Below are 115343 nucleotides of genomic sequence, written 5' to 3'. Positions count from 1 at the left end.
CACCACGCTGAAGGAAGAGGCGCTGCGGCTCGGCTTCGTCTCGGCCGACGAATTCGACCGCCTGGTGCAGCCGGACAAGATGACGCGGCCAGGATGAATTCCGAATTCCGATAGCCATCCGTAGTGATACGGAGCCCTAAAAGCTCATAATTATAAGGTTTAAAGGACAGGATTTGATTACCGTCAATGTGGCGGCCGGGACGCGTGTTACGGAAGGCCCCCTCCGCTCCTTGACGGGGCGAAATTCATCGTTTGATGGCCTCGAGGCCGATTGACGAGGACGAGCGAATGACGACGATCAAGTCTTGTTGGGCGCGACGCTGCGCCTTGCTTCTGAATGTAACATCCTGCCCGAAAAGGATCGGGTGATGGAGACGCGGCATGGGGAACGTCATCAACCTGAATCGTTTCAGGAAGCGCGCCGAGCGGGAAGCCTCGGCGAAGCAGGCGGACGCCAACCGAACGAAGTTCGGCCGCACGAAGGCCGAGCGATCGGCGGAGGCGAAGCAGGCGGACCAGGCGAAGGCGCATCTGGACCAGCACCGGATCGATCGCGAGGAGCAGCCATGAAGTCGCCCGTGGTGAAGCGTTCGATCGTGGTCGCCGGCCACAAGACCAGCGTCAGCCTGGAAGAGGCGTTCTGGAACGGCATGAAGGAGATCTCGGGCCTGCGCAACATGACGCTGTCCGAGCTCGTCGGAGAAATCGACGGCGCCCGCCAGCAGGGCAACCTGTCCTCGGCGATCCGCCTGTTCGTGCTCGACTACTTCAAGAGCCGCGCCATGCAGCCGGACAAGGTCCCGGCGCAATAGCGACCGCCTGGCCGCGCTTTTCGTGATCTGCACTTTAAAATCCCTCTAAGGTGCAGTTTCCACGGGCGTGCGCGCTTGACCTGCATGCCCTGCGTTGAAAATACAGGGCATGACCGACACTCATGATATGCGCCGCGAGATGCCGCTGGGCCTGGCCCAGCGCGGCTACACCGGCGTCATTCAGCACCTCGCCGCCAAGGAGGCGGGTTCGGCTCTCTCGGATATCGAGCTCGAGAGCCGGCTGATCGAGCTGGGCTTCGTCGAGGGCGCCCGGGTCGAGGTCCTGCATGAGGGGCTGGTCGGGCGCGACCCGATCGCCGTGCGTGTCGACAACATCACCATCGCGGTGCGCCGCCGTGAGGCCATGGCCATCATCGTCGCTTAAGTCACGCGACCGGAAATCCGATTCCATGGAATTACCCCTTCTGCATCTCGCCCTGGTGGGCACGCCAAACAGCGGCAAGACCTCGCTGTTCAATGCGCTGACCGGCAGCCGGCAGAAGGTCGCGAACTATCCGGGCGTCACCGTCGAGCGCAAGGAAGGTTTTTTCGTCACGCCGCTGGGGCGCCAGGTCTCGATCGTGGACCTGCCCGGCACCTATTCCTTGCGCGGCCGCAGCCCGGACGAGGAGATCACCCGCGACTTCGTGCTGGGCAAGGCTTCCGGCGAGATCGTGCCCGACCTCGTGCTGTGCGTTGCGGACTCCACCAACCTGCGCCTGACCATTCGCCTGCTGCTCGAGCTGAAGCGCACCGGCCGGCCGCTGGTGCTGGTGCTCAACATGTTCGACATTGCGAGCCGCCGCGGCATCTCGGTCGACGTCGTCAGGCTCGCCAAGGAGCTCGGCGTGCCCGTGGTCACCTCGATCGCGGTGCGCAAGGGCGGCACCGCCGACCTCTTGAAGCTGACCGACGAGATAACCGCCAGGCTCGCCGCCGAACCGCAGGAAAACAGCTGGCGCGCACTCAGCGTCTCCGAGCTGCGCGCGACCCAGCGCGAGGCCGACCGCATCATCTCGGACTGCGTCAGCCTGCCTGCAAGACCCGACACCTTGACCGCGCGGATCGATGCGATCGTGCTGCATCCGGTCGGCGGCCTGATCGTGCTGGCGCTGATCCTGTTCGTGATGTTCCAGGCCGTGTTCGCCTGGGCGCAGCCGGCGATGGACCTGCTCAAGTCCGGCTTCGACGCGCTCGGGGCGTTCGTGCAGGCCACCCTGCCCGACGGCCTGCTGCAGAGCTTCCTGCAGAATGGCGTGATCGCGGGCGTCGGCAGCGTGATCGTGTTCCTGCCGCAGATCATCCTCATCTTCCTGTTCATCCTGCTGCTGGAAGATTTCGGCTACATGGCGCGCGCGGCGTTCCTGATGGACCGCATCATGGGCGGCGCGGGCCTGCACGGCCGCGCCTTCATTCCGCTCCTGTCGAGCTTTGCCTGCGCCATTCCCGGCATCATGGCGACGCGCGTCATCGACAACAAGCGCGACCGGCTGACCACGATCCTGATCGCGCCGCTGATGACCTGCTCGGCACGCATCCCGGTCTACACGCTGATCATCTCGGCGTTCATTCCGGCGAGGGACGTCTGGGGCTTCATCAACCTGCAGGGCCTCGTGATGTTCGGACTCTATGCCGCCGGCATCACCAGCGCGCTTGTCGTCTCGTTCCTGATCAAATTCTTCATGCTGCGCGACTATGCGCCGGCGCCGTTCATGCTGGAGCTGCCGGACTACAAGGTGCCCAGGCTGAAATCGATCGCCATCGGCATCTTCACCCGCGCAAAAATGTTCCTGCAGCGCGCCGGCACCACGATCTTCTCGATGATGGTGCTGATCTGGTTCCTGGCCTCGTTCCCGCAGCCGCCGGCGGGCGCGACCGAGCCCGCGATCAATTTCAGCCTCGCTGCCATCATCGGCAAGGCGATCGAACCGCTGCTCGCGCCGGTCGGCTTCAACTGGCAGATCGCGGTCGCACTGATCCCGGGCATGGCGGCGCGCGAGGTCGCGGTCGCTGCGCTCGGCACCGTCTATGCGATCGAAGGCGGCAAGGAGGCGGCCGAGCAGATCGGCCAGGTGCTGGCGAGCAAATGGTCGCTCGCCACCGCGCTGTCGATGCTCGCCTGGTACATCTTCGCCCCGCAATGCGCCTCCACGCTCGCCGTCATCAGGCGCGAGACCGGAAGCTGGACCTGGATGGCGGCGACCTTCGGCTACATGCTGGTGCTGGCCTATGCGGCGAGCCTTCTGACCTACAATGTCGCGGTCGCGCTGGGCGCCGGCTAGCGCCCCACAAACCAAAACTCGAAAACAACCCCATGCACAGTGGACGGGGTTGTGAAATCGATGGCTTGAGCGCGCAGAAAAACCCCCCCCCCCCCCCCCCGGATGGAGCCAACGGGTCGCGCGAATGCGCGCCCCGTTGGCTCCATCCGGGCTACGAACTATGCACTTCTGAAAATCCGTTGACCCGTCGGGCAAAACACTGGCATGATGCCATCATCCCCGACAAGCATCTGCTTCCATGAATAGCTACAGCACGACGTGGCTGCTCGTCGAGCGCCTGCGCGACGACCACCTCGACTCTCGTCGCGCTGCATCCCGACCCCGACGTCTCCCGCTATCTCCAAGACTTCCAAAGCGGCTTGTGTGCAATTGTGAACCGACCCTGCCTGGGCTGTTCGCGTCCTATTGTGCCGGGATCGGATGAGGGGCCGCCGGGAACTCGATCGCTGCTAGCGAGTTCCTATTGCGCACCTTTTTTCCTGACTCGCCTCGTGGAGGCTCGGGGCAATAGCGGCCTTTCCAGAGCGTATAGAGGTTTCAATTGACCGGTTCGTCCAATGCTGCTCCAGGCAGCAATCCCTCGGATTTGCCGCGAATTTCGACCGGCAGCGAGGGCCTGGATAACATCCTCGGCGGCGGGTTCGACGCCAACCGGATGTATCTGTATGAGGGACGGCCCGGGACCGGCAAGACGACGATCGCGCTTCAGTTCCTTCTGCGCGGCGTGCGGGATGGCGAGCGCGTGCTATACATTTCGCTCTCCGAAACCAAACGTGAACTGACTGTCGTCGCGCAGCGACACGGATGGACGCTGGAGGGCGTCGACATCTTCGAGCTCGTCCCACCGGAAACGACGCTTGATCCGGACCGCGAGCTCACCGTGTTTCATCCGGCCGAGGTGGAGCTGAGCGAGACCACCGGCCTGATCTTCAAGGAGGTCGAGCGGATCAACCCGACCCGCGTGGTGCTCGACAGCCTGTCCGAGCTTCGCCTCTTGGCCCAGAATCCGCTGCGCTACAGGCGTCAGGTGCTGGCTTTGAAGCACTTCTTCACCAACCGCAACTGCACCGTCATCCTGCTCGACGACCTGTCGTCCGCTCAAGACGATTTGCAACTGCATTCGATCGCGCACGGGGTCGTGATGCTCGAGCAGCTCGCAATCGATTACGGCGCGGAGCGGCGCCGGCTTCGCGTCATCAAGATGCGCGGCATCCGCTTTCGCGGCGGCTATCACGACTTCATCATCGAACAGGGCGGCCTGACCATCTTTCCCCGGCTCGTGGCGGCCGAACATCACAGATCATTCACCGGAGATTTCACCCCGAGCGGCAACGCAGAGCTCGATCAGCTTCTGGGCGGCGGTCTGGAGCGCGGCACCAACGCCCTTCTCATTGGCTCGGCGGGCGTGGGTAAATCGTCGGTGGCTCTCACCTATGCGATCGCGGCGGCGGATCGCGGCGAGCACGCCGTGTTCTTTGCGTTCGACGAGGGCCGCGGCACTGTCGAAGCGCGCGCCAGGACGCTGGGGCTGAATCTCGACAAGCATATCGATTCAGGCAAGATCCGCTTCCAGCAAGTCGATCCGGCCGAGCTCTCGCCCGGCGAGTTCGCCGCCAATGTGAGGGACAGCGTCGAGCGTGACAATGCCCGAATCGTCGTCATCGACAGCCTGAACGGCTATCTGAACGCGATGCCGGACGAACGCTTTCTCATCCTGCAAATGCACGAGCTTCTCAGCTACCTCGCCCAGCAAGGCGTGTTGACCATCCTGATCCTTGCCCAGCATGGCTTGATGGGCCCGACCGACACAAGCCTCGACATCAGCTATTTGAGCGATGCGGTGCTGATGCTGCGCTATTTCGAAGTCGCCGGTACGGTACGGCGCGCTCTATCGGTCGTCAAAAAACGCAGCGGCGACCACGAGCACACCATCCGCGAATTCCGGCTTACCAGCAGCGGCATCAAGCTCGGCCCGCCCCTCAAGGACTTCAGCGGCATCTTTTCCGGCACGCCGCGTTATACCGGTCCGGCGATGTCCGAAGAGACCGCTGAATGAGCGCCGCGCCGGATCAGCGGATTCTCGTCTTTGCTCCGATCGGGCGCGACGGGCCTGCATCGGTCGAGCTGTTCCGCAGCGCGAACCTGGAGGCAGTCAACTGCCGGAACCTGGCCGAACTCGTCAGCGAGATGGCGCTCGGGGTCGGCGCCGTCTTCGTGGCCGAGGAAGCCCTGTTCGGCAAGGACACGGTGCCGCTGGCACAATGGATCGCTAGCCAGCCGCCCTGGTCGGATCTGCCCTTCGTCGTCCTGACCAGTCACCGTGAACAGCCGGCGGTGATGGCGTGGCGCCGCAGCCTTGTCTCGCTGCTTCGCAACGTTTCGCTGCTCGAACGACCGCTGCAGCCGATGACGCTGACGAGCGCCGTTCAGTCGGCGTTGCGCGCCCGCCGGCGCCAATATGAGGTCCGGGCCCTGCTGGCCGCGCGCGAGCAGACCGCGCAGCAGCTCGAGAAACTCGTGGTCGAGAGGACGCGCGCGCTGGCGGAGGCAAATGAGCAGTTACGCCTTGAAATGAACGAGCGCGCCCGGGTCGAGGAGACGCTTCGCCAGGCCCAGAAGATCGAAGCCATCGGCCAGTTGACTGGCGGGGTGGCGCATGACTTCAACAATCTGCTGATGGTCATTTCCGGGGGCCTCGACATGCTCGATCGCCAGGCTGATCCGGACCGCAGGCGCCGCCTGATGGATGGAATGGTTCAGGCGGCGCAGCGCGGGGCCAGCCTGACCCGGCAGCTTCTTGCCTTCTCTCGCCGGCAGACACTCCGGCCAGAGCCGGTCGATGTTGCTGCGCAGATGGGCGGCATGCGCGAATTGCTCGATCGGAGCCTGCGAGGCGACGTCCACGTCGAGTTCGATTTTCCGGACACGCTCTGGCCTGTTGAGGTCGATCCCGGCGAGCTCGAGCTCGTGATCCTCAACCTCGCCGTCAACGCCCGTGACGCCATGCCCAATGGCGGCACGATCGTCGTGCGCGGGGAAAACCTTCCCGATCTGAAGGACGAGCAGATCGTGGGAGACTTTGTGCGGTTGTCCGTCATCGACACCGGTGTCGGCATGGGGCCGGAAATCCTGTCGCGCGTTTTCGAGCCGTTCTTCACGACCAAGGAGGTCGGAAAGGGCTCGGGGCTCGGCCTCGCCCAGGTCCACGGATTTGCGACACAGTCGCGGGGGACGGTCCGCATACGCTCGGAGGTCGGCAAAGGCACCAGCATCGAACTCTACCTGCCGCGATCGCACAACGTTCCCTCCCGAGAGCTGCACCTCGTGGATCTGAACATGGTGCGGCCGACAAGAAGCACCCACGGCCGCATTCTGCTGGTCGAAGACGACGACGAGGTCGCCGCACTGGTGAGCGAGATGCTCGCACAGCTCGGCTACGAGGTCACCCACGCAGCGAGCGGCGCCGCCGCGCTCGGCGCTCTCGCCGACGGCCGAACGGTCGACCTCGTCTTTTCCGACATCATGATGCCCGGCGGCATGAATGGCGTGGAGCTCGCCCGCGAAATCAGACGACGGCGAAGCGACATACCCGTGCTCCTGACCAGCGGATACTCCGAGGCCGCAGTTCACGACGCCGAATTGGCGGGAATCCAGATCCTGCCCAAGCCCTACCACATCGAGGAACTGGCCGCAGCGCTGAAAGCGGTGACGTCAGACCTCGGGCGCGAAATGGACACCAAGCGCTCCAACCGATGCTGATTTCGCTCGGCTTCTCATCGAGAGGGCAATCATCGACGTTCAGGGCCGCGGTTGCACGTCAATAACCGGATCATGCTCTAAGCCTCGGCAGCGCGTGACGCGCTTGCCGCTGTTTTCGGCAAAAAAAGGCCCCGGACATGCCGGGGCCGAGGTCACTGGGAAGCCGCAAGCTCAATAGCGGGCGGTGACCGGCGCATTGTAGCCACCGAAGCGGTAGTTCACCCGAAGCGTGACCATATCGACATCCTGCTTGACGCCGTCGCCAAGGAGCGTGACCCCTCCAGGAGTGACGAAGCCGGCGAAGGTGGTGTTGTCACGCCCCATCCAGAGATGATCGTATTCGATACCGAACGACCAGTTCGGCGCGAAGCCATATTCCCATCCAATACCAGCCGTACCGCCCCAGCGCGTGTGGCCTGCGGAGGCCAGCCCGACACCGGTGACGTTGTTGAAGACGTCAAAGCGGTTGTGCGTCACGGCGGCGCCGCCCTTGACGTAGAACAATGACGCGTTCCACGCCCAGCCGAGTTGGGCCGTGAACAGGCCGATACCATCGGTTTTGCCCGTGGTGGAGACCAGTGGATCGATCAGGGTCACCCGCGTATGCTTGAGGTCGGCCCAATCGCCCTGTGCTTCGAGGCCGAACACAAATTGATTGGTCTGCCATCGATACCCGATCTGCCCACCCAAAACGCCACCGGAGCGATCAGCGCAACCACCTGCAACTGTTCCCGCGGGCGTCAGGAAATCGACGCAATTGTGGCTCTGCCCCCAGCCACCATTGGCGCCGATGTAAAATCCGCTCCAGTTGTAGATTGCCGCCACCGGTGCCGGCGGCGGCGCCTTGACAGCCATGTCGGCCGCCATGGCCGGAGCTGCCAGGCTCAGCGTCGCGACGCTGATCGCCGCCATTGAGAGCTTTTTCATCGTTTCGTCCCCTTTTTCTCAATTCTCGATCGTTCAAAAAAAACCGGCCCTTATGCAGGTTGGCGTGCATAAGTTCCACGAACATCCTGAAGTTTAAGCGCGAGGGGTGTTTTGGCCCGTATCAAAATGGCAACACCCAAGCGATATCGAAGTGCACGATACCGTGCTTACTCGTTTTGCAGGATTCCTGCCGACGGGGCACCATCGCTGTCATCGGCGAGCCATGCCTGGATGTCGGACGCGGGAATGAGCCGTCTGGGAACGTGGGGATTGATCGTTCCCGCAAACACGGCGAGCCCCTGATCAAACTTTTCGCGCGCGAACTGCTTGGCCTCATCCTCGGTTGCAAATGTCCTTGTCTCGCGCGGACTCCGCTGCCTCGGCAAAAGTCCGCTCTTTCGATTTTCAAAGGTGACGTACCAGATCGGATTCATTGCACCCATCGATTGTCACCCGCCCCAGCGGTGGTTGTCATATGGCCGTGATCTTCGCGATTGATCCAGATCAACCCCGCGCTTGACTGTCTGACGCGGGCAATCGACACGTTGGTCGTCATGGATCGTTTCAGCACCGACAGATTGACCGCCGAGAAACTGCGCGAGGGCCACCTCGCCGACCTCGTCGCACTCCATCTCGATCCTGATGTCTCCCGCTATCTCGGCGGCGTGCGTTCCGCCGAGGTCACGAAGGCCTACGTTGCGACCAACGTGGCGCATTGGGACCGGCACGGCTTCGGGCTGTGGACGCTACGCACCAAGGACGGCGCATTCGCCGGGCGGGCGGGCATCAGGCACATTCCCGTCGACGGCGTCGACGAGATCGAGATTGCCTACACGTTCAGGCGCGAGCTCTGGGGCCAGGGGCTCGCGAGCGAGATCGCGACCGCGCTGACCGACATCGGGCTGTCACAACTGAAGCTGCCGTCCCTGATCGGTCTCGTCTCCCTCGAGCACGGCGTCTCGCGGCGCGTGCTGGAGAAGGCAGGCTATGCACTGGAGAAACACACGACGCATCGTGGCGAGGACGTCGTGATCTATCGCATCAGGCGATGACGCCTGACATGCCCGCGGCTCACAGCCTCGTGAGCGCCGCAACCAGGTGTTCGGGATGAAACGGCTTTTCCAGCAACAGGCTGTTGGGCACGCCTTGTGACTTCCACAATGCAGCACCCGCGCCGCCGGTGATGTACACGACCGGAAGGGCCGGATGCTTTTCCCGCATTCTCCGCGCGAGATCCCAACCATTGAGCTTGCCGCTGAGATAGACGTCGGTCACCAGCGCCTTGTGACGCTTGCCGCGCGCGAGGAACACCGTCATCGCCTCTTCGCCGGACGAAAGGATGTCGGAGGCAAAGCCTGCATCCGCCAGCACGCTCTCGAGCACGCCCTGCAGCGGATATTCGTCCTCCACGATCAGGATCGAAGGCGGTTCCGACATGTTGGACCTTTGGCTCACGCGATACAAATGTTCCAGTTCATCCGCAACGCAACATATGTTTTTGGCTTTCTGACGATGGCGTGCGTGAAACCTGAACACCCATTCAAGAAAGTTTCTTGTCAGTTCCTGCAACAGGCGGCGGCGGCATCCGTTGACGAACCGACGATGCAGAAGGAGGAGGAACAGATGAGGAAGCTGACTTACGCTCTTGCGGCAGTTGCGACACTCGCAATCGGTGCCCCCACCATCGCCAATGCGGCCGGCTTCGGCGTCTATGTCGGCGGCGACCGCGATGACTATTACGGCCCGCGTGCCCGCATCTACGAGCACGATCGCGGCTGGCATCATGGCTGGTACCACCATGATCGCGACTACGATCGCGGCGTCGTGATCCGCCGTCACCACTGGGACGACGATTAGTTCGTGCCAGCATCGTGAAACAAGGAGGCCTCGCTTCGGCGGGGCCTTTTTGTGATGCTACGGACTGCCATCCTTCGCACCGCGTCCGCCCTTGGCGTCAAAGCGTCACGCGCTCGTTCGGGCAAGGCCGCTGCGTCGCGTGGATAGGAGCTTGAACGTAGCGGTTCTTTCCAGCACGAGATTGCGATACGCGTCTGCATCAAGATTGCGATCGACGACAGCCGAAAGACCGCGCGAAACTGGGAGGAGGAGATCGCCATCGAATTGTCCGCGCATGGCGCCGATCGTGGCGGCATCCGCGCCCTGCGCGCCCAACCCGGGTGCAAGTATGATCGATCGCGGCATGAGCTGCCGCAACCGCCTGCCCTCATGAACTGCCGTTGCACCAATAACCGCGCCAATCGCGCTCAGACGTTGCGCACCCTCCAGCGGAGGCCCAATATTGGCGATCAAGTCTGCAACATGTTCAGAGATCAGCCTGTTCCCTGCCACCTTGTCTTGAAGCCAACCTGCGCCCGGATTTGATGTTCTGCAGAGAACAAACAGACCCTTACCGTAGCTACGCGAGCAATCGACGAAAGGCTCCAGCGTATCCGGGCCCATGAATGGAGCGACTGTCAGGCAATCGACTTCGAAGTCGCCGCTGCCACCGGCCGAGGCCGGGGTGAGATAGGCCCGGGCGTAGGCCGCTGCAGTCGATCCGATGTCACCTCGCTTGGCATCGAGAATGACCGCCATCCCGTTGGCCTTCGCCTGTGCAATGCCGGCCGATAGTGCCGTCAGGCCCCTTAGTCCGCAGGCTTCAAAATATGCGGACTGAAACTTTACAAAGCCCACCTGGCCCTTGAGTAGCTCAAGCATGAATGTGACGTAGTCTTCAATCCATGAGCCGTCTCCTCTGTGATCGAAAAAGGCAGGAAGCTCAGGCAGGTATGGATCGATGCCCGCCACCAGCTCGCCAAACTCGGTGGCATTCCTCTCGACGAGGTCGATCCAAGAGAGAGTGGTCATCGCTAGCTCTCCAACGGCATCAGGAAGTTTCGGTCGAACCAAGGCCAAGCCGGCACTCCAACGCCAATCGCTATAAATCTCCGACGCGTCATGCTGTCCTCAGTTCGTCGGATGGGTGAGTTTGTAGGATGGGGTGAACCCTTGCGAAACCCATCACGCTGCAACACACTCGTATGCAATGATGGGTTTCGCAAGAGCTAGGCGCTAGCGAAAGCAGCGCGTTCGACTATGGCTCAACGCCCACCTTTCGGAGCCGCTTTGCCCCGATGAAGGTTCGGTACTCCGCAAGCTCGAGGAATTGGGCCACCGGCCAGATCACCGGTGCTGACTGCTTTTTGCTGAGATGAATGGCACGATCCTCACCGAGATGAAGTGCGACATGCGCTCCCCAAGGGTTTTTGGTCCGATTGAAAAGCAGAAGATCGAGCGGCCTCAACTCATCTGAGACGACATAGGTCTCGTTGCCGTCCTCCCACAGGTTGCTCGACCGAAATGGACTTATTTCAAATCCGAAGTGCTTGAGCAGAGCGTAGGCAAAATTCTGGCAATTTGGGCTTTCGAATAGGCTTGGCAGCGTCGGCGTGTTCGGATCGTGGTTTGGATCGTATCTAAGGTGCCAGAAGTGCTCGGGTATCATGTCCGCCGCGATGCTCCTGATCATTCTGAAAACCTGCCCGTCCGCGAAGATCTGACTCCGGAGTCCACTGTACTGAAACAAACAAGGGATGTCGCTATGGCGAGAGACCGCCGAAACCGGCAAGAAGTCCCTCGCAGCCGAGGGCCGTCGCATACGGGCTCCTTGCGCGACCTGCACGCACGCCTCGTCCTTCGAGACGACCGCTTCCAGCGGTCTCCTCAGGATGAGGCTAAACAGCAAGCCTGTGACAATCCCACTCTGATTTGAATGGCTTTCGCGCGACCGGCTGTCTATGGTCTGACCATGTCACGCCTTCTCTGTCTATTTGTTGCTGCCATCCTGTCGCTGCTATCGGCCGTTGCGCCTGCCGAGGCCGTCGCGAAAAAGCCCAAGCAAGCCTGGCACGGCTACGGCTTCCTGCCGGGCTATCGCCAGCCGCTGAGCAACACCCAGCCGATCTTCATGCAGAAGAACGGCTTTCGTCGTTACGCGCGCGAAAACCAGCGCCCCTGGTACATCGATCCGGTGCCGGCCTATTACCGTTTCTTCGACGGCGAATGGCACTATTTCGGCCGGCCCGGCTTTGGCAGCTCTCGCTACAATGGCGGCAGTTTCGGTCCGTGCTGGACTCGGACGCCGATCGGCGCGATCTGGAATTGCGGCTGAGCCGGACGTCCATAAGCAGAAGTGCGATCTCAAGCAGTGAGGCAGCCCTTGCGCTCCCCTCACTGAAGCGGATGGCTGATGGCCCAGACATAGGCCGCGACCGCATCGACGTCATCCGGCTTGAGGTCACCGTCCATGCCCGGCACCACGGCCATGTTGTGCAGGATCGTGCGCTTTAGCTCACGGACGCTGCCGTCGCTCCAGACGAACATGCCGGCGGTCAGATCATTGCCGTTGGGCGTTCCCTTGCCGTCGATGCCGTGACAAACACTGCATTGCCCATTCGCGGCCTCGCCGTGGAACACGCGGTCGCCCAACACGATGTGGTCCCGCGTATATCCCGGCGGCACCGGCAACTCGGAGGCCGAGGGCCGTATCTGCTCCCTGAACATGCTGAGCGGCGGTGTGACAAGCCTGAATTCATCCGACTCCGCCGCGGATGCGTCGGGCGCAGCGAGAAGCATCGCGCAGGCCACTGCGGGGACCGTGAAATAGATTGCCACCACTCGCCTCCCGGATTTGTCCGAACCAGTCCGCAACGCAGAGAGATCAGCGGGCAACCGCACTCCCGAGCGAGCCCGCCGCCGATGCCACTCCTATTCAAGCATGATGACGGTCGGCTTTCGGGGCGATGGCTTCTGCCCATGCGCCTCGGACGAATTCGCCATGAGATCCAGCAGGTCCAGGAACAGATCGAAGATCATGAGTGGCAGATAGAGCATGGCCATCTCCCGTTTCCAGCAAGCCCCGCAAACCCAACCGGCATGACGCTGGCGCACCACGATTCGCGCGATGCCTCGCCATGCTGCGAATGCAGAAGCGACGCGGTGCTATTCAGACGAAGGATTCAGGCAGGGTAAATGGGACCAAGGTAGGAGGCGTGACCAGAAGATCGTAGGGTGGGCAAAGGCACACTTGCGCCGTGCCCACGAATCCGGCGCTACGATAGAAAGCGTGGGCACGCTTCGCTTTGCCCACCCTACGATAGCTCGCGCGACTGTGAGGGGTGAGCTTGACGTCGTTACCTGAAATACCCGACCACGAGATCGGTATCCGCACTGGCGGCGACCGTGCCGTTCAGCTCGGCGTCGATGACGCGGCGGCAGGCTTCGATCGCGGCGTGGTCGCCCAGATCGTTGGCGGCTTCCAGCACGAGCCATGCGGCGTCGACCGTGGCCTTCTCCGGAGCTGCCCCGCCCGTCTCGGCGGGAAGCGGCTTGGCGAGGCTCTTGTTCTTGCGAATCGCGGTGCCGAATTGAGGCAACATTGCAAATACTCCCTCGATATCCCGCTCAGTGGACCTGGAGCTCGGGCTGACGACCCGTGGCGGGATCGGCGCCGGCGCTGTTCTTGCGCGACTGGTAGAATTTCAGAATGCTGCGCGAGGTCTCGATCTTGAGCCGGCTGAAATCGCGCTCATTGTCGTGGAGCTCGCGCGCCGTGATCAGGTGATCCTTGGCGCCGAGGAAGAGCAGCGACATCGTCGTGTCCCAGGAGAAGTCGAGCGCCTTGCACAGCACCAGGATCATCTCGCGGTTACGATCCATCAGCGCACGCTCGATCACATCGACCGGCAGCGAGGACAGCAGCGACAGGCCGATCTGGACCTCGTCGAAGCGATGCTGGCGCGCATAGTTCGAGATCGAGACCTGGTTCAGGTTGCCCTGCCGGTACTGCGTCGTCACCACGCGCTTGGCGACGAAATAGCTGCGCGAGGACGGGCCGAACTTCGACTGCAGGTCGCCGGTGACCTCGGTCACCGAGCTCTGGATCTGCGACATCATCTCCGGGCGCTCGGTCTCGAGGCGGCGACGGACGTCCTCCGACGCCTTGGAGATGAGCTGCTGGAAGACGTGGCGCGGCACGTCCTTGCGCAGGCCAAGTTGTTCGGCAAGAATCGAATCTCCCTCGGCGCGGCGGACCATGTGCAGCAGGCCCGAGCCGGAGAAGCGCGCCCCCTCATTCCTGGCGACCGAGGTGACAACCTCCTGGTTACCACGCTTGACGAGAACGTCGGTCACGGCCTCGCCGATCGTCTCGCGCTGGGAGATCGCGAGCAGATGCGCCTGGCCCTTGGTCATGGCGCTCTCGACCAGCACCTTCTCGCCGATCCTGACGGAGTCGCGCAGCACGGGGCCGGCGACCGCGATCTCGTCGTCGAGCGCGAGCTTCTCGATGACGTTGAGCGGCGCGTGATCGCAGCCTGCCATCAATTCGGAGAGCTGCGCCCGCGCGGCGACCTCGATCTCGTCGGCAAGCCGGCCGATGACCTCGCCGAACATGCTGATCTCGTCGTCGACGTAGCGACCGGTGATCAGAAGATCAGTCGCATGCCACAACGCCTTCGCCCGGCTCTCGTCCGTGCCGCGCGCGATTGCGTCGTCCAGATCCTGTAGAAGCGTTTTCGCCCCATCCATCGCGATAACCCCAGTTCTTGGTCCAGTTGCTGGCGAGCCATCCTGCCGATGCGGGCAGGACGCCGGATTCCTCTGGGGACCAACACTAGGGAACAAACGCGAGAATCCAGTAAAACCGTCACATCAGTTTTGCCGACGAAAATTCATTCAAATGCGAGGGATTGCGGTGACCACGGGGTAAGGCCGGCGTTTGTCGCGCGGACGCGTGAGGGCATCGGAGCCTCTTCGACGTCATGCCCGGGCTTGTCCCGGCCATGACGAGCGTCTTTGACACGTTCATGCCAACAGCGCCTTACGGATTCTGCGGCGTCAGGACCAGCGGCGGCTTCGGCCGCGGCTTTGCGGGCGGTGGGCCCGGGGCGGGCCGCACGTCGATCGGCGGCGGCAAGGGGGCGACTTGCTGGCTCGCCAACGGCGGGCTCGGCGCGGCGGGCGCGGCCAGCGGCGGCTTCGGCGTCGGTGCGGCTTTGGGCTCCAGCTTCGCCTTCGGCGGCGGGCGGCGCGGATCGCGGCCGGGCATCGGCACCTCGGTCGGCAACGGCTCAGGCTCCGGCGAGACCAGCGTCGGCAGCGCGGCGGTTGCCGGCGGCGGCTCGCCACGCTCGATGGCGTCGAGCCGCCGCGTCTCGCGATCGATCGTGCGCACCGCGAGCCACGACGACAACGGCGTGAGATCGACGGTGCGGCTGAGCTTGTCGGGAGGTCCGGCCACAAACAGCTGGATCTCCGGCGGTGCGCCGGAGAGACCGGTCATGATCGGCGTCAGGCTGGCGCGGATATCGAGCTGGTCGGCGGGAATGTCGTAACCGCCGGAGACGATGACATGCGCATTCTTCGCTTCCAGCGGCGTTGCGCCGACGCGCAGGCGGCCGTCGCGGATCGTGAACGGGATCTGCGCCGAGGCGACCGCGATCGGCCCCGTGGACAATGCGGGCTCGACCAGCTGGCGCAATCTGGTGTCGTCGGAGATCTGCCCATTGTCGCTGGCGCGAATGGCGATCTCGAAGGCGCGCGGATTGAGGCCGTTGATCTCGGCCGCATCAAGCGTCACCGTGCCGTTGCCGGCGAGTGCGCCTGTCAGCGCCGAGACGCTGCGGCCCTGGCTCGTCAGCGTCATCTGCGCCGAGATGCGCCCCTTCGGCAGCGCCAGATCGCGGTAGCGCAGCGAGGCCGCATCGACATTGCCGAGATCGAGATGCGCATTCAGCGCCAGACCGTTGGGGCCGTTGCGGGCATCGAGGCTTGCGGTCATATCGCCGCCACCGAGGCTGCCTTTGAGTGCGTCGAGCGCGAGCGACTGGCCGTCGCCCCTGAGCGCGCCGCTGAAGGGACGAATCTCGATTCCCCCGGGCAGGTTGCCGCGCAGCGCCTGGAACGCGACGCGGCCGCGCCAGCCGGTGATGAGGCCCGCGCTGAGCGGCTCGCCGCTGTCGCGCCCGGCCGCGCCGACGGCAAGCGCGAGCGCCGGCATCAGGTCGAGCGTGTCCAGCCCGACTTCGCCGTCGACGCTCTTCTCCTGATCAAGCGTCACGACGAGATGGCCGCGCAGGCGTGAACCCGATGCGGTGCCGTCGAGATCGTCGAAGATCAGGCGATTGCCTGCCAGCGTGAGGCGGGAGGACAGGCTCGCAGTCTGAGCCGATTTATCGGCCGGAGCGGCCCCGAACAGCGGCGCCAGATTGACGTTGCGGACGTGCAGGTTCACGTTTGCTTTGGGCTCAGCCGCCGACAAGTCGACGCTGCCTTGCGCATCCGCGTCCAGGCCGCCGCCACCGAGCTTTGCATTCAGCTGCATCGGCCGTCGCCAGGCGCCGCTCAGCCTGCCCTCGATCTGCGCGGCGCCCGCGCCTGCGGCAACGATGCGATCGAGGCCAAGCAGCGCCGCCAGCGCGGCGGCCTGCGGCGTCGAGATTTTCGACTCCAGCGTGAAGTCGCTGCCCCGTAGTTTTTCGATGTCGAGGCCGCCAACCGCCGCGACCTGCGGCTGCGCGGCGAACGTCGCGGCGGCCTTGAGCTGCGGCGCGTCGAGATCGAGCACGATGCGGGCATCGCTGCGGTCGGGATGTTCGGCATTGTTGTCGAGACTGAGGTCGAGCTTCAGGCGCGTCGCGCCCGGCAACGCCGGGATGGCATCGAAGCGCGCGCGGACCGCAGGCGCGATCGGCTCCAGCAACGCCGTGAGATCGCGCAGAGAATTGGCCGACGATTTCAGCGCGAGCTTGCCGGTGGCCCTGGTGCGGTCAAAGCTGCCTGATGCCTCCGTGGTCACGCCGCTGGCCTGGCCGAAGTGCAATTGCTCCAGCGACAGCGCGGTCGGGCCGTAGCCGAGCCTGGCCGCGAACGGCCGCAGCTCCTGTCCCGCCGAAATCGCGCGGCCGATGTCGAGCGAAAGTTTCGCCTCCTCCGGCCATTCGCCTTGGGGACCTGCGACCGCGCGGACAAAGCTCGTGGCGGCATCGAGATCGAGGCGGTCCGCCTTCAGCTCCGCCTCGATCCGCGAGCCTTTGTTCGCGCCCGTTTGCACGAAGGCGATCCGCCCCTGGACGGTGCCACCTTCAATGTCGGCCTTCAGGGCGTCGATGGCCAGATGATTGGCCGCGATCGTCACATTGCCATCGAGACGGAGCGGCCGCGTGCTGCGCCTGATGATTTCGTTGCGGCCCTGCAGCCAGGCCACCAGCGTATCCGGATCGGAGGACTCGACACTGAGGCGGCCGCTGAAACTGTCGGCGCCGGGCGCGGCGCCGTTGAGCGAAAGCTGCGTCATGCCGGGTGCGCGCAGCTCGAGCCGCTGAAAGGTCCAGGACCGGCCATCGGTCTGAAGCTCGGTCGTGATGTTCTGGAGCGGACGGCCGCCCAGCATGATCTGGTCGGAACTGAACTCGATCTGCGCCGGGATCGGCGCCTGCGGAATCGCCGCAAGGCCCGCGCGCAGGGCCGGCAGGATACGCAGCGGCTCGGCATCGTCGCGGCCGGCGAGCTTGTCGGCATCGACCTGCCGCGCCGACAGCACCGCGCGCAGCAGCGGCGAAGCGCCGAATCTGAGGTCGCCGACGCCGCCGACCTTCAGCGCGCTGTCCTCGAGGCCGAAGCTCGCGTCGATCTGGTCGAACCTGGCACCGGCCGGATCGGCCTTGAGCTTTGCGGTGAGCTTCCAGGGCGTCGGCCCCGCCTCGCCTGCTTTCTTCGGTGGCGGCACGGCCAGCGTCAGCGCGCCATCGAATTTCGGCGAGCGGTTGTCGAAGGCAAGCACGCCTTCGAGGTCGGCCAGGATGGCGCGCTCGCCGGGATCGATATTGAGGTGCACGCGGGTGGCGCTGCCGTCGGGGCTGGGGCCGGAGGAGACGCGGAACGGATAGCGCACGCCGTTGGCGGTGAAATGACCGTCGCCCCGCACCGATCCCGCGAGCGAGCGGACGTCGCCGGAGAAGCCGATGTCAATCAGCTCGAGCGTCGAGCGGCTGGCGGCATCGTGAAGGGCGATGCGGCCGGTGAGGTTGAGCCGCTCGATGGCGAGCGAGGCGAGATTGAAGGTGCCGCTCGCGGTGGAGGGCAGATCGACCTTGCCCCTGGCGTCGAGGCCGAGATCGGCCGCCATGCCGCCGACCGAGAGCTCGGTGGCACGCCATTCGCCGCGCATCAACGAGCTCAGGCTGAACTCGACGTCGAGCTTGTCGGCGCGCAAGCGCCCGAGATCGTTGTTGCCGCCGAAGGTGACCGAACGCAGCCGCAATGTCGGCGCCGGCAGGAGCCGCGCATCGAGCTCGCCCGCCACGCGCACCGGCACGCCAATGATTCGGGTCGCCTCTGCCTCGAACTGGGGCCGGAACTGGTTCCAGTCGATGAAGTAAGGCCCGATCAGCGCGGCCAGCAGCGCTAAGATGAAGGCAATCGCCAATCCGAGCAGCGTCGTCTGCACGGGTCTCCCCTCGGCCAAGCCGGCACCCGGGTCAAACCCAAGCTGACAAACCAAGCTTCAGGCGCGCCGGAACAGCCCCTTATATAGGGGGAAGTGTGGCGAAGTCACAGCGACTGTTGCGCGCGGCGGTTAATGCGGCAGGCCTTACCAACAGGCCTCACCAGCTCGCGGGGAGGCGCCTCAAGCCCCGCAAGACGAAGGTCGGCCGCCATTCCGGGTTCTCGACGTCGTCGATGCGCAAATCCGGCAGCCGCCGCAGCAGCGTGGCGATGGCGATCTCGGCCTCGATGCGCGCCAATTGGGCCCCCAGGCAGAAATGGATGCCGCCGCCGAACGACAGCGGCCGGACGTTCGGCCTGGCGATGTCGAGCCTCTCGGGGTGGTCAGGATAAACCGCCGGATCGTGATTGGCCGAGCCGAGCAGGCAGAGCACGGTCTCGCCCTTGGGGATGGTCTTGCCGCCGAGATCGTCGATCTCCTCCAGCGCGACGCGCCCGGTCATCTGCACCGAGGAATCGTAGCGCAGGAATTCCTCGATCGCGCCCGTCATCAGGTCCGGCCGCGCCTTCAACAGCGCCAGCTGGTCCGGATTGCGATGCAGCGCGAGCAGGCTGTTGCCGATCAGATTGACTGTGGTCTCGTGGCCGGCGCCGAACAGCAGGATGATGTTCGCCGTCAACTCCTCATTGGTGAGCTTGTTGCCGTCCTCCTCGGCCTGCACCAGCTGGGTGATGAGATCGTCGCCGGGAGACTTGCGGCGCAGCTCGAACAGCTGCTGGAAATACATCTGCGCCATCGTGGTGGCGGCGTTGGCCTTGGCGATCTCCTCCGGCGTCATCGGCACCGGGTCGAGCAGCCGACCGCCCTCGCGCGAGCTTTTGTAAAACACCTCGCGATGGTCCTCGGGAATACCGAGCATCTCGCAGATGATGGTGACAGGCAGGCGGAAGGCGAAATCCTCGATCAGGTCCATCTGGCCGCGGCCGATCACGGCATCGATGGTCTGGTCGACGATCTGCTGGATGCGCGGGCGCATGTCCTCGACGCGGCGGGCGGTGAACGCCTTCACCACGAGGCCGCGCAGGCGGGTGTGATCGGGCGGATCGGCCTGCAGCATCCAGTGCCCCATGCTGCGGAACACCGGCTCCTTCATGATGTCGGGGCCGTAACGGCGCGTCGTGCGCTCGACGAAATCCTTGCCGAAACGCTTGTCGCGCATCACGAGGCTGACCTCGGCATGACGACTGGCCACGAACTGGCCGAACGGCGTGACGTGGATCGGATCGATCGTGCGCAGCCGGTCGTAATGCGGATAGGGATTGCGGATGAAGTCCGGCGCGAGCGGATTGAACAGGGGATCGCTGGCGACGCTCTGCACTTGCTCGTTCATGGTGACCTCACGTCGGTTGCCGCATGACACGATACGCCGGTTTGCAGCCCCGAAAGCCGGCGTAACCATCCCTGATGATTTATCAACTCGATACATTGTTGTATCGAGTTGCATTCTGCCCTAACCTTGAGCGATGTCAAGACTGAGAACCAGGCCGACCAGGGACGACACGCGCGAGGCGCTATTCGAGGCAGCCGCGCGCGTGTTCGAGCAGGACGGGATCGGCGGCGCCAGCATCGAGGCTATCGCGGCGGAGGCTGGCTTCACCCGCGGCGCGTTCTATTCAAATTTTGGGAGCAAGGACGAGCTGATCATCGCGATGATCGAGGACCATGTCGAGCAATCGATCCGCCGCAATATGGAGATCCTGGCGCAGCACGACAATCTCGACGATTTCATCGCGGCGTTGAAAGCAATGGACCGCAGCAAGCAGGACCCGCTCGGCCGCTCGCCGCTCCTGCACATGGAGATGATCCTCTTCGTCGCGCGCGCCGAGAAGCGCCGGCCCGAGCTCGCCAAGCGCCTGCGGGCTCGGCGCAAGCTGATCGCCGACATCGTCGAGGCGACGTTGAAGGACAGCACCAAGGGCGAGACGCTGAACCCGCCCTGGATGGCCTCGGTCGTGCTGGCCCTGGAAGACGGCTTTCGCCTGCACCGGCTGATCGATCCCGAGACCACGCCCGCGGACAGTTTTCTGCGGGCGATTACGGATTTGCGGCGGAGCACGGGATTGGCGACGGATTAGGGCGCACGGCGACGCGCTGGACATTGCGATGCCGGGAAGCAGCAACGTAGCGCCGTCGTCGGGAATCGGGTGGGAGAGCCGCGGTGTGATCGTCATAGCTTCTCATGGTGGGCACCAAAGCACACAGGAGAAGTGATCGTGACGGTTGAACAAGACAACAAAGCCATCGTCGGCCAGTGGTTCACGAAATTCTGGGGCAAGACCTGCGACCTCGGAATTGTCGATGAACTCGCCGCACCAGATATGCTGCTGCAATATTCGCTGCACGAGCCGCGCCGCGGGCGCGACGACATCAAGGCATTCATGAAGGACTTTCGGAAAGCGTTCCCCGATCTCAATTTCTGGGGCGCTGCCGATCTCATCGCCGAAGGCGACTATGTCGTCGGCCGGTGGGAGGGCGGAGGTACGCATACCGGGCCGGCATTCGCCGACTTCCTGGCAGGATCGCTGCCGGCCAACACCGGCCGCAAGATGAAGTTCACCGGCACGACCGTATTGAAACTCAAGGACGGAAAGATCCTCGAGGAAATCGGTCTCGACGACGGGGTCACTGCCCTGCAGCAGCTCGGTCTCATCCGCGCTGCCTGAGCCCTGTGCCAGGCGCAGAGACCTCAACGAACACACCGGCGATCTTGCGGTCGCCGGTGTCATTCTGGAAAACGCGCGCTAAGCCGACCCCTTCACCGCAATCGGTTGCCAATCATTGAGGCGACATTGCTGGACAACGCGAATGGCGAAAGGCCGAGCTTGCCGTGGATGACCTTGGTCGTGCTGGCGTTGGAAGATGGTTTGCGCCTGAACCGGCTGATCGATCCGGACACGACGCCGGCCGACGGCTTCTTGCGTGCGATCACGGATTTGCGGCGCCGGACGGGACTGGCATCAGAGTGAGGCGGGAACGGGTGCTAGCGAACGCGCTTGCCCTTGTTCGTCGGCAACGGACAGTTCGTACAGACACTGTCGTCGCACATTCGGCAGATCGTGAAACGATCCATCTCGGACGTGTCCTGCCGGGCAAGAAGCTCATGGATCAGCGTTTCGAGCCGCTTGGTTTCTGCCGGTGACAACACGTCCAGAAGCGACGCGACGGCTGAAATCCGGGAATTCATGAGTTCATTCCGCGTCGCCACGCCAGCGGCGGTGAGGTGCAAGGCGACCTCCCGGCCGTCTTTCCCTGCCCGGCGCTCGACAAGCCGATCCGAAACCAGACGATCCACCAGCCGGACCGTCCCGGAATGCGACAGGCCGAGGATCCGCCGCAGCTTGTCGTTGGTCATGCCTTGGCCATAGCCGATGACGACCAGGGCCGCAGGCGTCTCGCCGCCGCGGCCGATGACCTCGCGCGCGCCCTGCTCGATACGATCCATGACTGCGAGCGAGAGCGCTCCCAGCAAATTCGCGATTCCCGTTTCCATGCTCACCACAATATGTGCGCTACGCACAAAAAACAACTTGACCAAATATGTGCGCTACGCACATATTTCATCCTACAACGAAGGCATGGAGAGAGAGACGATGAATCCAACAAGCGCTGCACGATCGACGGCAGATGCCATGCGCGATGAACCCACCCTCAAATATGTGCAGGCCAACGGCGTGCACTTTGCCTATCTCGAACAAGGGAGCGGCCCGCTGGTGATGTTCCTGCACGGTTTTCCCGACAACGCCTGGTCATATCGCAAGCAGCTGCAAGTCTTTGCGGACGCCGGGTACCGCGCGGTGTCGCCGTTCCTGCGCGGCTATGCGCCGACCGAGATTCCGGCGGACGGCATTTTCGATCCCATCGCACTGGGCAAGGATCTCGAAGCGCTGATCGCCGCGCTGAGCGAGGACGGGCAAGCGTGCGTCGTCGGCATGGATTGGGGCGGCACGTCGACCTTCCAGGCGCTCGCCACGGCGCCGTCGGCGATCAAGGCTGCAGTGGTGATGAACACGGCGCACCCGATCACGTTTTCAAGCATCAGGCGGGATCCGGACACCATCCGATCCATCTTCCATGTCTATTTCTTCCAGATGGCCTACGCCGAGTCTTCGGTCAATATCGAGGGACTTCCCTTCGTCGACTATCTCTGGAAGCTATGGTCACCGACATTCGATGATCCCGAACATCTGCGTTCGATCAAGCAGACGCTCGGCTCTCCCGGCACCATGGCGGCGGCACTTAAATATTATGGAGGCCTGACTGATGCAGGACGCCTGGGCCGGCTGCCGATCAACGACATGCACACGCCGACACTGACCATTTATGGCAGCAACGATCCGACGGCGAAATATTCGGTGAAGGAAGAGCCGCTCTTCAAAGGGCCACACCAGCGCATTGTCCTGCCTGATGTCGGGCACTTTCCGCACCTCGAGCGTGAAGCCGACGTCACCGCCTTGATCATGGACTGGTTCAAGGCGCACGCGCCCGACTGAGCGCAAGTTACGGACGCCGAAGAGCGCCGCCCGCAGCGGCGGCGCTGGCCAATGTCTTTCAGATTTTATGACGAGGAGAGTACGCGATGGACGCCAAGACACAGCAGCAACATGCCGAGACGTTTCTTGCCCTTCACAAGACGGCAGATCCGCTTGTTCTGTTCAACGCCTGGGACGCCGCCACCGCCAAGGCGATCGCAAAGGCGTCGCCGGCTATCGCGACCAGCAGCGGAGCGGTCGCCTCTGCTCTCGGTTACGCGGACGGAGAAAATGTCCCGCTCGACCTCGTGGTAGGTCTGGTATCGCGGATCACCGCCGCGGTGTCAGTTCCTGTATCGATCGACCTGGAGGCAGGATATGGCGACACGCCGGACGCCGCAGCCGCATCGGCGGCCCGGATTCTGCAAGCCGGTGCTGTCGGCATCAATATCGAAGACGGACTATACGGAGGAAAGCGGCAACTCGCCGGCGCCTTGCAGCACGCGGCGAAGATCAGGGCGGTGCGGGACACCGCGCGGAGGCTCGGAGTTCATCTGTTCATCAATGCGAGAACCGATCCCTTCCTGCTGAAATTCGGCTCGCCGGAGGAATGCCTCAATGAAGTGGCGCGGCGCGCGAAGGTCTATGCCGACGCCGGCGCCGATGGACTCTTCGTACCCGGTCTCACCGATCTCGCATTGATCGCGAGACTGGTTCAGCTGGCGCCCCTGCCGGTCAATATCATGGTGACGCAGGGGATTCCGGAAATTCGCGATCTCGCTCGCGTCGGCGTTCGGCGGGTGAGCCTTGGGCCATGGCCGATGATGGCGGCGATGCGCCTCATCGGACAGGCAGCCGCAGGGGTCGCCGCGAGCAGGCAATACGGGACGTTCCTGCAGCCGAATGCCTGAGCCGTTCTCCGGCGTCGTGCCTCAAGCCGAGCGCTTCACCGCAACCGCCGGCTTGACCTCGAGCCGCCCCAGCATCGCCCTCGCCTGCTCGGCGCAGTGCTCGATCAGCCAGCGCTCGAAGGCGACGGGCGCCAGCGCGGGGGCGTAGAGGAAGCCTTGCACGACGTCGCAGCCGAGCTCGGCCAGCATCTTGCGCTGGCCTTCGGTCTCGACGCCTTCGGCGACGACGGTCAGCCTAAGGCCCTGACCGACCCGGACCACGGCGGTGGCGATCGCGAGTGCGCCGGCATCCTTCTCGATGTCGCGCATGAAGCTGCGGTCGATCTTCAGCTCGCGGATCGGCAGATGGGCGAGCCGGCTGAGGCTCGAATAGCCGGTGCCGAAATCGTCCACCGACAGGCCGATGCCGAGGGCGCGGATCGCGTGCATCGTCTCCAGCGCAGCGGCGCCGTCCTGCATGAAGGTGCCTTCGGTGATCTCCAGCATGAGGGCATCGGGCGGCAGATCGTGTTCGGCGAGGACATCTTGGAGCCGCGCGGCCAAGGTGACGTTGCGGAAATTGATCGGCGACAAATTCACCGAGACGCTGGGGATGTTGAGCCCGGCGCGACGCCAGGCCGCCATCTGCCGACAGGCCTCGCGCACCGACCACAGGCCGATCTGCTCGATCAGGCCGCATTCTTCGGCGAGCGGAATGAACTTGGCCGGCGAGACGTCGCCGAGCACGGCATCGTGCCAGCGTGCCAGCGCTTCGACCCCGTGGACGGCGCCGTCGCAGCTGCGGATCTGCGGCTGGTAGAACAGGCTGAGCGCACCCTCGGCAATGGCGCGGCGGAGTGCTGCGATCATCGCCAGCCGCTGTTCGGTCAGGCCGTTCATTTCGGCGTTGAACATGCAATGGGTGGAGCGGCCCGCCTGCTTGGCCATGTACATGGCGGCATCGGCCTGCTGCATCAGCGTGTCGATATCGGTCGCATGGTCGGGATAGAGGCTGATGCCGATGCTGGCCGACATCGGCATCAGCTTCGATCCGAGCCGCAGGGGCGCAGCCAGCGCCTCGGTGATGCGGGTCGCGACCCGCTCGGCGCTCTCGGCATTGCGATGCGGCAGCAGGATGACGAACTCGTCGCCGCCAAGCCGGCCCAGCATATCCTCCGGCCCGATCTGCTCGCGCAGGCGCTGCGCGAGCTGGATCAGAAGCTCGTCGCCGGCGGCATGGCCGAGCGTGTCGTTGACGTCCTTGAAGTGATCGACGTCGAGGAAGGCCAGCGCGACATGGCTGCCGGTTGGACAGGCATCGATCGCGGTCGTGATCAGGTGCCGCAATTGCGCGCGGTTGGGCAGGCCGGTGAGAATATCGTGATAGGCAAGCCGCGCGATCTCGGCGCGCGCTTCCTTGCGTTCGATTGCGAAGGCGGCGAGGTCGACGCAGGCATCGACGATGCGCCGGTGCCAATTGCTCGGCGCGCGAGGCTCGCGGTAGTAGAATGCGAAGGTGGCAATGACCCGGCCGTCCTTGGCCTTGACCGGGGTGGACCAGCAGGCCCGCAAGCCGGTCGCGAGCGGCATGGCCTTGTAAGGCTGCCAGCGCGGATCGGTGTCGAGATCTTCAGCCAGCACCGGCTCGCCATAGAAGGCGGCGGTGCCGCAGGAGCCGACGTCAGGTCCGATGGCGATGCCGTCCAGCGCGCTGGAATACTCCTCGGGCAGGCTCGGGCCCCCGAGCGGGTGAATCAGGCCTGCGGCATCGACATGCAGCAGCGAGCAGACGACGTCGGGCGCGATCTCCTCGACGCGGCGGCAGAGCCGGTCGGCGATCTCGCTGATCGGGACCTCGTCGGCGAGCGCGCTCATGATCAGCTGCTGCAGCGAGCGCAACTGCCTGCTCTCGGTGATGTCCTCGACCAGCGCGAAGATGTGCCTGAGCCGGCCTTTGCTGTCGCGGAAGGCGTCGAGCCGCGCACAGACCCAGATCTCCTCGCCGCTCTTGTCGTAAACGAGTGTCTCGACCTCGCCGCGGCGGCCGCCGGCCATGAGCCGCTTGACGAGCTTCGCAATCGCCCTGCGGTTGGTATGGCAACCGGCGATGAGCTCTGCCGCAGGCCGCCCCTCGGCTTCCTCGCTGGTATAGCCGAACAACGCCGTGAAGGCCGAATTGACGTAGCGGATGTTGTGCTCGACGTCGGCGATGATCACGGCGCGATTGGTCTGGTCCGAGACTGCGTTGAGCAGCCCGATCCTGACGCGACGCTCGGCCTCAGTGGTGACGTCGCGCGCGAATATGATGTAATTGACAGTACCGTCGATGGTCGTCGACGACAGCGCAATCGTGGCCTTGATCCGGCTGCCGTCGCGCCTGATGAGGCTGATCTCGTCGCGAAAGTCCACGACCGGATCGGCTTGAAGACATTTGAGCGTGAGAATGGCGGCGTCGCCGCCCAGCACGTCGGCAGGCGCAAGCTTCCAGATCCGCTCAGCGCCGGCGTTGAAATAGGTGATGCGACGCGCATCGTCGACGATGACGATGCCGTCGTCGGCGCATTCGAGCGCGGCGCGCAGCACGTCCGGCATTTTGGTCAGGGGGCAGTCGGAGGCAGACATCATTCGACCCGGCAGCATCGGCAAGATACGGCAACCAGCCCAAGGCTACCGCGCCGATGGTGTCCAAGACCTTTTTGCAACCGGCCCGGGTTCGGCCAAGCCGCGACATGCTTAACAGTCCGAGAAAAATGCCGTGCTAATGCAGAGCGAGCGGAACCTATTCGGCGCGAGTTCCCGCCCGGAGCATGTGCAGCCGGCCGGCCACGGCCCTAACCTTGCCCGGCGAGGCCCGCCAGACCGACAGCGCCGAGAGAAGGCTGACGATGATCGCAATGCCAAATGCGAGCGTGTAGTCGCCGGTGCGGTCATAGAGCAGGCCGGTCACCCATGGCCCGGCCGCGCCGCCCGCCAATGCCGCGAGCATGATCATGCCGAAGATGCTACCCTGGTGGCGGCCCCCAAAAATCTCGAACACCACTGCGCCCATGATCGAGGTGAGCCCGTAGCCGAGCGCGCCTTGTGTGAACACCATCAGCCAGACCAGCCAGAACGAAGGCTGGTATTTCAGCGCCATCAGCGCCGCGAAGCAGATCGCAAACCCCACACAGCTGATGGCCCAGACCCATTCCCGCCCGATCCGGTCGGAGATATGGCCGAGGAAGATCTGGCCGGGGATGCCGAGCAGGCTGACGGCGCCGAGCGCCCAGACCGCAACGCTCGGGCTGAATCCGATGTCGAGCAGGAATTTGGTCTGGTGCACCTGCACTGCGTACCAGATGTACAGGCCGCAGAAATAACCAAGCGCGAGCCACCAGAAGCGCGCAGTCGCAACCGCCCGCTTCAGCGTCCAGTCGATCGCGGCCCAGTCGGGATCGACGATGTTGGAGACCGGCTTGGCGGCGCCCGTGACCGGCTCGCCGTCGCCATCGGGCCGCAGGCCGATGTCTTCGGGGTGCTTGTGCAGCAGCAGATTGATCGGCGCCAGCACGACCAGGATCATCAATCCCATCGCGGTGCAGGCGGTGCGCCAACCGGTCTGCTCGATCATGTGCTGCACCCATGGCAGCAGCGTCATCGAACCGATGCCGACGCCGGCAAAGGCGATACCGATGGCAAAGCCGCGCTTGCGGATGAACCAGTTCGGCAGGAACAGCGACTGGCCGGAATAGCCGAGGCACACGGAGCCGGCGCCGACCATGACGCCGATCGTCACGTAGAGATGCCAGGGCTGGCTGGTGAGCGGCGCAAGCAGCAGCCCGCCGGCCATCAGCGCCACGCCGAGCTCCATCACGGCGCGCGGGCCGGCACGGTCCATCAGCCTTCCGATCAGCGGGCTGGCCACGGCGGACGCGATGAAGCCGAAGGAGAACGCGCCCGCAGTCACGCCGCGCTCCCAGCCGAACTCGGCAATGATGGGCGGAAAGAACAGCGAGAAGGAGGTGCGCGCGTTGACGCCGATGGCCATGGTGACGAACGTCACCGCAACCACGACCCAGCCGTAGAAGAACGGAAGCCGCATTTTTCTTGTTTCATCCCTGGACGGTCGTCTACCGATCATCCGGGATTGCCCGGGTCAAGTGATTTTAGCGAATGCCTCTACATCGTCATTGCCGGGCTTGTTCCGGCTATCCACGCCGTGCAAGGCGGTACAAAGAACGTGGATGCCCGGGCCTTCGCCGCGCCGAAGCGGCTTCGGCCGCGCAGGCGGGACAAGCCCGGGCATGACGACCTCTTGTGATGTTCAAATGCTGCGAGACGGGCGTTCAGGCGGCGTCGCGCTGCGAGCCTTCGGCCGGCCCGTCAAGCTCGATCTGGTCGATCGGCAGCGGGCGGCTGAACAGATAGCCTTGCGCAAAATTGACGCCGAGTGCCTTCAGCCGCTCGAACTCCTCTGATGTCTCGACGCCTTCGGCGGTGACCGACATGTCGAGCCCGCGCGCCAGTGTCACGATCGAGGAGATGATCGCGGAGGAGCGCGGCTGGTGCGTCAGATTGCGGATGAACGATTTGTCGATCTTGATCTTGTCGAACGGAAATGCGGTGAGATAGCTCAGCGAGGAATAGCCGGTGCCGAAATCGTCGAGCGCGAGCTCGACGCCGATGCTCTTCAGCCGCTCCATGAAAGCAAGGTTCTCGGTGCCGCGCTCCAACAGGACGGATTCGGTGATCTCGATCTCGAGCCGCTGCGGCGACAGGCCGGAATCCCGCAGGGCCGCGTCGATGACATCGAACAGATCGGCTTCCTTGAACTGGATCGGCGAGAGATTGACCGCGACCATCAGGCCCGACGGCCACGCCGCCGCATCCGCGCAGGCGCGGCGCAGCACGAATTCGCCGAGCGGCACGATCAGCCCGGTCTCCTCGGCAAGCGCGATGAACTGATCCGGCGGGATCAGCCCGCGGGTCGGATGCCGCCAGCGCACCAGTGCTTCGAAGCCGCGCCGCGCGCCGGTGCCGGCATCCATGAACGGCTGGTAGTGCACCTCGAGCTGGCAGAGCGCGATGGCGTCGCGCAGATCCCCTTCCAGCGTGTTGCGCGCCTCGAGCTCGGCCGACATCGCCTCGTCGTAGATGGTGAAACAGTTGCGGCCGGCCGACTTCGAACGATAGAGCGCAAGGTCGGCCTTCTTCAGCAATTGCTCCTGGTCGCTGCCGTGATCCGGCGCGACGGCAATGCCGATGCTGGTGCCGATCTCGACGCGATGCCCCGGCAATGGGAACGGCTCGGCGACGAGCTTGGCGATCCGCGCGGCCAGCTCGGTCGACGATGCGCGCTGATCCTCGCAGCCCTCCTGGATGATAGCGAACTCGTCGCCGCCGAGCCGCGCCAGCACGTCGGTGGCGCGCACGGCGGATTTCAGCCGCTGCGCCACCAGGCGCAGCAGCGCATCGCCGGCGCCATGACCGAGGGAATCGTTGACGTTCTTGAAGCGGTCGAGGTCGAGCATCAGGATCGAGAAGGTCCAGCCGCCGTTCTTCAGCTGATCATTAAGCTCGTCGAGCCGCGCAAGGAAGAAGGCGCGGTTCGGCAATCCGGTCAGGACGTCGGTCTGCGCAAGCTCGAGCACGCGACGGTTGGCCAGCGAGAGCCGCCGCGAGTTGCGGCTTGCCAGCATCAGATAGATCGACAGTGACAGTGTCAGCAGCATGCCGACGATGAGGACCGCGCCGGCGCGGTCGTAGGTCATCTCGAGGGAACCGCCGACCGTCGGCATCACGCGCACCTGCCAGTCGGTATCCCCGATCTTGAGATGGCCCGACCAGTGCAGGCCCCGCGCGACGTCGCGCATCGACTGCGGCGCGGAAGGCGCCGACGAATAATCCGGCATCATCTCCTCGAGGCCGACGATCCCCGCCGTGAAAGGCGGATACACGTTCACGCTGACCGCAGGGCTTGCGCCGGTCGTGCCACGAATGGCCTCTATCAGCAGCGGCAGGTCGAACACGCCGACCACGTAGCCTGTGAGATTGCGGCGCCGGTCCGCGACCGTGTCGCGAGAGGTCCCCTTGGCGTAGACGGGAACGGCGACGAGAGCATAGGACAGCCGGCCACCCCCGCGCGGATCGTAGAGGCGCGCACGAACGCTGGCGATTCGGTCGTTGTCACGCGCGCGCTCGAGCGCGGCGGCGCGTTCCGGAACGCTGGCATAGTCCATGCCATAGACGGGCGACGTCTTCGGGTAGGTCGAATAGAACACCGGAAAATATTCATCGCTTTGCGGCGCGGTCGCAAATCTCTCGCCCTGGAGCGACTTGATGCGATAGCCGGACAGGCCGTCCGCGACCGCGGCAGCCTCGTATTCGGCGCGTTCCTTGCGGTTGACGCGCGGCAGCCAGGAGATGCGCAGCATGCCGGGATGATGCTCGAACAGCCGGGCGCTGAACGTCTGGAACTCGCTGCGGGTGATTTCCTCGTTGGCCGATTCGAACAGGGTGCGCAGCGCGACGAGCCGGCTGATATATTCGTTCATGCCGTTCTGCATGACGATGGAATCGGTCTCGGCCGTGCTTTCGAACTCGATCCTGTTGACGCGGTCTTCCCACCGCGCCACGGCCGCAGCGCCCGCCAGCGAGAACAGCAGACCGACCCCGGCTGCGACGAGAGACGATAGAGCCCGAGCAGCGGCGCAGTGCGCCACCACCCGCTCCCCCGTTTCCGGCCCTGATCGTTCCGATCGCGATCGCCCATACGTAAAAGCCGCCGTTCCCCTCTTCGCGGTGGACCGAACTTCTGGTTGAACCGCCGCGGTGGCAATCGGACAAGGACCGCGGTTAAGAACTGCACAATTTCGGAACCAGGCCTTGCCGCATTGCACGGCTTAGTTAACGAAGTGCGCGCCTGGACCGCCTGCATCGGCGCAACTTGCCGGTTTTACCCGGAGTATTACGGAGCTGCCGGTCCAGAGCCGGTTAGCGAGCTATTCAGGCCGCGCGACTATGCTTGGCGCGCTTTCTCCAGCATCCGGCAACACTTCCTGATGAACCTGTTTCGATCAGCGACACGCATCGTGCTGAGCTTCGCACTGCTCGCCGCAGCCACGTGTGCTGCAAGCGGCGAGGAGGTCGGCGTCGGCGCCGACACGATCCTGTTCGGCCAGACGGCTGCGTTCGCAGGCCCCTCAGCTTTGCTCGGTCAGCGCATGCGGCAAGGCATCGTCGCAGCATTCACCGAGATCAACGCAAATGGCGGCATCCATGGCCGCAAGCTGCAGCTGATCAGCCGCGACGACGGCTACGATCCCGACCGTTCGGTGGCGCAGACGCTGCGGCTGATCGAGGACGACAAGGTGTTCGCGCTGATCGGCGGAGTTGGCACGCCGACGGCGATGGCGACGATTCCGATCACCAGCGCCCGGAACATTCCCTTCATAGCACCGTTCACCGGCGCCGAATTTCTGCGCGACCTCAAGCTTCCGAACGTCGTCAACATCCGCGCGAGCTATGGCGCGGAGGCCGAGGCCTGGATCAAGCACCTCACCGAGGACCGCAAGTTCACCCGCATCGGCATCTTCTACCAGGACGATTCCTTCGGCCGTGACGGCCTTGCCGGCGTGAAGAACGCGCTGGCCAGACGCGGCCTCGAACTCGCCGCCGAAGGCACCTTCGAGCGCAACACCCGCGCGGTCGGCGCGGCCTGGCGGGTGATCAAGCGCGCCGAGCCCGAGGCGATCGTCATGGTCGGGACCTACGGTCCTTGCGCCGAATTCATCAAGCTGGCGCACCGCAGCGGCCTTTCGCCGACATTCGTCAACATCTCCTTCGTCGGCGCCACCGCGCTCGCCAAGGAGCTCGGCCCCGAGGGCGAAGGCGTCATCGTCTCGCAGGTCGTGCCATTTCCGTGGGATCGCTCGCTCAAGCTCGTGGCCGACTACCAGGCCGCACAGAAGGTACTCGACCCGGCGCTGACCCCGGACTTCGTTTCGCTCGAAGGCTATCTCGCCGGCCGCTTTGTCGCCGCGGTCCTAAGACATCTCGGACCGAACCCGACGCGGGCGGAGCTGATGCGGATCATCAACGACGTCGGCCGCTTCGACATCAGCGGCACCGTCATCACCGTCGGCTCACGCGCCATCGACACGCCACCGAAGGTGTTTTTGACGGTGATCCAGAAGGACGGGACGTTCAAGGCGGTCGATAGGCTTTAGGGCAGTTCACCGCCTGCGCGTCCAGCGCTCGGCGTTGACGGCACCCTGCGGCGCCTCGCCCTTGGTGATGGCCTCGACCTGCCGCACCGTCTCCAGCGACTGATATTCGATCGCCTGCGGCGTCAGGCCGCCGACATGCGGCGTGGCGATGACGTTCGGCAGCCTTGCCAGCTCCGGCGTCGGCATCTGGTCGGGTGCACGGCCGACATCCATTGCCGCGCCGGCAATGCGGTTCTCCAGCAGCGCCTTGGCGAGCGCGGCCTCGTCGACCAGATTGCCGCGCGAGAGGTTGATGAAGAATGCGTGCTTCTGCATGCGCGCCAGCGCCGCCTCGCCGATCAGCTTCTCGGTCTGCTCGTTGGCGATGGCGAGGCAGACGACGAAGTCCGATGCCGCGAGCAGCTCGTCGAGCGCGACATGTTTGACGGCGCTGTCGCTGACATCGGCGAAGGGATCGGCCACCAGCACCTGCATACGCAGCACTTTTGCGACCTCGGCGAGGTAGCGCCCGATGCTGCCATAACCGATGATGCCGATGGTGCTGCCGGCCAGCTGGCGGCCCATCCGCGCCTCCGGCTTGCGGCCGGCGTGGTAGTCGGCCGTCGCTCGCGACACGCCGCGCGACAAATCGACCATGAAGCCGACCGCGAGCTCGGCGACCGCCTGCACGAAGCCGGGACCCGCCCGTGTCACCAGCACACCGGCTTGCGAGGCCGCCTCGACATCGACGTTCCTGATATCGACGGCACAGCGGACAAAGGCACGCAGGCGCGGCAATTGCGCAAAAATCTCGCCGCGACCTTCGGTCATGCGATCGGCGACGATGATGTCGGCGTCCTCGGCCGCACTGACGAGGCCCGCAGAATCGAGCGCCTGGTCGCCCTCGTGCAGGATCACCTCGGCGATGGCGCGCAAGCCGTTCAAGCTGCGATCGCCATAGTAATTGCGGCGCATCTCCGGCGTATGGGCCAGCAGGACTTTCACGGCAGCACTCCCTTAGTAGCCGAACGCGCGCGGCAAGGCGGTGCTCAGCCACGGCACGAAGGCGATGACGAGCAGGCAGAGGAACAACAGGCCGAGATAACCCAGGATCGGCTTCACCGTCTGCTCGATCGGCACGTTGCCGATCAGGCAGGCGCCGTAGAGCCCGAGCCCGAGCGGCGGCGCGAACAGGCCGACGCCCATCGCAATCACCAGCACCACGCCGAAATGCAGAGGATCGATACCGAGCTGCACTGCGACAGGCAACAGCAGCGGGCCGAAGATGATCAGCGCGGCCGCCCCTTCCAGCACCGAGCCCATCACGATCAGCACGGCGATCGCGAGCAGGATGAACAGCCAAACACCTGACGTCTTGGACAGGCCCAGCATGAAATCGCCGACCGCATGCGGCACCTGCTGCAAGGTCAGCGTGAAGGCCAGCGACTGCGCGGCGGCGACGATGAACAGCACCAGACCGGCGCGCGTCGCCGCCTGCACGAAACTGTGCGCGGCCGATCTGAAGCTGAGCTCGCGGAACACGACGCTGCCGACGACGAGCGCATAGGCCACGGCAAAGGCAGAGATCTCGGTCGCGGTGGCAAAGCCGCTCTTGAAACCGAAGAAGATCATGAAGATCAGGCCGAACGAGGCGATCGCGCCGCTCCACAGGCCTGAAACCGCCATCTGCGGCTCGACCTCCTCGGCGGCCTCAGGCGTCTTGCCGAAGACGATGGAGAAGGCGATCAGCACCGCCGCCATCAGCGCCGCGGGCAGCAGGCCTGCCATGAACAGGCCGCCGATCGAGAGGTTTGCGACAAAGCCCAGGATGATCAGGTTGATGCAGGGTGGGATGGTCTCCGCCATCACCGCGGACGCCGCCAGCAAGGCGACCGCGCTGCCCGGATTCTGCTTGGAGCGGCGCGCCGCCGGGATCAGCACGGAGCCGACGGCGGCGACGTCGGCCATCTTCGAGCCCGAGATGCCGGAGAACAGCACCATCGAGGCGACCATCACGACGTTCAGGCCGCCGCGCATGCGGCCGACCGCGCGCTGCAACAGCTCGATCAGGCGCACCGACATGCCGTTGGCTTCCATGAGGTAGCCGACCAGGATGAAGAACGGGATCGCCAGCAGCACGAAATTATCGATGCCGCGCGCCATCTGCTGGGCGAAGATGACGCCGGGCAACGCGCCCTCGACCCAGATGAAGATCAGAGCGGCCAGCGCCAGCGCAAAGCCGATCGGCAGGCCGCCGAACAGCGTGGCGAAGAAGCCGATCAGCATCAAGGTGCCCGCCGACGGCACCGAGGACGGCGACAGATAATCCCAGGCGGGATAAAGGCCGGTGACGACGGCGACTGCAACAAGCCCCCTGACAATGTCGGGGAGCGGCCGCGCGCAGAGATGGTCGATCGCGAACACCGTCATGAACAGCGCGCCGATCCCCATCGGATAGAAGGTGAGCTCGAGTGGCAGGCCCGAGCCGGTGGTCTGGCCTGAGGTCAGCGAGCCCAGCTTGATCGCGTTGTAGGCGACATAGCCGGAGATCAGCACGACGAGCAGGCTGCTTGCCGCATCGACCAGCGTGCGCAGCCGCCCCGGCAACAGATCGCGGAAGAAGGACACGCCGACATTCTCGCCGCGCGCCAGTGCACTCGCCGCGCCGAAGAAGGCGGAGCCGACCATCAATCCGCGCGCGACATCATCGGACCATTCGACCGGCGCGTTGAAAAAGAAGCGCAGCAGCACCGAGCCGCAGACGACCGCGAGATCGGCGGCCAACAAGACGGCCGCGATCGCGTCGCTGAGGCGAAGCAGGAGGGCGATGCTCCCGTGGCGGCCGCCCGGGAGCGATACGGCGTCTGCCATCACCATCTCAGGCTTGCGTCGAACGAATGATGTCGATGACGGGCTTGGACTCCGGCCGCGCCTTGATGAAGTTTTCGATCTGCGGCGCGACACGCTTCTTGAAGGCCTCGCGATCGCATTCGGCCACCGTCACACCCTTCTCGGTCAGGGCCGTCAGCGCCTCTTTCTCGACCGCAAGCCCGTGGGCCCGCGTGTCGACCGCGGCCTTCTTGGCGGCGTCCAGGAAGCCCTCGCGCAGCTTCGGATCCATGCGGTTGAACGTCACGTCGCTGAAATAGACCGCGAGCGGCGAGAAATTGTGCTGCGTCAGCGCATAGAATTTCGCAGTTTCGAAGAACTTGCTGGCGAGGATGGTCGGCGGATCGTGCTCGAGACCGTCGAGCACGCCGGCCTGCAGCGCCGTGTAGATCTCGCCGAACGCCAGCGGCGTCGCGGCGGCGCCCATCAGCCGCAGGCATTCGGTGATGACGGGATTGGGCAGCGTGCGGATCTTGAGGCCGGCGAGATCCTCAGGCGTCTTCACCGGCTTCTTGGCGAGGACGCTGCGCGAGCCGAAATTATAGGCCCAGGCGATGATGCGGATGTTGCTGCCCTTGAGCAGCGCGTCCTCGATCGGCTTGGCGGCGCCGGCATCGAACGCCTTGGTCTGCTGCGGGAAGCTCGAGAACAGGAAGCCGAGATCGTAGGTCCCGACCAGCGGCACCAGATTGGCCGAGATCGACGAGCCCGAGATCATGAGGTCGATGACGCCGAGCTTCACCGAATTGATGACGTCGATCTCCTGACCGAGCTGGTTGTCGGGGAAGAAGGCGACCTCGACCTGCTCGCCAAGACCGTTGGCCTTAATCTGCTTCACGAGGTTGTCGTAGTAGACGCGGCCGTTGGCGAATTTGGGATCGTTCGGCAGCGAGGACGAGCATTTCAGCTTCAGCGTCGCAGCTTCTGCGCGGCCGATGATGGCAGGAGAGAGCACAAGGCCGGCGGTCAGCGCCGTCGACGACTTGATGAACGTGCGACGGCTGACGGGCACGAGGGTCATGGTTTTCTCCCCAATATTTTTTGTTGCCGGCCGCGGTCGTTGCCACGGCCTGTTGCGCGGAGAGTAGGGCCAAAGCGACGGAGCAGGCAAGGCGTGCCACGGAGCGCGATGCGCGCGCGAGCGGCAGGCGCTCAGGCGCGAATTGCCGGGGAATGCCTATATTTGCCGATGTTTTCGATCATGCCGCAACGCGGCCAAGCGGCTTCCATGCAAGATTGCCGCAGATCGATCCAATTCAGGTATGGATCAATGCCGAACGCAGATCGATGAGCACGCTGCAAAAAGCTGCGGGACCGGGATCCCGCAGCTCTGTCATTTTCCGCGATCGATAAGATCAGCGCGACGGCGCGACGCTCAGCTGTCCGTTCGCCGCCTCGACATCACGCGAGGGCCGCAGCGCGAAGGCGCCGTCGCCAAGCAGCGCCTGCGCAGCCAGCGCAATCGCCCAGAAGGCGGGAAATTCCCAGCCGCCCTTCGGGTTGGTGAAGAAGAAACCGGCCGCACCGTGCACGGTGAAGATCGCACCAAGCAGGACGGGAATGCCTGCCAGCGCCGCATAACGGGTCCAGACGCCGAGGATCAGGGCGATGCCGCTCAGCACTTCCACTGTCATGACGAGGTAGGCGAGTTCCGGTGGGAAGCCGAGGCTGCCGAAGAACTTTGCGGTGCCGGCGGGGGTGAAAACGAACAGTTTCAGGCTGGCATGGGCCAGGAACAGCGCGCCCAGGGTCACACGCAGCACCAGCGCGGCGTAGGGGGCGGTACGGGAATCGATCATGACGGTCTCCATTGTTGGGCGATCTATGATCTATTCTCAGAACAATGATAATCTGCTATTTTGGAAATATACTTCACACCATTGGAGTGAAATGGGTGCTCGACCGCCTGACCAGCCTGGAAGTCTTCGCCAAGGTCGCGGCGAACGGCAGCCTGTCAGGCGCGGCCCGGGCGATGGGCCTGTCGCAGACCATGGTGACCAAGCATGTCGCCTCGCTGGAGGCGCGGCTCGGCATCAAGCTGTTTCACCGCACCACACGGCGGCTGTCGATCACCGAGGCCGGCCGGCTCTATCTGGAATCCTCCGAACGAATCCTCGCCGACATGGAGACGGCCGACGCCGCGGTCGCGCGCGAGCGCGTCGAGCCGCGCGGCTCGCTGCGGGTCAATGTGCCCGTCGTGTTCGGCACACGCCAGATCGCACCGCTGATTGCCGACTTCTCGGAGCGTCACCCCGAGGTCACGATCGAGCTCGGCCTCAACGATCGCCTGGTCGATCTTGCCGAGGAAGGCTGGGACCTCGCCATCCGGATCGGCACATTGCGCGACTCCAGCATGGTGGCGCGCAAGCTCGCGCCGAACCGCCTGGTGGTCTGCGCGGCCCCTTCCTATCTTGCCAAGCACGGCACGCCGCGCAGCGTCGCTGATCTCGCCGGGCATAATTGCCTCGGCTACACGCTGTCGCAACAGGCAAGCGCCGCGGAATGGCTGTTCGGCGCGGAGGGCGAGATCCGCGTCCAGGTCTCCGGCAATCTGCGCGCCAACAATGGCGATGCGCTACGCGCGGCGACCCTGGCCGGCCTTGGCCTTGCGCGGCAGCCGACCTTCATCGTCGCCGACGATTTGCGCGCCGGCACGCTGGTCGCGCTTCCGCTCGACCAGCCGGAGGTGCAGTCATCTGCCGTGCATGCGGTCTACCTGCCCGACCGTCGTCCGCCGGCAAAGGTGCGCGCCTTCATCGATTTCCTCGCCGCGCGCTTTGCGCCGGAGCCGCCGTGGGACCACGGCCTGTTCTGACACTGCACGGCGCAACACGTCGGCTCCGGCAGCCCCCTGCCCAATCGCGGCTCGTTGTAACGTGAGCTAGCGCACAGACGCAGCAATGGCGGACGATTAGAAAAGGTGACATTCTCGCACGCATTGCCAGTGGAGGTGACCCCATGCGCCGTCCAGTCCTTTGCAATTTGATCCTTGCCTCCGGTCTCCTTGCGCTTACCCAGTTGATGACGCCGACGGACGCTGCGGCCGAAGCGCGGCTTGCGCTGGTGATCGGCCAGTCCGCCTATCGCACGGTGCCGGAGCTGCCCAACGCCGCCAATGATGCCAAGGGCATGGCCGAGCTGCTCGGCAATGCCGGCTTCACCGTCACGGCCGCACCGAATCTCGCGCAGAACGAGATGCGCCAGGCGATCTCGGATTTCGCCGGCAAGGTCAGCGCCAGCGGCGCCGACACCGTCGCGCTGGTGTTCTATGCCGGGCACGGCCTGCAGATCGACGGCGAGAACTATCTCGTGCCTGTCGATCTCGACCCCAAGCGCGAGGCGGACATTCCGCTGCAGGGCGTGCGGCTGAACGACCTGCTCAACACGCTCGGCGCGCTGCCGACGCGGGCGCGCATCTTCATGCTCGATGCCTGCCGCAACAACCCGTTCCCGGCGCTCTCGGGTGCCGGCCACGGGCTCGCGATCGTCGACACCAAGGCCGGCGCACCCGGCTCGTTCATTTCGTACTCGACCTCGCCCGGCGCCGAGGCCGAGGACGGCGATGGCACCGACAGTCCCTACACCACGGCCGCCCTGACCGTCGCCAAGCAGCCGAACATTCCGATCGAGGAAGTGTTCAAGCGCATCCGCATCGCGGTGGCGCAGTCGACCGACGGGCGCCAGATTCCCTGGGAAAGCTCGTCGCTGACGACCGACTTCAAGTTCTTCGGCGAGAGCAGCGGCCAGCCGCCTGCGCCGGGCGCAAATTCGATGGCGCTCGCCAGCGTCTCGCGCAGCGTCGCTGACTGGCGCAAGGATTTGCAGGGTAAGGATGCCAAGGTCGCCTATGATCTCGTGATCGCCGACGACACGGTGGAAGCCTATCAGGCCTATATCGAACTGTACGCGCAGGATGTCCGCACGCCGCGCTTGCGCACCGTCATGGAGCGGCGACGTCAGATGCTGGCGTGGGACCGCGCGGTGGCGATCAACACCCGTGCGTCCTATGAGACTTATCTGGCGAACTGGGACAACAGCGATCTCGCCGCAACCGCGCGGCGGCTGCTGCTGCGCGTGCAGAACCGCAACTATGCCTTACCGGTTGCCGCCGCTGCGGTCCCGGTCGCCGTCGCGATGGCGCCGACCTGCCCATGCTCGGCACCGACCCCGCCGGCATCGACGCCGATCAACCCGACGGTTGCGCCCATCATCAAGAAGCGCGTCGACGACACGCCGCCGCCCTCAAAGCGCAAGGTCGCCGACACACCGCCGAAGCGCAAGCCGCCGACTGATGAAGTCGTCGAGCGCGCGCCACCTCAACAAGGCCCGCCACCCGCCGCCATCATGCAAGGCATCGGCATCGGTGTCGGGATCGGCATGGGAATGGGCATGGGTGGCCGCGGTGGCGGCGAGATGGGACACGGCGACTACGGTCGCAGCAACAGATACTGAGGCTATCGATCGCGAAGCGGAGGGCAAACTCGCCCTCCGTCATTGCGAGCAATGACGACGGAGAGACCGCCACCTGCCGCCCTTCCGGAAATGCTGTAGTCTGATCGGCCGACACGCACTTTCCGGGGACACCACATCGATGACGCAAGACGCTCACGCCAGAAGCTCATGGCCGCTGTTTCGATCGCTCGCGTCCTATGCCCTGCCCGGCGATCTCATGGCGGGACTGACGCTCGCGGCGATCGCCATCCCCGAGCAGATGGCGACCGCGCGGCTCGGCGGCTTTGCGCCGCAGATCGGCTTCTTCGCCTTCATAGCGGGCTCGCTCGGATTTGCGCTGCTCGGCGGCAATCGCTTCCTGTCCTGCGGTGCCGATTCCACGATCACGCCGATCTTCGCCGGCGGGCTCGCGGCGCTCGCCACGACAGGTTCGCCCGAATATCAGGGCCTTGCCATCGCGCTGGCCTTGATGGTCGGCGCGATGATGCTCGCCGGCGGTGCGTTCCGGCTCGGCGGCATCGCCAATCTCTTGTCGATGCCTGTCATGGTCGGCTTCCTCGCCGGCATCTCCGTCCACATCATCGTGTCGCAATTGCCTGGCGTGCTCGGACTGGACTCGCCTGGTGGTCCGACGCTCGACCGCATCGGTGTGCTCGCGAGCGAGATCGGGCGCACCAATCCCATCACGTTCTGCATCGGCCTCGGCGTGCTCGCCGTGGTCTTCATCTCCGAGAACGTCAGCGCAAAAATTCCCGGCGCGCTGATCGGCCTCGTCGGCGCGACGCTGGCCACCGTCGCGCTCGGTCTCGAGAGCAAGGGCGTCAACGTGGTCGGCACAGTGCCGGGCACGCTGCCACGGCCGACCTTGCCCGACCTCGCGCCGGAACTGTGGGTGCGTCTCGTGCCGCTCGCCTTCGTCATCACAGTTGTTGTGATGGTGCAGACGGCGGCGACGACGCGGTCGTTTCCGTCCGATCCCGACAGGCCCGCCGATGTTGATCGCGACTTTCTTGGCGCAGGCGCCGGCAGCGTGCTGTCAGGCCTGTTCGGCGCGTTTCCGGTCAATGCCAGCCCGCCGCGCACCGGCATCGTCGCCGAAACCGGCGGACAATCGCAGCTCGCAGGCCTTGCCGCGGCGGCGATCGTGCTGGCGCTGCTCGCATTCGGCACCGGATTGTTGCGACACGTTCCGGACGCTGCGCTTGGCGGCATCCTGCTGTTTGTGGCGCTGCGGATCATCCGCGTGCAACAGATCGTGACGATCTATCGCCAGTCGTTCAGCGAGTTCCTGCTGATCGTGGCCACCGCCGCGCTGATCATCGTGCTGCCGATCCAGCAGGGCGCCTTTCTCGGCATCATGCTGTCGCTGCTGCACGGCATCTGGAGCACGACGCGCGCCAGACTCGTGGAGTTCGAACGCGTGCCGGGCACCACGATCTGGTGGCCGGCGCATCCGCACATCGCCGGCGAGCGTGTCGCGGGTGTCGCCGTGATCGGGCTCCAGGCGCCGCTGTCCTTTCTCAACGCGCCGGGCTTCCGCAGCGACGTGACCAAGGTTTTGGGCACGTCGGCACCGCAATTGCTGGTGCTGGAGGCGAGCGGCATGGTCGAGATCGACTTCACCGCCGCGCAGATCCTGCTCGACGTCTTCAAGGTGTGCAGCGCGCAAGGGGTCACGGTCGCCGTTGCACGGCTGGAATCGCTGCGCGCGCAGGAGGCGTTCGAGCGCTTCGAATTGTACGGTGCCCTGCCGAAGGAGCACGTCTTCCACAGCGTGGATGAGGCCGTGCACAAGCTGGCGAAATAATCACTGCACCAAGGTGGGATGATCCCGCTGCGCCGTCTCGCGGATCCAGCTGGTGTGGATCGCGCGGAACAGGATCTGCGCGGTCTTGAGGTCGTTCGCCGTCATGCAGAGATTGACGATACGATGCACGGCGTCGTCGCGCATCAGGCCGTCGGAGATCTTCATCGCGATCTCCATCGCCGCCTTCGCCGCGCGCTCATAACGGGCACTCTCGCTCTTGTCGTTTCGCGCAGCGGCGATAGCGCTCTGGGCCGCGGCGTCGCAGATTGCGCGGATGCGCGCGGCAGCTTCGATGTCGCCGAGCGGCGATTCGATCGCTTCGTCCCAGATGTCCGCCCGCTTCTGCCTCGCGAACCACTTCATCGCCTCACCGCCGATTGACCGCGCTTCAGGCTCACTCAGCATAGAGAGCCCAACCGGGATCGGCGAGACGATTTTTGCGGCACAGTTTCTCGGGCGCGTTCAGGACGTCCGACGCGGTCCGATGGCCTCGAACTGCGCCTTCTGCTCGTCACTGAGCGTGCCGTAGAAATCCTCCAGCGCGGCGCGAACCGACTTGACGCCGTCGAGCATGACATCGAGCCGCTTGCGGACCGCTGCCATGCGCGCCGGCGGCGTCATCACGTCGGCCGGCTGGCACGCCGCCTTCAGCGATGCGCTGGCCCTGGCGCTCGTGTCCTGGAGCACTTGCAGCGCGGCGCGCTGGGTGTCGCTCGGACGAAGCCTCGCCTCGATGTCGGCACCGGGCCAATCGAGCGCCGCGGGCGTACCGCAATTCTGGATCAGCGACGTCCCGGCGCTGCCGGAATCCGTCGCGCGCCGCTGGTTTTCGGCGAGCGCGTTGAAGCGCAGCTTCTGTTCGTCGGTCAGCGAGCCGTAGAATTTATCGAGCGCGGGCTGCACGAGATCGATGGCCTTCTCCATCGCCTCGATGCGCTGCTGCATCGCCGCCAGCCGGCCGGGTGCCGTCGCCGCGACCTGCGTCGGGCAGGAGGCGCGGATGATCCCGGCCGCATCGATCGAGGCATTGCCGAGCTCGTCGAGGCTTGCACCTTGCGCTTCAGTCGGCTGTACCGCGGCGGCAATCTGGTCGATCGGCAGACCGACGATCTCGCGGCGATCGCTGCCGCAAAGCTGATCCAGCGCCACACCACGCGCTTGCCGGCGACCCTGCGGCCGCGACGGCAGATAGGCTGACAAACCGTCATAGCCATAGGGCGCGAACAGGCCGGCATAGATGTCCGGATAGCCGTAGCCCCAGAAACCGAGACCGTCGCCCCAGATCGTGTAGTCGTAGAGATCGTTGTAGGCGAACGGCCAGAACAGCGGTCCGACCCAGCCGTAACCGCCTCCTGGATGTTGCCACCATCCGCTGCTTGCACCATGCCAGCCGGCAAGCGCCGCCGCCGCTGCGATCTGGGCGCGCGCCGCGGGATTGCTGATCAGCCGACCGTTGCGGAAAGCACTGGAATGCAGATTGAGTGCACTGCGGAAATGCGCCGGGCCGACGGCCGCATTGCGAATCCGACCGAAGTTCGGACCGCCATGTCGCGCGCCCGCCGCAAAGCGAGGTCCGCCATGATGCCCGCCACCATGCGCGTGCCCACCACCATGATGACCACCACCATGTCCGCCGCCATGAAAATGGCCACCGCCGTGCCCGCCGCCGTGACCACCACCGCCGTGGCCGCCACCGTGGCCGCCACCGTGTCCGCCTTTACCCAGAGCCGTGCCCGCCAGCACGCAGGCAAGCGCCGCAGCGGCGAGTCCAATGACCGGTCGCAACATCGCATCCTCCGAAAGAAGCCGCGCCATGGAGGCATCGGAAATTGTTCGGGAGATGGAACCGGCGTGGCCGCGGAAAGTTCCGCGGCGCGACAGGCTACGCCTCCGGCACGATCTTGCCGGGGTTGAAGATGTTTTGCGGATCGAGTGCCTTTTTCAGCGCGCGCATCGCATCGAGCGCCTCGGGGCCGAGCTCGGCCTTGAGGTATTTCTGCTTGCCCTGGCCGATGCCATGCTCTCCGGTGCAGGTTCCGTCCATTGCCTGGGCGCGCTCGACCAGGCGATGCATGAACTCCTCGCCGCGCGCCATCTCGTCGGCGTCGTTGGTGTCGCAGACCAGCGAGCAGTGGAAATTGCCGTCGCCGACATGGCCGACGATCGGCGACAGCAAATTGAGACGCTTGAGATCTTCCTCGGTCTCGCTGACGCAATCGGCAAGCCGCGAGATCGGCACGCAGACATCGGTTGCGACCACGCCGATGCTGTCGCCGGGGCGGAGTGCCTTGACGGACCAATAGGCATCGTGGCGCGCCTGCCAAAGTTTCGTGCGATCCTCCGGCTTGGTGGTCCAGGAGAAATCGCCGCCGCCGCAGTCCTTGGCGATCTCGCCGAACGCCTTGGACTGCTCGGCGACCTCGATCTCGCTGCCGTGGAATTCCATCAAGAGCAGCGGCGTCTCCGGCAGCGTCAGCTTCGAATAGGCGTTGCAGGCCTTGACCTGCGCGGCATTGAGCAGCTCGATGCGCGCCACCGGAATGCCGGTCTGGATTGCCAGGATCACGGCCTGACACGCCCCGTGCACGGACACGAACGAGACCGCGCCGGCCGCGATCGTCTCGGGGATGCCGCGCAGACGAATGGTCAGCTCCGAGATGATGCCGAGCGTGCCTTCGGCACCGACGAACAGATGCGTCAGGTCGTAGCCGGCGGACGATTTCTTGGCGCGCGTCCCTGTGGTGATGATCTCGCCGTCGCCGCGCACCACCTTCAGCGCCAGCACGCTGTCGCGCATGGTGCCGTAGCGGACCGCATTGGTGCCTGAGGCACGCGTCGAAGCCATGCCGCCGAGCGAGGCATCGGCGCCGGGATCGATCGGGAAGAACAGGCCTTGGTCGCGCAAATGCTCGTTGAGCGCCTTGCGGGTGACGCCGGGCTGGATCACGCAATCAAGGTCCTCGGCATGCACCGCGAGCACCTTGTTCATGTCGCGCAGATCGATCGAGATGCCGCCGGCGGGCGCGTTGACCTGACCTTCGAGCGAGGTGCCGGTGCCGAAGGGAATGACGGGCACGCCGTTCCTTGCGCAGATCCGCACCACGTCCTGGATGTCGGCGGTCTCCTGCGCCATCACCACGCCGTCGGGCGGCTGGTTGACGATCCATGTGGTGGTGTGGCCGTGCTGCTCGCGGACGGCCTGCGAGGTGATGAGGCGGTTGCCGAAGCGTGCGGCAAGCTGCTCCAGCGCGCTCGCGAGGGCTTTCGGCTCCGGCCGCGGCGGATTATTGGTGATGGTCGTACCCACGGATCGTCCTCCCGACAGAACAAACCGTGGCAAAGGACATCTGACCGGTCAAGTCAAGCGACCGGACGCATAGCCAGGGAATGAGACATGCCGGAGAGTGCCGCTTCGAAGCCCGCCGAGCCGTTCAGAAGCTCGATCATGCAGATCGAGCCGCAATGGATCGACTATAACGGCCATCTCAACATGGCCTATTACAACGTGATGTTCGACCGGGCGATCGACGAGTTCTGGCTCGAGCTCGGGATTGGTCCGGTCTACAAGAACGAGCGCCACGGCTCGACCTTCACCGCCGAATGCCATGTGCGCTATTTGCGCGAGATCCATCTCGGCGATCCCGTGCAGATCCTGGTGTGGCTGCTGGCCGCCGACGACAAGCGGCTACATACGTTCGAAGAGATGAGGCATGGGACGGAGGGCTGGCTGTCGGCCACCTCCGAGAACATGTCGCTGCACATGGACATGAAGGCGCGGCGCGTTGCGCCGTTTCCGCCTGACATCCAGCAGCGCATCGCAGGCATTGCCAGGGCCCACAGCGCCGTCCCGCGGCCCGAGGGCATCGGCCGGAACGTGGCGATGCCGGTCAAACGTTGATGTCCGGCGCTTGCCTCACCTCTCCCCGGCGGGCGGAGGTGAACCGCTAGATCCTGCGGCCGCGGGCCAATCCGACCACGGCCGAGACCAGGAACAGGACGACCGCGATGAAGAAGATGATCTTGGCGATCTCGATCGAGGCGCCGGCGATGCCGCCGAAGCCCAGGATGCCGGCGATCAGTGCGATAACCAGAAACGTCACAACCCAGCCTAGCATGGTCAAACCCTCGTCTTGATGTCTGTCAGCGATCGGCGCGGCTGCCCGCACCACCTATCCAGACAATCTCGACGCGGGAACGATGGTTCCGGCAGGCATAACGGCGAAATTCGCACCTCGCGCTGGAACAAATCGGGCCGCCGTGCACGTGGAAAACCTCTCCCCGCCGCCCCATATAGGCGCTAATCCCTGTTAAGAAGGCTCCCTCCCGTCACCCCGCGGTGCCATCGTGGGGCCAAATGATTCGCATGACCGAGCCGAGCAAGATCACAGGCGTACCCGACCACCAGCCCGCAGCCGGCGGCATCGCCGCGCGTGCGCGCGCCTCGGTGGGCCCGAAATACCTCACCGGACTCAATCCGGAGCAGCGCGAAGCTGTCGAGACGCTGGACGGCCCGGTCCTGGTGCTGGCCGGCGCCGGCACCGGCAAGACGCGCGTGCTGACCACGCGCATCGCCCATATCCTGAGCCAGGGCCGCGCCCGCCCCGCCGAGATCCTGTCGGTGACCTTCACCAACAAGGCCGCGCGCGAGATGAAGCACCGGCTCGGCCAGATGCTCGGCCATGCCGTCGAAGGCATGCCGTGGCTCGGCACCTTCCACTCCATCGGCGGCCGCATCCTGCGCTTCCATGCCGAGTTGGCGCAGCTCAAGTCGAACTTCACCGTGCTCGATGTCGACGACCAGGTGCGGCTGCTCAAGCAACTGCTGCAGGCCGAGAACATCGACGACAAGCGCTGGCCGGCGCGGATGCTGGCCGGCCTGATCGACGGCTGGAAGAACCGTGGCCTGATGCCGTCGCAGGTGCCCTCGGGCGAGGCCGCGATGTTCGCCAACGGCAAGGGCGGCAAGCTCTATACGAGCTACCAGGAGCGGCTGAAGATCCTGAACGCCGCCGATTTCGGCGATCTGCTGCTGGAAAACATCCGCATCTTCCGCGAGCACCCGGATATCCTGCGGCAGTATCAGCAGCGTTTCAAATTCATCCTGGTCGATGAGTATCAGGACACCAACGTCGCGCAGTATCTGTGGCTGCGGCTGCTGTCGCAGGCGCCTTCGTCGACCAAAGTCGTCATTCCGGGGCGGCTCGAAGAGCCGAACCCGGAATCTCGAGACGAGACCTCAGCACCAGATTCCGGGTCCGATGCTCTGCATCGCCCCGGAATGACGGAGCAAGTGGCGATCGCCGCTCCTCCCTCAGGCCCCACCAAAAACATCTGCTGCGTCGGCGACGACGACCAGTCGATCTATGGCTGGCGCGGCGCCGAGGTCGACAACATCCTGCGCTTCGAGCACGATTTCCCGGGCGCAAAAGTCATTCGCCTCGAGCGCAATTACCGTTCGACCGGCCACATCCTCGCCGCCGCTTCGCATCTGATCGCGCACAATGAAGGCCGGCTCGGCAAGACGCTGCGCACCGAGGACGTCGAGGGCGAGAAGGTCACGGTGACGGGCTCGTGGGATTCCGAGGAGGAAGCCCGCGGCATCGGCGAGGAGATCGAGCAGCTGCAGCGCCAGGGCGAGAAGCTCAACGAGATCGCGATCCTCGTGCGCGCGTCCTACCAGATGCGCGAATTCGAAGACCGCTTCGTCACGCTCGGCCTGCCCTATCGCGTCATCGGCGGCCCGCGCTTCTACGAGCGTGCCGAGATCCGCGATGCGCTGGCGTATTTGCGCGTGATCAATTCGCCGGCCGACGATCTCGCCTTCGAGCGCATCGTCAACGTGCCCAAGCGCGGTCTTGGCGATGCCACCATCCAGTTGCTGCACGATCACGCCCGCAAGCGGCGGATTCCGCTGTTCGAAGCGGCGCGCGCTGTGGTCGAAACCGACGAGCTGAAGCCGAAGGCGCGCGGATCCTTGCGCGACGTCGTCGCCCAGTTCGATCGCTGGCGCGCCCAGCGCGAGGTCACCGCGCATACGGACCTCGCCCAGATCGTGCTCGACGAGAGCGGCTACACCGAGATGTGGCAGAAGGATCGTTCGGCCGATGCCGCGGGCCGGCTGGAGAACCTGAAAGAACTGGTGCGCTCGATGGAGGAGTTCGAGAACCTGCAAGGCTTCCTCGAGCACATCTCGCTGGTGATGGACCGCGAGGGCGGCGCCGAGGACGACGCGGTGTCGCTGATGACGCTGCACTCCGCCAAGGGCCTCGAATTCGACAACGTGTTCCTGCCCGGTTGGGAAGAAGGCCTGTTCCCGAGCCAGCGCACGCTGGACGAACAGGGCCGCGCGGGACTTGAGGAAGAGCGCCGGCTCGGCCATGTCGGCCTGACCCGTGCCCGCCGCCGCGCCATGATCTATTTCGCGACCAACCGGCGCATCCATGGCACCTGGTCGACCACGATCCCGTCGCGCTTCCTCGACGAATTGCCGGCGGCCAATGTCGAGATCACGGAATCCAAGGGCGGCTCGGCCTGGGGCGGCACCGGTGGCTACGGTGCTTCGCGCTTCGACGACATGGAGGCGTTCGGATCAAGCTACACCACGCCGGGCTGGCAGCGCGCCCAGGCCAACCGAGAAGGCAACCGCAATCGTGGCGGCGGTCGAAGCGGAAGCTTCGAGGAGGAAGCCGCGACCTTCTCCACGTCGTCGTCTTCAGGCCCCGATTTCGGCAGCTTCTCCTCGCGCCGCCGCGGTCCCCTGACGATCGAAGGCGAGCTGGTCGCGAAATCCACCGGCACGACCTCGGAATTTTCACTCTCCGACCGCGTCTTCCACCAGAAATTCGGCTACGGCCGCGTCACCAAGATCGACGGCAACAAGCTCACCATCGCCTTCGACAAGGCCGGCGAGAAGAAGGTCGTCGACAGCTTTGTGCAGCGGGCGTGAGGCGACATGCCTCACTACATTGCCATCATCGAGGACAATGGCCCTGATGACGTCAGCATGTGGTTTCCGGACCTGCCCGGCTGCATATCAGGCGGCGACGATATCGAGGAGGCCCTGGAGAATGCGCCCGAGGCGCTTGCGCTTTATGCGCAGGAGCTGAATGAAGACGGCCGCGAGCTTCCTCCGCCGCGGACCTTGGACGAGCTCAAGGCCGATCCGGAATTTGCCGACGACCTCCGGAACCACACGGCGGTGCTGATCGAGTGGCCACCCCTCGCTGCGGAGTGAGGACTGTTCGCCGCACTCGCCGGGCTCCTGACAGTTCGGGGGCGATCAGCCCTTGACCATGGCGAACTTCCCCGTATCAGATGCAATCATGGTCCGGGGCTTCGTCACATCAGTCGTGCTTGCATTGGGGATGCCGTCGCTCGCGACGGCGGAGACCATGAGCTTTGGCGATTCGATCGGGCTGCTGGCCAGGAGCTGCGGCGCGGAAATCGTCGCCAATTGCCGCGGCGTCAATCCCGATTCCACGCGCCTGAAGGAATGCCTGTCCCGCAACCGCGATGTGCTCTCCCAACAGTGCCTGAGCGACTACCTCACCGCGTTCGACGCCATCCAGAAGCGCGTCGCTGCCCGCGTCACCGTGGCGAACGCCTGCCAGCGCGAGATCGTCAAGGTCTGCGGCGGCTCGACCAAGGAGACCAGCAAGTCGGTCCCCTGCCTGGTCTCGACGCCCAAGGGCATCAGCAACAACTGCCTGAAGGCCGTCGACGAGGCGGGGTATCGATGATGCGCGCAACCGGGCACATCGCCGCGGGCATCGGCATCGCGTTGGGCCTCGCGCTGCTCGCCGGCGCAGCCTTTGCACAGACTGCGCCGACCCGCGACGATATCGTCGGCAAGCTCAATCATTTCGAGGAGACCCCTGAGGTCGACTTCCCCGCGCTGAAGCAGCAGGTGATGGAGCGGGCCAAGGCCAGGATCAAGAACGATCCGGGTCCGGTGAACCGGCCGCCGATCGCGCCTGACCTCGCCAAGCTGCCCGCCTTCAATGCACAGATCCAGTTCGACGCCGACACGCCGATCATCCAGCCGGAATCCTACCAGACCGTCGGCCGGATCGCCGACGCGCTGGTTCACGCCTCGCTGCTGCCCTATACGTTCCTGATCGTCGGCCACGTCGAATCCAATTCGAAGACGCGCGAGGCCAACGCGATCCTGAGCCAGCGCCGGGCCGATGCGATCCGCGACGTACTGGTGAACACGTTCAAGATTTCGACCAAGCGGCTGCAGCCGATCGGTCTCGGCGAGGAGCAGTTCCTCGACCGTGCCAAGCCGACCTCACCCGTCAACGGCCAGTTGCAAATCCTGACCTTTGCCAAAGTGCCCGAAGAAGCGCCCGCGCATCCCGCAACAGCCCCTGCGCCTGCGGCGAAAAAGCCCGCCAAGAAGCATTAAGCGTGCAGATTTCGCGGCCAGCGGAACCCCTTGAAGTTCTGATTATTTTGTGACCTGCCTCACAGCGCGACAACAAGGCCTTGCGCGACAATAGTGCCGGTTTGTGCACTGCCCTTGCAGGTGCTATAGGCTGTTTTCGCCCTTCCCGACCCTGTGCTGCATGAGACCAAGATGGGTGGCTTTTTTCAACGCCAACTTGCCGTTTATGTCGAGTACCATCGCGATCCCCGGAACACGGCGATGCATGTGGTGGGCATCCTCCTGCTGTTCACCGGCGCGGTGATGCCGCTGACGCTGGTGAAGGTCCCGTTGTTCGGGTCCGAGGTCAGCCTGGCGGTGCTCCTGGCCTTGCCGGTTCTGATCTACTGGCTGCTGCTCGATGTGGCGCTCGGGGCCGGCATTCTGGCCGTCTCCATCGTGCTGTTCTCGATCGCATCGGCCATTGCGGCGCAGGTCAGCACCGTGACGATGTGGGCGATCTTTGCCGCCCTGGTCGTGCTCGGACTCGCCGCGCAGACCATCGGCCACAAGGTTTTTGAGGGGCGCGAAGCCTCATTATTCACGTTTCCGTCGCATCTGTTGCTGGGACCGATGTTTGTCATGGCAAAATTGTTCATTGCACTGGGCTTCCGTCGCGACCTTGCCGCGATTCTGGCGCCTCTTCCGGCCAACTCGCTTTCAACCCGATAGCTTTCTCAAGCGGAACAGCAAAACCTACTTCATGGCTCTCGTACTGGTTACCGGTGGCAGCGGTTTCATCGGACAGCATCTCGTCGAAGCGCTCCGCGCCCGTGGGCAGCGGGTGCGTGTGCTCGATGTCCGCCCGCCGGCGACCGCGAATGCGGACGTTGAGTATGTGCCCGGCTCGGTGCTCGACGCTGCGACGGTCGATGCTGCGGTTTCCGGGGTAAATCAGGTCTATCACCTTGCCGGCCTGCCCGGCATGTGGGTCGCCAACAAGCAGGACTTCCACGACGTCAATTTCCGCGGCACCGAGGTCGTGCTCGCGGCTGCGATGAAGCGCAACGTCTCGCGCTTCCTGCATTGCTCGACGGAATCGATCCTGTTCCCCTACGCCAACCTCAACGGCGTGGCCGCCGAGGAAGCCTTGCAGCCGGCCGACGCAATGCCCGGCGCCTATACGCGTTCGAAATCGCTCGCGGAGCATCACGCGGCGAAGGCCGCGGCCAGCGGCTTCCCGCTCGTGATCGGCACCCCGACCATGCCGATCGGCGCTGCCGATCACAATCTGACGCCGCCGACGGCGATGCTGTGGTACTTCCTGCAGAAGAAGGTGCAGCCGCATCTCGACTTCCTGGTCAATCTCGTCGACGTCCGCGACGTCGCCATGGGCCTGGTGCTGACGATGGAGCGTGGCCGCATCGGCCAGCGCTACATCCTCGGCGGCGATTGCGTCAGGCTCGGGCAGATCCTGCGAATGATGTCGGCGATGAGCGGTCGGCGGCAATATCCGGTCGTCGTTCCCGGCAAGATCGCCGAACTCTCCGCGATCTTGCTCGAGAAGATATCTGATCACATCACGCATCGTCCGCCCAACGGCACCGCCGAGGGCGTGCGCATCGCGCTTGCCGCGAGCGACCTTTCAATCGGCAAGGCCCGTGACGAGCTGGGCTATGCGCCGCGCCCGATCGAGCCGGTGCTGCGCGAAACCATCACCCATCTGCTCGCCCGCGGCGGCCAGGCCGCCTCCGATGCCATCGAGCATCACGCGCTCTCCTCGCGCGCGAGCTGATCTGCTCCCCAACCCAAAGAACCTTCCTTATGTCCTTCGATTCCAACAAGCTTCTGTCGGTCGCCTGGGGTGGCTGGACCACGACCTGGCCGACCGAACTCCTGGCCCTGATCTGGCTCGCCTTTCTCGCCAGCTGGGTGGGCGCCTCGTTCTGGCAGGGGCGGACCAAGAAGCAGGTCATGACGCTGGAGTCGCAGCGCTATCGCCTGCCGATCCTGGTCGGCGGCATCCTGTACACGCCCTTCATTGCTGAGGTGATGGGCTGGAAGCCGCTCTGGGTGCTCGGCAACACCGGCATCACCATCGCCGCGGTCCTCTCGATCGCCGGCATCGCCTTCGCCTGGTGGGGACGGCTGCATCTCGGAAAGTTCTGGTCCAACACCATCACCCACAAGGAAGATCACCGCGTCATCGACACCGGGCCCTACGGCATCGTGCGCCATCCGATCTACACCGGGCTGATCTTCGGCATGCTGGTGACCGGCGTTGCGATCGGCCTGGTGACGACGATCCTCGGCGCCATCCTGATCTCGCTCGGCATGTGGCAGAAGGGCCGGATGGAAGAGGTGTTCCTGTCGAAGGAGCTCGGCGAGGACGCCTACGGCGCCTATTGCCGCCGCGTGCCGATGATCATCCCGTTCACGTCGCCGCGGTGAAGCTGCGAGCGCGCGATACACTCGGTGTCGTCCCGGCCTAGTGCGCAATTGCGCACGGGGGCCGGGACCCATAACCACAGAGCGTGGTTTGGCGAAGACTCGTCGTTCGGTACTGCTATCACCTGCAACCGATAGATTCCGCGGTATGTGGTCCCGGCCCCCCCGCGCGCAATTGCGCGCTTGGCCGGGACGACAGTGAGAGGAACCGCCTCTCCCTTCACCCGTTAGCCCCGCGACACCTGCACCAGACGCAGAGCATCGCGCCATGTCGGACGCCTATGATTATTTTCGTGCGCACGCGATTGCGGCAGTCCGCAAGGCGCGCGCGCTGCCGCCAGGGCGGTCGAAGCTGAAGCAGCGCACGGTCGCGCGCGTCTATCATCTCCTCGCCAAGGAGGCCGCGCTCACCCCGAACGTTCATCACCTCGATGATTTCAGGCACGCGCGACGGGCGGAGCGGCAGGTCCGGCACTGATCAGCATCTCCTATGCAAATTCGATCAGCAGCCATTCCGCGGGAATAGACACCGGGCCAGTTCCGCCCCGGTTGACCTTTTGACCGCCACCCAGTTGGATGCGCGCGCAAAATGGGCGCGACCAAACTTCGACAGGGGCTTCGCATGACCTTTTCCAGCATCTTCGCGCAGTTCGTCGCAGTCCTCGGTGGCATCGCGCTGCAATGGCGGAAGCTGACCGGCACCGAGGCCGCGCCGGCCTGGGGCCAGACGCCGGCCATTCCCGAAGCCAAGCCGCAAGGCGCGATCCCGACCCTGAAGATGCCGACCGCGCGCGGCTGGAGTCAGGGCCAGAAGCCGACGGCCGCAGCCGGGCTCAAGGTCAACGCGTTCGCGACCGATCTCGACCATCCCCGCTGGATCGAGGTGCTGCCCAATGGCGACGTGCTGATCGCTGAAGCGACGCAGATCGCAGGTCCCCCGCGCAGCGTATTCCACTATGCGATGCAGGCAACGATGCGCCGTGCCGCGGCGCTCGGCGTCTCCGCCAACCGCATTACGCTGCTGCGCGACAAGGATGGCGACGGCGTCGCGGAAGTTCGCGGCGCCTTCATGGAGAACCTCAACCAGCCGTTCGGCATGGCGCTGGTCGGCGACACCTTCTATGTCGGCAACACCGACGGTGTGATGGCCTTTCCTTACGTCGCCAATGCCGATCGCATCACTGCGCCGGGCAAGCGGCTCACCACGTTCAAGCCGAGCGGCCACTGGACGCGCAGCCTGCTCGCAAGCCCCGACGGCAAGAAGCTCTATGCCGGCGTCGGCTCGCTCAGCAACATCGCCGAGATGGGCATGGAGGTGGAGGAAGGCCGGGCCGCGGTATACGAGCTCGATCTCGTCGCCGGTACCCATCGCATCTTCGCGAGCGGCCTGCGCAATCCGGTCGGGCTTGCGTGGGAGCCGAACACCGGCGTGCTCTGGACCGTCGTCAACGAGCGTGACGGGCTCGGCGACGAGACGCCGCCGGACTATCTCACGTCAGTGCGCGAAGGCGGCTTCTATGGCTGGCCCTATTGCTATTGGGGCAAGACGGTGGACGACCGCGTGCCGCAGGATCCGGCGATGGTCGCCAAGGCGATTCAACCTGATTACGCGCTCGGCGGCCATACTGCGTCGCTCGGCCTGTGCTGGATGCCCGCAGGCACCTTGCCGGGGTTCGGAGACGGCATGGTGATCGGCCAGCATGGCTCGTGGAATCGCAGCACGCTGTCCGGCTACAAGCTGGTGTTCGTCCCGTTCGCGAACGGCAAGCCCTCCGGCCCCGGCCGCGACATCCTGTCGGGATTCCTGTCCCCGGACGAGAAGGAATCCTACGGCCGCCCGGTCGGCGTCGTGATCGGCGCCGACAAGAGATCGCTGCTGATGGCCGACGACGTCGGCAACGTGATCTGGCGCGTGACGGGCGCTTAAGTAGGCGCCGCGGCGCGTATGTATTCCGTCATCCTGAGGTGCGAGTGATGGGGCGCGAAGCGTCCCATCAGGAGCCTCGAAGGATGAACGGCCAAGATGCAGCCGGGCCGTCGCCCTTCGAGGCTCGCCGAAGAGGCGAGCACCTCCAGCGACAACGTCTTCGCCGTTGCGCGGGGGTGACGGGGATAGAGCGCGCCACGTCTGAGCTAGTTAAGCCTCAACCTGTTACGTCCCAACGCTCAGCGTGGCGCGCTGCTTGCGGAGCAGTGCGATCACCGACAGCGCGGTGATCATTCCGGTCTTGGGATTTTCGGACGGGATGTTCTCGATGCCCATCGAGAATCGCGCCGAATCCGCTTCGACCTCGATGCGATGAACATTGCGCGTCACGGTGGGGTCGGCCCAGACCTGGATCTGGGTGCGATCGGGCCCGATGCCCGCCAAGGATAGCGCCACGGCGACATTGACGTTGGCAGGAAAGCCCTTTGCGGCGTCGCGCGCGCTGCCCTCGAATAGCTTGAGCGGCTCGCGCAGATTGTCGATGTCGATGTTGTTCTGAACGATGAACGGCGCGCCTCTCAGCCCGTCGATCGGCTTGCGCGTGACCATCTTCACCGAATGGATGGTGCCGAGCGCGGCGGCGTTGACGGCATCGAGTCCGATCAGCGCGCCGGTCGGGACAAGAATGCGACCGCCCTTGGCGCGGGCGAGATCGATGAGATCAAAATTGTCGAGCAAACCGCCGACGCTGACCACGACCGCGCACCTGCCGCGCTTCACCGCGGGCTCCACGATCGCGCGCAACTGGCTGCTCGGCGCGCACTCGACTACGATGTCGGCGACCTCGCCGAGCTGATCGATCGGCAGGATTTGCGGCTGGTGACGCAGGCCGCCCAGATACGCCTGATGCTTGGCGGGATCGCGCACGGCCACGGCTGACAGCATCAACCCCTCGATGCCATGATCGAGCGCGGTCGCGATCTTGCTGCCGATCGAGCCCAGCCCGGCGATGGCCACCCGCAACTCGTTCGTAGCTTTCTGCCCAGTCATCGCGTCATACCCCTTTCGTCCAAGCCCGTGTCATAGCCCCTCACGCCTCCCGCGCATAGGAGCGCAGGCGCGCCTCCAGCACCGCCAGCATGGCATCGCGGGCCGGATCATTTGAGCCGCGCAGCCAGGCCGCCGCCAGCGGCAACCGGCCGACCGGGCCGCTCTGCCTCAATCGGAGCGGCACGAAGCGCACGCCCGAAACCGCCATCCGCGTGGTCCAGCGCGGCACGATGGCAACGCCGAGCTTGGTTGCCACGAGGTTGATGATGGTCTGCTTCTCGTCCGCGACCTGCACGATGCGCGGCGTCAGGCCCACCTGCTCGAACAGCTTGACGGTGAGGTTGTAGCTGTCCGGCCGCGAACGGCGATCCGGCACCAGCATCGCCTCGCCCGCAATGTCCGCCAGCGTGATCGATTTCCGTGCCGCGAGCGCATGGCGCTGCGGAAACGCCACGATCGCGGTTTCCTGAAGCAACGGGCGAAACTCGAGCCGTTTGTCCGCCCGATCGGGCGGACGGACGAAAGCGAGATCGAGCGCGCCGGTCAGGATCTTTGGCAACAGCCTGACGGTCTTGTCCTCCAGAAGCTGGACCGAAACTTCGGGATGCCTGCTGCGGAAGTCACGCAGCAGCGGCGGCACCAGCCCCGCCGCAGCGCTGTCGACGGCGCCGATCCGCAGCCGTCGCGCAGCGCCCGCGCGGGAGCGATTGCGCAGATTGCTCTCGACCGCCTCCACCTTGGCAAGGATGGCGCGGGCATCACGCAGCAAGGTGGTGCCGTCCTCGGTGAGCGAGACAGCCCGGGTGGTGCGCGCGAATAGTCGCGTTCCCAGATCCTCTTCCAGCAGACGGATTTGGCGGCCGAGCGCAGATGGCAGCATCTGCAAATGCTGCGCGGCGCGGCCGAAATGCAGCTGCTCGGCCGCCGCCACGAAGCATCGAAGCTGATGCAATTCCATCAAACATTCCCTCGTCTCGCCAAGCGATGATTATATCATTTTTTTGTATAAACCAGCGGCAATTGAATCCGCCTCGCGGCCCGGCCTAAGCTTACCGCGCGACATCCCAAACGGAGCCTTCCCATGCGCACCCATTCGATCGCAGCCATTCCCGCCGACGGCATCGGTCCCGAGGTGATCTCGGCCGGAATCCGCGTGCTTGAGGCCTTGGCGAAGCGCAGCGGTGACATCGCCTTCAATGTCAAAACCTTCGACTGGGGCTCGGACTATTACAAGAAGCACGGCGTGATGATGCCGGCCGATGGGCTCGCTGAGCTGAAGAAGTTCGACGCGATCTATTTCGGCGCGGTCGGCGCACCTGACGTGCCCGATCACATCACGCTGTGGGGCCTGCGCCTGCCGATCTGCCAGGGCTTTGACCAATACGCCAATGTGCGGCCGACCAAGATTCTGCCGGGCGTGGCCTCGCCGCTGCGCAACGTCGGCGTCGGCGATCTCGACTGGGTGATCGTGCGCGAGAATTCGGAAGGTGAATATGCCGGCATGGGCGGCCGCGCGCATAGAGGCCTGCCCGAGGAGGTCGGCACCGAAGTCGCGGTCTTCACCCGTGTCGGCGTCAGCAGGATCATGCGCTACGCGTTCCAGCTCGCGCAGTCGCGTCCGCGCAAATTCCTGACCGTGGTGACCAAATCGAACGCGCAGCGCCACGGCATGGTGATGTGGGACGAGATCGCCGCGGAAGTCGCGACCGAATTCCCTGACGTGACCTGGGACAAGATGCTGGTCGATGCCATGACCGTGCGCATGACGCTGCATCCGAAGAGCCTCGACACCATCGTTGCGACCAACCTCCACGCCGACATCCTCTCGGACCTCGCCGGTGCACTCGCAGGCAGCCTCGGCGTGGCGCCGACCGGCAACATCGATCCGCAGCGCCGCTTCCCCTCGATGTTCGAGCCGATCCACGGCTCGGCCTTCGACATCACCGGCAAGGGCATCGCCAATCCGGTCGCGACGTTCTGGACCGGCGCGCAGATGCTGGAGCATCTCGGCGAGAAGGACGCGGCCGCGCGGCTGATGAAGGCGGTCGAGCAGGTCTGCGCCGCCGGCGTGCTGACGCCTGACGTCGGCGGTAAGGCGACGACTAGGGAAGTGACCGATGCCGTGATCGACGCGATCCACGGATCGAACGTCTGAGGGAAAGCTACTTCTTGCGCACCGAAGGTGCCGCCGGCGGCGGCGCCGCCATCGCGGCTGCGGCGTCCGGCGGCGACAAATGTCTGGGCACGACGATGGACTGGCCCGGCGTGAGCGTGGCGTTCTCGACAAGCGAGTTGCTCTGCGCGATGGCCCAGACCGGCACGCGATGGGTTGCCGCGATGCTCTCCATCGTATCGCCGGTGCGGACCGGTATGCGCACGCCGCTGTCCCACAATTCAACGAGCGTGTCCCCAGGGACCTGATAGCGCAGCGGCACGGCGTCAGCCTGGGTCTGCGCCTGGATACGCGGCAACTGCGTCACCATGTCGACGATCTGGCGATGGATGTCGTCCGACTTCTCGATGTTGATGTGCGTGACGCGGCCGTTCAGCTTCAAATCGTAGCTTGCATAATGGCCGCGAAAGCCAGGCACCGCCACCACATCGCCACCACCGAGCACGCTGTCGGACAGGAAGATGTTGATGAAGCGCTCGACATTGAGCGGCACGTCGTCGGTTGCGTGCGCGGGGTCGATGGCGATGACGAGGCTGATCGGGATGTTCTCCTTGGCTGCCATCTCGGAGATGATGACCGAGCACAGCCCACCCATGGAATGGCCAATCAGCACGATCGGCGCCGGACTCTCCTTGTAGCTGTCGATCGCGCGATTGCCGATCAGACGGCACAAGGTGAATTCGTAGACGTCGGCCGAGAAGCCGGCCTTGGTCAGCTTCTCGCTGAGCCGATCGATGCCGGTCGAGAAGAACGGCCCCATGGCGCCGCGGAACAGATAAATCTTCGGCGGCGGCAGCGGCTCGACCGGCGGAGCAGGAGGCGGCGGCGCGACCACGGGGACTGCAGCCGGCTTTGGCTTTGCGGGTGAGGCCGCGGCCAGACCGGGATTGAAGGCGAGCAGCGCGCAAGCTGCCAACACCACAAGTCGCCTTGGATCAATCATCAAGTCCTACAGTCCCACCACGGGAGGCAGGGGCCTCCCCGCGGCGGTTCTTGACCGCCGATTGGGTGGTTTTTGCGGCACGAAACCCGCCTGGTCAACCGGCTCCGTGCGCGCGATCAGCTGATCACTGCCGGCTCTTGAGCCTGCTGCGATGCGCCGCCTGTTTGGCTCGGTTGCCGCAGACCGCCATGATGCACCATCGCCGCGCTCGGCGACGGGTGTGGTCCGCAAACAGCATCGTGCAATTATGGCCCTCGCACGCCTTCACGTCGGAAAAGTCTTCGTTGCAGACGAACTTCGCCATCGCCTCACCGATCGGCAACAGCAGCGACTGCGGTGATCGCCAATGCCGCGTGGTCCGCAACGCAAGGCCACGATGGCTATCGTCGTGCCGCGGTTCGATCCGGCTGAAGACCTCGTCCTGTTCCAGGAGGCTGTTCAGCGGACCGAGCTCCTCGAGCGCCGTCGCTGCGAGCGGTCGGCCCGAATGCTTGCGGACAAAGCCCCTGAACCATTCGCGCAAGGCCCGCGCCTGATCGGCAACCTCGTCCAACTCACCAGGCTTCGCACGTGCCCTCAACGCCTCCAGTTCGTCCGTGGGCACCAGCTTCGCCTGCGCCAGCCAATCGATCAGCCCGTCGCCATCGTCGATCCAGTCGACGGGCGTATCGACCGGCGTCGCGATCGAATTGAGGAAATCCAGGCCGAGCGAGTCGGCGATGAACACGGCAGGCGGTTTGTCCATGGGTGATCCCTGACGATCCCGGGTGGGCACGGCCAACGTAACCACCAAATTAGCAATTGACAAGTTACTTATATCGAAATAACCATCTTATAGCCTATTAACAGGTTACAGAAATGGAGAGGGTCATGGCCCGCACAACCTACCGCACCGCCGACGTCGACGGCTTCAAGGTGTTTTATCGCGAGGCCGGCCGCGTCGGCGCGCCGAAGCTTCTGCTGCTCCACGGCTTCCCGAGCGCAGGTCACATGTTCCGCGACCTGATCCCGCTGCTGACGGACAAGTTTCACATCGTCGCACCTGATCTTCCCGGCTTCGGCCAATCGGACATGCCTTCGCGCGAAACCTTCAGCTACAGCTTCGACAACATTGCGCGCGTGATCGAGCGCTTCACCGAGGTGATCGGCTTCGATCGCTTCGCCGTCTACGTCTTCGACTACGGCGCGCCGACCGGCTTCCGGCTCGCGCTCAGCCATCCCCAAAGGATCACCGCGATCATCTCGCAAAACGGCAATGCCTATGAGGAGGGCCTCAGCGACGGCTGGACGCCGATCAAGGCCTATTGGCAGGATCCCTCGCCCGCCAATCGCGAGGCGCTGCGCGGCTTTCTCACACCGGAGGCGACACGCTGGCAGTATACGCATGGCGTCTCAGATCCGACGGCCGTATCGCCTGACGGCCAGAACCTCGACAATTTCTACCTGGCACGCCCTGGCGCCGATGAGGTGCAGCTCGATCTGATCGGCGACTACAAGAGCAATGTCGCTCTCTATCCCGCGTTCCAGGACTATTTCCGCAAGCACAAGCCGCCCATCCTTGCGATCTGGGGCAAGAACGATCCGTTCTTCATCCCGCCCGGCGCAGAGGCGTACAAGCGCGACAATCCAAATGCGGTGGTGAAATTCCTCGACACCGGACATTTCGCGCTGGAGACGCACGCAAGTGAGATCGCGGACGCCATCCGCGCCTTTCTCGCATAGCGAACGCGCGACCACGGCGTTACGGCAGCGCGGACAAGACAATGCCGCCGCCGACAATCAAGTCGGCGGCGGCACAATCAGATCAAAATTTGCTGGCGCCAGGCCTCAGTTTCTCGCCGGCGCCGTCGCCGCCGCCGAGCGCGCGGCCCGCGGCGCGGCGCCGGGCTCGGCGACCGGTGCCGGACCGCGCGAACGGGCGATCGCGGCGTCGATCTCGGCGATGACGCGGCGCTGGATCGCCTCGTTCTTGTCGATGGTGATGTGGCCGACGCCGCTGCCGCGCACGTCGACATTGTCGAGCTTGCCGCGAAGGCCGGCCGCGGCGCGCACCGGCTCGCCCGGACCGTCGCCGATATAGATGTTGATGTAGCGCTCGGCGCCGGTCGACAGCCTGGTCTTGAACACGGAGTCGAGGCCGATCGCGAGCTTCACCGGCACGCCGAGCTGGTTCAGCTTGGCGATCATGTCAGGGAGCGCGGTCGCGCCGGAGGAATGGCCGACCAGAATGATGGTCTTGAGCCGGCCCGCCCTGTACTCGGTCGCGGCTTCATCGGCGAGCGAGGACCAGGACACGAAGTTCGCGACCGTGACCGGAATGCCCTGGGCCTGGAGCCGGGCGCCGATCGTGTCGAGCCCGAGCGAGAAGATGTTGAGCACGCCGCGGAGCAGATAGACGTGCGTCGTTGCAGCGGCCTGGGTCGGCGCCGCGCTGGCGGGGGACGGGCCCATGGCAACAGCTGACAGCAGGAGCAGGCAGATCGCCCACGCGCGGAGGGCGGGCAACTGGCTTGCGCCGGCGGTGTGACGGCCGTTCAGTCTCATTGATGTTTTCCCTGGGGACATACGCTTCGCGATTGGCCGGAATCGTAGCCTTGGCCCGCTCGCAGACGCAACAAAGAGCCGCGTGAACGGCGATCTTCGCCGCAATCCGTGACCATCGCGCAACACCTGCCCGAAACCTACCACCAATGGGCCGGTTTTGAGACCATTTTTCTGCAGGCGATTGCGACCGGGCAAGGCCATTCCTATTTCGGGGGTCCGCCGGACGAGCCCGCCAGGGCGCAGGTTCCGGTGCATCCCCCACCCTAGCGGCCCCCATGTCCTCCATCATTTCCGTCGCCAACCTGTCCAAGACCTATGGGTCTGGATTCAAGGCACTCAAGAACGTCAATCTCGACATCAAGCGAGGCGAGATCTTCGCGCTGCTCGGCCCCAACGGTGCCGGCAAGACCACGCTGATCTCGATCATCTGCGGCATCGCCACTCCGAGCGAAGGCAAGGTTTTGGTCGGTGGCGAGGACATCCAGATCTCCTACCGCAAGGCGCGCTCGCTGATCGGCCTCGTGCCGCAGGAGCTCCATACCGACGCCTTCGAGAGCGTGTGGGCGACGGTGAGCTTCTCCCGCGGCCTGTTCGGCAAGCCGAAGAATCCGGCCCTGATCGAGAAGATCCTCAAGGATCTGTCGCTCTGGGACAAGAAGGACAACAAGATCATCACGCTGTCCGGCGGCATGAAGCGCCGCGTGATGATCGCGAAAGCGCTCTCGCACGAGCCGCAGATCCTGTTCCTGGACGAGCCGACCGCCGGCGTCGACGTCGAGCTGCGCAAGGGCATGTGGGAAGTGGTGCGGGCCTTACAGCAATCCGGCGTCACCATCATCCTGACCACGCATTACATCGAGGAAGCCGAGGAGATGGCCGACCGCATCGGCGTCATCAACAAGGGCGAGATCGTGCTGGTCGAGGACAAGACGACCCTGATGCAGAAGCTAGGCAGGAAACGGCTGACACTGCATTTGCAGAATAAGCTCGGCGCGCTGCCGGAGAGCCTCAGCCAGTACAAGCTCGAGCTTTGCGACAGCGGGGTGACGCTGGTCTACGACTACGACACCAAGGGCGAGCGCACCGGCATCACCAGCCTGCTCAGCGACCTCCGCACCGCCGGCATCCGCTTCAACGATCTCGACACGACCCAATCGTCGCTCGAGGACATCTTCGTCGACCTCGTGAGGACGTCATGAACCACCGCGCCATCCGCGCCATCTATCTGTTCGAAATGGCGCGCACCTGGCGCACGCTGCTGCAAAGCATCGTCTCGCCTGTCGTGTCGACCTCGCTCTATTTCGTGGTGTTCGGTGCCGCGATCGGCTCGCGCATCAGCCAGGTCGAGGGCGTCAGCTACGGCACATTCATCGTGCCGGGCCTGATCATGCTGTCGGTGCTGACGCAGAGCATCGCCAACGCCTCGTTCGGCATCTACTTCCCGAAATTCACCGGCACGATCTACGAGATCCTGTCGGCGCCGATCTCCTATTTCGAGATCGTGCTCGGCTATGTCGGCGCCGCCGCGACCAAGTCGATCATTCTGGGCCTGATCATCCTGGCGACAGCCGGCCTGTTCGTGCCGCTGCACATCCATCATCCGGTCTGGATGCTGGCCTTCCTGGTGCTGACGGCGGTGACGTTCAGCCTGTTCGGCTTCATCATCGGAATCTGGGCCGACGGGTTCGAGAAGCTGCAGATGATCCCGATGCTGGTGGTGACGCCGCTGACCTTCCTCGGCGGCAGCTTCTATTCCATCGACATGCTGCCGTCGACCTGGCGCACGCTGGCCCTGCTCAACCCGGTCGTCTATTTGATCTCCGGCTTCCGCTGGAGCTTCTACGAGATCGCTGACGTCAGCGTATCCATCAGCATCGGCATGACGGTGGCGTTTCTGGCGATCTGCCTCGCCGTGATCTGGTGGATCTTCCGGACCGGATATCGGCTGAAGAACTGAGTTGTCGTTCCGGGGCGCCAAAGCGCTAGCCCGGAATCCATTCATCCACCGACAATGGTTGGGACGGCGGCGAAAGCCGCGTCTGGAAGGGCGACCATCAACGCGCAAGGCGGCCAAATGGTTGCGCCTTTGTCATGAATTGTCGGCGTTATGAACGTCTGCGCTCGCGAAAATGTCAGCACCGGCAGCGCCGGCGCGGCACAAAGCGGCCTTGCTTACGCCCGGCATCGCGTTAACGATGGCAGGAAGGTGAGCTAGGCAGGCCGCTGGAACGAAAGCCGGATTGCAGGCATAGTGCATGCCGGGGACGGAGAGCCGCGGCGCTAGCAAGAACAGGCCGGAGGCCAGACGTCAGATGCGTTCGTTTTTTATCGCTTTCACTTCCTTGATGCTTTTGAGCGCGGGCACCGCGCAGGCCAAGGTCGATATTACCGTCGACAAGGACAATCAGCAGATGACGGTCGTGGTCGACGGCGTGACGCGCTACCGCTGGCCGGTGTCGACAGGCATCCCCTCGCGCGAGACGCCAAATGGCTCGTTCCGCGCCTTCCGCATGGAAGAGGATCACTTCTCCAAGGAATTCGACGACGCGCCGATGCCGCACTCGATCTTCTTCACCAAGATCGGGCACGCCATCCACGGCACCGACTCGGTCGGACGATTGGGCACGCCCGCCTCGCATGGCTGCGTACGGCTGTCGCGTCAGAACGCCTCGACGCTCTACGCGCTGGTGCAGGAGCAAGGCGTGCTCAACACCACGGTGACGCTGACCGGCTCGGCGCAGGTCGCGCTGGCCCGCAACCCGCGCGGCCGCGCCAACAATGCGGTGGCCCGTGCCCAGCAGCCGGCCGAGGAGCAGCAGTACGCCACCTCTGGCGATCCCGTCAGTCTGACACCGCCGATGCAGCCAGCGCGGCGCTACGACGACAATTACATCTATCCCGCCGACGGCAGCGACACCGGCGCGCGCTATCCGTCGCCGCGCCCGATCACCCGCCCCTATGGCACCCAGGTCTACCAGCAGCTGCCGCAACCGCAGCAGCCGACCTACGACCCGACCTATAGCCAGCAGGGCTATTACTATCAGCCGCAGCCGCGCCAATACTATCAGCCGCGCAATTACTACTACCAGAACTGACGCTATTGCTTGAGCTCGGCATCGCCCCGACGCTGAACTCTCACGGGGTGGACGGCGCTGTCGATGCCGATTATTGGTCGGTGCGGCTTAGGCTGCCGTCCCTCTTGCCCGTCGCGGTTCACGATGTCATTTCGTCCTGCACACCTGCTCGGCACGATCTGTCTTCTCGCTGCAGGAGGAGCCATGACTGGCAACGCGATGGCTTTCGATCTCGAGGCGCATCGCGGCGGACGGGCGCTGCTGCCGGAAAACACCCTGCCGGCCTTCGCCAACGCACTCACGATGGGCGTGGACACGCTCGAGCTCGATGTCGGCGTGACCTCGGACGGCGAGGTGGTCGTGTCGCATGAGCGCGGGCTCAATCCCGACCTCGCGCGGGATGCTGGTGGCACCTATGTCGCGGCACCAGGCACGCCCTTCGTCAAGCTGCGGTTCGCCGACGTCAGGACCTACGACGTCGGCCGGATCCGGCCGGACAGCGCCTATGCGAAGCAGTTTCCCGACCAGCGTGCCGTGCCGGGGACGCGCATTCCCACGCTGAAGGAGCTGTTCGCGCTGGTGCGCAAATCCGGCAACGAGCGCGTGCGCTTCAACATCGAGACCAAGATCGATCCCGATCATCCCGATGAATCGCTGGAGCCGCAGGCCTTCGTCACGAAGCTGCTCGGGGTGATCGAGGAGGAAAAATTCTCGGGCCGCGTCATGATCCAGTCGTTCGACTGGCGGACCTTGCTCCTCGTCCAGCAGCAGGCCCCGGCCATTCCGACGGTTTATCTGACACTGCAGCGCGGCCCGGCACCGACGATCGCCCTCGACAAGGCCACCAGCTGGACGGCGGGTTTCAACCCGGCCGATCACGGCGGCTCGCTGCCGCGGACCATCAAGGCCGCGGGCGGCGCGGTGTGGTCACCCTATTTCGGTGACTTGACCCCGGCACTCGTCGCAGAGGCGCATACGCTTGCGTTGCCCGTCGTGGTCTGGACCGTCAACAAGCCCGACGACATGGCCCGGATGATCGAGCTCGGCATCGACGGCATCATCTCCGACAGGCCCGACCTGCTGCGGCAGGTGGCCGGCGAGAAGGGCATAAAGCTGCCGGCGGGAACACCGGTCCAGCCGTAAGCCCTCCACCTTGTAGCCCGGATGGAGCGCAGCGAAATCCGGGAGCGGTGTGGCCCAAGCGCAGGGGGTCCCGGATTACGCTTCGCTCCATCCGGGCTACGAAGCGCTACTGCTCGCCGAACCGCAAGCGCCGATACAGCGCGCCGAGGATGTTGGAATAGTCGTCGGTCCAGACCCGCACCTTCTCGTCCGCGTCGGTCTCCTCCCACTGCTTGGAGGACGCGAGCTTGCCGACGTCCTCAGCCTCGCGCGCGGAGATGACGACGTCGGTCGAGAAGATGTAGTCGGCGTCGCGCCCCGAATCCTCGTCATAGACCCAGCTCTTCAGATCGTTGGCATCGGCAATGCCGACCACGACGGGCTCGAGATCGAGATGGCGGTTGGAGACGTGCATCACCACGGCGCCGTGAGGGGCGAGCTTGTCCTTATAGATCTTCATTGCCTCCTGGGTCGCGAGATGAATCGGGATCGCATCCGACGAATAGGCGTCGACGATGATGAGGTCATAGATGCCGTCGGGCTCTCTGGCGAAGGTGAGGCGCGCGTCGCCGATGACCGGCTTCAGGTCCGGCAGGCAGCTCGAGATGTAGCGAAAGTTTTTGGGATCGCGCGCGGCATCGACCATGGACTGGTCGATCTCGAAGAATTTCCAGTCCTCGCCGGGTTCGGCGGCGCAGGCGAGCGTGCCTGATCCAACGCCGATCGCCGCGACCTTGAGCGGCGCGCCTTTGCGCTCGCGTATCGCGGTGATGGCCTGACCGATGCCGCCATCCCGGTGATAATAGGTGATCGGCTCCGGCCGGCCGGTGGCCGGCGTGCCGTCATTGTTGCGGAAGCGCTCGGCGCCGTGAATCGTGGTGCCGTGCATCAGCACATGGAAATAGCCGCCCGGCGTCTCCACGATCTTGTGCACGCCGAAGAAGCTGCGCACCGTGGTGACGCGGCCTTCGTCGGCCGGATAGATTCGGATCAATGCGAGCGCGAGCGCGACAGTGGCAAAGATCTTCCAGCGACTGGCATTGAGCGCGAGCGCCAGCAGCGCAGCCAGCGCGCCGACGGCGCCGGCGACCCAGACGCGCTGATCCTCGAACCAGGTCGAAACATTGCCCGTCGTATAAGACGGTGCAATCAGCAGGGCCGCGAGCACGGCCAGCGCCAGCCAATACCATTTCACGATGGCCGCAAAACGCTCGTTCGCCGACGGCCGGCACAGCGCGGCAAGCGCGACCAGGATCGGATATTCGGCGATCCAGGAGAAGGTGAAGGGCGCGACGAGGCCCGCGAACAGGCCGCCGACCATGCCGCCGAACGACAGCGCGACATAGAAGCCGGTGAGATATTTGGCGGCCGGGCGGGTCCGCGCCAGCTCGCCGTGGCAGGCCATGGCGATGATGAAGAAGCAGAGCTGGTGGCCGCCAAGCGTCAGCAGCAGATTCTGCTCGCCGCCGAAGGCCAGCAGGATGACGACGCCCGCGATCGCGAGAGGCTGGAGCAACAGCATCCATTTGTGCGGCAAAAGCGGCCGCGACTGAAACACCACCACCCAGGTCAGCAGATACAGCGACAGCGGCAGCACCCATAGCAGCGGCGCCGCCGCGACGTCGGTGGAGATATGCGCGGTGACCGCGATCAGCAGGCCTGACGGGACTGCTGCGAGGAAGATCCAGCGCAGCCGCGTCACGATGCCTGGCGCCGGCGCATTCGCCTCTTCGGCACGCATATCGGCCAATGCAACCTTCGGCGAGCGCAACAGCAGCACGCCGCAAGCGGCGATCAGCAGGATCAGCAGGCCATAGCCGCCGGTCCAGAGCCGGTTCTGCGTGTGCAACGTGAACATCGGCTCCAGCAGAAAGGGATAGGACAGCAGCGCGAGGAAGCTGCCGATGTTCGAAGACGCATAGAGGAAATATGGATCGTGGCCATCAGGGTGGCCGGTGCGAACGAACCAGGCCTGCAGCAGCGGATTGTTGGCAGCGAGCGCGAAGAATGGCAGTCCGATCGACATCACGAACAGGCCGAGCAGCCAGAACGCATAGCCCGACGCCGGCGGCTCGCCATAGGTGCTGGCGATGCCGAGCGGCAGCGTCACGAAAGCCGCGATCAGCAGCACCAGATGCACCACGACCGGAACCACGCGGTTTTTCACCTGCATCAGCAAATGCGCATAGGCATAGCCCGCCAGCAGCAGCGACTGGAAGAACACCATCGCCACCGACCACACCGCTGGCGAGCCGCCGAGCCGCGGCAGCACCATTTTCGTGAACAGCGGCTGCACCGAGAACAGCAACAGCGCGCTGACGAAAATCGCGGCCGTGTAGACCGTCAGCAGCAGCCGGTTGCGCGAGGCGGACGGCTGCTCCGTAGCGGCGGGTTGCACGATCGAATCCATGGGAGCTCCGGCATTCCTCCGGCGCGCGCCGGGCGCGCGCAATGGAGCACACCACGCCTGAACGGGCAATAAATGGTCTCGTGATGTTGCAGGCAGGAATGCTTGATATAGAGATGTCATTCCGGGGCGATGCGACGGGGCCGCGAAGCGGGGCCCGGGGCATCGAACCCGGAACCTCGAGATTCCGGGCTCGCGCTTTGCGCGCCCCGGAATGACGGCAGGCAGAACAACGCGAATCCCCATGACCGAAACCGACGTCGTCATCATCGGCGCTGGCCATAACGGCCTCACCTGCGCGGCCTATCTCGCGATGGCGGGCTTGCGCGTGCATGTGGTCGAGCGCCGCAGGGTGGTCGGCGGGGCGGCTGTTACGGAGGAGTTTCATCCGGGCTTTCGCAACTCGGTCGCGGCCTACACGGTGAGCCTGCTCAATCCGCAAGTGATCCACGACCTCGGACTTGCAGAACAAGGCCTGCGCGTGGTCGAACGGCGCGCGCAGAATTTTCTGCCCGCGCCTGACGGCAGCTATCTCCTCACCGGCGAGGGGCGGACCAAGGCGTCGGTTGCGCGGCTCAGCGCGCGCGATGCCGATGCGCTCGATGGTTTTTCGCGCGAGCTCGAGGACATCGCCGACGTGCTGCGACAGTTCGTGCTGCGCGCGCCGCCGAACCTGCTCGACAGTTTTGGCATCGGCGCGATCCGCGAGGCCGCGAATGCGCTGGCGACAGCCAACATCCTGCGCGCCCTGACGCTGGAGCAAAGCCGCAGCCTGCTCGATCTCTTCACCCGATCGGCCGGCGAGATGCTGGATGAACGCTTCGAGCACGATCTGGTCAAGGCGCTGTTCGGCTTCGATGCCATCGTCGGTAACTACGCGAGCCCTTATGCGGCCGGCTCGGCCTATGTGATGCTGCATCACGCCTTCGGCGAGGTGAACGGCAAGAAAGGCGTCTGGGGCCACGCCATCGGCGGCATGGGTGCGATCACGCAGGCCATGGCGCGCGCCGCCCGCGCGCGCGGCGTCACGATCGATCTCGATGCCGGCGTGCGCGAGGTAGTCGTCGAGCGCGACCGCGCCGCCGGCGTGGTGCTGGAGAACGGCACCATGATCCGCGCAAGATACGTCGCCGCCAACGTCAATCCCAAACTGCTCTACACGCAGCTGGTCGCAGCCGACGCACTGCCCGCAGATTTCCTCGCCCGCATCCGGCACTGGAAGAACGGCTCCGGCACCTTCCGCATGAACGTGGCGCTGGACCGCCTGCCCACCTTCACGGCGCTGCCTGGCGACGGCGATCATCTCACCTCCGGCATCATCGTGGCACCAAGCCTGGCCTACATGGACCGCGCCTGGCTCGACGCGCGGGTGCAGGGCTGGAGCAAACAGCCGATCGTCGAGATGCTGATCCCCTCGACGCTCGACGACACGCTCGCGCCGGCGGGCAAGCATGTCGCCAGCCTGTTCTGCCAACACGTCGCGCCGGACCTGCCCGACGGCAGATCCTGGGATGATCATCGCGAGGAGGTCGCCGATCTCATGATCGCGACGGTGGACAGTTACGCGCCGGGCTTTGCGGCAAGCGTGCTCGGCCGCCAGATCCTCTCCCCGCTGGATCTCGAGCGACAATTCGGCCTGCTAGGGGGCGACATCTTCCATGGCGCGCTGACGCTGAACCAGCTGTTCTCGGCGCGGCCAATGCTGGGTCATGCCGATTATCGCGGGCCCCTGAAGGGCCTCTACCATTGCGGCTCAGGGGCCCATCCCGGCGGCGGCGTCACCGGCGCCCCCGGCCACAACGCGGCGCAGGCGATCCTGCGCGATCACCGCAGCCTGTTCGCAGGCCGTGGATAGGTCTGTGGATGGGCTGTGGACAGACCTGTTGGCAGGGCTGTGGTGAAGCGGTGGGATCCTCACGTGACCGCCAGGTACATCGAGGGATCAAGCTGTGGAGAAGGGGCTGGATAGACCGCGGACAAGCCGGTGGAAGACTTCACGATCGCGATTGGACAACCTGTGGGCACAGGCGGCGATGTCACCCTCGCTCGCTCCCAAAACGACATCGCCCACCAGGGGGCAACTCCCTAGCAGGCGGTCGTCGAAAAAAGCCGTCTATGAAGAAAATGGCCCCGCTGGGAAATGGGAGGCAGAAATCACTTCAAGGAGGTGCTAATCGAACCGAACTTGTCGTTCATCGTGGTACCCAGGCTGTTCACCACGGTGATGATGGCCAACGCGATGCCGGCCGCGATCAGGCCGTATTCGATCGCAGTCGCGCCGGATTCATCGGACCAGAACTTCAAAATCATGTGCTTCAAGACTCGCCTCCGTTTTTCATTCCGAGCGGTGTTGGTTGGAACGTCGGGGAATCTACGGAGCACAACCTACAGTTCGGTTAACCCGGGAACCGCAAGTTATGAGGAAAATTGGGAACAAAAGTTCTCCAAATTGAATCCAATGGAACCCTGAGCATGCAGCCTTCTCCCACCCATCGCGCCAGCTTTTCCATCGGCAACGAGGCTGCTGCCAGGCGTGTCGTCGACGTGCTGACGGAAGTCTTTTTCGAGGGCGATGCTGCGGTCGCCGCTTTCGAACGACCGGATGGGCAATGGGATGTCACGCTGCATTTTGCAGAGTCGCCCAATCACGAACTGCTCCGTGAACTCGTTGCAACTTCAGCAGGAAATGACATCGCCGCGACGCTTGCATTCGACACGGTCGAAGCCAAGGACTGGGTCAAGGCCAGCCTGGAGGACCTCGTGCCGGTGCCGGCCGGACGCTTCGTCGTCCATGGCAGCCACGACCGCGACCGCGTGGCGCCAAACAAGCTCGCCATCGAGATCGAGGCGGCCCTCGCCTTCGGCACCGGACACCATGGCACCACGCGTGGCTGTTTACTTCTGCTTGACCATGTCCTGAAGCGCGCGCAGCCGAAGCGCGTGCTCGATCTCGGCACCGGGACCGGCGTGTTGGGCATCGCCGCGGCCAAGGCGCTGCATCGCGCGGTGCTGGCCTCGGACATCGACCCGCCCTCGGTGCGGGTTGCAGCCGAGAACGCCGCCCTGAACGAAACAGGTCAATATGTGCGGGTGATCCGCGCCACCGGCTTTGCCGCGCCGGACTTTGCCAAAAGCGGCCCGTTCGACCTGGTGCTGGCCAACATCCTCGCCAATCCGCTGCGGCAATTGGCGGGCCCGATGGCCCGGCATCTTGCGCCCGGCGCTCGCGTCATCCTCTCCGGCCTGTTGACCCACCAGGCCCCCGCCGTGATCGCCGCCTACCGCGCGCGCGGCCTGGTGCCGCTGCGGCATCTGCGGATTGAGGGGTGGAGCAGTCTGCTGTTGCGGAAGATGGATTGAGCGAACTGCCGCAGGATGGGCAAAGCGTAGCGTGCCCACCGCTTTCGTCCGTGAACAGGAGATAGATATCGTGGGCACGGTGCTTTGCGCCTTTGCCCACCCTACGGCACCGTCGATGTGGCTACTTCATCGGCTTCTCGTCACCACGCGCCGAAGCGCGCAACGCCCGCCTCGCACGACGTTCGGCGAAACGCTCGATCATCTGGCTGATGAGGCCGCGCGGCTTCTTCGGTGTCGTTGCAGCCGGCGCGCGGCGCACCGGCGGCGAAATCTTCTCAAAGGTAAACGCTGGCATCGTGTGTCCCCTCGCCGTTGAGATGAACCACTTGCTCGAACTTCCCTGTTATCCGGACGAAGCGCAACTGCCGCATCCATTACTCCACTCAATTCGAATGGAACATTTTCAAGCACAGTCCATGCCAGATGAAAGGGTAATTGCGTCTACATTGCGGACTGATCCTCATGATCCTAAACTGAGCCATGTTCGAAGCACACTTCCAGACATTCGAGGAGCCCGAGGCCGGCGTCGCATTGACGGCGCGTCTGGCTGCGCTCCGTGAAGAACTCGCCCGCCGCAAGCTGACCGGCTTCGTCGTTCCGCGCGCCGATCAGCAGCAGAATGAATATGTGGCGCCCTCCGAAGAGCGGCTCGCCTGGCTGACCGGCTTCACCGGCTCGGCGGGACTTGCCGTGGTGCTGGCCCAGGAAGCCGCTGTCTTCGTCGACGGCCGCTACACCATCCAGGCCGCCAAGCAGGTCGACCCCAAGGCATGGGCGGTGGAATCGCTGATCGATCCGCCGCCGGAGAGCTGGATCTCGGCGCATCTCAAATCGGGCGATCGCCTAGGATTTGATCCGTGGCTGCACACTTTTTCGGCAGTCGAACGCCTTTCCGCCGCCTGCACCAAGGCCGGCGCCGAACTTGTGGCGGTCGACAGCAACCCGGTCGACGCAGTCTGGCAGGACCGGCCACATCAGCCGATCGCACCGGTCGCGATCCACGGCCTGCAATATGCGGGGGTCGCCGAGGCCGAGAAGGTGGCGCAGATCAAGAGCGAGATCGAGAAGCTCGGTGCCGAGGCGCTGGTGCTGTCGGACAGCCATGCGGTCGCCTGGACCTTCAACATCCGCGGCGCCGACGTCGCACACACGCCGCTGCCGCTGTCCTACGCGCTGGTGCCCAAGGTCGGCCGTCCCACCGTGTTCATCGACCACCGCAAGCTCTCCAATCTGACGCGCGACCATCTCGAGCAATCGGCCGACGTGCGCGAGCCCGACGCGCTGACGCCGACGCTGATGGCGCTGGCCAAAAGCGGCGCTGCGATCGCCCTCGATGGCGCTACCGCGGCCGAGGCGCTGAGCCGGTTGATCACGGAGGGCGGCGGCAAGCCGCTGCGCGGCAGCGATCCGATCGCGCTGCTGAAGGCGGTGAAGAACGCCACCGAGATCAAGGGGACGCAGACGGCGCACCGGCGCGATGCCATCGCGCTGGCGCGCTTCCTTGCGTTCATCGATCGCGAGGCAGGAAGCGGCAAGCTCACCGAGATCGACGCCGTCGAGGCGCTGGAGACCTTTCGCCGCGACACCGGTGCGTTGAAGGACGTGTCGTTCCCGACCATCTCGGGAACAGGGCCGAACGGCGCCATCGTGCATTACCGCGTCACCCGCAAGAGCAACCGGCGCATCGTGCCCGGCGATCTCCTGCTGATCGATTCCGGCGCGCAATATGAAGACGGCACCACCGACGTCACCCGCACCATGGCGATCGGCGAGCCGACCGACGAGATGCGCGACCGCTTCACCCGCGTGCTGCGCGGCCATATCGCGATCGCGCGCGCGGTCTTCCCTGACGGCACCACGGGCGCGCAGCTCGACACGCTGGCGCGGCAATATCTGTGGGCCGCCGGAATCGATTTCGAGCATGGCACCGGCCATGGCGTCGGCAGTTATCTCAGCGTGCATGAAGGCCCGGCGCGGATCTCGAAACTCGGCACCACGGCGCTGAAGCGCGGCATGATCCTCTCCAACGAACCAGGCTATTACAAGACCGACGCCTTCGGCATCCGCATCGAGAATCTCGAGCTGGTGGTCGCGGCCGACATCAAGGGCGCCGAGAAAGCGATGAACGCGTTCGAGACGCTGACCTTGGCGCCGATCGATCGCCGGCTCATTGACACAGCGATGCTGAGCAAGGACGAGCTGGCCTGGCTCAACGCCTACCACGCCCGCGTCCGTGCTGAAGTGGGGCCGGCACTGGACGAGGCGACCAGGGCGTGGCTGGATCAGGCGACAGCGGAGCTGACGGCCTAGACGATGCGCGCATAGCGCCACGCAACTGGCGCAACGCTCCAGCATCGCGCATAGCCGCATACCGAAACGACCATGTTCGCGGCCGCAGCGATGCGGCTAGTGTCGATCCATGCACGGTATGATCAGCCAACCGCCGGGAGCGGCAACCAACATCGCGACCTCGCGCGTGGTGTTGCTGCTGCTGGTCGTCATGACCGGCATCGCGCCGATCTCGCTCTACATCCTGGTCCCGGCGCTGCCCGTGCTGGCGACGAATTTCGGGCGGGACATCTCGATCGCGCAGATGACGGTATCGCTCTACATGGTCGGCATCGCGCTATCGCAGCTCACCATGGGGCCGCTGTCGGACAGATTCGGCCGGCGTCCGGTTCTGCTTGGCGGCCTTGCGCTGATGGTCGCGGCGAGCATCGCCTGCATCTTCGCGCAAGACCTGCCGCAACTGATCGCGGCGCGCTTCTTCCAGGCGCTTGGCGGCGCCTCCGGCATGGTGATCAGCCGCGCCATCATCCGCGACATCTACGAACGCGACCGTGTCGCCTCGATGATCAGCCTCGTGGTTGCCGCCCTGATGATCGGACAAATGGTTTCGCCGCTGACAGGCGGCCTGATCGAGACCGCATTCGGCTGGCGCGCGATCTTCTACGCCGTCACCTTCGGCGCGGTTGCCGTCGCAATCGGCATCGCAATCGCACTGCCCGAAACGCGCCGCGACCGCGCAGTCGGCAGCGGCGGCTTTCGCAGCGACGTCGGCAGCCTGATCAAGAGCCGCGCCTTCATCGGCTATGTGATGTGCCAGGTGCTGGCCTCGCAGATCATCTTCACCTTCGCCGGCGGCGGACCCTACATCGTCGTGACGCAGATGGGCCGGACCAGTGCCGAATACGGCGCGTGGTTCGCCACAACAGGCTTTGCGTATCTCGTCGGCAATCTGCTCTGCGTGCGCTTTGCGCCGCGGCACTCGCTGGAGAAGCTGATCTGGTTTGGGTTGGCCCTGCAACTCTGTGGCAGCCTGCTGAATCTGCTCTGGAGTTTGACCGGCTGGAACGAAGCTCCGAGCTGGCTGTTCGGCACGCAGATGATCGTGATGGTCGGCAACGCCTTCGTGATGGCGAACTCTGCTGCGGGCGCCATCAGCGTCCGCCCGGAGGCCGCCGGCACCGCGTCGGGCGCGATGGGCTTTCTCCAGCAGGGTATCGGCGCGCTGATGTCGCAGTTCGGCGCCTATCTCGGCGGCCATTCCGCAACGACCCTGCCGCTGACCTCGGCCGTGCTCGCGATCTCGCTGCTCTGCGCCTGCATGATGATCTTCGTCGTGCCGCGCCGGGAGGTCATGGTGAGCGAGGAATTGATCGAACAGGCGGAGGAGGAAGAGAGCGGGGTGATGTGAGGAGCGGCAAGCCGCCTCCGCCGTCATTGCGAGCGCAGCGAAGCAATCCAGAATGTCTCCGCGGCGGCAGTCTGGATTGCTTCGTCGCAAGAGCTCCTCGCAATGACGGGGTGAGAGCTCACTCCCCGATCAGCGCCAGCCACTCATCTTCGCTCAGCACCTTGACACCATGCTTGTTGGCGTCCGCGAGTTTCGAGCCGGCACCGGGGCCGGCGACGACGAGATCCGTCTTCTTCGACACCGAGCCCGAGACCTTGGCACCAAGCCGCTCCGCGGTGGCCTTGGCCTCATCCCGCGTCATCTTCTCCAGCGAGCCCGTGAACACCACCGTCTTGCCGGCGACCGCCGAGTTGCTCTTCGGCTGTTCGGCGTCGACGATCTCGACCTCCTTGGTCAGCCGCTCGACGATGCCGCGGTTGTGGCTCTCGCCGAAATAATCGGCGATGCTCTTGATCACGGTATCGCCGATCTGGTCGAGCGCATCCATCTCCGCCATCGCCTCCTCGTCGCCCTTGGCGACCTTGAGGCAGGCGTCGTGGAAGGCATCCCAGGAGCCGTAGCCACGCGCCAGCGCGAGCGCGGTGGTTTCGCCAACATGGCGCATGCCGAGCGCGTAGATGAAGCGCTCCAACGCAATTCTGCGCCGGCTCTCGATGGCACTGAACAGATTGCGCACCGAGGTCGCGCCGTAGCCCTCGACCTCCTCGAGCTTGAGCCTGGAGTTGCGCTTCTCCAGCGTGAAGATGTCGGCGGGCTCCTTCACCCAGCCTTCATCGAAGAAATACTGGAGCTGCTTCTCGCCGAGGCCGTCGATATCGAAGGCGCGCCGCGACACGAACAGCTTGAGGTGCTCGATCTTCTGATAGGGGCAGGCAAACTCGCCGGTGCAGCGCGCGCGCGAACCCTCTTCGCCGGTCGCGGTCTCCTCGCGCACGACGTCGGTATGCAGCGGGCACGGGCACTTCTTCGGGAAAGCGAATTCCTTCGCACCCTTCGGCCGCTTGTCGAGCACGACGTCGACGACCTGCGGGATCACGTCGCCGGCGCGCTGGATCACGACGGTATCGCCGATCCTGATGTCGCGCCCCTCGCGCAGCACCTCGCCCTTGTTGCCGATGCCCTTGATGTAGTCCTCGTTGTGCAGGGTGACGTTCTGCACGATCACGCCGCCGACACCGACCGGCTCGAGCTTGCCGACCGGCGTGAACGAGCCGGTGCGGCCGACCTGGATCTCGATGTCGCGCAGCACGGTCATGGCTCGCTCCGCCGGGAATTTATGTGCGATCGCCCAGCGCGGCGTGCGCGAGACGAAACCGAGCCGCTCCTGCCAGTCGATGCGATCGACCTTGTAGACGACGCCGTCGATGTCGTAGTCGAGTTCGGCGCGCTGCTCCTCGATGCTCTGGTGGAACGCGATCAGTTCCTCGACCGAGTGACAGAGTTTTGTCAGCGGATTGGTCTTGAAGCCGCAGCGCTCGAACCAGTGGATCATGCCGGTCTGCGTCTGCTCCGGCATCGCGCTCATCTCGCCCCAGGCGTAGGCGAAGAAGCCGAGGGGACGCGAGGCGGTGATACCGGGATCCTTCTGCCGCAAGGAGCCTGCGGCCGAATTGCGCGGGTTGGCGAAGATGGTGTCGCCCGCCGCCTTCTGCCGCTCATTGAGCGCGAGGAAGGCCTTCTTGGTCATGTAGACCTCGCCGCGAACCTCGCAGATATCAGGGATGTTGCGGCCCTTCAGCTTCTGCGGCACGTCCTCGAGCGTGCGGATATTGGCGGTGACGTCCTCGCCGACCGCGCCGTCGCCGCGCGTCGCCGCCGTGACGAGCTCGCCGCCCTCGTAGCGCAGCGACATCGACAGGCCGTCAATCTTGGGCTCGGCCGAAAAATTGATCTTGTCGTCGTCGAGCTTGAGGAAGCGCACGATGCGGCCAACGAAGTCGCGGACGTCCTCCTCGGCAAACGCGTTGTCGAGCGACAGCATCGGAACGGAATGCTGCACCTTCCTGAAGCGCCCTGACGGCGCCGCGCCGACCTTTTGCGACGGTGACTCCGCACTGACGAATTCCGGAAAGCGCTTTTCGATCGCATTGAGGCGCTGACGCAGGGCATCGTACTCGGCGTCGGTAACGGTGGGCGCGTCCTCTTGATAATAGCGCTCGTTGTGCCCCTCGATCTCGAGCGACAGCCGCATATGCTCGACCTTGGCCTGCGCCTTGGTGAGATCGGCGACGTCACGAAGCGGTTTGGATTTTGCTGCTCTGGCCATTATTACTTAAGGTTGTGGCTCGTCGTTCCGGGATGGTCCGAAGGACCAGACCCGGAACCTCGAGATTCCGGGTTCGCACTTCGTGCGCCCCGGAATGACTGTTGGGATGGGCTCGGAAATCATGGCGTACTACGTCTATATCCTAGCAAGCCGGCGGGACGGAGCAATCTATGTCGGCGTTACCAATGACCTTGTACGCCGCGTCTACGAGCATCGAATCAAGGCCGTGCCAGGCTTCACGAAGAAATACAACATCACGCAGCTAGTTTGGTTCGAGACCTATGATGATCCAATCTCCGCAATATCGCGCGAGAAAGAACTCAAGAAGTGGAAGAGAGTTTGGAAAACCCAACTTATCGAGAAGGACAATCCGAACTGGAATGATCTCTACGAATCGATCTGCAAATGAGACGTCATTCCGGGGCGGCTCGAAGAGCCGAACCCGGAATCTCGAGATTCCGGGTTCGATGCTGCGCATCGCCCCGGAATGACGGTGGAGGTCTAAGCCGTCGCCGCCTTGAGCAACCGCTCCGCGGCGGCCCGCGCCTCGGCCGTGATCTCGGCGCCGGCGAGCATGCGGGCGATTTCCTCGCGGCGGTGGTCGGCGGCGAGCGCATTGACGCGGGTAGCGACGCGCTTGCCCTTGTCGAGCGCGTCCTTGGAGATCAGCAGGTGCTGGTCGGCGCGGGCTGCGACCTGCGGGGCGTGGGTCACGGCCATCACCTGAACCTTGCCGGCGAGCCGTGCCAGCCGCGCGCCGATCGCATCCGCGACCGCGCCGCCGACGCCGGTGTCGATCTCGTCGAACACGAGGGTCGGTGCCGAGCCACGGTCGGACAGCACGACCTTGAGCGCCAGCAGAAAGCGCGAGAGCTCACCGCCGGAGGCGACCTTCATCATCGGCCCCGGCTTGGTGCCCGGATTGGTCTGCACCCAGAACTCGACGCGATCGAAGCCTTGCGGCCCCGGCGCGGCCTCGTCCGTCGTGACCTGGGTGATGAATTTGGCGCGCTCGAGCTTGAGCGGCGCGAGCTCGGCGTTGACCGCCTTGTTGAGCTTCTCGGCCGATTTCTGCCTGCTGGCGGAGAGCTTTTTCGCAGCGGCAGCATAGCATGCGTCGGCCTCGATCGCGGCCTGCTCCAGCTTCTTCAGGCGCGAGGCGCCGGCATCGATCAGCACGACATCGGCAGCGTATTTGGCGGCGAGCGCGGCGAGGCCATCGACCGGCGTCGAATATTTGCGCGAGGCTGCGCGCAGAGCGAACAACCGCTCCTCGATGCGTTCGAGCTCGGCCGGGTCGAAATCGGTTGCGGCGAGCGCGGCCAGGAGATGCTGGTCGGCCTCCTCCAGTGCATTGATCGCGATGTCGATCGCCTTCACAGCAGGCTCGACCAGCGCCGGCGAATTGACGCCGCGACGCTCCAGCCGGCGCACCGCAGCCGACAGTGCGGTGACCGGCGAGTTATGGCCCCCGACGACCTCCTGCGCCTCGCGCAGATCGGAGGCGATCTTCTCGCCCTGCATCATGGTGGTGCGGCGATGAGCGAGCGAGGTCTCCTCGCCGTCCTTGGGCGCGAGCTGCTTCAGCTCGTCCGAGGCATGGCGCAGATAGTCGGCTTCGCGCGCGGCGCGCTCCATGCTGGCGCGATGCTCTTCCAGCTCGGTGTTGGCAGTCCGGCGCGCGTCCCAGAGCGCTTCGATGGTAGCTACGTCCCTTTCGAGGCCGGCAAAGGCATCGAGCAGGCTGCGATGGGTAGCCGCATCGACCAGCGCCCGCTCATCATGCTGGCCGTGGATCTCGACCAGGGCGGCGCCGACCGCCTTCAGCGTCTGCACGCTGATCGCCTGGTCGTTGATGAAGGCGCGGGTGCGGCCGTCGGCGAGCTGGACCCGGCGCAAGATCATTTCGCCGGTATCTTCGAGCCCGTTCTCGGCCAGGATCTTCGTTGCGGGATGATGCTTCGGGATATCGAAGACGGCGGTCACCTGCCCCTGCTCCGCACCATGGCGCACAAGACCCGCGTCACCGCGGCCGCCGAGGGCCAACGCGAAGGCATCGAGCAGGATGGATTTGCCCGCCCCGGTCTCGCCGGTCAAAACCGCAAGTCCGGTGTCGAATTCGATATCGAGCCGTTCGATCAGGACGATGTCACGGATCGACAGACGCGCCAGCATGGAACCAGATTTCCTAGCCGAGACTTAAAGGCCAATCTTCTTGAAGGTCTGGCTGATCCAGGACCCCTGATTCTCGCTCGGCTCGAGACCGCCGGATTTTACAAGATTATAGGCGTCCTTGTACCAGCGGCTGTCAGGAAAATTGTGGCCGAGCACGGCCGCTGCCGTCTGGGCCTCGCCGACGATTCCGATCGACATATAGGCCTCGGTGAGGCGGTAGAGCGCCTCCTCGACGTGCCGGGTGGTCTGATATTGCGTCACCACGGCCTTGTAGCGGTTGATCGCGGCCGTGTAGTCGCGCTTCTGCATATAGTAGCGGCCGACCGCCATTTCCTTGCCGGCGAGCTGGTCGCGCGCGCCCTCGATCTTGGCCTTGGCGGAGGTCGCATATTCGGAGTTCGGATATTTGCGCACCACCTCTTCCAGCGAGGCGATCGCCTTCTCGGTGCGGCCCTGGTCGCGGTTGATGTCCGGGATCTGGTCGTAATGCGAGGCGGCGATCAGATATTGCGCGTAGGCGGCGTCCGGGCTGCCGGGATGCAGGGTGATGTAGCGGGTCGCAGCGCCGATGCAGCTGTCATAGTCGCCGCCCTGGTAGGACGCATAGGCCGACATCAGCAGCGATTTGCGCGCCCAGTCGGAATAAGGATGTTGGCGGTCGACCTCCTCGAACTTCTTGTTCGCCGCCTTCATGTCCTTCTTTTCGTTCATGAGGTACAAGCCCTCATTGTAGATCTTGTCGGCTGGCTCTTCGACGAAGGTGTCGTCCTTGTTGAGGAACTTGTCCCAGAGCGCGCCGGTGCCGCAACCGGCCAGCGGCAATGCGAACAGGAAGAGAGCAGCGGCTTGAAGCAGCCCACGGGCTCGCGGTGAGACCAAGAGAAATCCGCGCGTCATACGCTGTGCCGACATGAATTTAAGACCTGACGCCCTTTGGTGCGGTGCCCGCCAGCCCATGATCCCCGTCATGGGCGCGAAATGTGTCGTGGTGCCTGCCATGCGACCACGTCGGTGTGACCGGAAAACGATCGTTAACCCATCGGATAGGCAGGCATTCCGCCCGGATTAAGGCGAAAACGCCGCAATCCTAGTCGATCATGGTTACCAGGAGTTTCCCGGAGAAATCGCCGCTTGGCTGCCTGCCGCAGGCTTGGCTGCCTGCCGCAGGGCTTGTCCGCCTGCGGGAACTGCCCTTCAGGACACGTCCGGCCCGTAGGCCGCGGCGATCCGGCCGCCGACGATACCGCTGCCAACCTCGACCACGGGCCGGCTGGTGCGGCGAGCTGCCTCACCCTCGACCACCCGCCATGCGGTGCGGTCGGCGAGCAGCGCGGTCAGGACGGCGTGGTTCAGCTTGTGGCCGCCACGCACCGAGCGATAGGCGCCGAGCAGCGGCAGGCCAGCCAACGCAAGATCGCCGATCGCATCCAGCACCTTGTGGCGGGCGCATTCGTCGGCGTAGCGCAGGCCCTCGGTGTTGAGCAGCCGCTCCTCGTCAAACACGACGGTATTCTCGAAGGAGGCACCGAGCGCGTAGCCAGCGCCCCAGAGCTTGGCAACATCGCCCATCAGACCGAAAGTCCGGGCGCGGCCGACTTCGCGGCGAAAGCGCTCAGGGCTCAGGTCGAAGCCATAGCTCTGCTGGCCGATGACGGGATTGGTGAAGTCGATTTCGACCTCGGCACGGAAGCCGTTGGCGTAGGGCCGGAGCTCACCGAAGGAGTCGCCCATCTTGACCGAGACAGGCTTCAAAACCTGGATGAAGCGGCGCTGGGCCGGCTGGGTCACGATGCCAGCCTGATCAATTGCTGCGATGAAGGCCGCAGCGCTGCCGTCCATGATCGGCACTTCGGGACCATCGACTTCGATGATGGCGTTGTCGACACCCATACCCCGCAGCGCAGCAAGCACATGCTCGGCCGTGGAGATCAGCGGACCAGTGCGATCACCGAGCACCGTCGCGAAATCGGTTGCCACCACCTGATCGGCAGTCGCCTGAATCTCGCGGTCACTTCCCTCAAGGCCGGTACGGACAAAAATAAGACCTGCGTCCACAGGTGCAGGTCCAAGCGTGAGGGTAACCGGAAGACCGGAATGAACGCCGACGCCGGCCACGGTGGCTTGCGCACGAAGCGTTGTTTGCCGGCTAAACTTCATCAGGAACCGCCCCACTACGACCCATTGCGACTTATACGAGATCTGATTGATCGACCGAGATCGACCGTTCGAATCTCCGTATCCCCAAGTCACGCCAAACCATAGTCACTGCCCTAAACAGCGCCAACTCACGCTTTTTTACCGATTGTTACCCCAAACCCGCCGTATTCGCGCCAAGGCTTAACCAAATTGCACCTCGGTTTGGGGGCGTTACGAGCAGCTTTACTGAAACACCCAACAGGTAATTAATGATTTAAAATCAGTTGCTTGAAGATGAAATCCGGACCTGCATTGGGAAAAAGGAAAGGCCCCGGCAACCTTCCCGCCGGGGCCTTTTTGCGTCTGCCTTATTGTAACAATTCTCAGGTTGCCTGCCGCCGCAGGAAGGCCGGGATATCAAGATGGTCGTCTCCCTGTGGCGCCGGCGCAACAGGTGCCGGGCGGCCATGGGCGTCGAGACCCTGCGGCGCGGGCCGGCGGGCGTACTCCGAGACCGGCTCGTTGGCGGCGATTTGCTGCGCCACCGACCGCTGCGGCTTGCGCTCGGGCAGCGCCGGCATCGCGGGACCAGCAGTGCGGGCGGCGATCGGGGCCTCGGTCTCCTCGTCGCGACGGCCGAGGCCGACATTGGCGAGTCGCTGGAGCAGCGACAGGCGGGTCTTCTGGGGCGTCTCTTCTTCCACCTCGCCACGGGCCTGACGCAGCTCGGCCTGGGCCGGCATCGGCAGCTCGTCGAGGCGCGGCATCCGGGGCGCGCGAGGCGGCGCACGCTCGGCCTGCGGCGGGATGAAGGTTTCCGGCGTCATCGGCTCCTGGATGGCAAGCGGGGCCTGCTCGGGTTCCGGAAACAGCGTGGGCTTCTGCGCGATCGGACGCACGGTGACGTCGCCATAGGTCTGCGGCGCGGGCGGGACTTCGGAAACGGCCGCTGCGATGGCGGCGAGCGCCGCACGCTCGACATTGGGACGGGCGGCGGCGGGCGCGGCCGCAACCGGGGCGGCGGCCGGGATCTGCGCTTCCATCTTCTGGGCACGCTCGGCCAGGCGCTGATTGTCGGCGCGAAGGCGCGCGGTGAGATCGGCAAGACGGCTCTCGGCAACAGCAGCGGGAGCCGCGGGGGCCTGCTGCAGCTGCTGCGGCGCGGCGTTCGCGACCGGAGCGGAGGTCGCCTGGCTGTTGCGGGCGATCGCGGCCTGCTCGATGCCGGTGGCAACGACCGAGACGCGGATCAGGCCGTCGAGCGCTTCGTCGAAGGTGGCGCCCACGATGATGTTGGCGTCCTGGTCGACTTCCTCGCGGATGCGGGTCGCGGCTTCGTCGACCTCGAACAGGGTGAGGTCCTTGCCGCCGGTGATCGAGATCAGCAGGCCCTTGGCACCCTTCATCGAGGAATCGTCGATCAGCGGGTTGGCGATCGCAGCTTCCGCGGCGGTCAGCGCGCGCTTGTCGCCGGAGGCCTCGCCCGTGCCCATCATCGCCTTGCCCATTTCCCTCATCACCGCTCTCACGTCGGCGAAGTCGAGGTTGATCAGGCCTTCCTTGACCATCAGGTCGGTGATGCAGGCGACGCCCGAGTAGAGCACCTGGTCCGCCATCGCGAAGGCGTCGGCGAAGGTGGTCTTCTCGTTGGCAACCCGGAACAGGTTCTGGTTCGGGATGATCAGCAGCGTGTCGACCACCTTGTGCAGCTCGGCAATGCCGGCCTCGGCGGTGCGCATGCGGCGGCCGCCCTCGAAGTGGAACGGCTTGGTGACGACGCCGACGGTGAGGATGCCCATGTCGCGGGCGGTCTTGGCAATGACGGGGGCAGCGCCGGTGCCGGTGCCGCCGCCCATGCCGGCGGTGACGAACACCATGTTGGCGCCCGACAGATGATCACGCAGCTCGTCGATCACTTCTTCAGCAGCCGCAGCGCCGACGTTCGGCTGCGAACCCGCGCCCAGCCCTTGCGTTACCGCCGTGCCCATCTGCACGATGCGCTGCGCCTTCGACATCGTCAGCGCCTGCGCGTCGGTGTTGGCGACCACGAAATCGACGCCCTGAAGGCCCGCCGTGATCATGTTGTTGACGGCGTTGCCGCCGGCGCCGCCGACGCCGAACACGGTGATGCGGGGCTTCAACTCGTGAATATCAGGAACGTTGATGCTGATGGTCATGTTTGCCTCTCGATCACGCGCGCGTGGGTTCGCCCCGGCCTGCGGCCGCGGGAGTTGGTGAAATCAGACATTTGCGGAAAGCGGTCATCAAAAGCCCTCGCGTAGCCATCGTCCGACCTTTCCGAAATAGCCGCCGGTCCCTGTCTTGACCTGCTGCCGCGTATGCCGCGGTTCGACATGTTCGAGGTGAACATATTGCGGGTAGACGAGAAGTCCGGCCGGCACCGCGAACGCGGCGTTCTTCGCCTCGTTGGGCAGCCGGCCAAAACCGAGCGGACGTCCGACCCGCACGGGCCGGCCGAGAATTTGCGTTCCAAGCTCGACGAGGCCGGTCAGCTGCGAGGCGCCGCCCGAGAGCACGACACGGCCCTTGGGCTCTGCCGCGAAGGGCGAATCCTTCAGCTTGTCCCGAACCATTTCGAAGACTTCCTCGGCACGATGCTTGACGATGTTGGCGATAGTGGCGCGCGAAACGATCTGCGGCAGATCCTGGTCCTCACCGGCCGTCGGTACAGACATCAGCTCACGCGAGTCCGATCCGCCGGTGATGACGGTGCCGTATAACGTCTTGATTCGCTCGGCATCGGCAATGGTCGCCGAGAGTCCGCGCGCAAGATCCATCGTGATGTGTTGCCCGCCGACCGCAAATCCGGCCGCGTGCACGAAGCGGCCGCCGGAATAGACCGCGATCGTGGTGGTGCCCGCGCCCATCTCGATCACGGCGGCGCCGAGATCGGCCTCGTCGTCGGTCAGCACCGACAGGCCGGCCACATAGGGGCTCGCTGCCATGGCTTCGACATTGATGTGGCAGCGTTCCACCGCCAGCATCAGATTCCGCGCCACGGTGGCATCGCAGGTGACGACATTCATGTCGACGCCGAATTGATGCGCGACCATGCCGCGGGGATCGCGGATGCCCTTGACACCGTCGAGCGTGTAGCCGACCGGCAGCGCATGCAGCACGGTGCGGCCCTCGCCGGTGGCGTGGCGCATGCCGGTGGAGGTGACGCGGCTGACATCGGCCGGCGTCACCGCGCCGCCGCGGATATCGGCTGCAGCTTCGACGAGCTGGCCGGAAAGCCTGCCGCCGGAGACGGACAGCAGCACGGACTCGACCCGCACCTTGGCCATTTTCTCGGCAAGCCCGACGGCCTGGCGCACCGACTGTTCGCATTCGGCCAGATCGATCACCGCGCCGGCCTTCATGCCGCGCGACTGGATCTGGCTGTAGCCGATCAGTTCCACCGCATGGGTGCGGCCTTGCAGGGCTTCGCTCGGCGCCGACGGTTTCAGCCGCGCGATCATGCAGGCGATCTTGCTGGTGCCGATGTCGAGGCAGGCAACGAGGCCCCCGCGCTTGTGCGGCATCGGGCGCGTCTTCGGCGTCTGGGTGCGATCAAGACCGGTCATGCGGCGTCCCCGGCCTTCTTTTTCTTCTTGTCCTTGAACAAATCCTCGCGCGCCTTGGCGGCGTCGTCGGACAGCTGCACCACCAGACGGTCAGGCAGGCGCATGTCGATCGCGACGATGTCCTTCGAGAACAGGCGCTCGTCCTTGTCGAGCTTGGAGAGCGCGGCAAGTGCGTTGCCGACGTCCTGCTCCGGCAGGCGGACGTCGAGGCCGTCCTTCAGCCTCAGGTTCCAGCGCCGCTCACCGACATAGATCGCGGCCTTGGTCACCGAATTCACCTGCGGGTAGCGCGCCAGCAGCGCCAGGAAGTCGCGTGCCTGGGTGTCGGCGCCCTTGCCGACCACGAGCGGCAACGACAGGAACCGGCGCGAGACATAGGGCTCGAGCAGCGCGCCGTCGTCGGCGATGACGGAGAGCCGGCCGGCCTCTTGCCACAGCGCGAACGCCTTGCGCTCGGTGATCTCGATCATCAGCTGGCCCGGATAGAGCTTCAGCACGGTCGCATCCGCGATCCAGGGATTGGCCTTGAGCTTGTCGCGGACGTCGTCGGCATCGAGGAACAGCAGCGAGGAACGGCCGCTGACGCCGCCGATCGCGAGGATCTCGTCCTGGCTCAGCTGCTTGCGGCCGTTGATCACGACCGAGGTGATGCGGAAGCCGGCCGAATTGGCCATGGCGTTGCGCGCATCGCTGACCGCGGTGACGAAATCCTGGAGATGGCCGCCCTTGACGATGCCGAGGCCGCAGCTGCCGATCAGCAGCAGCACGGTCATGGTGATCCCGACCCGGCGCGGCAGATAGCGCTCGACCAGCGCCACCAGGCGCGGCGGCGGCTCACGCTCGACGACGACCCTGGGCTTGGTTTTCTTCTTGAGGGCGATGCGCTTCTCGGCGCGTTTATCTTCCACCCACTCGCGCAAAAGCACGACCGCTCCGATAGCGGCCGCCTTCAGGTCAGCTTGGGGCCTCAGCGATCTCATAAACGATCGGGTGAGGCTTCCTGCTCCATCCATTGCACGAGCTCGTCAACAGTTTGCCCACGACATTGCGCGGGTCCTGGCGAACATGACGTCTCGGACGTGCCGGGCCGGGTGATGGTCTTCGGCAGAAGAAGCCGCTCCCCTTCCAGCGTTCACCGATCGGGAACAATCCGAAACGGCTCACGCGCCGGCAGCCAAAACGCCATATGCGCCGCCAGCGTTAACCTTCGGACGTCCTGGTAAACAAAAGGTAAAATTCGTTAACGCGGGATGCTTTTTGCCCAGGCAAGTGAGGCAGTTGCGCCACGATGTCCGGCATTTTACCGGCTTTGGGCACCAAACTGGGCGTTTTTGCCGGTCCGGCCGTTAACCAATCCTAATTATTTCCGCACCCGCCGCTCGGCGAGCTCGATCAGGCCGCGAAGGAAGTCGACGAAGGCGATGCCCTCGGCTTTCAGCGCCTTGGGATAGAGCGAGGACTTGGTCAGCCCGGGCAGCGTGTTGGTTTCGAGATAGACCAGCCCCTTCTCCGAGACGATGAAGTCGGAGCGGGAATAGCCGGTGCAGGACATCGCCCGATGCGCCAGCATCGCCTGCTCTTTGAGCGCGGCGGTGATTTCGGGCGTGAAGCGGCCCGGGCAGATCTCCTGGGTCGTCGACAGCAGATATTTTGCGGCGTAGTCGAAACTGCCCTCGCCCGGAATGATCTCGATCGGCGGCAGCGAGATGATCGATCCATCCAGCCGCTCCAGCACGCCGCAGGTCGCCTCGATGCCCGCGATGTAGGGCTCGATCACATATTCTTCGTGCTTGGCGGCGTTGCGGACGGCGACGAGATCCTGCTTGGCGTTGACGAAGATCAGGCCATAGCTCGAGCCGTCGCGCGCCGGCTTTGCGATCAGCTTGCCGTATTCGGCGAAGGCGTCGTCGATGTTCTCGAGCGCGATGCCCACAGGCGGCGTCACGCCGCCGATCGCGGCAAAGCGCTTGGCCGCGATCTTGTCGAAGGCAAGATGCGAGGAGGCGGAGCCGGAGCCGGTGAAGGGCACGCCGCGCGTCTCGCACATCACCTGCAATTCGCCGTTCTCGGCGCTTCCGCCGTGCAGGCTCAGCACGAGAACACGGTCTTCCACCCTGGCCTGGTCGAGCGCCTGCGGAAGCGGAATGCCACGCGTGCCGGGCTTGAACTCGTCCTCGAACGGACGGGCATGCTCGAGCAGCTGCTTCGATTGCACGACATGCACCTTGTCCTCGACGTCCCAGAACCAGAGATCGGCCTCGGGCAATGCCTGATGCAGCGCCTGGGCTGATGCCACGGAAACCAGACGTTCGCGGTTGGAGCCGCCGAAGAGGATAGTGATACGCATGTTTCCTCGCATTTCGTCATTCCGGGATGGTGCGCAAGCACCAGACCCGGAATCTCGAGATTCCGGGTTCGCGCTCCGCGCGCCCCGGAATGACCGTTAAATAGGGATTCCAATCCGCTTGATTTCCCACTGCAGCTCAATTCCGGAACTTGCCTTTACCCGTTCGCGCACGGTCTCTCCGAGCGTCTCGATGTCGTGCGCGGTGGCATCGCCGGTGTTGATCAGAAAATTGCAGTGCATCTCGGAGACCTGGGCACCGCCGACCCGCAGGCCGCGACAGCCGGCCGCATCCACAAGCTTCCAGGCTGAGTGGCCGGGTGGATTCTTGAAGGTCGAGCCGCCGGTCTTTTCGCGGATCGGCTGCGCGCTCTCGCGGTGGCTCTGCACCTGCGCCATCCGCGCGCGGATCGCCTCTGCATCCCTGATCTCGCCGCGGAAACGCGCGGAGGTGAAGATGATGGAAGGATCGACGCCGCTATTGCGGTAGACGAATTTCATGTCGGCGTTGGGGAAGATGTACCTGGTGCCGTCGCGCCCGACGCCGCGTGCCTCGATCAGCACGTCCTTGGTCTCGCCGCCATTTGCGCCGGCATTCATCCGCAGCGCGCCGCCGATCGTGCCGGGAATGCCGAAGAAGAATTCGAGCCCACCGATATTGGCGCCGGCCGCGACCTCCGCGACGCGCTTGTCGAGCGCGGCCGCACCGGCGGTGACGGTATCGCCGCTCGCGGTGGCCTCACCAAAGGCGCGCGGCGCAAGACGGATCACCACACCGGCAATGCCGCCATCGCGCACGATCAGGTTGGATCCGACGCCCACCACATAAACGGGAATGTCATGCGTGAGATGCGCGAGGAAATAGGCAAGGTCATCCTCATCCGCCGGCGTGAACAGCACCTGCGCCGGACCGCCGACGCGAAACCAGGTGAGCTCGGCCAGCGATTGGTTCGCCAGCAACCGGCCGCGCAGATCCGGCATCGCGGCTTTGAGTGAGGGGGTGATGTCGGGGAAGGTCACGGCCTTACCCCAACGCCTTCAATTGATCCGGCAACGCATAGGCCCATTGCGTGATGTTGCCGGCGCCGAGACAGACGACGAGATCACCCGACTTTGCCAGCCCCTTGACGATTTCAGGAAGCTCCGTCGCCGCCGGCAGCGGGATCACCTCGCGATGGCCGTGGCCACGCAGACCTGCGACGAAATGATCGCGGTCGATGCCGTCGATCGGCGTCTCGCCCGCGGCATAGACATCGGCGACGACAACGGAGTCGGCATCGTTGAAGCAGGTGCAGAATTCCTCGAACAGCGATTGCAGGCGGGTGTAGCGATGCGGCTGCACCACGGCGATGATCTTGCCGTTAGTGGATTCCCGCGCTGCCTTGAGCACGGCTGCGATCTCGACGGGATGATGGCCGTAATCGTCGATCACGGTGACGCCGTTCCACTCGCCGGTCTTGGTGAAGCGGCGCTTGACGCCGCCGAAGCCGGCGATCGCCTTGCGGATCGCATCGTCGGAGACGCCGAGCTCGCGCGCCACCGCGATCGCGGCGGTCGCGTTGGAGGCGTTGTGGCGGCCCGGCATCGGCAGCATCAAATCAGGAATCTCGTGCACGGCGCCGGTCTTGCGATCGCGGAAGGCGACCTTGAATTTCGAGCCGCCACCCATCGGCGTCAGGTCGAGCAGCCGCACGTCGGCCTGTGGGTTATGGCCGTAGGTGATGATGCGGCGATCCTCGATCTTGCCGACGAGGGTCTGCACCACGGGATGATCGATGCACATCACGGCAAAGCCGTAGAACGGCAGGTTCTCGACGAAATGGCGGAACGCGTCCTGCACCGCGTCGAATGTCTTGAAGTGGTCGAGATGTTCGGGGTCGACATTGGTGACGATTGCGACATCTGTCGGCAGCTTCAGGAACGTGCCGTCGCTTTCGTCGGCCTCAACCACCATCCAATCACCGGCGCCGAGACGTGCGTTGGAGCCGTAGGCGTTGATGATGCCGCCGTTGATTACGGTGGGATCGAGCCCGCCGGCGTCGAGCAAGGTCGCGACCATCGTGGTGGTCGTGGTCTTGCCATGCGTGCCGGCAATCGCGACGCAGCTCTTCAGCCGCATCAATTCGGCCAGCATCTCGGCGCGGCGCACCACGGGAATGCGCCGCTCGCGCGCCGCCATCAATTCCGGATTGTCGCGCTTGATCGCGGTAGAGACCACCACGACCTCGGCGCCGTCGACATTCTCGGCCTTGTGGCCGACGCAGACCTTCGCGCCCTTCTTGCGCAGGCGGTCGAGATTGTAATTGTCGGAGGCGTCCGAGCCCTGCACGGCATAGCCGAGATTGACCAGCACCTCGGCGATGCCGCTCATGCCGATTCCGCCGATCCCGACGAAGTGGATGGGTCCGATCTCGCGCGGCAGTCTCATGTGGTTTCCTTGGGGTCATCGTCCGCGAAGGCGGACGATCCAGTATTCCGCGACGCCTGAGATTCAAATCAGCTGCGTCGTGTACTGGATGCCCCGCTTTCGCGGGGCATGACAAGGGGCTTTTTTGGCCATTCCGGGGCGGAACAGGCGTCAGAGTCCCGCAACCTTGACCACCAGATCGGCCAGCCGCTCGGCGGCATCGAGCCGGCCTGCCCCTTTGGCTGCGGCCGCCATGGCGGCGAGGCGCGCCGGCTCGGCGGCAAAGGCGGAGATCTCCGAGGCGAGCCGATCGGAGGTGAACTCGGTCTGCGGGATGCGGATCGCGCCGTCAACCCTGGCCAGCACGCCGGCATTGGCGAACTGGTCCTGGTCGATCGAGCCCGGCAGCGGCACCAGGATCGAGGGCCGCCCGATCGCGGCGAGCTCGGCCACCGTGCCGGCGCCGGAACGCGACACGATCAAATGATTGGAGGCGAGCCGCGCCGGCAGATCCGTGAAGAACGGCGCGAGCTCTACCTTGATCTTGAGCTTGTCGTAGACCGCGCGCACGCGGGTCATGTCTTCGTCGCGCACCTGCTGGGTCAGCACGAGACGGCCCCACAAAGCAGGCTCGAGCCGCTCGATCGCGCCGGGCACGATGTCGGCCATGATGCGCGCCCCCTGGCTGCCGCCGACGACGAGCAGGCGCAATGGTCCGTTCCCTTCAGGTGCGGCATAGGGCACCGCCGCCGCGGCGAGCACCGCGGGCCGCATCGGCGTGCCAACCGTGGTGGTCTTAGCCGCAAGCGCCGGATCTCGGTCGAGCACGCCCGGAAGCGACGTCGCGATGGCCTTCACGCGGCTCGACAGGAAACGGTTGGCGCGGCCGAGCACCGCATTGGCGTCGTGGATGATGCCGGGCACGCCGGCGAATTTTGCCGCAACCAGTGGCGGCAATGTCGGATAGCCGCCGAAGCCGACGACGGCAGCGGGCTTCAATCGCTTGATCAGGCTGTAAGCGGACAGCGTACCGGTGGCGAGCGTGAGGCCGGCATAAGCGAGCTGGATCGGATTGCGGCCGCGCGCGGTCTCGCTCGCGACGACGTCGATCATGTCCTTGCTGAACAGCCCGCTGTAGCGCAGCGCGCGGTCATCGGTGACGAGACGCACGCGAAAGCCGCGCCGGATCAACTCGACGCCGAGCGCCTCGGCCGGAAACAGGTGGCCGCCGGTGCCGCCCGCGGCGAGAAGAATCAGGGGAGATTGATCCATAATTCACGTTTTACAGTGTCTCCCCCGTCATTGCGAGCGCAGCGAAGCAATCCAGAATCCCTCCGCGGGGACAGTCTGGATTGCTTCGCTGCGCGCGCAATGACGAAGAACTACGCGTAGCTCCGCATCGCCTCGGCGTGGCCACTCGCCTCAACCTCGGTGCGCGGGCGCAGCCGCGTCAGCGCCAGCATCATGCCGACGCCATAGGCCAGCGAGACAATCGAGGAACCACCGTACGAAATGAACGGCAGCGTCATGCCCTTGGCGGGGATGAGCTGGAGGTTGACCGACATGTTGATGGCGGCCTGGACGCCGAACAGGATCGCTAGCCCAGAGGCCGCAAAGCGCGAGAACATGTCCTCATTGGCATAGGCGCGCGACAGCGTGCGGATCACGACGAAGGCAAACAGCGCCAGCATGGCAAGGCACAGGATGATGCCGAACTCCTCGGCGGCGACCGCAAACACGAAGTCGGTGTGACTATCAGGCAGACTGCGTTTTGCGATGCCCTCGCCTGGCCCTAGGCCAAACCAGCCACCGTTGTAGAACGCCTCCATTGCGGTATCGACCTGAAAAGTGTCGCCGGAGGCCGGATTCATGAAGCGCTTGATGCGGCCGGCGACGTGCGGGACAAACAGATAAGCGCTGAACAGGCCGGCGGCGCCGAGGCCGGCAAGCCCGAACACCCAGATCATGCGCATGCCCGCGATGAAGAACAGCGAGCCCCATACCATCAGGATCAGCATGGTCTGGCCGAAGTCCGGCTCCATCACCAGCAGCGAGACCAGCATCAAGAGCAACACCAGCGCCATCGAGGTCGCCGGCATCTCCGGTCGCCTGGTCGATTCCGCGAACAGCCAGGCGGCGATGACGACGAAGGACGGCTTTGCGATTTCGGAGGCCTGGATATTGACGCCGACGAGCGTGATCCAGCGCCGCGAGCCCTTCACCTCGGGTCCAATAGCGAGCGTCACCACGATCAGGATGATGCTGAGCGCGAAGATGATCAGCGCCGAACGCCGGATCGCGCGCGGCGACAGGAAGGAGACGCCGAGCAGGACCATGAAGGACGGCGCCAGGAACATCACGTGACGGCTGAAGAAATGGAAGGGATCGAGCCCGATGCGGGTTGCAACCGACGGGCTCGCCGCCAGCGACAGGATGACGCCGGTCAGCATCAAGAGCAGGATCGCGCCGAACAGCGGCTTGTCGACGGTCCACCACCACTCGGAAAAGGGGGTGCGTTCTTCACGGGAGAGCATGGGCGGCCGCTTTCGGACAGAGGTCCGTCCATTGGTCGCCGAGGTTGGTTACCGGAGGGTTAAGGGAATGCGGATGTTTCGAGATGAGCTCCGCAGACGCCACAAAACACTCTGTCATGCCCCGGCTCGACCGGGGCATCCAGTACGCCGCGGCCCCTCGGCTCAAGCACGGTCTCTGGAATACTGGGTCCCCCGGTCCTACTGCGCAATTGCGCACTGGCCGGGCGACGACAGCGGAGGAGCAGCCGCGCCCTCACACCACCGGCTTCACGCCCGGCAGCGCCTGCACCAGGTCGCGGAACCTGGTGCCGCGGATTTCGAAGTTGCGGTACTGGTCGAACGAGGCGCAGGCTGGCGACAGCAGCACGACGGCGTCGGCAAGCCCTGACGCTTCCGCATCGCGCGCGGCGTGCTCGACGGCGACGTCGAGTGTCTGGCTGATCTCATGCGCGACCGCGCCCAGCGTTCCCGAAAATTCCTGCGCGGCCTCGCCGATCAGATAGGCCTTACGGATGCGCGGGAAGAATCCCGTCAGGCTGGTGATGCCGCCCGCCTTCGGCTTGCCGCCGGCGATCCAGAAAATGTCGGCAAAGGACGACAGCGCATGGGCTGTAGCGTCCGCGTTGGTGCCCTTGGAGTCGTTGACGAACAGCACGTTGCCGCGGCGGCCGACCTGCTCCATGCGATGCGCCAGCCCCGGAAAGCTGCGCAGGCCGTTCTGAAGCACATCGAGGCTGATGCCCATCGCAAGCGCAGCGGCAGCGGCGCACGCCGCATTCTGCGCATTGTGCAGGCCGCGCAGCGAGCCGATGCCGCCGAGCTTGGCGATCTCGCTGCGGGCGCCGCCCGCGGTCCGCACGATGCCGCCGTGCTCGACATGAATACCTGAAGCGAGCGGATTCTTGACGGAGATCCGCACCACGTTCTTGCCGGCGCGATCGAGCCGGTCGGCGATGTCGCGGCACCAGCCGTCATCGACACCGACGATGGACGTGCCGCCTGCCTGCACGTTCGCAACCAGGCGCTCCTTCACTTCGGCGTAATGCTCGATCGTGCCGTGACGATCGATATGGTCTTCGCTGACATTGAGCAGGATGCCGACGGAGGGATCGAGCGAGGGCGTGAGGTCGATCTGGTAGGACGACATCTCGATGACGTGGACGCGGCCCGTGCGCGGCGGCTCCAGCGACAGGATCGCGGTGCCGATATTTCCGCCCATCTGGGTGTCGTAGCCGGCAACCTTGGTCAAATGCGCGATCAGGGCCGTCGTGGTCGACTTGCCATTGGTGCCGGTGATGGCGACGAACGGCGCGTTCGGCGCGTGACGACGCCGCTCGCGGCAGAACAGCTCGATGTCGCCGATCACCTCGACGCCTGCCTCGCGCGCCTTCAGCACGCTCCAGTGCGGCACCGGATGGGTCAGCGGCACGCCGGGCGCGAGCACCAGCGCTGCGAAATTGTCCCAGGAGGCGTTGCGCAAATCCGCGGTGATGAAACCCGCCTGCGCCGCCTTGGTGACATTCTCGGCATTGTCGTCGGCGGCGATCACTTCGGCGCCACCGGCCCTCAGCGCATGGCACGAGGCCAGCCCCGAGCCGCCGAGGCCAAACACCGCGACCGTCTTGCCGGCAAAGGATGTGACCGGGATCATGAATTCTTCTCCGTCATTCCGGGGCTCGCGAAGCGAGAACCCGGAATCTCGAGATTCCAGATCGCCGCTTCGCGTCGTCCGGAATGACGATTCAGAGCAGACAACATCATCACCGCAGCTTCAGCGTGGAAAGGCCGGCGAGCGCCAGCATCACCGAGATGATCCAGAAGCGGATCACGATCTGCGGCTCGGTCCAGCCAAGCTGCTCGAAATGGTGGTGGATCGGCGCCATGCGGAAGAAGCGCTTGCCCGTCAGCTTGAACGATACCACCTGCACGATCACCGAGACCGCCTCCAGCACGAACAGGCCGCCGATCACCGCAAGCACGATCTCGTGCTTCACCGCGACCGCGATCGAGCCCAGCATGCCGCCGAGCGCGAGCGAGCCGGTGTCGCCCATGAAGATCGAGGCTGGCGGCGCGTTGAACCAGAGGAAGCCGAGCCCGGCACCCAGCAGCGCGCCGCAAAGCACCGCCAGTTCGCCGGTGCCGGCGACATATTTGATCTGGAGATAGTCGGCGAACACCGCGTTGCCGGCGAGATAGGCGATCAGCCCAAAGCTCGCGGTCGCGATCATCACGGGCACGATGGCAAGGCCATCGAGACCGTCGGTGAGGTTCACGGCATTGCCGGCACCGACGATGACGAAGGCGCCGAACACGACGAAGAACCAGCCGAAATGCAGCACGGTGTCCTTCAGGAAGGGGACCGTCAGCGCGGTCGAGGCGGGATCGCGGTTCAGCCGCACCAGCGCGTAGCAGGCGACCAGCGCGATGATCGCTTCGATCAGCAGGCGCAGCTTGCCGCCGAAGCCGCTCGTGGTCTGCTTGGTCACCTTGAGGTAATCGTCATAGAAGCCGACGAAGCCAAAGCCGAGCGTCACCGCCAGCACGATCCAGACGTAAGGATTGAGCGGATTGGCCCAGAGCACCGTGGCGACTGTCAGTCCGGACAGGATCATCAGCCCGCCCATGGTGGGCGTGCCCTTCTTGGCCAGATGCGATTGCGGACCATCGGTGCGGATCGGCTGGCCCTTGCCCTGGCGGATGCGCAAATGATCGATGATCCAGGGTCCGAACAGGAACACGAACAGCGCGCCGGTGGCAATTGCACCGCCGGTTCGGAAGGTGATGTAGCGGAAAACGTTCAGAACGGTGCGCACGGCACCGAAGCCCGGAAATGTGTTGGAGAGCTCTATCAGCCAGTAAAACATTCAGTCGGTCCTATGGCGCCTTTCGCGCGGCCTTCGCTCAGGCCCCAACCTCTGACGCGCATTCTCTGGTCTTCGTCATGGGGTCGGGCGACCCCAAAGAAACCGGACGGCGCAAAGGGTGGGATTCGGAAACTGCGCCTTCCAAGCAGTTTACGCCTTTGCCTGCAAGGCGGCCACTAGGCCCGGCACAAACTTGTTGACCCAGAACATCTTCTTGCTGCCCTTGACAACCACGACATCGCCTGCCTTCAGCAGGCTAGCGACCTCGCTGGGTTTAAGTGTGGCAGGATCGTCGTGCCAGCCCAGCCCCTTGCCTGATGGAAGCGTGTCATAGAGGTGCCGCATCAGGGGACCGACGCAATAGATGCCGTCGATGCCTTGGAGATGCGAAGCCAGCGCGGAGTGGTAGCGCGGGGCATCGTCGCCCAGCTCCAGCATGTCGCCGAGCACCGCAATGCGGCGACCGCCGGTCACGTTGCGCGCCTGCAGGCTTTGCAGCGCGGCAGCGACGCTCGCCGGATTGCCGTTGAAGCTGTCGTCGATCACGGTGACGCCGCCGACCGCCTGCTCGACGCCGCGGCCGGTCATGATGCCGACGCGATCGAGCTTGATCGCGAGCGTCGCGACGTCAAGATGGGCGGCATGAACAGAGGCGAGCGCGGCGAGCGCATTCTGCACGCGGTGCGGCGCGCCCGGCGTCAGGCTGAAGGCGATCTCCTTCTTGCCGATCGCGGCCACGACCTGCCAGTTCTCGCCATGCGGCGCGTGCTTGACCTCGTGCACCTCGGCATGCTCGCCGAAGCGCACCACCTTGCCCTTCCATTCCGACGCCTTGAGCCCGGCGGGGAGCACCAGCACGCCGTCGTCGGGCAGGCCGAGCGCGATCGACACTTTCTCGCGCCTGATCGCCTCGAGCGAGCCGAGCTTTTCCAGATGCACCGGCTGGACGTTGACGACGAGCGCGACCGTCGGCCGCGTCAACTCGCTGAGCCGCGCGATCTCGCCTGGCTGGTTCATGCCCATCTCGACGACCCAAAGGCTGGCGTCTGCCTTCGCATTGCACAGCGTCAGCGGCACACCCCAGAAATTGTTGAAGCTCGACGGGCTCGCATAGGCATTGGGATAGGCCGCCAAAAATTCCTTGGTGCTGGTCTTGCCGGCGCTGCCGGTCAATCCGATCACGGGGCCGTTGAAGCGTGCGCGCGCGGCGCGGGCGAGACCCCAGAGGCCGTCGATCAGCGTGTCCTTGACGACGATCTGCGGGACACTGATGCCCGCGATCTCGTGCGGCACGATCATCGCGGCCGCGCCTGATGCTTCCGCCTTGTCCGCGAACTCCCAGCCATCGCGCGCACTGGCGAAGGCCGAGACGAAGCCGCCGCTCGGCGTGCCTGATAGCGCCACGAACAGACTGCCCGGCTTCACCAGGCGGCTGTCCTGGGTGACGAAGTCGATCGGGGTATCAGGGAATGATCCTGTTGCACCCAGCGCACGCGCCACCTCGGCAACCGTCCATAATGGCCCGCTCATGCGACCCTCGTTGCTAATGCGGCGGCGACCGCCTCGTGATCACTGAACGGCAGCACCTCGCTGCCGACGATCTGCCCGGTCTCGTGGCCCTTGCCGGCGACGAGCAGCGCATCGCCGGCTTCCAGCTCCTCGATCGCCGCGCGGATCGCGGCCGCGCGATCGCCGATTTCGCGCGCCCCCTTGGCGGTGGCGAGGATCGCGGCGCGAATGGCTTCCGGCTTCTCGCTACGGGGATTGTCGTCGGTGATGATGACGCGATCGGCGTTCTCGGCCGCGATCTGTCCCATGATCGGGCGCTTGCCGGCATCGCGATCGCCGCCGGCGCCGAACACGACGATCAGCCTCCGCCTGGCGTAAGGCCGCAGCGCCTGCAGCGCCTTCGCCAGCGCATCGGGCTTGTGCGCGTAGTCGACGAAAACAGGCGCACCGTTGCGCTCGCCGACGCGCTCGAGCCGTCCCTTGGCGCCTTCGAGATGTTCGAGGCTCGCAAACACATGGGCTGCATCGCTGCCGGTGCCGATGGCAAGGCCGGCCGACACCAGCGCGTTCTCGATCTGGAATTCGCCGACCAGCGGCAGCCGGACTGCATGATGCTTGCCGCGATGTTGGAGACTGAGCCTTTGCGAAAAGCCTTCGACCACGGCCTCGAGGAGGCGGATACCGTCGCCTGCCCCATCGCCGTTGCGTCCCACCGCCATCACACGCAGACCACGCGTCTTCGCCGCGTCGATCGCCTCCGCCGAGCAATCATGATCGGCCGAGATCACCGCGGCGCCACCCGATGGAACGAGCTCGCGGAACAGCCTGAGCTTTGCTGCAAGATAGTGCGCGACGGTCGGATGGTAATCCATATGGTCGCGCGACAGGTTGGTGAAGCCGCCGGCGGCGATGCGCACGCCGTCCAGGCGATATTGATCGAGGCCGTGCGACGATGCTTCGAAGGCGAGATGCGTCACGCCTTCCCGCGCGATCTCATCGAGCTGCCGGTGCAGCGCGATCGGATCGGGCGTCGTCAGCGAACCGTAGACGGTGCGCTTGGGCGAGACGAGACCGATGGTGCCGATGCTGGCCGAAGCGTGGCCGAGCCGTTCCCAGATCTGGCGGGTGAACGCGGCGACCGAAGTCTTGCCGCTGGTGCCGGTTACCGCCGCGATCGTCGCAGGCTGGGCCGGGAAAAATCTGGCCGCCGCCAGCGCCAGCGCGCGGCGCGGATTGCCAACCGTGATGAACGGGACCTTGCACCCGTCGGGTGCGTGATCCCCGACCACGGCCAGCGCGCCGGCCGCGATGGCGGCGTCGATGAAGCGCGCACCGTCAGTCTTGCTGCCTGAGAGCGCAAAGAAGAGATCGCCCGGCTTGACCGCTCGGCTGTCGAGCGCAACGCCCGTCACCTCGAGCGCCCCCGCTATAGGCTCGATCGCGGCTTCATGGCCCAAAGCGTCTTGGCCTAAGAGGTCACGCAGCTTCATGGTCTTCCAGTCGACATGCCGCGCCGGAACGCCGAATCGTCAGGAAAAGCCGAATCAGCGGCGGCGGCGGCCACCCCAGTTGATTACTGGGTTGTCCTGGATGCTGCAAGAATAAGGCGGTCCGCGGGCGGCAAGTCGTAGCGGGGCTCGATGCCGAGCAGCGGCCCGATCCGGGTGATGACGTTGCCGGCGGTGGGAACAGCGTTCCAGCCCGAGGTGATGAAGCCGTAGGTCTCCTTCAGCGGCTGCGGCTCGTCGAGCATGATCAGGAGCTGGTACTTTGGCTTGTCCGCCGGCAGGATCGCGGTGAACGCGGTCAGCACTTTCTTCTTGGCATAGCGGCCATTGATCACCTTTTCGGCGGTGCCGGTCTTGCCGCCGATATAGTAACCGGGAACGTTGGCCCTCTTGGCGGTGCCGATCTCGGCATTGAGCCGCATCAGGAACCGCATCTTGTCCGACGTCTCGGGCTTGATCACGCGCTTTGCGACCGCCCGCGCCTCCTCTTCCGACCGCTTGAGGAAGGTCGGCGGAATCAGCAGGCCGCCATTGGCCAGCGCGCTGACGCCCATCACGGCCTGCAACGGCGCCACGGCCATGCCGTGGCCGAACGAGATGGTGATGGTGTTCAGATCGCCCCAGCGTTTCGGCACGATCGGCGAGGCGCTTTCCGGCAATTCGGTCCGCAGCCGTTCGAGCTGGCCCATCTTGCGCAGGAAGGCCTTGTGGGCCTCCACGCCCTGCGACAGCGCGATGCGCGCGGCGCCGACGTTGGAGGAGAAGGTGAACACCTCTTTCATGCTCAGGAAGCGGCCCTTCGGCTCGTCGTCATGAATCGCGAACTTGCCGTAGTGCAGCGGCCCGCGCGCATCCCACATCGAATCGAGGCCGTACTTGCCGGTATCGAGCGCCATCGCGAGCGTGAAGGCCTTGAACGTCGAGCCCATCTCGTAGACGCCCGTGGTCAGGCGGTTGATACGGTCAGGGTCGTGGGCTTCCTTGGGATTGTTCGGGTCGAAATCCGGCACCGACACCATGGCGATGATTTCGCCGGTGTTGACATTGGTGACGAGGCCGGAGGCCGCCTTGGTGTGGAACTTTTCCTTGGCCTTCAGCAGTTCGTCGCGCAAGGCGTGCTCGACGCGCAGATCGACCGACAGCTCGACCGGCTTTTGCAGGCGATCGGTCGCAAAACCGGCGCGATGGAGATCGGCGAGGCCCTGGTTGTCGAGCCACTTCTCCATGCCGGCGATGCCCTGGTTGTCGATATTGACCAGACCAATGAGGTGGGCGACCTCGTTGCCGGTCGGATAGACACGCTTGTTCTCGCGCAGGAAGCCGATGCCGGGAATGCCGAGCTTGTGGATGTCCTGCTGCTGCTTTGCCGTGATCTCGCGCTTCAGCCAGACGAAGCCCTTGCGCGTTTTCAGGCGGTCACGCACCTCGGCCTCGTCGAGATCGGGCACGGTCGCGGTCAACAGCTCGATCGCCTCGTCCTTGTCGATGATGCGGCGCGGCTCGCCGAACATGCTGGCGGCCTTGACGTCGGTCGCGAGGATCGCGCCGTTGCGGTCGACGATGTCGGGCCGCGCGGTCGCAACCACTTCCTGCGAGGCGGCACGACGCGCGCTGTGGGCGTCGGCACCGATCGCGAACATCACGAGGCGGCCGGCGATCAGGGTGTAGACGGTGGCAAAGGCGAGTATCGCAAGGCCGACGCGCGCACGCGCTTTCGCGGCGCGGTCGACATTGCGCCCGTAGAGCAGGCTGCGGATCAGACGCTGGCGCCAAGGCTCGGCTGGCCGCGCGGCGGGTTTGACCGGAACAGCGCTCATTGCTTGTCCTCGGGCTGGGGCACCGAGCCGGTCACGCTATCGGGATCGCTCGCGGCCTCGATGGTGTTGATCATGGACCCGATCGGATCAGGCTCGCCCGGCCGGAACATCCGCGGCGGACGATCCGGCAGGTTCTTCAGTGAATCATATTGCGTGCCGTTGACGGGCTTGAGCGGCAGATGCCGCTCGACCAGGCCTTGCAGGCGCAAGGGCGCATCGAGCCTGGCCCATTCGGAGCGCAGCTGCGCGATCGCGTCGCGCTGCTCGCGGATCTCCGCATGCAGCCGCAGCACCTTCTCGGTGCGCGCGGTGGAATCCATCTTGATCCGGTAGACATAGGCCGCCGCGAAGATCAGCGCGCCGATGACGAGAAGGTGGATGAAGCGCATCTGCTAGCCGCCCCTCATCACGTCGGAGAGTTTTGGCCAGGACGATGGCTCGTCGTCGTGATGCGCAGGCGCCGTGGTGCGCTCGGCGGCGCGCAGCTTTGCGGAACGCGCCCGCGGATTGTGCGCGACTTCTGCTTCGCCGGCGATCACGGGCCGCCGCGTCAGCAGCTGGAAGCTCGGTGCTGTTTGCGCCACCTCCGGCAGATGCCGCGAGCCGCCGCCGGTCTTGGAACGCTCTGCGAGGAAATTCTTGACGATGCGGTCTTCCAGCGAATGGAAGGAAACCACGACGAGACGGCCGCCGGGCTTGAGCACGCGCTCAGCCGCGGCGAGCGCGGTCTGGAGTTCTTCGAGCTCTTCGTTGACGAAGATGCGCAGCGCCTGGAACGTCCGCGTCGCCGGGTGAATCTCACCGGGCTTCGAGCGCACCACGCGGCCGACGAGATCGGCGAGCGCGCGCGTGGTGGTGAACGGCGTCTCCTGCCGGTCCGCCACAATGGCACGGGCGATTCGGCGCGAATGCCGTTCTTCGCCGAAGAGGTAGATGATGTCCGCGAGATCGCCTTCCGAGGCACGCGCGACCACGTCGGCGGCCGTCGGCCCGGTCTGCCCCATCCGCATATCGAGCGGACCGTCGAGACGGAACGAGAAGCCCCGACCCGCCTGGTCGAGCTGCATCGAGGACACCCCGACATCCATCACGACGCCGTCGACCGTCTCGACGCCTTGCGAGGCGCAGACTTCGGCGAGATTCGAGAAACGGTCTTCGACCAGTGTCAGCCGGCCCGAAGCGCGCGCAACCAGCCCGGCGCCGCCGGCAATCGCGGTGCGATCGCGATCGATCGCGATGACGCGGGTTCCCGGCACATCGAGGATGGCGCGGCTGTAGCCGCCGGCCCCGAAGGTGGCATCAACATAGATGCCGCCCTCGCGCGGCGCGAGATGCGCGACCGCCTCGACGCCGAGCACGGGAATGTGCGGCGCGTCGCTCATGCGTCGCGCCCGCCGGGCAGACAGGTGAAATCGGCGGCGAAGCAGCCCATCACGCCTCGAATAACTCCGCGTCGCGGCGGTTCCACGACAAAGCCCCTCTTCAGCATGCTTGCCAGCATGCGCGCCGCGCCCGGTCGTCCCAGGCCTCAATCCCGGTGTTCCCAGTGGAATATGTCGGGCAGCCATGGGGATTCGAGCCAAAAACGCTTTTGGCCGCCTCCGGACGCGGGTCGGCTCTTCACCTCTCAGTAACGGCGCTTAGCGTTAAGAAAGCGTTGATCGGCTCACGACATCTCGAAAAGGTGCCTGGGTGGTGATGCGTCATCCACACACCAGGCGCAAAATGCACGCATTAACCGACCTGCGCGATTGCGCGGACCGGACAGTAAAGAAATAGTAAAGAGAAGGGCTTGGCCCAGCCGTCCTCCGATTCTGAGCTGTTTATGTCGTCCGGTCCGTCAACACCGTCGGGTACTGATTCGAAGCGTCAGCGCGTTCTCCCGGTTCCAAAGGCCGCGGCGAACATGCGGACGTTCGAGCCGGATTCGTCGATCGTCTCGGACATCATCCCGTCGCCCAATCACGGCGAGCGCAATAAGGGACGGCAGATCGACATGATCTTGCTGCACTACACCGGCATGCCCGACGTCGAGGGCGCGCTGGCGCGGCTGTGCACGGCCGGCACCGAAGTGTCGGCTCATTACGTCGTGCTGGAGGACGGCCGCATCGTGCAATGCGTGCCGGAATCGCGCCGCGCCTGGCACGCCGGCGTCTCGTCCTGGGCCGGCGAGGACGACATCAACTCCTGCTCGATCGGGATCGAGATCATCAATCGCGGCCATGATTGGGGCTATCCGGAATATCCGCTGCGCCAGATCGCGGCCGTGATCGCGCTGTGCCGCGGCATCATGCTCCGCCGCAAGGTAGCGCCGCAGCGCGTGCTCGGCCATTCCGATGTCGCGCCCGCACGCAAGAAGGATCCCGGCGAGAAATTTCCCTGGCATTCCCTGGCTAATTCCGGCGTCGGTCACTGGGTGACGCCGGCGCCAATCGTGCGCGGCGAGACCCTGATGCTCGGCACCATCAGCGACGCGGTGCTGAACCTGCAGCAGGCGCTCGCACGCTATGGTTATGGCGTGCCGCTGTCAGGCAAGTACGATGCCGCGACCATGGAAGTCGTTACCGCCTTCCAGCGCCACTTCCGCCCCGCGCGCCTGGATGGTATTGCCGATCACTCGACGCTGTCGACGCTGCAGGCGCTGCTGGCGAGCCTGCCGGCGGATGGGACGACGGCGGCGTCGAAATAAAACGGTCATTCCGGGGCGGTCCGAAGGACCGAACTCCGGCGCGCAATTGCGCACCTGAGAATCTCGAGATTCCGGGTTCGATGCTCCGCATCGCCGCGGAATGACGGTACTAGTCGCCCATCTCCCTTACCCGCCGCGCATACAGACGCCGCAACGGTTCCAACTGCGTTGCCGCCGTCGCTGCCGCATAGGCCTCGCGCGCTTCCTGCTTCCGCTCGAGGCGCCGCAGCAAATCCGCGCGCACGGCCGGCAGCAACTCGTAGCCGTCGAGGCCGCCGCGCGCGGTGATCGCCTCGACGAGATCGAGCGCGCGCGCCGGGCCGTCGACCATCGACACGGCGGCGGCGTGGTTGAGCTCGATCACCGGTGACGGATTGATGCGCAACAGCACTTCATAGAGCCCGGCGATCTGCGGCCAGTCGGTCGCCTCGAAGCTCGGCGCGCGGGCATGCAGCGCGGCGATCGCGGCTTGCACCGCATAGGGCTGCGGCCGGCCCGGCAGGCGCAGCGCGTCGTCGACGAGGCGCAAGCCTTGCTCGATCTGCGCGCGATCCCACAGCGAGCGGTCTTGCTCTTCCAGCAGGACGATGTCGCCGGCCGCGGTCTCGCGGCCAGCGCGGCGCGCATCGTGTAACAGCATCAACGCCAGCAGGCCCTTGATTGCGGCGCGATCGGGCATCAGACGGTCGAGCAGGCGCGCGAGCCTGATTGCCTCAGTCGCAAGATCGGGCCGCATCAGGTCTGCGCCCGAGGTTGCGACATAACCCTCGGTAAAGACGAGATAGATCACGGCGAGCACGCCGTCGAGCCGCGGCACCAGCGCCTCGCGCTCCGGCACCTCATAGGGGATGCCGGCGAGCCTGATCTTCTGCTTGGCGCGGACGAGCCGCTGCGCCATCGCATCCTCACCGACGAGGAACGCCCGCGCAACCTGCGCGGCAGAGAGGCCGCAGACGGTGCGCAGCGTCAGCGCGACCTGAACCTCGGCTGCGAACGCCGGATGGCAACAGGTGAAGATCAGCCGCAGCATGTCGTCGTCGAGCATCGCCGGCGGCTCGACCGGCGTATTCGCGTTGAGCTCGAGCTCATGCAGGAGCGCCTGCTGCTTGCCGCGAAAGGCGGCCTGGCGCCTGATACGGTCGATCGCCTTGTTGCGGCCGACATTGACGAGCCAGGCGCGCGGATTGTCGGGGATTTCGCCGGCCGACCAGCGCTCCAGTGCGACCGCGAACGCATCTTGCAGCGCGTCCTCGGCCAAATCGAAATCACCGACGAGGCGGATCAGGGTGGCCAGCGCCCGCCCCGCCTCGTCGCGGAAGATCCTGTCGATGTCGCTTGGTGTGATCAATTGTAGATCATGACCGGCCGGACCTCGATCGAACCCCGCTTCGCCTCGGGAACTCGCGCGGCGAGCGCAACGGCCTCGTCGAGATCCTTGGCCTCGACCAGGTAATAGCCGCCGAGCTGCTCGCGCGTTTCCGCGAACGGACCATCGGTGGTCATGGTCTTGCCGTCGCGCACGCGCACCGTGGTCGCCGTCGTGGTCGGCTGCAGGCCGTCACCGGCCTTGAAATGGCCGCTCTGGATGATCGACTGCGTGTAGGCGCCGTATTCTCCCATTAGCTTCTGGCGGTCGGCGGCGCTCATGTCGGTCATGTAGTTTTCGTTCCGGTAGATCAGCAGCAGATATTGCATCGCTTCACTCCTGTGGTTCGGCGGGATCGCCGACATCAGTCGAACGGGGCCGGCACCAAACGACATCTTCAGGATAAATTATTTCCGCCGCCGCGTGCGCGACGATCTTGGCTTGACGAAACCGTCACAAATGCCCATTGCGTTGTCAGTCAGTCGGCCGGACGGCCGCTCCGGCAGGTGCCGAAAGGCCGCCGGGGAGGAAAGTCCGGGCTCCCTTGACATACGGTGCCGGATAACGTCCGGCGGGGGCGACCCCAGGGAAAGTGCCACAGAGAACGAACCGCTCCCTCCTCGGAGGAAGTAAGGGTGAAAAGGTGCGGTAAGAGCGCACCGCGGGTCCGGCAACGGAGCCGGCATGGTAAACCCCACCGGGAGCAAAACCGAATAGGGACGGCGTAGCGGGCTGTTCGCTTTGAGCGATAACGCCGCGGGGCGATGTCAGGCCCGCCGTCCGGGTAGGTTGCTCGAGGCCGTGTGCAAACACGGTCCCAGAGGAATGGCCGTCACGTATCGCCTGCGCAAGCAGGCGGTGCCCTACAGAACCCGGCTTACAGGCCGGCTGATATCTTGCAACGAGGGGTTCGATGCTAGCGCATCGGACCCCTCACCATTTTGGACCGTGTGCGCAACCATTCAATTGCCGTCATTCCGGGGCTCGCGAAGCGAGAACCCGGAATCCATCGTGCGACAGAGTTGGTGGAGGGATGGATTCCGGGCTCGCGACTTCGTCGCGCCCCGGAATGACGGCTGTGGGTTAAGCCACGATCTCCTGCAATACACCCATCAACGCCTCTGGCGCCGTCACGTTCGGCGCGTGGCTGGCGTCGAGCTCGAAATAGCGCCAACCATCCTCGCTCTTCGCGCGCCTTGCGAATTGGCCGAACGCGTCGCCCGGCGGAATGCGGGCGCAATAGATGTAGCTCCGCGGCATCGCCGGTTCGCCGTGCTGAAGCTTCAGCTTCGTTTCGAAACATTTGATCGGCATGTTGATGCGGCGCGCGTTGAGCCAATCGAGATCAGCCTGCGGCGTATCTGATGGCGGCGGGTTCGGCGGGATGCGGTAGCCATCACCGGCGGCGGCTGCCTTGCGCATCGGCTCGCGTCCAGCTTCGTTGAGATCGAACAGCGACTGGCCGTCACGCGGCACGAAGGCGTCAAGATAGATCAGTTGCGTGATGCGCTCACGCGCGCGGTCGGCAACGCCGGTCGCGACCATGCCGCCATAGCTGTGGCCGAGCAGCACGATGTCGTCGAGATCCTCGAATTTGATGACGCCCAGGATGTCCTGGATGTGCGTGTCGAGATCGACAGCGGGACTGGCAAGATGCGCGCGTTCGCCGAGCCCGGTGTAGGTCGGCGCGACCAACCGGTGACCCGCCTGCGCCATCAGCGGATGCATCTTCCGCCACGACCAGCCGCCGGACCACGCACCATGACAGAGCAGGAAGGTTCTTGCGCGTGCGGCCATCGGCGTTTCCATCGTTCTTGTTTTGACGCGATGGAGTGTAGCGATGGCCGGCGCGATGTAAACGCCGCGAGCCGCCTCAGGCCGCGCGCGGCGCCTTCACCAGCACGGGCGCAAGCTGGCCCGCTTCGCGCCGCAGCTTGCTCGCCTCGAACCCGTGCATGCCGATCTGCCACTGCAGGCCGACGATGGCGCCCTTGGTCGGTTGTAGCAGCGCGAGCGAGGCAAACAGCGTCACCGGCAGCCACACCGCCAGTTGCAGCCAGACCGGCGGCGCATAGGCGGTCTCCACCGCGAGGATCGCCGGCACCACGAGATGGCCGACCACGACCATCACCAGGTAGGCCGGAAAATCGTCGGCGCGCTGGTGGGACAGCTCCTCGCCGCAATGATCGCAAGCGTGAGCCACTTTCAGGAAGCGGCCGAACATGTGCCCTTCGCCGCAGTTCGGGCACTTGCCGCGAAAACCGCGCCACATCGCCTTTGCCAGAGAAACTGAACCGGTCGCCATGACGACACCTCTTCCGTTTTGCTGATCCATACAATAATATACAGTTTCCATACATTCAAAGGATATAGACCCAAATTGCATGGATTGGACCCCTACAATCTCGGAGCTGTCAGGGCCGCGCTACCAGCGTATCGTCGAAGCCATGGAGGCCGACATCGCCGCCGGCCGGCTGGTGCGGGGACAGCAACTGCCGACGCAGCGCGCGCTCGCGAAAGCGCTGGGCATTGACCTCACCACGGTGACGCGCGCCTACACCGAGGCGCGGCGCCGCGGCATCATGGAGGCCCGGGTCGGCCAGGGCTCGTTCGTGTCCGAGACCAGCGCGCGCCGCGCCGTCGACCTGCCGCATCCGGTCGCGATCGATCTGTCGATGAACGTGCCGCCGCATCCGCTGGAGGCGCAGCTCGACGAGCGCATCCTCGCCGGCCTTGAGGCCCTTCGTGCGCAATCGGGTCTGACCGCGTTCCTGAACTACCAGCCGCCGGGCGGCAGCGCGCATGAGCGCGAGGTCGCCGCGCGCTGGATGCGCTCGCGCGTTCCACATGCGCAGGCCGACAAGCTCGTGATCTTTCCCGGCGCGCAGACGATCCTGTTCAACCTGCTCGCGCACCTTGCGCGGCCGGGTGACGTCGTGCTGACGGAGGCTCTCACTTTCCCTGGCATCAAAGCGGCGGCGGCGCAGCTCGGCGTCAGGCTCGTCGGCGTCGCCATGGATGACGGCGGCATCTTGCCCGATGCGCTGGCGAAGGCATGCCGCAGCTACAAGCCGAAGGCTGTCTATCTCATTCCGACGTTGCACAATCCGACCACCGCGACACTCTCCGCCGATCGTCGTAACGCCATCGCAAAAATCATCCGCGATGCCGATACAGACCTGATCGAAGATGATGCCTACGGGCTGCTCGAGCGATCGGCCTCGCCGATTGCGAACCTCATCCCTGACAGGACATATCTCGCGACCACACTGTCAAAATGCATCGCGCCGGCGCTACGCGTCGCCTATCTGCTCACGCCCGACAGCGGCGCGCAGCTTCAGATGCGAGGCCATCTGCAGGCGACCGTGCAGATGCCCGCACCGCTGATGGTCGCGCTGGTGACGCACTGGCTCGAGGGTGGGATCGCCGACCGCATCATCACGGCCATCCGCAGCGAGGCCGTCGGCCGCCAGCAATTGGCGCAGCGCGCGCTGAAGGGGTTTCAGTTCCAGGCCAGGCCCGCCGCGCATCATTTGTGGCTGCGGCTGCCGGAGGGATTGGGCCGCCGCGATGTCACCGCGCAGCTGCTGCGCGAAGGGCTCGCCGTCGTGGCCAGCGACTCTTTCGTGGTCGATGGCGACCCGCCGAATGCGGCGCGGCTGTCGCTCGGCGCCGCGCGCAATCGTGCGGAACTCACGCAAGCACTCCGGATTCTGACCGGCGCGCTGCAAAGACCCGCTGATACCAGGCAGATCGTCTAAGGCGCGTTAGCCACCTTGTCTCACGCTGTCGAGAAATTGCTCGCGTTCGCCGGGTGCGTAACCCTGGGAATCTCGCGGATACATTCCATAGTCTTCACCGTATGGTGCCGCGCGGGGATAGATCGCCGGCCCGGATGGCGCGTAACCAAAAGCCGAAGCGGGGTCTGAGGCGCCCTGATCGGGACGAACAATATGGTGCCGGTGCGCGTGGTGCACCGTGGCCGCGTTCACAGAGCCCGCCAAGGCGATCAAGAGGCTCGAAGCCAGAATCATACGCATCGTTTTTCCTCCAATCGACAGCCGCCCGCCTCAGATACGAATCAGGTCGCGCTTTTCCAACAAGGAGCGGGTTCACGATTAATCACATCGGTGGCATCACCGGCGCGCCCCACCTATGGTTGTTGTCCATTGTCCACCCTGGACTGCGGAATCAGCGGGGCTACGCTCATCGAGCCGCGAACCCGAACTCCTATGCGGACGACCTGGGCATGTCGTTCGAAAATGCCCGACGATTGCAGGTCGCGGTTGCGTGCAAGCATGCATTGACCGCCACGTCCGCGGCCGTGCTATGCACGGTGCGGTGATCACGAGATCGCGCCAACAGGAACCTAAGGCTTGGAAACGTTCACGATTGCGCTGCTGCTGTTCGGCGCGCTGGCCGGTGGCTTCGTCTCGGGGCTGGCCGGGTTCGGCACGGCGCTGATGGCGCTCGGCATCTGGCTCTATGTTCTGCCGCCCTCGCTCGCGGTGCCCTTGGTGCTGATCTGATCGGTGATCGCGCAGAGTTCGACGCTGCCATCGATGTGGAAGAGCTTTGACCTCTCGCTGGTGTGGCCGTTCCTGATCGGCGGGTTGATCGGCGTGCCAATCGGGACCACGCTGGTCGCCTCCGCCGATCCCAAGGTGTTCAGGCTGAGCGTCGGCGTCCTCTTGCTGATCTTCTCGAGCGCGCTGTACTTCAACAAGAAGCAGTTCGCCGTGACCTTCGGCGGCCGCATCGCCGATGGCGCGATCGGCTTTGCCGGCGGCATTCTGGGCGGCCTTGCCGGCCTGTCCGGCCCGCTCCCGATCCTGTGGGCCAACATCCGTGGTTGGAACAAGCACGAGCGGCGCGGCATCTTCCAGTTGTTCAATTTCACCGTGCTTGCTACCGCGCTGGTGTTTCAGACGGTCTCGGGCCTGGTCGCATTCAAGGTCGTCTGGCTCGCGATGGTCGCCTTCCCGGGCACGCTGATCGGCGCGTGGCTGGGAGCGCGTGTCTATCACGCGCTCAGCGACAAGCATTTTGGCGACGTCGTGCTCGGCCTGCTGTTCCTGTCGGGCGCGACGCTGGTCTGGAACAGCGTCAATGCGTTCTAGCTCTTCTTCGCCAGCGCCATGCCGCCTGCGACACCGACACCAAGCACATAGATCCAGCCCGGCGTGAAGTCGAACAAATGGGTGTTGAGCAGCGAGGACAGCATGTTCTGCACCACGACCAACAGGCCGATCCAGCAGGCGAGCCCCTCGCCACGGAACATCAGCAAATGCGCAAACCACAGCGCGTAGAGCACCAGGACGCCCACCACGCCCCATTGCACCGCAACGCTCAGCGTCTGATTGTGCGGATTGCCGACGATCTCGCTGCGCAGCGGATCGACCTCCACATCCGCAGCCGCACCCGCGAACAGAGCGCGGATCGAGCCGGTGCCGTGGCCAAGCAGCGGCGCGTCTGCAATGAAGCCCAGGGATTTGCGCCAGTACTCCAGACGTGAGCCCATGCCGCTCACCTGCTTGTCCTCCACGCTCATCTCGTAGTCGCCCTGGAATTTCGCAACGGTCACGCGCAGATGCGGCGAGACCGCCCAGAGGAACACAGCCAACAAGGCCATCGCGCCCGCAGCCAGTAAGGCGGCGCGCCAACGCAGATGAAGGAGAGCAAAGACCACGAGCAGGATCGGCAGCGTCACCAGCGCGGTGCGCGAGACCACGACAAACATCATGTTGACGAGAAAGCCGGTCGCGATGGCCGTGAGCACGATCGCGATGCGGGCGCGTCCCTTTCGAAACAGCGTCACGATCGGATAGATCAACGCAATCGCGCAGAGGGCGAACTCCTGGCTCTGATCGATATAGTTGCGCACGGCGACCCCGCTCTCGATCTTATAAGGTCCGCGCGACAGATAGAGCTTCAGCGACAGATCGGGGTCAACAGCCACGGCGAAGGAGACCAGCATGACCAGCGCGCAGGACGCCAGAAAGGCCGCGAACACCCAGATGCCGTAGGGCCAACGCTCGAACTGGTAGATCAGGAGCGGGATCACCAGGAGCTTCAACACCGGCCCGATCGCATGAATTCTTTCCGGCCATGGGGCACCCGACCAGAGCATGCCGACAAGCGCGAGGACCACCAGCGCAATCGGCAGCAGGCAGACCGGACGGAGCAGCGAGCGCGGGAAGTCGCGCAGGTCGAGGAACGCGAAGGCAATCAGCCAGGGGATCAGCGCGAACGTCGTCCCGGTCGTCGTCCACGGCAGCAGCAAAGCGATCAGCGCGACGAAACGAGCCGGCGTGCGGTAGCGCGCCGCCCAGATTGCCGAGAGCCAGGTCGCCGGCCGCCCCTCGTCCGCCACTCCGCCCATTCGTCCCTTCGACAACCCACTCCCGCGGCCGGGCAAGTTAGCCGGAGCCGCGGGGATGGAACAAGCCGTCGCTACGCCGGCTCGCGTGCCAAAGGAGCGGTGGGCTCCGGACTCGCGGGCTCCGCAGCAGTCTCTTTTGGCGTCACCCTCGGTTTCCTGAACTCGCGGCGCAGCAACCACAGGCTCTGGACCGCCTGGAGCGTCGTCGCCGCATTCGAGATGTACCAGACGTATTCGATCCGAAAGCCCGGCCGTGTCGAGAGCCAGATCGCCGGCAACGAGTAAGTGAGGACGCGCGTCGCCGAGCTCCACAGCACCGGCTTGGTGTTGCCGAGACCCTGGAACATGCTGGAGCAGACGAAGATCAGTCCCTGCGCCACCATGTTCAGCGAGATCATCTTCAGGAACAGCAACGCGACCCTCATGGTCTCCGGATCATTCGAGAAGCCGGCGAGCAGCAACCCGGGCGCGAGCTGCACGAACACAGTGAGCATGATCATCACGGCCGTCGCAATCAACGCCGCCTTGACGAACGTCTCCCGCACCCGCTCGCTATTGCCCGCACCGAAGTTCTGGCCGGCAATCGGCCCCGCCGCGAGCGCGACGGCGAGGGCCGGCATCTGGATCAGGCCGATGACGCGCGTGCCGATGCCAAAGCCGGCCTGGGCCGCCGGACCAAGGTCTCGCAGCACGTAGTAGATCGCGGCCATGAAGATGAAGATCATCACGAACTCGCCGCCCGCGGGCAGGCCGACATTGAGGATCCGTTTCCATTGCCGCAGCTGTGGACGCCACTGCGCCGGATGGAACGCGACGTAGCGCTCCAGCCTGTGGAAATAAGCGAACAGCATCAGCACGCCGATGAACACGGCGATCGAGCTTGCCAGACCCGCTCCGGCGACACCGAACGCGTGTCCGGTGCCCCAGCCGGTGATCAGGACCGGCGCCAGCGCGATGTTGAGGAGCACGGCGAGCACCTGCACCAGCATGCTCGGCCGCACGATGCCGGTGGCCCGCAGTGCCGCCCCCATCACTTGCGTCACGAATTGCAGCGCCAGCGCCGGCATGAACCAGTGGAAATAGGTGGCGCCGGCCTCGATCGTGGCCGCGTCGACCGAGATCGCGCGCATATAGGGGCGCGCCAGCGCCAGGCCGCCGAGCAGCGTCAGCAGCCCTGACAGCACCGACAGCACGACCGACTGGTTGAAGATGATATTGGCGTCGTCGCGATCCTTGCGGCCGACGGCATGCGCGATCAGCGCGACCGCGCCGACGCCGAGCATCTGCATCAACGCGTTGACGAGGAAGCCGGCGTTGCCGGCCGCGGCGACGCCGGCAACCGCGGCATCGCCGAGCCCGGACACGAAGTACAGGTCGACGAGCTGGCAGATCATGATCGTGATCATGCCCGCCACGATCGGTGGCGCCATGCTCAGGATGTGGCTCACGATGGAGCCGCGCGTCAGGTCCTTCATGTCATTCCATCCTCGACGACGCGACGGCGGGATCTTCGCCCCGCCACCGCGCGTCATTCCGCCGCTGCGATATGCCCGAGCTCCACCACCTGGCGCTCGAACAGACTTCGATAGATGCCCCCTCGCTTGCTCGCGAGCATGGCATGGGTGCCCTGCTCGACGATCTCGCCGCGGTCGAACACGAGAATGCGATCGAGGCTCTTCACCGTCGACAGCCGGTGCGCGATCACGATCGAGGTGCGGCCTTTCATAAGCCGCTCCATTGCCTGCTGGATCAGCGCCTCCGATTCCGAATCGAGGCTCGAGGTCGCCTCGTCCAGGATCAGCACCGGCGCATCCGCCAGGAAGGCGCGCGCCAGCGCCACGCGCTGCCGTTCGCCGCCGGACAGTTTCACGCCGCGTTCGCCGACCAGCGTGCCGTAGCCCTTCGGCAGGCGCAGGATGAAATCGTGCGCGTTGGCCAGCCGCGCCGCCTGCTCGATCGCCTCCAGGCTGGCGCCGGGCCGGCCGTAGGCGATGTTCTCGGCCAGCGTGCGGTGAAACAGGATCGGCTCCTGCTGCACGATCGCGATCTGGCTGCGCAGCGATTGCTGCGTTGCCAGCGCGATATCCTGCCCGTCGATCAGCACGCGGCCGTCGGTGACGTCGTAGAGCCGCTGCACCAGCTTGACGAACGTCGTCTTGCCGGAGCCGGAGCGGCCGACGAGGCCGACACGTTCACCGGCGCGGATCGTGAGCGACAATCCGTCGTAGAGCGGCGCGCGATGGCCACCATAGTGGAACGTGACGTCGTCGAACACGATCTCGCCGCCTTCGATCGCGATCGGCAGCGCGCCTTCGGCATCCGCAATGCCGATCGGCTCGTCATGGATCGCCACCAGTTCGTCCATGTCGTTGACCGAGCGCTGGAGGTTGTTGATGTGCATGCCGACATCCCGCGGGTAAGCGTGGATCACGTAGTAGCTCGTCAGCACATAGGTGACGTCCCCGGGCGAGGCGCGACCCGACATCCACAGCAGCACCGAGCCGCCGATCACGGACGCACGCAGGCACAGCAGCAGCGAGAGCTGCGACATGGCCGTGTAGTTGTAACGGAACCAGGTGCGACGCACGCGCGTGCGCCAACGCTTGATGACGCGGGCGAGCCGCGCATCCTCGCGCATCTCCGCGCCGAACGACTTCACCACCGCGTTGCAGGTCAGCGCGTCCGCCAACGTGCCGCCGACCTTGGTGTCCCAGGCATTGGAGACACGCGCGGCCGGCGCGATGTAGCGGGTCGAGAACAGCACCGTCATCGTGACATAGACAGCCGCGCCGAGCGCGATCACCGCACCGAGCGAGCCCCAATGCGTGCCGAGCAGGATCATCGACCCGATCAGCACCGCAAGCGACGGCAGCAGCGCCAGCAGGATGGTGTCGTTCAGGAGATCGAGCGCCCACATGCCACGCGTGATCTTGCGCACGGTCGAGCCGGCGAAGGAGTTGGCATGCCAGTCGGTCGAGAAGCGCTGCACGCGCAGGAAGGCATCCTGCGCGACGTCAGACATGATCTTCAGCGTGAACGGCACGATCACCTGGAGGCCGCCCAGGCGCAACACCATCGACGCAGCGCCCAGGACCACGATTCCGCCCAGCGCCACCAGCGCGGCCTGGCGCGCATCGGGATCGGACGGCCCGCGCGTCAACGCATCGACCAGATGCCCTGAGAACACCGGCATGAACAGGTCGGCGACGGTCGCACCTAACAGGCCGACGGCGATCGCAAGCGCCCGCCCCGGCTGCTTCAGCCAGTGCCTGAACACGAAGGGCAGCACCACGCGGATCGCCGCGGGCTTTTTTGACAGAGCGGTCATGGCTTCATCCGGCCGCTGTTGCTGCGGGCCGGCTCCATCGATGGACGCAAGTCGGCCCGAAGGCCGCAACGGCGTCACGTAAGACTGATTTTGACTTGGAAAGCGGAACGATCGGGACCTGGAGCCCAATCGAAGCTGGCGGAAGAGGCCTCTAACAGGCCGCGTACATACCGAACCAGAAGAACATCGAGCGCGGGGGTACGATCTGCGAATGCGACGACATCATGCAAATCTCTCCCCGGTTCGATTGAAATGAGGTGCGCTTTATAGATGTGTCATTTGCGATTTGCAACGGGGCCTGCGCGAGATCACGCACGAGTGTTGCATTTTGGTGCGCATAACTCCGCACTCCACTGTCATGCCCCGGCTTGACCGGGGCATCCAGTACGCCGCAGCGGCTGTGGCGAGAGCGAGCTTTCCAGCGCGGGTCTCTGGGATACTGGGTCGCCCCCGTTCCCGGCTCCGCCAAGGCCCCCACGAGCGCTCGGCGCGCCGAAGCTTCAGCGAAGGCGGCGAGCCGGGCGACGACACTGATCGCTTGGCCGGCTAATGCGCGTCGCCGCCGCTGCCGAACGGCGAGGCCGGCCTTTTCAGCAGGGTGACCAGCACGCTGAGGCAGAGGTAGAACAGCGTCAGCATGAAGAACGCGTCGCCAAAGCTCATCACCACAGCCTGACGGTGCACGATCTGGCTGAGCTGCTTCATCGCCATCAGCGCGGAGTCGCCGAGCCCCTGGAACTTTTGCTGGAGCATGGTCAGCGTTTCGGTCGCAGTCGCATTGCCCCAGGTCATGCGCTCCTGAAAGCGCGTGATGTGCAGGTCGGTACGATTATTGAGCACGGTGTTGATGACGGCGAGCCCGACCGCACCACCGAGATTGCGCATCAGGTTGAACAGGCCGCTGGCGTTCTTCACTTTCTCGGGCGCAAGTGTGCCGAGCGCGACGTTGTTGGTCGGCACCATCGCGAACATCATGCCGATGCCGCGCAGGATCTGCGGCATCAGCAGCTCGTAGAAATCGTAGTCGCGCGTGATCCAGGTCATCTGGTAGGAGCCGATCGCGAACACGATCAGGCCGAACGCGATCATGTAGCGCATGTCGAGCTTGGCCATGAGCCGGCCGACCAGCGGCGCGACCAGGAACATGGTGATGCCCGAGACGAACATGGTCTCGCCGATCATCAGCGCGCTGTAGCCGCGCACCTCGGCGAGATAGCGCGGATAGATGTAGGTCAGGCCGTAGAGGCCGATGCCGATGCAGAATTGCAGCGTGCAGCCGACGGCGAAATTCCGGTCGGAGAAGGTGCGCAGGTTGACGATGGGCTCGGCTGCCGTGAAGACACGCACGAAGAAGGCGATCGCCGAGACGGCGCAGATCGCGGCGCAGATCGCCACCGACGTGTCCTGCAGCCATTCATATTGCGGCCCCTCTTCCAGCACATATTCCAGCGTGCCGAGGAAGCCGGCCATGAACAGCAGGCCCCACCAGTCGAAGCGGTCGAGCAATTCGAAATGCGGCTCGTCGAAATCGACCAGCGCCCAGACGCCGAGGGTGATGCCGATGCCCGGCACGACGTTGATGAAGAACAGCCAGTTCCAGGACATCAAATCGGTGATGTAGCCGCCGACCGTCGGCCCGACGGTGGGAGCCAGCGTCGCAACAAGCCCGATGATGGGACCGACGATGTTGAATTTCGAACGCGGGAACACAGTGTAGGCGGAGGCGAACACCGTCGGGATCATGCCGGCGCCGAGGAAGCCCTGGAGCGCGCGCCACAGGATCATCTCCTCGATGGTCGTGGCGAAGCCGCAGAGCAGGCTCGAAATCGTGAAGCCGGCCGCCGAGATCGCGAACAGGAGTCGCGTGCCGAAAGCGCGCGACAAGAATCCCGACAGCGGGATCGCGATCACTTCCGCGATCAGATAGGCGGTCTGGACCCAGGAGACTTCGCTGGAGCTTGCCGACAGGCCGGCCTGGATTTCGCTCAAGGACGCCGAGACGATCTGGATGTCCAGGATCGACATGAACATCCCGAACACCATGATGATGAAGGCGAACAGCCGCTTGGGCGCGATGCGCTCCGAAGCGGGATCCGCCATCATGGCAGGTGAAGCAGTCGTGGCGTTCGCCATGGTGTCAGCTCTGGCTGGAGCAAGCTGCGAGTTGGGTACACCTCTCCCGCTTGCGGGAGAGGTCGGATCGCATCGAAGATGCGATCAGGGTGAGGGCTTTCTCCTCTCGGGGAGTCTCCCTGGAGGAGACACCCTCTCCCCAACCCTC

Annotated in this window: 100 protein-coding genes, 1 other RNA gene and 1 pseudogene (1 of these 102 running past the window's edge); 44 read left to right on the top strand and 58 right to left on the bottom strand. The window is 64.8% G+C overall.

The genetic code is table 11. The annotated features are described in order from the left end of the window. The 7 genes from fumC to XH80_RS35360 form a co-directional block, all read left to right on the top strand. A protein-coding gene (gene fumC / locus XH80_RS35390) for a class II fumarate hydratase (RefSeq protein ID WP_271602791.1) crosses the window boundary here: on the top strand, nt 1-97 show its 3' end. Its footprint begins 1331 nt before the window's first position; the window shows 97 of its 1428 coding nt (coding positions 1332-1428); its start codon lies beyond the left edge, outside the window; it ends in the stop codon at nt 95-97. A gap of 284 nt (nt 98-381) precedes the next feature. After that, a complete protein-coding gene (locus XH80_RS35385; protein ID WP_220006107.1) occupies nt 382-570 on the top strand; it encodes a DUF4169 family protein in 189 nt (62 codons plus the stop codon). Further along, a complete protein-coding gene (locus XH80_RS35380; protein ID WP_057747235.1) occupies nt 567-812 on the top strand; it encodes a ribbon-helix-helix domain-containing protein in 246 nt (81 codons plus the stop codon). The genes XH80_RS35385 and XH80_RS35380 overlap by 4 nt, the downstream gene beginning before the upstream one ends. Nucleotides 813-921: 109 nt before the next feature. Continuing rightward, nucleotides 922-1197, top strand: a complete 276-nt coding sequence (locus XH80_RS35375) for a FeoA family protein (RefSeq protein WP_237866121.1) — start codon at nt 922-924, stop codon at nt 1195-1197. Nucleotides 1198-1222: 25 nt separating this feature from the next. After that, the gene (gene feoB, locus XH80_RS35370) at nt 1223-3094 is read left to right on the top strand and encodes a ferrous iron transporter B (protein WP_271602602.1); all 1872 of its coding nucleotides are present in this window, start codon (nt 1223-1225) and stop codon (nt 3092-3094) included. Between the two features lie 541 nt (nt 3095-3635). Next, nucleotides 3636-5150: an ATPase domain-containing protein gene (locus tag XH80_RS35365; protein WP_271602601.1), complete on the top strand. Its 1515-nt coding sequence runs from the start codon at nt 3636-3638 to the stop codon at nt 5148-5150. Further along, on the top strand, nt 5147-6853 hold the full coding sequence (locus XH80_RS35360; protein ID WP_271602600.1) for a response regulator: 1707 nt from the start codon (nt 5147-5149) through the stop codon (nt 6851-6853). Before XH80_RS35365 ends, XH80_RS35360 begins: the two co-directional genes overlap by 4 nt. 171 nt (nt 6854-7024) lie before the next feature. Here XH80_RS35360 and XH80_RS35355 read toward each other — a convergent pair whose 3' ends face one another. Together XH80_RS35355 and XH80_RS35350 are read right to left on the bottom strand one after the other, a co-directional pair. After that, a complete protein-coding gene (locus XH80_RS35355) occupies nt 7025-7780 on the bottom strand; it encodes an outer membrane protein (RefSeq protein ID WP_271602599.1) in 756 nt (251 codons plus the stop codon). A 167-nt stretch (nt 7781-7947) separates the two neighbouring features. After that, nucleotides 7948-8214: a hypothetical protein gene (locus tag XH80_RS35350; protein ID WP_271602598.1), complete on the bottom strand. Its 267-nt coding sequence runs from the start codon at nt 8212-8214 to the stop codon at nt 7948-7950. Nucleotides 8215-8334: 120 nt separating this feature from the next. Here XH80_RS35350 and XH80_RS35345 point away from each other — a divergent pair, with 120 nt between their 5' ends. Next, nucleotides 8335-8832: a GNAT family N-acetyltransferase gene (locus XH80_RS35345; protein WP_271602597.1), complete on the top strand. Its 498-nt coding sequence runs from the start codon at nt 8335-8337 to the stop codon at nt 8830-8832. Between the two features lie 19 nt (nt 8833-8851). On the opposite strand, the gene XH80_RS35340 is transcribed toward XH80_RS35345, so the two are convergent. Further along, nucleotides 8852-9217 (bottom strand): response regulator, encoded by a 366-nt coding sequence (locus XH80_RS35340; RefSeq protein WP_271602596.1) that lies wholly within the window; start codon nt 9215-9217, stop codon nt 8852-8854. A gap of 27 nt (nt 9218-9244) precedes the next feature. On the opposite strand from XH80_RS35340, the gene XH80_RS43780 reads away from it, so the two are divergent. Then, nucleotides 9245-9637 carry a hypothetical protein gene (locus XH80_RS43780; RefSeq protein ID WP_333931513.1) on the top strand — a complete coding sequence of 131 codons (393 nt, stop codon included), beginning with the start codon at nt 9245-9247 and terminating at the stop codon, nt 9635-9637. Nucleotides 9638-9742: 105 nt separating this feature from the next. On the opposite strand, the gene pyrF is transcribed toward XH80_RS43780, so the two are convergent. Together pyrF and XH80_RS35325 are read right to left on the bottom strand one after the other, a co-directional pair. Next, nucleotides 9743-10648, bottom strand: a complete 906-nt coding sequence (gene pyrF / locus XH80_RS35330; RefSeq protein WP_271602595.1) for an orotidine-5'-phosphate decarboxylase — start codon at nt 10646-10648, stop codon at nt 9743-9745. A 226-nt stretch (nt 10649-10874) separates the two neighbouring features. Then, nucleotides 10875-11309 (bottom strand): NlpC/P60 family protein, encoded by a 435-nt coding sequence (locus XH80_RS35325; protein ID WP_271602594.1) that lies wholly within the window; start codon nt 11307-11309, stop codon nt 10875-10877. Nucleotides 11310-11588: 279 nt separating this feature from the next. Here XH80_RS35325 and XH80_RS35320 point away from each other — a divergent pair, with 279 nt between their 5' ends. Beyond that, nucleotides 11589-11951 (top strand): hypothetical protein, encoded by a 363-nt coding sequence (locus XH80_RS35320; protein WP_271602593.1) that lies wholly within the window; start codon nt 11589-11591, stop codon nt 11949-11951. 59 nt (nt 11952-12010) lie between these two features. Here XH80_RS35320 and XH80_RS35315 read toward each other — a convergent pair whose 3' ends face one another. The 6 genes from XH80_RS35315 to XH80_RS35290 form a co-directional block, all read right to left on the bottom strand. Then, complete coding sequence (locus XH80_RS35315; protein WP_271602592.1) at nt 12011-12454, bottom strand: c-type cytochrome; 444 nt, start codon at nt 12452-12454, stop codon at nt 12011-12013. Nucleotides 12455-12547: 93 nt separating this feature from the next. Then, a complete protein-coding gene (locus XH80_RS35310; RefSeq protein ID WP_271602591.1) occupies nt 12548-12673 on the bottom strand; it encodes a hypothetical protein in 126 nt (41 codons plus the stop codon). 299 nt (nt 12674-12972) lie between these two features. Then, a complete protein-coding gene (locus tag XH80_RS35305; RefSeq protein WP_271602590.1) occupies nt 12973-13218 on the bottom strand; it encodes a hypothetical protein in 246 nt (81 codons plus the stop codon). 25 nt (nt 13219-13243) lie between these two features. Further along, nucleotides 13244-14368, bottom strand: a complete 1125-nt coding sequence (locus XH80_RS35300; protein ID WP_057747227.1) for a DUF2336 domain-containing protein — start codon at nt 14366-14368, stop codon at nt 13244-13246. 292 nt (nt 14369-14660) lie between these two features. Then, nucleotides 14661-18287: an AsmA family protein gene (locus tag XH80_RS35295; protein ID WP_271602589.1), complete on the bottom strand. Its 3627-nt coding sequence runs from the start codon at nt 18285-18287 to the stop codon at nt 14661-14663. Nucleotides 18288-18444: 157 nt separating this feature from the next. After that, nucleotides 18445-19677, bottom strand: a complete 1233-nt coding sequence (locus XH80_RS35290; protein ID WP_271602588.1) for a cytochrome P450 — start codon at nt 19675-19677, stop codon at nt 18445-18447. A 133-nt stretch (nt 19678-19810) separates the two neighbouring features. Between XH80_RS35290 and XH80_RS35285 the strand changes: the two genes are divergently transcribed. From XH80_RS35285 to XH80_RS35275, 3 genes are all read left to right on the top strand, one after another. After that, nucleotides 19811-20422: a TetR/AcrR family transcriptional regulator gene (locus tag XH80_RS35285; protein ID WP_271602587.1), complete on the top strand. Its 612-nt coding sequence runs from the start codon at nt 19811-19813 to the stop codon at nt 20420-20422. A gap of 138 nt (nt 20423-20560) precedes the next feature. Then, nucleotides 20561-21010, top strand: a complete 450-nt coding sequence (locus tag XH80_RS35280; RefSeq protein WP_271602586.1) for an ester cyclase — start codon at nt 20561-20563, stop codon at nt 21008-21010. 126 nt (nt 21011-21136) lie between these two features. After that, complete coding sequence (locus XH80_RS35275; RefSeq protein WP_271602585.1) at nt 21137-21313, top strand: hypothetical protein; 177 nt, start codon at nt 21137-21139, stop codon at nt 21311-21313. Nucleotides 21314-21327: 14 nt separating this feature from the next. Here the strand turns inward: XH80_RS35275 and XH80_RS35270 are convergent, their stop codons facing one another. Then, nucleotides 21328-21837 carry a MarR family winged helix-turn-helix transcriptional regulator gene (locus tag XH80_RS35270; RefSeq protein ID WP_271602584.1) on the bottom strand — a complete coding sequence of 170 codons (510 nt, stop codon included), beginning with the start codon at nt 21835-21837 and terminating at the stop codon, nt 21328-21330. Between the two features lie 139 nt (nt 21838-21976). Between XH80_RS35270 and XH80_RS35265 the strand changes: the two genes are divergently transcribed. Both XH80_RS35265 and XH80_RS35260 read left to right on the top strand, forming a co-directional pair. Continuing rightward, complete coding sequence (locus tag XH80_RS35265) at nt 21977-22837, top strand: alpha/beta fold hydrolase (protein WP_271602583.1); 861 nt, start codon at nt 21977-21979, stop codon at nt 22835-22837. Between the two features lie 86 nt (nt 22838-22923). Beyond that, nucleotides 22924-23727 carry an isocitrate lyase/PEP mutase family protein gene (locus XH80_RS35260; RefSeq protein WP_271602582.1) on the top strand — a complete coding sequence of 268 codons (804 nt, stop codon included), beginning with the start codon at nt 22924-22926 and terminating at the stop codon, nt 23725-23727. A gap of 21 nt (nt 23728-23748) precedes the next feature. Here XH80_RS35260 and XH80_RS35255 read toward each other — a convergent pair whose 3' ends face one another. From XH80_RS35255 to XH80_RS35245, 3 genes are all read right to left on the bottom strand, one after another. Then, on the bottom strand, nt 23749-26328 hold the full coding sequence (locus tag XH80_RS35255) for an EAL domain-containing protein (protein ID WP_271602581.1): 2580 nt from the start codon (nt 26326-26328) through the stop codon (nt 23749-23751). Between the two features lie 157 nt (nt 26329-26485). After that, nucleotides 26486-27787, bottom strand: a complete 1302-nt coding sequence (locus XH80_RS35250) for an MFS transporter (protein WP_271602580.1) — start codon at nt 27785-27787, stop codon at nt 26486-26488. A gap of 244 nt (nt 27788-28031) precedes the next feature. Beyond that, complete coding sequence (locus tag XH80_RS35245) at nt 28032-30407, bottom strand: bifunctional diguanylate cyclase/phosphodiesterase (protein WP_271602579.1); 2376 nt, start codon at nt 30405-30407, stop codon at nt 28032-28034. Between the two features lie 339 nt (nt 30408-30746). Between XH80_RS35245 and XH80_RS35240 the strand changes: the two genes are divergently transcribed. Further along, a complete protein-coding gene (locus XH80_RS35240; RefSeq protein WP_271602578.1) occupies nt 30747-31913 on the top strand; it encodes an ABC transporter substrate-binding protein in 1167 nt (388 codons plus the stop codon). Nucleotides 31914-31919: 6 nt separating this feature from the next. On the opposite strand, the gene XH80_RS35235 is transcribed toward XH80_RS35240, so the two are convergent. The 4 genes from XH80_RS35235 to XH80_RS35220 all read right to left on the bottom strand — a co-directional run bounded on the left by XH80_RS35235 (nt 31920) and on the right by XH80_RS35220 (nt 36580). Further along, on the bottom strand, nt 31920-32897 hold the full coding sequence (locus tag XH80_RS35235; RefSeq protein ID WP_271602577.1) for an NAD(P)-dependent oxidoreductase: 978 nt from the start codon (nt 32895-32897) through the stop codon (nt 31920-31922). Nucleotides 32898-32909: 12 nt separating this feature from the next. Further along, nucleotides 32910-34763: a TRAP transporter large permease gene (locus XH80_RS35230; protein ID WP_271602576.1), complete on the bottom strand. Its 1854-nt coding sequence runs from the start codon at nt 34761-34763 to the stop codon at nt 32910-32912. Nucleotides 34764-34770: 7 nt separating this feature from the next. Continuing rightward, nucleotides 34771-35802: a TRAP transporter substrate-binding protein gene (locus XH80_RS35225; protein ID WP_271602575.1), complete on the bottom strand. Its 1032-nt coding sequence runs from the start codon at nt 35800-35802 to the stop codon at nt 34771-34773. A gap of 334 nt (nt 35803-36136) precedes the next feature. Beyond that, nucleotides 36137-36580 carry a DoxX family protein gene (locus tag XH80_RS35220; RefSeq protein WP_057747272.1) on the bottom strand — a complete coding sequence of 148 codons (444 nt, stop codon included), beginning with the start codon at nt 36578-36580 and terminating at the stop codon, nt 36137-36139. A 95-nt stretch (nt 36581-36675) separates the two neighbouring features. On the opposite strand from XH80_RS35220, the gene XH80_RS35215 reads away from it, so the two are divergent. The 3 genes from XH80_RS35215 to XH80_RS35205 all read left to right on the top strand — a co-directional run bounded on the left by XH80_RS35215 (nt 36676) and on the right by XH80_RS35205 (nt 41040). Continuing rightward, nucleotides 36676-37596 carry a LysR family transcriptional regulator gene (locus tag XH80_RS35215; RefSeq protein WP_220006128.1) on the top strand — a complete coding sequence of 307 codons (921 nt, stop codon included), beginning with the start codon at nt 36676-36678 and terminating at the stop codon, nt 37594-37596. Between the two features lie 143 nt (nt 37597-37739). Further along, nucleotides 37740-39233, top strand: a complete 1494-nt coding sequence (locus XH80_RS35210; RefSeq protein ID WP_271602574.1) for a caspase family protein — start codon at nt 37740-37742, stop codon at nt 39231-39233. Between the two features lie 139 nt (nt 39234-39372). Further along, the gene (locus XH80_RS35205) at nt 39373-41040 is read left to right on the top strand and encodes a SulP family inorganic anion transporter (RefSeq protein ID WP_271602573.1); all 1668 of its coding nucleotides are present in this window, start codon (nt 39373-39375) and stop codon (nt 41038-41040) included. On the opposite strand, the gene XH80_RS35200 is transcribed toward XH80_RS35205, so the two are convergent. From XH80_RS35200 to XH80_RS35190, 3 genes are all read right to left on the bottom strand, one after another. Next, nucleotides 41041-41403, bottom strand: coding sequence for a hypothetical protein (locus tag XH80_RS35200; protein WP_271602572.1), 363 nt, complete (start codon nt 41401-41403; stop codon nt 41041-41043). Nucleotides 41404-41502: 99 nt separating this feature from the next. Next, nucleotides 41503-42828: a Spy/CpxP family protein refolding chaperone gene (locus XH80_RS35195; RefSeq protein WP_271602571.1), complete on the bottom strand. Its 1326-nt coding sequence runs from the start codon at nt 42826-42828 to the stop codon at nt 41503-41505. A 94-nt stretch (nt 42829-42922) separates the two neighbouring features. Further along, complete coding sequence (locus tag XH80_RS35190; RefSeq protein WP_057747284.1) at nt 42923-44347, bottom strand: FAD-binding oxidoreductase; 1425 nt, start codon at nt 44345-44347, stop codon at nt 42923-42925. A gap of 87 nt (nt 44348-44434) precedes the next feature. On the opposite strand from XH80_RS35190, the gene XH80_RS35185 reads away from it, so the two are divergent. Next, nucleotides 44435-44938: a thioesterase family protein gene (locus XH80_RS35185; RefSeq protein WP_271602570.1), complete on the top strand. Its 504-nt coding sequence runs from the start codon at nt 44435-44437 to the stop codon at nt 44936-44938. Between the two features lie 46 nt (nt 44939-44984). Here the strand turns inward: XH80_RS35185 and XH80_RS35180 are convergent, their stop codons facing one another. Beyond that, a complete protein-coding gene (locus XH80_RS35180; protein ID WP_014493008.1) occupies nt 44985-45155 on the bottom strand; it encodes a DUF1328 domain-containing protein in 171 nt (56 codons plus the stop codon). A 239-nt stretch (nt 45156-45394) separates the two neighbouring features. Between XH80_RS35180 and XH80_RS35175 the strand changes: the two genes are divergently transcribed. The 9 genes from XH80_RS35175 to XH80_RS35135 all read left to right on the top strand — a co-directional run bounded on the left by XH80_RS35175 (nt 45395) and on the right by XH80_RS35135 (nt 53780). Beyond that, nucleotides 45395-47986: an ATP-dependent helicase gene (locus XH80_RS35175; protein WP_271602569.1), complete on the top strand. Its 2592-nt coding sequence runs from the start codon at nt 45395-45397 to the stop codon at nt 47984-47986. A gap of 6 nt (nt 47987-47992) precedes the next feature. Further along, the gene (locus XH80_RS35170) at nt 47993-48274 is read left to right on the top strand and encodes a type II toxin-antitoxin system HicB family antitoxin (RefSeq protein WP_271602568.1); all 282 of its coding nucleotides are present in this window, start codon (nt 47993-47995) and stop codon (nt 48272-48274) included. A gap of 88 nt (nt 48275-48362) precedes the next feature. Further along, on the top strand, nt 48363-48779 hold the full coding sequence (locus XH80_RS35165) for a hypothetical protein (protein ID WP_271602790.1): 417 nt from the start codon (nt 48363-48365) through the stop codon (nt 48777-48779). Further along, nucleotides 48779-49447, top strand: coding sequence for an OmpA family protein (locus XH80_RS35160; RefSeq protein ID WP_057747307.1), 669 nt, complete (start codon nt 48779-48781; stop codon nt 49445-49447). Before XH80_RS35165 ends, XH80_RS35160 begins: the two co-directional genes overlap by 1 nt. 171 nt (nt 49448-49618) lie before the next feature. Next, nucleotides 49619-50137, top strand: coding sequence for an Mpo1 family 2-hydroxy fatty acid dioxygenase (locus XH80_RS35155; protein WP_271602567.1), 519 nt, complete (start codon nt 49619-49621; stop codon nt 50135-50137). A 31-nt stretch (nt 50138-50168) separates the two neighbouring features. Then, nucleotides 50169-51200, top strand: a complete 1032-nt coding sequence (locus tag XH80_RS35150; protein ID WP_271602566.1) for an NAD-dependent epimerase/dehydratase family protein — start codon at nt 50169-50171, stop codon at nt 51198-51200. A 29-nt stretch (nt 51201-51229) separates the two neighbouring features. Beyond that, nucleotides 51230-51856, top strand: a complete 627-nt coding sequence (locus tag XH80_RS35145; protein WP_271602565.1) for a methyltransferase family protein — start codon at nt 51230-51232, stop codon at nt 51854-51856. 265 nt (nt 51857-52121) lie between these two features. After that, the gene (locus XH80_RS35140) at nt 52122-52331 is read left to right on the top strand and encodes a hypothetical protein (RefSeq protein ID WP_271602564.1); all 210 of its coding nucleotides are present in this window, start codon (nt 52122-52124) and stop codon (nt 52329-52331) included. 144 nt (nt 52332-52475) lie between these two features. Continuing rightward, entirely contained in the window at nt 52476-53780 is a 1305-nt protein-coding gene (locus tag XH80_RS35135) for a PQQ-dependent sugar dehydrogenase (protein ID WP_271602563.1), read from the top strand. Nucleotides 53781-54005: 225 nt separating this feature from the next. On the opposite strand, the gene XH80_RS35130 is transcribed toward XH80_RS35135, so the two are convergent. Next, complete coding sequence (locus XH80_RS35130; protein ID WP_271602562.1) at nt 54006-54830, bottom strand: aspartate dehydrogenase; 825 nt, start codon at nt 54828-54830, stop codon at nt 54006-54008. 40 nt (nt 54831-54870) lie between these two features. Further along, nucleotides 54871-55788, bottom strand: a complete 918-nt coding sequence (locus XH80_RS35125; RefSeq protein ID WP_271602561.1) for a LysR substrate-binding domain-containing protein — start codon at nt 55786-55788, stop codon at nt 54871-54873. A gap of 123 nt (nt 55789-55911) precedes the next feature. Here XH80_RS35125 and XH80_RS35120 point away from each other — a divergent pair, with 123 nt between their 5' ends. Continuing rightward, nucleotides 55912-56985, top strand: coding sequence for a tartrate dehydrogenase (locus XH80_RS35120; RefSeq protein WP_271602560.1), 1074 nt, complete (start codon nt 55912-55914; stop codon nt 56983-56985). Nucleotides 56986-56992: 7 nt separating this feature from the next. Here the strand turns inward: XH80_RS35120 and XH80_RS35115 are convergent, their stop codons facing one another. Together XH80_RS35115 and XH80_RS35110 are read right to left on the bottom strand one after the other, a co-directional pair. Beyond that, nucleotides 56993-57946, bottom strand: coding sequence for a LysM domain-containing protein (locus XH80_RS35115; RefSeq protein ID WP_271602559.1), 954 nt, complete (start codon nt 57944-57946; stop codon nt 56993-56995). Between the two features lie 124 nt (nt 57947-58070). Beyond that, on the bottom strand, nt 58071-58691 hold the full coding sequence (locus XH80_RS35110) for a CGNR zinc finger domain-containing protein (protein WP_271602558.1): 621 nt from the start codon (nt 58689-58691) through the stop codon (nt 58071-58073). Nucleotides 58692-58816: 125 nt separating this feature from the next. Here XH80_RS35110 and XH80_RS35105 point away from each other — a divergent pair, with 125 nt between their 5' ends. Next, nucleotides 58817-59668 (top strand): alpha/beta fold hydrolase, encoded by an 852-nt coding sequence (locus XH80_RS35105; RefSeq protein WP_271602557.1) that lies wholly within the window; start codon nt 58817-58819, stop codon nt 59666-59668. Nucleotides 59669-59773: 105 nt separating this feature from the next. Here the strand turns inward: XH80_RS35105 and XH80_RS35100 are convergent, their stop codons facing one another. Continuing rightward, the gene (locus XH80_RS35100) at nt 59774-60490 is read right to left on the bottom strand and encodes a hypothetical protein (RefSeq protein WP_271602556.1); all 717 of its coding nucleotides are present in this window, start codon (nt 60488-60490) and stop codon (nt 59774-59776) included. 275 nt (nt 60491-60765) lie between these two features. Here XH80_RS35100 and XH80_RS35095 point away from each other — a divergent pair, with 275 nt between their 5' ends. The 4 genes from XH80_RS35095 to XH80_RS35080 all read left to right on the top strand — a co-directional run bounded on the left by XH80_RS35095 (nt 60766) and on the right by XH80_RS35080 (nt 64707). Further along, on the top strand, nt 60766-61689 hold the full coding sequence (locus XH80_RS35095) for an ABC transporter ATP-binding protein (protein WP_271602555.1): 924 nt from the start codon (nt 60766-60768) through the stop codon (nt 61687-61689). After that, nucleotides 61686-62447 (top strand): ABC transporter permease, encoded by a 762-nt coding sequence (locus XH80_RS35090; RefSeq protein ID WP_057747300.1) that lies wholly within the window; start codon nt 61686-61688, stop codon nt 62445-62447. Before XH80_RS35095 ends, XH80_RS35090 begins: the two co-directional genes overlap by 4 nt. Before the next feature lie 355 nt (nt 62448-62802). Continuing rightward, entirely contained in the window at nt 62803-63585 is a 783-nt protein-coding gene (locus tag XH80_RS35085) for a L,D-transpeptidase (RefSeq protein WP_271602554.1), read from the top strand. Between the two features lie 183 nt (nt 63586-63768). After that, a complete protein-coding gene (locus XH80_RS35080) occupies nt 63769-64707 on the top strand; it encodes a glycerophosphodiester phosphodiesterase (protein ID WP_271602553.1) in 939 nt (312 codons plus the stop codon). Between the two features lie 106 nt (nt 64708-64813). Here XH80_RS35080 and XH80_RS35075 read toward each other — a convergent pair whose 3' ends face one another. Further along, complete coding sequence (locus tag XH80_RS35075) at nt 64814-67096, bottom strand: spermidine synthase (protein WP_271602552.1); 2283 nt, start codon at nt 67094-67096, stop codon at nt 64814-64816. 241 nt (nt 67097-67337) lie between these two features. Between XH80_RS35075 and XH80_RS35070 the strand changes: the two genes are divergently transcribed. Continuing rightward, a complete protein-coding gene (locus XH80_RS35070; RefSeq protein WP_271619226.1) occupies nt 67338-68948 on the top strand; it encodes a phytoene desaturase family protein in 1611 nt (536 codons plus the stop codon). A 299-nt stretch (nt 68949-69247) separates the two neighbouring features. On the opposite strand, the gene XH80_RS35065 is transcribed toward XH80_RS35070, so the two are convergent. Beyond that, on the bottom strand, nt 69248-69403 hold the full coding sequence (locus XH80_RS35065) for a Flp family type IVb pilin (protein WP_083514188.1): 156 nt from the start codon (nt 69401-69403) through the stop codon (nt 69248-69250). A 162-nt stretch (nt 69404-69565) separates the two neighbouring features. Between XH80_RS35065 and XH80_RS35060 the strand changes: the two genes are divergently transcribed. After that, a complete protein-coding gene (locus XH80_RS35060) occupies nt 69566-70453 on the top strand; it encodes a 50S ribosomal protein L11 methyltransferase (RefSeq protein ID WP_271602550.1) in 888 nt (295 codons plus the stop codon). Nucleotides 70454-70574: 121 nt separating this feature from the next. Here XH80_RS35060 and XH80_RS35055 read toward each other — a convergent pair whose 3' ends face one another. Further along, nucleotides 70575-70748, bottom strand: a complete 174-nt coding sequence (locus XH80_RS35055; RefSeq protein ID WP_271602549.1) for a hypothetical protein — start codon at nt 70746-70748, stop codon at nt 70575-70577. 185 nt (nt 70749-70933) lie between these two features. On the opposite strand from XH80_RS35055, the gene XH80_RS35050 reads away from it, so the two are divergent. Together XH80_RS35050 and XH80_RS35045 are read left to right on the top strand one after the other, a co-directional pair. Continuing rightward, nucleotides 70934-72763 carry an aminopeptidase P family protein gene (locus XH80_RS35050; RefSeq protein ID WP_271602548.1) on the top strand — a complete coding sequence of 610 codons (1830 nt, stop codon included), beginning with the start codon at nt 70934-70936 and terminating at the stop codon, nt 72761-72763. 109 nt (nt 72764-72872) lie between these two features. Beyond that, entirely contained in the window at nt 72873-74150 is a 1278-nt protein-coding gene (locus XH80_RS35045) for a multidrug effflux MFS transporter (protein WP_271602547.1), read from the top strand. Nucleotides 74151-74268: 118 nt separating this feature from the next. Here the strand turns inward: XH80_RS35045 and ligA are convergent, their stop codons facing one another. Next, nucleotides 74269-76416, bottom strand: a complete 2148-nt coding sequence (gene ligA / locus XH80_RS35040; protein ID WP_271602546.1) for an NAD-dependent DNA ligase LigA — start codon at nt 76414-76416, stop codon at nt 74269-74271. Between the two features lie 121 nt (nt 76417-76537). Between ligA and XH80_RS35035 the strand changes: the two genes are divergently transcribed. After that, complete coding sequence (locus tag XH80_RS35035; RefSeq protein ID WP_057754455.1) at nt 76538-76825, top strand: GIY-YIG nuclease family protein; 288 nt, start codon at nt 76538-76540, stop codon at nt 76823-76825. A 92-nt stretch (nt 76826-76917) separates the two neighbouring features. Here XH80_RS35035 and recN read toward each other — a convergent pair whose 3' ends face one another. The 18 genes from recN to rsmH form a co-directional block, all read right to left on the bottom strand. Continuing rightward, complete coding sequence (recN, locus tag XH80_RS35030) at nt 76918-78591, bottom strand: DNA repair protein RecN (RefSeq protein WP_271602545.1); 1674 nt, start codon at nt 78589-78591, stop codon at nt 76918-76920. A gap of 24 nt (nt 78592-78615) precedes the next feature. Next, complete coding sequence (locus XH80_RS35025; RefSeq protein WP_057754431.1) at nt 78616-79503, bottom strand: outer membrane protein assembly factor BamD; 888 nt, start codon at nt 79501-79503, stop codon at nt 78616-78618. A gap of 282 nt (nt 79504-79785) precedes the next feature. After that, nucleotides 79786-80748, bottom strand: coding sequence for a UDP-3-O-acyl-N-acetylglucosamine deacetylase (gene lpxC, locus XH80_RS35020; protein WP_271602544.1), 963 nt, complete (start codon nt 80746-80748; stop codon nt 79786-79788). Nucleotides 80749-81110: 362 nt separating this feature from the next. Continuing rightward, entirely contained in the window at nt 81111-82904 is a 1794-nt protein-coding gene (ftsZ, locus tag XH80_RS35015; RefSeq protein ID WP_271602543.1) for a cell division protein FtsZ, read from the bottom strand. Nucleotides 82905-82991: 87 nt separating this feature from the next. Continuing rightward, nucleotides 82992-84314: a cell division protein FtsA gene (ftsA, locus tag XH80_RS35010; protein WP_271602542.1), complete on the bottom strand. Its 1323-nt coding sequence runs from the start codon at nt 84312-84314 to the stop codon at nt 82992-82994. Further along, complete coding sequence (locus XH80_RS35005; protein ID WP_271602541.1) at nt 84311-85327, bottom strand: cell division protein FtsQ/DivIB; 1017 nt, start codon at nt 85325-85327, stop codon at nt 84311-84313. Before XH80_RS35005 ends, ftsA begins: the two co-directional genes overlap by 4 nt. Nucleotides 85328-85674: 347 nt before the next feature. Continuing rightward, nucleotides 85675-86661 (bottom strand): D-alanine--D-alanine ligase family protein, encoded by a 987-nt coding sequence (locus tag XH80_RS35000; protein WP_057754421.1) that lies wholly within the window; start codon nt 86659-86661, stop codon nt 85675-85677. A gap of 96 nt (nt 86662-86757) precedes the next feature. Continuing rightward, nucleotides 86758-87678 (bottom strand): UDP-N-acetylmuramate dehydrogenase, encoded by a 921-nt coding sequence (gene murB / locus XH80_RS34995; RefSeq protein WP_271602540.1) that lies wholly within the window; start codon nt 87676-87678, stop codon nt 86758-86760. Nucleotides 87679-87682: 4 nt separating this feature from the next. Beyond that, nucleotides 87683-89086: a UDP-N-acetylmuramate--L-alanine ligase gene (gene murC / locus XH80_RS34990; protein ID WP_271602539.1), complete on the bottom strand. Its 1404-nt coding sequence runs from the start codon at nt 89084-89086 to the stop codon at nt 87683-87685. A 150-nt stretch (nt 89087-89236) separates the two neighbouring features. Then, the gene (murG, locus tag XH80_RS34985; protein WP_442869196.1) at nt 89237-90337 is read right to left on the bottom strand and encodes an undecaprenyldiphospho-muramoylpentapeptide beta-N-acetylglucosaminyltransferase; all 1101 of its coding nucleotides are present in this window, start codon (nt 90335-90337) and stop codon (nt 89237-89239) included. 110 nt (nt 90338-90447) lie between these two features. Then, nucleotides 90448-91599, bottom strand: coding sequence for a putative lipid II flippase FtsW (gene ftsW / locus XH80_RS34980; RefSeq protein WP_271602538.1), 1152 nt, complete (start codon nt 91597-91599; stop codon nt 90448-90450). A gap of 253 nt (nt 91600-91852) precedes the next feature. After that, nucleotides 91853-93250 carry a UDP-N-acetylmuramoyl-L-alanine--D-glutamate ligase gene (gene murD / locus XH80_RS34975; RefSeq protein ID WP_271602537.1) on the bottom strand — a complete coding sequence of 466 codons (1398 nt, stop codon included), beginning with the start codon at nt 93248-93250 and terminating at the stop codon, nt 91853-91855. A gap of 109 nt (nt 93251-93359) precedes the next feature. Then, nucleotides 93360-94463: a phospho-N-acetylmuramoyl-pentapeptide-transferase gene (gene mraY, locus XH80_RS34970; RefSeq protein WP_057754400.1), complete on the bottom strand. Its 1104-nt coding sequence runs from the start codon at nt 94461-94463 to the stop codon at nt 93360-93362. 150 nt (nt 94464-94613) lie between these two features. Then, nucleotides 94614-95993: a UDP-N-acetylmuramoyl-tripeptide--D-alanyl-D-alanine ligase gene (locus tag XH80_RS34965; protein ID WP_271602536.1), complete on the bottom strand. Its 1380-nt coding sequence runs from the start codon at nt 95991-95993 to the stop codon at nt 94614-94616. Next, entirely contained in the window at nt 95990-97462 is a 1473-nt protein-coding gene (locus tag XH80_RS34960; RefSeq protein ID WP_271602535.1) for a UDP-N-acetylmuramoyl-L-alanyl-D-glutamate--2,6-diaminopimelate ligase, read from the bottom strand. Before XH80_RS34960 ends, XH80_RS34965 begins: the two co-directional genes overlap by 4 nt. Nucleotides 97463-97545: 83 nt before the next feature. After that, entirely contained in the window at nt 97546-99297 is a 1752-nt protein-coding gene (locus XH80_RS34955; RefSeq protein ID WP_271602534.1) for a peptidoglycan D,D-transpeptidase FtsI family protein, read from the bottom strand. After that, on the bottom strand, nt 99294-99686 hold the full coding sequence (gene ftsL / locus XH80_RS34950) for a cell division protein FtsL (protein WP_237865919.1): 393 nt from the start codon (nt 99684-99686) through the stop codon (nt 99294-99296). The genes XH80_RS34955 and ftsL overlap by 4 nt, the downstream gene beginning before the upstream one ends. A gap of 3 nt (nt 99687-99689) precedes the next feature. Continuing rightward, on the bottom strand, nt 99690-100679 hold the full coding sequence (rsmH, locus tag XH80_RS34945) for a 16S rRNA (cytosine(1402)-N(4))-methyltransferase RsmH (RefSeq protein ID WP_271602533.1): 990 nt from the start codon (nt 100677-100679) through the stop codon (nt 99690-99692). A gap of 524 nt (nt 100680-101203) precedes the next feature. On the opposite strand from rsmH, the gene XH80_RS34940 reads away from it, so the two are divergent. Further along, nucleotides 101204-101986, top strand: a complete 783-nt coding sequence (locus tag XH80_RS34940) for an N-acetylmuramoyl-L-alanine amidase (RefSeq protein WP_271602532.1) — start codon at nt 101204-101206, stop codon at nt 101984-101986. 109 nt (nt 101987-102095) lie between these two features. On the opposite strand, the gene XH80_RS34935 is transcribed toward XH80_RS34940, so the two are convergent. Then, on the bottom strand, nt 102096-103331 hold the full coding sequence (locus tag XH80_RS34935; protein ID WP_271602788.1) for an RNA polymerase sigma factor: 1236 nt from the start codon (nt 103329-103331) through the stop codon (nt 102096-102098). After that, nucleotides 103331-103681, bottom strand: a complete 351-nt coding sequence (locus XH80_RS34930) for a YciI family protein (protein ID WP_057754450.1) — start codon at nt 103679-103681, stop codon at nt 103331-103333. Before XH80_RS34930 ends, XH80_RS34935 begins: the two co-directional genes overlap by 1 nt. A 149-nt stretch (nt 103682-103830) precedes the next feature. Here XH80_RS34930 and rnpB point away from each other — a divergent pair. Next, an RNA gene (rnpB, locus tag XH80_RS34925) (RNase P RNA component class A) lies at nt 103831-104248 on the top strand. Between the two features lie 187 nt (nt 104249-104435). Here the strand turns inward: rnpB and XH80_RS34920 are convergent. Next, entirely contained in the window at nt 104436-105149 is a 714-nt protein-coding gene (locus XH80_RS34920; protein ID WP_271602531.1) for an alpha/beta fold hydrolase, read from the bottom strand. A gap of 76 nt (nt 105150-105225) precedes the next feature. Further along, entirely contained in the window at nt 105226-105687 is a 462-nt protein-coding gene (locus XH80_RS34915; protein WP_271602530.1) for a DUF983 domain-containing protein, read from the bottom strand. Between the two features lie 49 nt (nt 105688-105736). Between XH80_RS34915 and XH80_RS34910 the strand changes: the two genes are divergently transcribed. Both XH80_RS34910 and XH80_RS34905 read left to right on the top strand, forming a co-directional pair. Continuing rightward, complete coding sequence (locus tag XH80_RS34910; protein ID WP_271602529.1) at nt 105737-107113, top strand: aminotransferase-like domain-containing protein; 1377 nt, start codon at nt 105737-105739, stop codon at nt 107111-107113. A gap of 615 nt (nt 107114-107728) precedes the next feature. Beyond that, a pseudogene (locus tag XH80_RS34905) lies at nt 107729-108472 on the top strand (sulfite exporter TauE/SafE family protein). Here the strand turns inward: XH80_RS34905 and XH80_RS34900 are convergent. The 4 genes from XH80_RS34900 to XH80_RS34885 form a co-directional block, all read right to left on the bottom strand. Beyond that, a complete protein-coding gene (locus XH80_RS34900) occupies nt 108469-109734 on the bottom strand; it encodes an O-antigen ligase family protein (protein WP_271602528.1) in 1266 nt (421 codons plus the stop codon). The pseudogene XH80_RS34905 and the gene XH80_RS34900 overlap by 4 nt on opposite strands. Before the next feature lie 71 nt (nt 109735-109805). Further along, a complete protein-coding gene (locus XH80_RS34895; RefSeq protein WP_271602527.1) occupies nt 109806-111209 on the bottom strand; it encodes an MATE family efflux transporter in 1404 nt (467 codons plus the stop codon). A gap of 53 nt (nt 111210-111262) precedes the next feature. Then, nucleotides 111263-113062 carry an ABC transporter ATP-binding protein gene (locus XH80_RS34890; RefSeq protein ID WP_271602526.1) on the bottom strand — a complete coding sequence of 600 codons (1800 nt, stop codon included), beginning with the start codon at nt 113060-113062 and terminating at the stop codon, nt 111263-111265. A 546-nt stretch (nt 113063-113608) separates the two neighbouring features. Then, nucleotides 113609-115195, bottom strand: coding sequence for a DHA2 family efflux MFS transporter permease subunit (locus XH80_RS34885; protein ID WP_271602525.1), 1587 nt, complete (start codon nt 115193-115195; stop codon nt 113609-113611). Nucleotides 115196-115343: the final 148 nt, after the last annotated feature.

It is taken from the genome of Bradyrhizobium sp. CCBAU 45384, assembly GCF_028128665.1.
Taxonomy (GTDB): Bacteria; Pseudomonadota; Alphaproteobacteria; order Rhizobiales; family Xanthobacteraceae; genus Bradyrhizobium; species Bradyrhizobium manausense.
This window is presented reverse-complemented; position numbering and strand designations above follow the sequence as displayed.

Bases quoted from the DNA above. Each gene is read 5' to 3' on its own strand.
- XH80_RS35385 (WP_220006107.1), top strand. From the start codon at position 382: ATGGGGAACGTCATCAACCTGAATCGTTTCAGGAAGCGCGCCGAGCGG.
- XH80_RS35380 (WP_057747235.1), top strand. From the start codon at position 567: ATGAAGTCGCCCGTGGTGAAGCGTTCGATCGTGGTCGCCGGCCACAAG.
- XH80_RS35375 (WP_237866121.1), top strand. From the start codon at position 922: ATGACCGACACTCATGATATGCGCCGCGAGATGCCGCTGGGCCTGGCC.
- feoB (WP_271602602.1), top strand. From the start codon at position 1,223: ATGGAATTACCCCTTCTGCATCTCGCCCTGGTGGGCACGCCAAACAGC.
- XH80_RS35360 (WP_271602600.1), top strand. From the start codon at position 5,147: ATGAGCGCCGCGCCGGATCAGCGGATTCTCGTCTTTGCTCCGATCGGG.
- XH80_RS35355 (WP_271602599.1), bottom strand. From the start codon at position 7,780: ATGAAAAAGCTCTCAATGGCGGCGATCAGCGTCGCGACGCTGAGCCTG.
- XH80_RS35350 (WP_271602598.1), bottom strand. From the start codon at position 8,214: ATGAATCCGATCTGGTACGTCACCTTTGAAAATCGAAAGAGCGGACTT.
- XH80_RS35345 (WP_271602597.1), top strand. From the start codon at position 8,335: ATGGATCGTTTCAGCACCGACAGATTGACCGCCGAGAAACTGCGCGAG.
- XH80_RS35340 (WP_271602596.1), bottom strand. From the start codon at position 9,217: ATGTCGGAACCGCCTTCGATCCTGATCGTGGAGGACGAATATCCGCTG.
- XH80_RS43780 (WP_333931513.1), top strand. From the start codon at position 9,245: ATGTTCCAGTTCATCCGCAACGCAACATATGTTTTTGGCTTTCTGACG.
- pyrF (WP_271602595.1), bottom strand. From the start codon at position 10,648: ATGACCACTCTCTCTTGGATCGACCTCGTCGAGAGGAATGCCACCGAG.
- XH80_RS35325 (WP_271602594.1), bottom strand. From the start codon at position 11,309: ATGATCAGGAGCATCGCGGCGGACATGATACCCGAGCACTTCTGGCAC.
- XH80_RS35320 (WP_271602593.1), top strand. From the start codon at position 11,589: ATGTCACGCCTTCTCTGTCTATTTGTTGCTGCCATCCTGTCGCTGCTA.
- XH80_RS35310 (WP_271602591.1), bottom strand. From the start codon at position 12,673: ATGCTCTATCTGCCACTCATGATCTTCGATCTGTTCCTGGACCTGCTG.
- XH80_RS35305 (WP_271602590.1), bottom strand. From the start codon at position 13,218: ATGTTGCCTCAATTCGGCACCGCGATTCGCAAGAACAAGAGCCTCGCC.
- XH80_RS35300 (WP_057747227.1), bottom strand. From the start codon at position 14,368: ATGGATGGGGCGAAAACGCTTCTACAGGATCTGGACGACGCAATCGCG.
- XH80_RS35290 (WP_271602588.1), bottom strand. From the start codon at position 19,677: ATGAACGAGCAAGTGCAGAGCGTCGCCAGCGATCCCCTGTTCAATCCG.
- XH80_RS35285 (WP_271602587.1), top strand. From the start codon at position 19,811: ATGTCAAGACTGAGAACCAGGCCGACCAGGGACGACACGCGCGAGGCG.
- XH80_RS35270 (WP_271602584.1), bottom strand. From the start codon at position 21,837: ATGGAAACGGGAATCGCGAATTTGCTGGGAGCGCTCTCGCTCGCAGTC.
- XH80_RS35265 (WP_271602583.1), top strand. From the start codon at position 21,977: ATGCGCGATGAACCCACCCTCAAATATGTGCAGGCCAACGGCGTGCAC.
- XH80_RS35260 (WP_271602582.1), top strand. From the start codon at position 22,924: ATGGACGCCAAGACACAGCAGCAACATGCCGAGACGTTTCTTGCCCTT.
- XH80_RS35255 (WP_271602581.1), bottom strand. From the start codon at position 26,328: ATGTCTGCCTCCGACTGCCCCCTGACCAAAATGCCGGACGTGCTGCGC.
- XH80_RS35250 (WP_271602580.1), bottom strand. From the start codon at position 27,787: ATGCGGCTTCCGTTCTTCTACGGCTGGGTCGTGGTTGCGGTGACGTTC.
- XH80_RS35240 (WP_271602578.1), top strand. From the start codon at position 30,747: ATGAACCTGTTTCGATCAGCGACACGCATCGTGCTGAGCTTCGCACTG.
- XH80_RS35230 (WP_271602576.1), bottom strand. From the start codon at position 34,763: ATGGCAGACGCCGTATCGCTCCCGGGCGGCCGCCACGGGAGCATCGCC.
- XH80_RS35225 (WP_271602575.1), bottom strand. From the start codon at position 35,802: ATGACCCTCGTGCCCGTCAGCCGTCGCACGTTCATCAAGTCGTCGACG.
- XH80_RS35220 (WP_057747272.1), bottom strand. From the start codon at position 36,580: ATGATCGATTCCCGTACCGCCCCCTACGCCGCGCTGGTGCTGCGTGTG.
- XH80_RS35210 (WP_271602574.1), top strand. From the start codon at position 37,740: ATGCGCCGTCCAGTCCTTTGCAATTTGATCCTTGCCTCCGGTCTCCTT.
- XH80_RS35205 (WP_271602573.1), top strand. From the start codon at position 39,373: ATGACGCAAGACGCTCACGCCAGAAGCTCATGGCCGCTGTTTCGATCG.
- XH80_RS35200 (WP_271602572.1), bottom strand. From the start codon at position 41,403: ATGAAGTGGTTCGCGAGGCAGAAGCGGGCGGACATCTGGGACGAAGCG.
- XH80_RS35195 (WP_271602571.1), bottom strand. From the start codon at position 42,828: ATGTTGCGACCGGTCATTGGACTCGCCGCTGCGGCGCTTGCCTGCGTG.
- XH80_RS35185 (WP_271602570.1), top strand. From the start codon at position 44,435: ATGCCGGAGAGTGCCGCTTCGAAGCCCGCCGAGCCGTTCAGAAGCTCG.
- XH80_RS35180 (WP_014493008.1), bottom strand. From the start codon at position 45,155: ATGCTAGGCTGGGTTGTGACGTTTCTGGTTATCGCACTGATCGCCGGC.
- XH80_RS35175 (WP_271602569.1), top strand. From the start codon at position 45,395: ATGATTCGCATGACCGAGCCGAGCAAGATCACAGGCGTACCCGACCAC.
- XH80_RS35170 (WP_271602568.1), top strand. From the start codon at position 47,993: ATGCCTCACTACATTGCCATCATCGAGGACAATGGCCCTGATGACGTC.
- XH80_RS35165 (WP_271602790.1), top strand. From the start codon at position 48,363: ATGGTCCGGGGCTTCGTCACATCAGTCGTGCTTGCATTGGGGATGCCG.
- XH80_RS35160 (WP_057747307.1), top strand. From the start codon at position 48,779: ATGCGCGCAACCGGGCACATCGCCGCGGGCATCGGCATCGCGTTGGGC.
- XH80_RS35155 (WP_271602567.1), top strand. From the start codon at position 49,619: ATGGGTGGCTTTTTTCAACGCCAACTTGCCGTTTATGTCGAGTACCAT.
- XH80_RS35150 (WP_271602566.1), top strand. From the start codon at position 50,169: ATGGCTCTCGTACTGGTTACCGGTGGCAGCGGTTTCATCGGACAGCAT.
- XH80_RS35145 (WP_271602565.1), top strand. From the start codon at position 51,230: ATGTCCTTCGATTCCAACAAGCTTCTGTCGGTCGCCTGGGGTGGCTGG.
- XH80_RS35140 (WP_271602564.1), top strand. From the start codon at position 52,122: ATGTCGGACGCCTATGATTATTTTCGTGCGCACGCGATTGCGGCAGTC.
- XH80_RS35135 (WP_271602563.1), top strand. From the start codon at position 52,476: ATGACCTTTTCCAGCATCTTCGCGCAGTTCGTCGCAGTCCTCGGTGGC.
- XH80_RS35130 (WP_271602562.1), bottom strand. From the start codon at position 54,830: ATGACTGGGCAGAAAGCTACGAACGAGTTGCGGGTGGCCATCGCCGGG.
- XH80_RS35125 (WP_271602561.1), bottom strand. From the start codon at position 55,788: ATGGAATTGCATCAGCTTCGATGCTTCGTGGCGGCGGCCGAGCAGCTG.
- XH80_RS35120 (WP_271602560.1), top strand. From the start codon at position 55,912: ATGCGCACCCATTCGATCGCAGCCATTCCCGCCGACGGCATCGGTCCC.
- XH80_RS35115 (WP_271602559.1), bottom strand. From the start codon at position 57,946: ATGATTGATCCAAGGCGACTTGTGGTGTTGGCAGCTTGCGCGCTGCTC.
- XH80_RS35110 (WP_271602558.1), bottom strand. From the start codon at position 58,691: ATGGACAAACCGCCTGCCGTGTTCATCGCCGACTCGCTCGGCCTGGAT.
- XH80_RS35105 (WP_271602557.1), top strand. From the start codon at position 58,817: ATGGCCCGCACAACCTACCGCACCGCCGACGTCGACGGCTTCAAGGTG.
- XH80_RS35100 (WP_271602556.1), bottom strand. From the start codon at position 60,490: ATGAGACTGAACGGCCGTCACACCGCCGGCGCAAGCCAGTTGCCCGCC.
- XH80_RS35095 (WP_271602555.1), top strand. From the start codon at position 60,766: ATGTCCTCCATCATTTCCGTCGCCAACCTGTCCAAGACCTATGGGTCT.
- XH80_RS35090 (WP_057747300.1), top strand. From the start codon at position 61,686: ATGAACCACCGCGCCATCCGCGCCATCTATCTGTTCGAAATGGCGCGC.
- XH80_RS35085 (WP_271602554.1), top strand. From the start codon at position 62,803: ATGCGTTCGTTTTTTATCGCTTTCACTTCCTTGATGCTTTTGAGCGCG.
- XH80_RS35080 (WP_271602553.1), top strand. From the start codon at position 63,769: ATGACTGGCAACGCGATGGCTTTCGATCTCGAGGCGCATCGCGGCGGA.
- XH80_RS35075 (WP_271602552.1), bottom strand. From the start codon at position 67,096: ATGGATTCGATCGTGCAACCCGCCGCTACGGAGCAGCCGTCCGCCTCG.
- XH80_RS35070 (WP_271619226.1), top strand. From the start codon at position 67,338: ATGACCGAAACCGACGTCGTCATCATCGGCGCTGGCCATAACGGCCTC.
- XH80_RS35065 (WP_083514188.1), bottom strand. From the start codon at position 69,403: ATGATTTTGAAGTTCTGGTCCGATGAATCCGGCGCGACTGCGATCGAA.
- XH80_RS35060 (WP_271602550.1), top strand. From the start codon at position 69,566: ATGCAGCCTTCTCCCACCCATCGCGCCAGCTTTTCCATCGGCAACGAG.
- XH80_RS35055 (WP_271602549.1), bottom strand. From the start codon at position 70,748: ATGCCAGCGTTTACCTTTGAGAAGATTTCGCCGCCGGTGCGCCGCGCG.
- XH80_RS35050 (WP_271602548.1), top strand. From the start codon at position 70,934: ATGTTCGAAGCACACTTCCAGACATTCGAGGAGCCCGAGGCCGGCGTC.
- XH80_RS35045 (WP_271602547.1), top strand. From the start codon at position 72,873: ATGCACGGTATGATCAGCCAACCGCCGGGAGCGGCAACCAACATCGCG.
- ligA (WP_271602546.1), bottom strand. From the start codon at position 76,416: ATGGCCAGAGCAGCAAAATCCAAACCGCTTCGTGACGTCGCCGATCTC.
- XH80_RS35035 (WP_057754455.1), top strand. From the start codon at position 76,538: ATGGCGTACTACGTCTATATCCTAGCAAGCCGGCGGGACGGAGCAATC.
- recN (WP_271602545.1), bottom strand. From the start codon at position 78,591: ATGCTGGCGCGTCTGTCGATCCGTGACATCGTCCTGATCGAACGGCTC.
- XH80_RS35025 (WP_057754431.1), bottom strand. From the start codon at position 79,503: ATGTCGGCACAGCGTATGACGCGCGGATTTCTCTTGGTCTCACCGCGA.
- lpxC (WP_271602544.1), bottom strand. From the start codon at position 80,748: ATGAAGTTTAGCCGGCAAACAACGCTTCGTGCGCAAGCCACCGTGGCC.
- ftsZ (WP_271602543.1), bottom strand. From the start codon at position 82,904: ATGACCATCAGCATCAACGTTCCTGATATTCACGAGTTGAAGCCCCGC.
- ftsA (WP_271602542.1), bottom strand. From the start codon at position 84,314: ATGACCGGTCTTGATCGCACCCAGACGCCGAAGACGCGCCCGATGCCG.
- XH80_RS35005 (WP_271602541.1), bottom strand. From the start codon at position 85,327: ATGGATGGAGCAGGAAGCCTCACCCGATCGTTTATGAGATCGCTGAGG.
- XH80_RS35000 (WP_057754421.1), bottom strand. From the start codon at position 86,661: ATGCGTATCACTATCCTCTTCGGCGGCTCCAACCGCGAACGTCTGGTT.
- murC (WP_271602539.1), bottom strand. From the start codon at position 89,086: ATGAGACTGCCGCGCGAGATCGGACCCATCCACTTCGTCGGGATCGGC.
- murG (WP_442869196.1), bottom strand. From the start codon at position 90,337: ATGGATCAATCTCCCCTGATTCTTCTCGCCGCGGGCGGCACCGGCGGC.
- ftsW (WP_271602538.1), bottom strand. From the start codon at position 91,599: ATGCTCTCCCGTGAAGAACGCACCCCCTTTTCCGAGTGGTGGTGGACC.
- murD (WP_271602537.1), bottom strand. From the start codon at position 93,250: ATGATCCCGGTCACATCCTTTGCCGGCAAGACGGTCGCGGTGTTTGGC.
- mraY (WP_057754400.1), bottom strand. From the start codon at position 94,463: ATGTTTTACTGGCTGATAGAGCTCTCCAACACATTTCCGGGCTTCGGT.
- XH80_RS34965 (WP_271602536.1), bottom strand. From the start codon at position 95,993: ATGAGCGGGCCATTATGGACGGTTGCCGAGGTGGCGCGTGCGCTGGGT.
- XH80_RS34960 (WP_271602535.1), bottom strand. From the start codon at position 97,462: ATGAAGCTGCGTGACCTCTTAGGCCAAGACGCTTTGGGCCATGAAGCC.
- XH80_RS34955 (WP_271602534.1), bottom strand. From the start codon at position 99,297: ATGAGCGCTGTTCCGGTCAAACCCGCCGCGCGGCCAGCCGAGCCTTGG.
- ftsL (WP_237865919.1), bottom strand. From the start codon at position 99,686: ATGCGCTTCATCCACCTTCTCGTCATCGGCGCGCTGATCTTCGCGGCG.
- rsmH (WP_271602533.1), bottom strand. From the start codon at position 100,679: ATGAGCGACGCGCCGCACATTCCCGTGCTCGGCGTCGAGGCGGTCGCG.
- XH80_RS34940 (WP_271602532.1), top strand. From the start codon at position 101,204: ATGCGGACGTTCGAGCCGGATTCGTCGATCGTCTCGGACATCATCCCG.
- XH80_RS34930 (WP_057754450.1), bottom strand. From the start codon at position 103,681: ATGCAATATCTGCTGCTGATCTACCGGAACGAAAACTACATGACCGAC.
- XH80_RS34920 (WP_271602531.1), bottom strand. From the start codon at position 105,149: ATGGCCGCACGCGCAAGAACCTTCCTGCTCTGTCATGGTGCGTGGTCC.
- XH80_RS34915 (WP_271602530.1), bottom strand. From the start codon at position 105,687: ATGGATCAGCAAAACGGAAGAGGTGTCGTCATGGCGACCGGTTCAGTT.
- XH80_RS34910 (WP_271602529.1), top strand. From the start codon at position 105,737: ATGGATTGGACCCCTACAATCTCGGAGCTGTCAGGGCCGCGCTACCAG.
- XH80_RS34900 (WP_271602528.1), bottom strand. From the start codon at position 109,734: ATGGGCGGAGTGGCGGACGAGGGGCGGCCGGCGACCTGGCTCTCGGCA.
- XH80_RS34895 (WP_271602527.1), bottom strand. From the start codon at position 111,209: ATGAAGGACCTGACGCGCGGCTCCATCGTGAGCCACATCCTGAGCATG.
- XH80_RS34890 (WP_271602526.1), bottom strand. From the start codon at position 113,062: ATGACCGCTCTGTCAAAAAAGCCCGCGGCGATCCGCGTGGTGCTGCCC.
- XH80_RS34885 (WP_271602525.1), bottom strand. From the start codon at position 115,195: ATGGCGAACGCCACGACTGCTTCACCTGCCATGATGGCGGATCCCGCT.